Source organism: Brevibacillus laterosporus (genome assembly GCA_007833815.1).
In the GTDB taxonomy this organism is placed as follows: domain Bacteria; phylum Bacillota; class Bacilli; order Brevibacillales; family Brevibacillaceae; genus Brevibacillus_B; species Brevibacillus_B laterosporus_D.
The window spans coordinates 2890686-3006028 of record CP033464.1 but is presented as its reverse complement, the minus strand read 5'-3'; the positions used below and the strand labels follow the sequence as shown (position 1 = coordinate 3006028).

The window sequence follows — 115343 nt, the reverse complement described above, 5'->3', positions numbered from 1 at the left end:
GCCTGCCTATCGCGCTTATTACGTTAACAGTTACGGCATTGCCCGCCATTTTGTAGAGTTGAGAGTCGCTGATTCCTGCGGATTTTAACGCGTGATAATAAGTGTCTGGGAATCCTTGTAAACGGAAGCATTCGAGTGGTGTTAGTTTGCGGATGCGGTAGCGCGGGTAGTTTCCGATAGCGACCCCGTGCTTGTCCTGTGCGGTTAGTGTGAACGCCGGCTCCCCTTCCTTTTTGAAACGGCGCCCGTTCTGCCTTTTTTCAACGCGATCAGGCGTTAGAACAGGGCGGACTTCCTCCGTTACATGCGTACGACGACCCTTCCCTAAATCTCCTAGTGACGTGCCTTTAGCGTAGTTAGCGTCCAGGCAGTAGCTGATTCCAGCCCCGTCCGTAAACTGTTGTGGGCGTTCAATTACGACTTTCGGTTCACGGTGCCCACCGCCCATTGTCGTGAGCGTTGGCGAAACCCCTTCCGCCGAGTAGACTCGGCGTATTGATTCATTGCCTTTCATGTCGAGGAGTCCGATCTGTACTAAATCCGGCTCGACTACTCTCGGTTCATTCCCGTGCATCTCACGCCTAATCGTAGGGGATACATTGAGTGGACGTAGTTCTTTCGTGGTCCGTCCTTGATCATCGATAAGAAATCTTTGGGTTACGCCTTCATGCGTACCGTTCAATTGAGCGATCAACTTCGCCGTCTTCTCTTCACTCAGATAATACTTCTCTTCAACATCATCTTCGAGAATGTCCCGAATGCATGTCGTAACCGTACCCTCATTAGGCCAATCGAAATTAAATATCCGGACACCTAACGCCTTTATCCGTTCTTTGGCACGCTCGACAACACCCCTATTCTTCGAGATTGCCCAGGACTCGTGCAACGCGTCTCTTACCGCAACAATAAAGATACGCTCTCTATTCTGCGGTACGCCGAAATATTTTGAATTGAGTACACGGAAGTCCACCGCATATCCCATCTCGTCTAACGTCTGGATAATCGTATCAAGCGTCCTGCCTTTATCGTGGCTGACGAGTCCCTTTACGTTTTCTAACAGCAACATCCTCGGCTTCTTCACGCGAGCAATCCGTGCAATCTCGAAGAATAGGGTGCCTCGCGTATCATCGAAACCGAGTTGCTTACCCGCTACTGAGAACGCCTGACACGGGAAGCCACCGACTAGTAAATCGTGATCCGGTACGGATTCGGCTGCGATCTGTGTAACGTCGCCAGCCGTAGACTCTCCATATAGCACCTCGTAAGCCTTGTTCGCGTATTTATCAATCTCGCTCGCAAAGACGCATCTACCACCGAGTGCGTTTAATGCCGTTTCAAAACCACCGATTCCAGAAAATAGCGAAACATACGTAAATCCCACTATCAACATCGCCCCTTTTCACGTATACTATCGTTAAACAAACGTTAATGATCGGAGTGATCACTATGTCTTTCGTCGCTCATAATTTTGCGGAATCCCTCGAAGCCTACATTTCGGTGGACAAATTCAACCGTCTGTACCTTTCGTCAGCTCTTCGCGTCAAGCTCGGCATTGTAGCCGGCACGCCGTTTAAATGTCACGTTGGCTACGACCCTGCCACCGGCAATATCGGAATCGCACGTCCGGGCGAAGTCTCCGTTGCTGATTCGGTACAGCCGGCTACATTCGACGGCAAGCGTTACTATGCGTCAGTAAGCTCGTTTATCCGCAAGAACAACGTCCCTATCGGCAAGTATCTTTACATCGAACGATCCAACAACTGGTACGCGTTCCGACATGAGAATCACGAAGCACCTGGACGTGGCCGTAAGAAATCGTAAGTAATCTCCGTTGAGGCGGCGTGACGGCCCTCCGCATATCCAGCGCGGTAGCCGTCTGCGTACGCCTCGCGAACATACGTGGGCCAGTCGGACAAGAACGGATCGTCTTTCGCAAGTTCCACTAAAACTCACCGTCCTCAACAACCGAAAACGACCACTCACGTGGAAACGTCTCGTTGAATAATAAGTCCTCGATACGGCCTGCGACATGTTCACCGTTTGTCAAATCGTCCTCATCGTAAATCACATAACCACTCAGTAAAACTTTTCGCATCAAACCGCCTCCTTACGTATAATCTCCCGCATCATAACGTCAATCTGTTCGTACAAGTCCAGTACACTCCCGTTGTTATCCAACTCATAGTCAACCGCAAAGGTATCGACATGCTGTTCGGTTTCATGGTCGAGGTCCGCGTCCGTAAACGTGTCACCAGCGTTTATCATTCGTTGACGGCGGATAGCCTCGGATGCATTTACTCGGATTATGACGAAGCCTTCGGAACGTAGACGGGCATATTCGCTCGGCTGGCGGAGATCACTGATTAATACATCGAAACTCGGTGAGTAGGTCAGTTGACGTATTTCGCGTAGAGTCCGGTTAACCCACACATCGGGGTCAAACGCCCGCATCGCCTGCCCCACGCCTTGCAATAGCGCACGGGGCTTTTTGCCGTTTGCAAATTGCTCGGGGAACAGTTCGAGACATACCCGTTTGATCCCGTCACCGAATGCAAACGGTACGAAGTCGTAATGTTCAACGAGATAACCCGCGACGGTATCTTTTCCACTCCGCATTTTGCCGCAGAGGGCGAGTTTAATCGAACTAGGCAACGGCGGGCACCTCCGTTTCTTGGTCGCGGGAGTCGTCGATTACGCTCACTTGGTCAGAGCCTAACCATCCGGGATCGTGCGTGTGGCTAAACGCCTTTCCGTAACCGAATTCATCAAGCTCAGGTTCCATTCTTGTTACGGTCATAGTAGAGCCTGTTATTGCTCCGGATTCCGTCACCAATACAACATCCCCGACGCGCGGTTCCGTAGGCTGTGGAGCCTTTAAATAATCTGAAGGCACATCGAGTCCCAATGCGCGGTGCAACGCAATAGCCTTGCCGATATGGGCGTTGAAGCAGTCGTCAGGCGAGCATTTGGCGATGCCGCGAGCGGATATCGTTAATGAACCACATTTGCGAATTAGCGCAACTACCGTACGTTTTTCACGGTTTACGACGAACTCAGCCCTGTGGTCGATTCGTGTTAACTCCTCCACGTCCGCCTTCGCCTGTTCTACGATCCCATCACGAATTTGTTGCGGTGACTTATTCGTTAGAACTTCCGTTATCTTACCCCGAGACTCCTTGTCGTTTGGCGCACCCTTGAATTTCGCCAACTCCGCCTGTACGCTATCCGCGATCGCTTTAAGGATTTCGGAAGGAGACGATGAGGCTACGGTAATATTTAGATTTAACGTGATGTTATTCGTGGGCAGTTCGTATGATCCTGTTATATTCTCGCGCAATGGCGTTAGTACTACGTACTCGCGATCGTAGATAATTAGATCATGTCCATTTACGTATACACAATCGAATTCCCCTAGTGTCCCTTTGACAGTTAGGACACTCCCGTTATTATATTCGCCTCCCGTCTGTTCCGCCGCGACGATTAATATACGTTCGCCCACCGTTGCCGCCCGTTTCTCCTCGCGATAACGTACGCCATCAACGTGAATAATGTCGGTGGGTTCGAGGACTACGTAAGAATCAACTGCCCACTTACCATCACCACAAACTTCCGCGTTTCCATGACCAGTAAAGTTCACGTTGAAACTTCCACCTACAAACTTACCAATATCACCCTTTCGATAATACGGGGCACATGCCCCGACGACTCTTACTAATTCCCCCACGTTCGCATTACGTTTAACCTCGGCGATACTCACGCTTAACTCCGTTATCATCCGTCAAAATAGTTACATTCGTCATATTACCGATCACCCTCCGATATTTTTATATTAGGCTGCGTCAAAGTATGGCGCTGTCCACGGCTCTGCTTTCGTGACCTCTCTTCGTAACTGCTCGGCTAGTTCCGCAATTTCCCACTGGCTACCGCGACCCTCTCGTCGTTTGCCGTAGAAGTCGAGCAAAGCCCGAAGATTCACGGTCATGACTAGATTGGTTGCGGCCGCGTTCGGGAGTACCATTCGGGCGTCTTCCGGCGGGACTCCGGCCCGACGTAGACGGTCATATATCGATTGAATATTACGCATAGACTCTTCGAACTCTTCTACCGCCGTAATGTTTCGCCAGATGGCGTCACCAGTCTCTTCGTTAATTCCGGTCATTCGAGTAGAATCCGTATCCTTTCCGTTGAGCGAAGGTGGTAATACATAATCAAATCCACCCGACTTATCGAAACTGCCCATCCGTACATAGCGCTGTGACTGAACGGAGTAACTAAAGCCGACCCGATGGCGTGTTAATTGCGCTAGGAGGGCGCGGCTTACGCCTTCGACCGCGAATGTGAACGTAAGGTGTTCTAAAGTAGACGTGTGGCCGGATCGTGTGATGTGGCGGAACAGTCGGTCGGCTTCCGTACCGCCTTCGTCGTCGGATGCGGTCTGGTTGAAGTATTTGTCGCCTTCGAGAGCAACGATTTCGGACGGCTTGTTGGCGGAATAACACGTTCTGATCGTGGTGAGGGCTACGGCTTGGCCGTCCGTAGGAACTCCACCCTCTAGCTCGACTTCCCACCAGAAATCGTCTGCAAGTGCGGTGTGAGCGATTAATTTTACGGACATTTGCGTTTCTGCCATTACGCTGACACCCCCGTACTTCCAAAACCACCAGCTCCGCGTTCTGTCTCGCTTAATTCGTCTACTACGATAAATTGCGCAAGCATCACCGGCAATATCAGTCCTTGGGCAACGCGGTCGCCTTTGCGGATTAGATAGTAAACGTCTACACCCGGATCGTAGTAGTTGCCGTCCACCTCCATTTCATCCCCGTCAGAACTAACGAGATAGTTTCCATTAACCAAACCGTAGGTGAAATCGTGAAATTCACTCTCTCCGCAAGTATTTTCGAACACCATCGCAACCTCGCCTCGGTAGTCACTGTCGATAATACCGATACCGTTCGGCTGTCGAAGCTTCGTGTTATATGCGATGCCCGACCGCATGCACACCATCATCACGTAGCCCGCCGGCATTTCAAACGCGAGTCCTAACGGAACCTTTTTCGTCTCGCCGGGTGAGATAGCTACGTCCTCAACCGCGACAAGATCGAAGCCGGCCGAGCCAGCCGTTGCGTATTGCGGAATTACTGCGTCCGGGTGTAGACGTTTGATTTTTACGGGAACCATTACTCCGCCTCCTTTATGAAATCCTCACAGTAGTAGCCAACTCCACAATCAAATCCATGTTTTTTGCACTTACCACTGGGACACGCTAAAGGTGATGTTTTAAAATACACGCACCGATCACAGTTCGGCAGGGAGCCGCAGTATAAATCGTCGTGCCATTTCAATTCGCTCACTCTAACACCGCCTCGTAACATCTCGATTAACTCGCGTTGTTCCTTCGTCGGACCGTAGCTCATCGTCGTATCTCCTTAACGACGAATACCTTGCCTCGTTGCTGAATAATCTCGTACTTGTCGGTGTCAAATCGGGACATGTCCGTTATGGTGACCTCATATCTCGGTGTTACGTAGTCTACCGTAGCATGGTACATCGCGAACCCGCAGAACGCCGACATTACTAAAAGTGCTAATCCCGCACTCTCGCCGTCTAGTATGCAGAAGACCGTCAGTACTAAACCCAGAATCGTTAGTAACCCAATGGCTATCACGCCAAACAATGCACCGCCGTTTGATACCGTACTTAAAATCTCCATTCGGACACCTCCGTTTTATTTAGTCCACCACTTCTGATAAAAAAGCTGAAAGCAAACCAAACATATACATAATTAATATTTCCAAACCAACCACATCAACTCACCCACCCTTCATCACCTGACAGGACAAACGCCAGACTCGCACGAATCCGCGCCCTCCAAATCGCTAGTCCCATCCGTTTCGTACTTCGCTAAGATCGCCGGATCAAACGGCTTCATCTTGGCACGTAGCTCCTCGTATTCCTCTTTCGTAATAGCCTCGTACGGCGCGAGCTGGTACGTACCACCGTCCAACGCCAAGAACGATACGCCTACGAAGTCGTCCCATCCGTCCCACACCGTTTGTTCAACCGTTGCCCATTCATCCGGCCTTACCGTGATCGTATTGGACGAGTTGTGGTCGGTGTATGAGCGCTGGAATCGGAAGTAGGTCTCGAATTGACGCGTTGCACTTACGTCGTCTTTCGTTTCTAACGCGCCAGAAGCTACGGGAAAGTCGACGACCAGTGTACGGGCGTTAGTGAGACGTTCTGCTTCGGTGTCGCCCGGTGTTCCTACCTCGGGATTAACCGTCCAGCCGAGTTCTTGCGCCACCTTTACGAGTGGATCGGACGCGTTGATACGAATGCGACGGATGTAGTACGGGCTGTGCGACCAATGTAGGCCGGACGATACGCCGCCTGCTACTTGTGAGATAGTGCCCTCCGGCTTGACCGTTGTGACGAGTAAAGGTGCGTTCACACGGAGTTCCTTCGCATAGGCTTCCGCCTCATCATTCGCCACTGTTCCGAGGAGTTCGAGTAAGTCGCGTTCCTGACGTTCGTTATAGTTAACGGCTGCCATCGCGTCTTTCCATCCGGTTAACGACGTGCCGAGGAGCCTGTCACGTTGCTGGATCGCGTCCCAGTGTGATAATTCGAGTGTTACGAGAGTCATGCGCAGGCCGGCACGTGCGGATTGTCTTTGTGCTTGTAGGAGTGCGGGAATGTCGAGGCTACCGTCGCGCACGAACTGCATGACGTTGACAGTCGTTAAGTTGCAGACCCCGTATGAATCCAGTAGTATTTCCGCGCAGGGATTAAGGCCCTCGGCGTTTGGCCGTCTTCGTCGCGCCTCTTCCAAGTTGATAAATCCCGACTTGTTCACGCAAGTTCGCTAGGCTTGCGCCGCTCTTTTGAGCTGCTTACGGTTTCCCGCAAGTCCAGACCATATCAAACGCTACATGAGCGCCTCCCCATTTCCACTGCCTACCGCTTGCAGCGTACTCCCTCAAAGGGATGGTCGTTGAGGTTTCAGGTGTCCGCCAGAAATTACTTTACCAAGAATAATCTCCACTAATTCTCAGCCATCGACGACGCTGCCGTATACCTTCTACTCTTGCTCGAGTGTACCTCGCGTTAGAATGTGTTATCTCACGTATCGACGCACCAGCTTGTAATTTCTTGCATATGTCTCTTACTGAATCTTCATCCAAAGTATCCCTTCTTACCCCAACCAGCCCCATTTCACGAGCGTGTCTGCTGTTTTCTGATCGCGTGACCCATTCTAGGTTAGTAGCATCATTATTCAGCTTGTTCCCGTCCACGTGGTTAACGAATGGTAATCCTTTTGGATTCGGAACGAACACTTCTGCGACCAGCCTATGAATGCGTGGTGATTTCTTTTTACCGGACTTGTCTTTAATCCTGCAATCATAGTAACCCTCGTGTACACGCGTAAAAATCAGCGTGTTACGTGTTCTCGATTTAATGCGGCCTTTGTTGCTGACTAAAAAGTCAGGGTAATCCGGATGTTCTAGCCAGTTCTCCCCGGAAATATCCTCGATTTTATATGACTTCTTGATGCCTAATCGACTAGCGACTGTACGTAGTGAGGATGCATTCTTGTAACCGAGTGTCTTAGCTAGCTCCTCCGTTGACATTTTGGAATAGTTTTCAATGAGAAACTGGTGTTTGTCTATATCCGCCACTCTTTTCGATAGGATTAGCGGACACCTGCTTACCTGCTGATTGCCCATTGTTGCATCCGCGCCGTTTTTGACCCATCACGCTCACCGTCACCAGTCACGTTGTGGGCGCGCGGCTTTAGGGTGTTCCAGCATTTAGAGGAGTTTCGACGGCATATCACTACGCCGAAGCCCAGTTATTATCTAGGTTCACCTTCGCCTTTCATAATCTCGAACACGAGGTTAAGCATTCCACGGCTAGGTTTCGTTTCGAACGCGATAGAGTTATTCGATAGTCTTCGATGGTCAAGTCCGAACCGACCGTCACCTGCTTTCGAAATAGCGTCGAACCACTCCGGCTTTCGTCCGATGGCTTCTAGCATTTCGCCTACCTTGCGATGATGCGCGAGTTGATCTTCCGTCCAGACACCGTTGATACCGTACTTAGCGAGAAGACACTCGTAGTCGTCCGCGTCGAAGAGGAATATTTCGGCTGTTCTACGGACGCCTCCGACCACTACGTTAGCTCCGATAAGATTGCCGATATCAAGAACATGAATCGGGCGGACGCGTTTGTAATCGGTGTCGTAGGCACTCACTCCCCATTCAGGGCTATCCGTTACTTCTACAACGGTCTCCAACGGAGCCAGTGTCGGGTCGATCTGATTCTTCAATACGCGGTCAATCCCCGCAAACATCTCCGCAAGGGGTTCGTGACCGGACGCAGTGCCTCCGAATCGTTTCAATCGTTCCCCTTTCGGCCGGACTGAGTTGTACGAAATTTTCACGGTGTGGACTGACTCGTATTGCGGTTCCGTTAGGATTTCGAAATACGCTCGGAGTGCTTCGACCCACCCCTCTTTACTGTCGCCTACGTAGATTTTCACGTAGCCGTTATCGAGTTCGGTCACTTTCGTTCGTTCTAATCGTCGGTCTACGGGAACAGGTTCGTAGGGCGCGTTGATTAGCGTTGTATTAGTGCGAATTGGTGACAGACCTGCCACGAACTCCTTCGTACACTTGAAACCGACGCCAGTACCGACCATTAGCAGATAGAACAGGTCGCCTAAGTCCGACCAACTTCGGACATTAAGGAAGCTGCAATTAAACTGGCCCAGACTGTATCTAGCCCCAGCCTCAGTCCCTCCGACCCATAACGTCCGCCCACTCAGGAATCGACGTAGATTAAACATGCCATTGAAAAACCCCTCGGCTTCCACCTGTAAGCTCACGTAAGGCACCGTATAGCCGATCTTTTCGTAATGCTTTACCGCAAGCCCGACGTTGTATTCCGTGGCACGTCGGCACGTCTCCTTCCACGTTTCACGGCGACCCATTTCGGGCAACCACCGTGAATATGTCCGGTAATATACGAATTTGCCAAGCTCGTTCATGTGTTCGGGAAAATCCGGGTATTTCCCGATAAACTCATCCGTTAGTAGTCGAGTCAATCCGCGTCATCTCCCTTTCGATATCGCTTATCGCGTTTAATATCGTTTGCCTTCGTAATATTAGCGTCAGACATCTTCGTTCACTGACGGACAAACTTTCGTTTACGTCCTCTAGCTCCTCGCGTAGGTAACGGAGTGATCGTACGATTGGCTGCTCGTCATACGTGTTCATCCGGTTAGTGCTCGCAACAACTGGAATAGTGCGAATAGTAAGACTGAGTGAATAAACGAAATGCCTACGCCTAGTAGAGCGAAAATGTAATACAAGACAGTGCCGCCAAGTAAAAACATGCATACACCCATCAGTAACCAAAAAATACAGACACCAATCTTGAACCAACTCATCTTACCGCCCCTTTATTATTGAAATAAGGTAATGCAGATATAAGCAGTTAATGGAATTGCAAGGAGAAATGATGCAAGTCGTTTCCCACCTGAATCACTACTCGTGGCGATGATTGCCGCAACAGCAAGGATATTCATAATAAGGGAGTACCAGCCAAGAATCTGCGTTAACATCAAACCGCCTCCTTTGGCTTTCTAATCGGAAGAATCAGCGCAAGAACTCCGTTGTCTGTGTCGAGTACGAACGGACTTACCGCACCTGTAAACTTAATCCCGACCGTTCTCGGTTTGAAGTCGCGTAACGCAACCAGAGCGTCAAGTACGTACTGCGCGTTGTAATGAAGCGTGACTTCCTCCGAAAAGCTGTCTACGCGAACGGTCGGCGTAAACTCGTATATACCGGTACCGCACGTAGTCATGAATGTGATTCCTGCGCCTGTGACCGTGATTAACGCATATGGCGTCTTCTTGCCACCAACCTTGACCGCGACCTCGTGTGCCGTGATTAGTTCCCCAAGTGCTTCACCGCCGACCGTATACTCAGCACGATATGTCTCCGGGATGATACGCGAAACATTGGGATATGTACCGTCAATTGGTGCGTTTGTTTTTGCGTCCAGTACAATTGGCTCACTGCATTCATGTGCGCTCTTCACCTGGAGAAACCGGTGCGAGTCCGACATGACCAACGCCCCGTCTGACGCGTGATATACGCCTGCGAGAATCGGGCGTACTGCCGACTTTCCTACGAACCTCTTCGCGTGTTTCATCGCGATTGCATGCCGTTCATATACCGTAAATACCAATTAAACCGCCTCCCACACTTTGACCATTTTTTCTACTTGATGTACTTCCGTGCATTCGACTTCATCCTCGTATTCCCACGGCGCTTCGTCTTGGCACTCTGTTGCTCCTTCACTGTAGCCAGTGGAGTAATACTTTCCATCGATCCACTTGAAGATAATATCGTGATGTATGGACCATCTCGATTGGTCGACAATCTGATCTAAAATCACTTCCACTCCGTCGTAACCTTTCCACGGAAGCCCGTATTCTCTTAACTCCTCTGTTCTAAAAGTAACTTTTGCCATCCTCACTCCACCTCCTCATCAACTTCAACTACCTCGAATGGCTCACCGTTCTTACCTGCCTCGTACGCTTGACGCATGAGGTCGGGAATGTTGTACACGAAGTTTAGGTCGCGTTCCAAAGTAGCGTCCTCCGGGCAATCGTATAATGGGCTAGCCCATATCGCCGGCTTTCCGTTTACCTCTATATCCAATCTAGCCGCGTCGTTACAGTCAGTACCGTGAATAAGTTTGATTTGCATTACTCCGCCCCCTCAACGTCTATCAATTTATTCGCGATAAGATACGACAGCACCACCGCACACGCATCGCTGTCATCGTAACCAGCCGCAAACTCATAATCTTCCGGCAATCCTAGTATCCTCCGTACACTCGCCGCGACCTCGACCTTCTCCGCCTTACCACTACCGGTTACCAGCCGTTTTACTGACGTCGGACTAATATCGTCAGTCACCGTATATCCATATCGAGCCAACCCTTGATCCACCGCCGCCCATGCGCCGAACACGCCTTGGCGGGCACGCTTCGACCGGCCATCCGTAAAGTCTTCTCGGATAATCGCGGTAAATGGTCCGTAATCATGTGCGATCGCTACCGTTTTGGCTTCGATGTATGCGAATCGCTGTCCGTCCGTATGAGTCGTAGCCGTTACGAGGGATGACGCGTGTACTAACGTTGGTACTCGGCTTATTACGTCTATCACCGCGAATCCGGGGCTCATCGAGATATCTAAGCCTAGGTACCGTTCTTTTTTACGAGTTGCCATCCGTCACCTCCGTAAGCCCGTCGCGGTCTCCAAGTGGCGCGCGTATTCGAGCAGGTTATCGTAAATCACATCGCCGTCCTCCGTATGTAACTCGGAGGCTAAACGGCGGAGGTCGCCGGACACGACCGCCATTACCGTTTTAAGCGAGTCCACTTCACGCTCAAGTTCGTCGTAGCGTTCGATCATTTCGTAGGGGACTAACGGCACCAGGCGGACACCTCCACAATTTTCGCCCCATAAGGCACGTATTTTAACGGCCGATCCGGAGCATTTACGACCACATTCCGGTAGTCAATTCCTCGGTAATCTGCGATAGGTTTAAGCTTGCGGAAGACCTCGATTGTGGCGAGTACATCGTTCATCGCGCGATGATGTCCGTTTAACTCAATGCCATGTCGGGCACATACGTCTTTTAACGAAGGGGATTCCGTGGGCGCTACGAGTCTGGCGAGTGATCGGGTGCAGACGAACTTTTCAAGGAACATAGCGCGTCCAGTAACAAACGATAGATCGAATGAGGCGTTATGAGCAACGACAGTAGTATCAGTGAAAAATTTAGCTAACGCACCGACCGCAAGGAAACTGTAGGTACCTCCGTGCAATTCTCTCTCTGTGATACCCGTCAGCTCCGTGATAAAGTTTGGTAATTCGCGCCCCTCATCGAGTTGCACAAACGTCTGGAACCGTCCATACTCCCGTTCTAAATCCGTTTTTACCGCGGCTATCTCGATAATCTGGTCAGTTTCGTGATCGAGACCCGTCGTTTCCAAATCAATGAACGTGTAAATTTCACCCATTAAGCCGCCTCCTTCTCGCGAATCGACGTAATCTGCTCGAACGCGCCGATATACGATTTCTTCTTCCACTCCGGCATTCGCGATCTACGCACCATCGCCACTTGTCGTTCCAGTTCCCCGTATTCTTCGGCGCTTAACGACAGAGCGCACGCCGTCTTGAAGTTGTTAAACGTCCATTTTTCGAGGTCGAGCTTCGGCGGTCGACCGTCTTCCGCACGCGCCACAATGTCCGCTAAATCATTGCGTAGTCCAAGTCGGTCGTGGTCCGTCATTGTTACGTGGAATGGACGTAAATCCGGCTTGCCTTCGTATTCTTCCTCCGTTAGATTCCAACTAGCTTTCGACGCGTTGACATACACGATAATGTAATCGTCTAACGGCGCATCAGGAGTCCCGTACATTTCCGTATAGCCGACGCACTGGGCAACGTGCTTGGCTTTCGGCTCGGTCATCGAATGCGGGCTCGTCTTGGCTGCGGTCGTCTGCTTCGACTTGACTTCGAGTCCTACGCGGCGCCCGTCTTTGTATCGGAGGATACCGTCAGGCTTACCGTAGAGAGCGTAACGCTGACCTCCGTGATCGATAACGTGGAGTTTCTGCGCGAAGTCCTCCCACATCGGCAGACCGCCCGGCGTACGCTCGACTGTAAACGGTGGTGCCTCGCCGAAAATACGCTCGTAATGCTTCTCGATGAATAGTAGATCGCGTTGGATTACGTCGCCAATTGCGGTACCAATTCGGGTCCACCTGCCTTGGTGTGGTGGTCGCGGTTGAATATCCTTCTTAGCACCGCGTAACTTTTCGTATATTTCGCGTTTATCAGCGTTAGCACTAGACGGTGAGAAATACGGCTGTGCTCGGAAGTTGAGGAACGGTCGAGTCCGGAGGGCTTGCGCTTTCTGTTCGGAGATTAACGCGTCCAATTCGTTGTCCCAAACCTCGGGGGAAGAATGCCATCGGTCAAGCATCGTTTTGAAATCATCGGCTAGTTGTGAGATAGAGCATCGTCCTCCTTAGGAATATCGTTTAATTGTGCACAATCCCCGAATAATTCTGATGCTTTTGTGTTGTAAGCAACAGCCGCATCGACCGGTGATTCGTAGATACCTAGATATATCTTCTTTCCTAAAAACATCACACTACTTTCCCACTTTCCAGCAGCTTTTGACCATGAAACACCTCTAAATCCCGATTTATTATTCCTATTAAGTTGCTGTCTGTTGGCCTGATTCTTGGTCTGGTCTACAATCCTTAAATTTGACCTCCTGTTATCTAACTTGTTACCATTTATGTGATCAACGACTTTACCTACTGGCGCCCCCACTATCTTACGATGCATAAGTACAAATGACCTGGCTATCGTATCTCGGTGGTGAATTGACCTTCCTGCATATCCGCTACTTACATAGTGCCATTTGTACCTAGATAGCAACTCGTAATCTAGGTCATCGACAATCGCGACTTCCCCTTTCGTCAAAGGAATCTCTCGCGCCAAATAATCACTCTCCCTCTTCGTTTTCCTCAAACCATTCGTGTTCATCTACTTTTTTCATCCATCGTTCCGGGTTAATTTCCACGTCACAACGGACTGGACAGCGCAATTTTACAGTGTTCTCCATTGTTGTTCTGATGTGATCTAACGCGTCTTGTGTTATATCTCTAGGACAATCGAAAAGTAGTTCGTCGTGCACTTGTAGTAGGATAAAGGTGTCATAATGTTTGAGAACTGGCACTAGATCAACAATCGCTTTCTTAAGAATCGAACCCGCGCTCTCTTGAATCGGGAAGTTACCAGCCTGTCGTTGCGCCCCGTAGACACGAAAACGTTCTTTCGATTTAATATCGTCATGAAGTCGGCGTTTTCTTCCAAAAATCCCGGTTACAAATCCGTCTTTCATAACCTTCCGATGCTGTTCGTCCATATATCGTTTAATGCCGGGATATCCGCGAAAGTAATCGTTGATGATCGCTTGCGCTTCGGCTTTCGTTACTTCGAGTGTATCCGCAAGCTTACCGGCGCCCATTCCATAAACGATCCCGAAGTTAACAATTTTCGCCTGTTTCCGAAGTTTCTGGCACTCGTGACCCTCCGTATCTTTGTAATGCTCGATGTCACTATAAGTGTATCGTCCTTTACTGATGAGTGCCGCCGTGGTCGAGTGAATATCGCGTCCTATCTCGAACGCCTCGATAAGTACCGGTTCTTCCGCCATATGCGCCAACACGCGTAATTCAATTTGCGAGTAATCGACTGAAACAAGAATCCGATCACTGTTAGTTGAGAGGAACAGATGACGTATTTCTGGTCGCTTGGCTGGAATTTGCTGTGTGTTCGGGTTGGCACACGTAAATCGACCGGTTGCGGCGCCCCAAGTGTTATGCCACGGATGAATCTTCCCATCGGCTTTTACACTATGCGGCAGTTTTGACGTGAACGCCTGGCGCAATTTTCCCACCGCGCGATAATCGAGAATCAAAGGGATAACCGGATGGTTCTTTTTAATGCGCTTTAGGGTACGCACCCCCGTAGACCCTTTATCGTTGTCAGGCAATTGCAGGTCTCCGTATAATTTTTTCGATAACTGGACCGGCGAGTTTAGGTTGATTTTCTCGCGCAGATATTCGTGTATCTCCGCCTCCAACTGCAACTCCTCTCGCTTAAACTTTGCGTCCAATTCCCGCGCCATCTCCACGTCAAATCGGATTCCACATAAATCAGACCGGATAAATTGTCGGCACACAGGCATTTCGATATCAAATACCAACCGCTCAATGCGTTTGAGATCGTCACGCTTCGAGTACCATGCGCGAATCCATTCGTAAAGTTTTAGCGTTTTCTCCGTGTCGCCTGCCGCATATACCAATGCGACATCTAACGGGATTTGGTTGAACGGTGTTTTACCGAAAAGTTGGTCGAAGTTGTCGCCCGGCAGTTTTAGCCAATCCGCGCACAAATCCTTCAAACGGTGATTACGGTTTTCGTCGAGTGCCATCGCCATTATCCGTGTATCTGCATAAAGAGCGTCTATCAAATCAAGCCCGTATTTGACATAGAACCACTTGCAATCGAAGGGCGCGTTGTGCATGACGATTCTGGCCTTCGGAAGTACTTCACGCATTTTATCGATTACGTATTCGTCGTACATCGCCTCTTCCTCGTGATTTAACGGGACATAGAAGCTCTCGTATCGAGTTGAAACGCTGAATCCCGCCATGTTACCGCGCCAAGGATCGAGAGCCGCGTCATTTTCACCGAACGTTTCACAGTCAACCGCAATGATATCCGCAGATTCAATCGTTCGAATCATATATTCTAACGAGGCGACGTTGTTTATTAGGTGGTAGTTAGACGGAGTGTTTCGTACCATCTCCGCCAATTTTTCACCGCGTTGACGCTCGTTTAAATCTACCCATATCCGGAGAGCTTCCGCCTTACTAAACCGTTTGGAAGAGTCGGTCGGACGTCTGCCTATTACGCCCGACTCCATCGCTTTTTTAACTTCTAGTAAACGTCCTTGGTCCGATGCGCTGTTACTCATTGCAAGTATACGATCCCACGCCTGCTCGATAGTCTCGGTTGCAGCAGACTTACGTTTGACCGCGTCGTCCACTCGTTTTTTAGCGTCAGGATCGACCGCAGTAGGCGAACGTAAATTCAACGTTAGTTTAACGGTCAGGGCGACCGCCCCCTTTCGTTAGGATGCTTTTAATTTTACGGTGGACTCGACTGGTGCGACCATCTCGATCCAGTCAGTTTCTCCGACATAACCTTCACCAAATCCAATAGAGGTACCGCGTACATAATCGAGAACTGTTATGTCACCTTGACGTAGGTGTCCTCCGGTATTTCTATTCAAACGAACAATGTCACCCGCCTTGAACTCGCCAACCTTACGTCCGATTCCGGCCCATTTCACTTCTTCGTCAGATACACGCGTTAGGTCTGACGCTTGGAACCACGGTCTGCGTAGTACTTTTCCGTCTACCGTCTCGCAACGGAACGGAAGTTTGGACCGGTCATCTCGCACAATTTTAACGAAATCCCCGTTGTTGGCTGAGTGATCCGAACCATTCGCAACGACTTTCGCGTACTCGCCTACGAGAAGACGCGTTTCTTCTTCCGTCGCTATCGTTAATTCGTCAATGTGCGCTTTCCAATCGCTTTGGTTTGGAAAGTCTACACGAACACTACTACCGTCTACTGTACGTACCTTGCCTATATCACCATTACTAGCGTCGCCCCAACCGTGCTTCGGATACTTCCCGACCTCTATGACTAATCTGACGGTAACGCCCGGCTTGATCTTATTTCGGTCAAGCTGACACCGTGCTTCCGCAACTTCTTCGTCGGTGGCGCGGACTAGCTCATGCACTCGGAACCAACCTGTGAAATCCCCGTTTAACTTCTTGGTACGGAATGGCATGTAGGTTTCATCATCTTCGATAACCTCCACTATCCGTCCAACTGGAACGCACCATTCCCCGGGCACTACCACTTTCGCATAATCCCCGACTTTCAACCGATTAGCCTCCACCAATTCCTTCTTCTTCGCTTCAAGTTCGGCAACTCGCGCTTGTGCAACGGATAGCTCCTCGTCGATGGTGACGGGTTCTAGTACGGTGTAGCTTCCGGACACTACGTGATATTCATCATCTATGTCATCAATAAAGCGAGGATCACCGTCTCTATCTAATCTGATGATCTCGTAAATTTTACCCGCGGTATAATCCATGGCTGATTCATTCGGAACTACAAACTTATCTCCCGGCTTCGCATCTCGCACAACCTTCCGATAAGTTACGCCCTCATGCGTCACAAGATCGTTCAGAACACTGCCGATTTTTTCTAGTAACTCGTAGGCACCACTATACGCAGTATCGAATTCGTCACCGTCCTCATCAATGATTTGAGGATCGTCGCAAGAATCAACTCTCACTACCTCATACGGTTTACCTTCTTCAATATAGGACCTTAGCGATACATCATAGAGCACGTAATCGCCTACCTGCGCCTCACGATCCGTTACCACACGATACTGAACGCCATTTACCGTTTTAAAGTTTAGTTGTTTTCCCATTATTAAACCGCCTCCGATAATTGTTTTTGAATTACTGTCGATAACTTGCGCCATTTCTCGTTGATATTGTCCGGCGTCGCCCAGTATTCGGACAGCTCCCGGTTCTCGATCAGATATACGTCGCCTCCGTCGAGCACTCCGATAAGGTAATCGCAATCATCCAGCGAATATACGTCGCCGCTATTGCGTGAGCCACATACGACAAGTGCGCCGCGATCCTCCCGTCTACGTACGGTCTTTACTTGGAACGTCTGCCAATCGCGTGACAGAGGATGGCGCGCCACAATGTCGTACACTTCGGGAGCTTCCGGGTTGGCGATCTCGTAGCCGTTAGCGAGTAGCGCCGTTTTCGCCAATAGCTGCGAGTGGGCGCCGATGTTATTTGAATAGTTCGCCATCTGGTCGCCTCCTCTCGGTTAAAATGGCAAGTCTTCGTCGGAAACTGTAATCGGGACCCCGTCCTCTAGTACCGTCTTGTCGACATTCTTCGTTGCTTTTCCGAGTATCTCGCGAATATCATCTTCGGTTCGGAAGTTGGCGAGCTCCTCGTATTTGATTTCGGCCGATCCGGTAAAGGCACGGGCAGCTTCGATGACAGTCCCGTCAAGGTTCCCGGATTCCATCGAATACGATTTACCGTCGGAAGTTTTCGCGATAGTCACCGCATCGCCAACGAGCGTATAGTCCGGCTTGAACTTCTGCGCGGTAAGCTGGATTTTATCGAAGTCATCCATAATGTTTTTCGCGTGGAACTCTTTGAGGTCGAGGACGCGCCACGTTTTATATTCGGGGTCATACACCGGCACCATGAAGTACAGTTTACGTTTGGCTTTCGCCTTGCACGACAGGCATACGTTTGCATTTGACTTCGCGTACTGGTCGAATAATGTACCGCTCTCATCGTCGTTTGCCGGCGCTACTTTCGGACTGTGTGTGCACGTATGCTTTCGATAGTAGGTTTCGCGTGACGGGTACTTATCGCCGTCCTCATGCGTGTAGTAAAAGTACCATTGTCCGTATGGTGCGAGGAGGACATACGTCTTGCCTCCCGTAAGCTCTTGTCCGAGTTTAACGTAGCGTGTGACACCTTCCGGTAGGCCTGCGTTAATGCCTCCGCCCGCTCCTTGTGCCGCCTTGTCGCGTGCTTCCTCACGTTCCTTTAACTTTTCGCGGATTCCCATGCACATCGCTCCTTTAACGTTATGATTGGCGGATTGCTTCGAACTGGGCGAGAAGACCCATTCCGATTTCAACCGGCAACAGTAATGCCGCGTTACGAATCGTAGCCAAGGTGCTGTCTGTCACTTGCAAAGTGTACGTTTTTTCAACGGCTGGTGTCGTAGAGATTAGCGTGATTGGTGCGGCGTCTTCCACAGCTTCCAAGACGTAGACATCTTCCGCTTCTAAGGGAAAGTACCTTGCGTCATCGGCGTTATCGCGGAAGAATAGCCTTCCCCACTCGTCTTTTTGGAGTTCGTAAACCTTTCCTTTAGTTAGATCGGCGTTAAATCGATTCTTCTTCGGAGTAACGTACCTGTCGCCCTTCTTCACCCTACGATCGACCTTCCGGTACAACTTACCCTCGTGAACAATCGTTTCAAACGCCATCCGCAACACTCCCCGTTATTATTTCGGACACCGGTGATCCCGCGTCCGCGAGACGGCATGAACGGTCGTCTACTAGAATCAGCTATCCAAGGACGCTGACTACCCCCACAGGTTTACGACAGGCATACGGGGTGCCTCGCCTTTTTCGTCCACACCGCCTTGCCGACGCGGGAGGTCGGCTATTGCCAAAAACTTGAATATTTCGTATACTCCATATGGGACAATCTTTCTTTCGTTCGGTCTGGGACTCTCCGGGCTGAGGCTGTCAAGGCCAGAAAGGAGGTGATCGCGTGAGATTGCTCCAGCACTTACGCGACTCCGGGATACTCGACTTAGCTCTTGTTGTCTTGGGGGTCCTCGCCCTCCTGCGCTAACTGCGGGAGGGGCTTTTTATTTTCCACTACATATAGGCGACTATTGACTTAGCGACGCCTCGTTTATCGTGCTTGACCGAAAGCAGGTCCGCGTCCAGTTGCGTAAAGTATTCGTCAATCGCTCGTATGCGAGCTTTATAAGCGAGTTTTTTCGATTCACTTCGCGCTCGTAGGTATCGCAGGTTTAATTCCGCCTTCTCGATACTAAGCTCCGCTTTGATTAGCGTAATTTTCCGTTTTAAATTCCGCTCCTGCGTTTCGATCTTCCGTAACTCACGGGAAAGCAACGAATCTACCTTGTCGCGAATGGCTGCTCGCGGCTTTGCCGGATGTACAGTCACGACCGTCAGCTTCTTGCCTGTCTCTCTTACGATAAAGCAGGCGCGTCTGTATCCGTAAAAATAACTATGCTTCTTATCAGCGCCCATCACATGGCTAATATATACGGCTTTCTTCGCGTTCTCAGCGACCCAACTTGCGGCTCTTCTCCGCTCTATGCCAAAGTCTTTCGTTGCTTCCTCCGCGGCATGATCCGTAATGCATAGTCGTTTTCCGGCCAACCGTTGAGCGAGTGTAGTCATCCGAGCCGCACCGCCTTTCGGAGTGTGGCGGATAGGGTAATCGGAATATAGTCCGCAGGATCATCATAGGGCGGGAAACCTCCGTTGTATGTAAGATCGGTATTTTCGAGTAGGTTACGGTGTGTCATCGGGATCAACTCCGTTTCATGAGAAATTAAATCGCTATATTTGGCAGAACGTTCTGTATAATCATGAATAAAGATGGTTAAGATTTTGTAATAACCACTTTGTTATGATTGAGAACAACATAGAAGTACTCTATAATGTCTATAAGAAAGAGATACGACGCGTATATACTCGTCCGTATTGCTTTCAAAAATTTGTTAGGCTGTCTGTGAGAGGGCCGCTTGACAAAATGTTCTAAACCTTGTGATGGCTCGTCTATGTGAATCAGGTTTACCTCCAAAGAGTTGCGTCAACAACTCCGAAAGAGCTGAGTCATTATAGAAGCCGTCAGACCAAGCGAGTAGGATCGCTTTTTTTCTCAAATCGCCCTTCGCCAAAAGGGCGATTTTTTCTTTTACTGACTCTTTTTCGATTACGTTGCTTTCAATATCCACCAAGATATCAGGCAACAGGTCAGCTAGAGTATTTCCGTCTTCATCAACATTCTTGTGTAATGGAGTCAAGTTTCCATTACAATACTTTCTACTTTTTATAAATAGCCTAAATGACCTTTCCAAGTTAATTCTAACTAATTTATGGAACGATCCCCTTTCCACGTTATAATCCTTAATAGTTTCATCTAATTTTGCGAGTAGCCGATTTGTTAAAGTTGCTTCGTTCTGGACCTTAAACCAGTTATTATGTGCGTAGTTATTTATTATTGGGATAAACTCTCTATAAACTAAATCCCTTGATATGTGACACCCTTCTCTAGCAGCAATTACTGTCCTCTCTATTTTTTTACCCATCAAAATTTACTCCTCCATTTTCTATGTTTTTCCTCTATACTATTAATAGGACCATGCTTACACCCAAGTTGGGACACTGTTAAAAAATTATTTTTGATAATGGTAATCAGAGGTGCCATATGACTTTTAAAGTCGGAAGGTGCCGCTTGTATGAACGGTTACAGCTCGCTGGTATGACGCAGACAGAACTTGCGGAAAAGATTCATATGAAGCGCCAACAAGTATCCGACTACGCAAACAATCGTAATGTCATGTCGTTATCTAACGCGAAAGCTATTGCTCACACACTCGGGTGTCAGATCGACGATTTATACGAATGGGTCGAGATACCTCCCTCAGAGCGTAACCGTAACAACAATCGGGACCGAGAAGAGTAGCGGGATCATCCGCTCTCACCGACTTTTGTACCGAAACTTCGGTAATGCATTGCTTAGTCTCTTCTTATATAGTGCTCCATCCCACTATCTTGTTTTTATTGTACACCCACTAAAGGATAATTTTACTACTAGCTTTATAATTTTGATTTTTCTCGCATTTTGTCGAAATTAGACGAAACCAACAACAAAAAAAAAGACACCTTATACAGGTGTCCTAACAACCGCTATTCCTACCATCCTCCTCCAACTATCTTCGAAGTCACGTAAGTTACGCTCTTTTCCGAATCGATATTATACCTCAATGCTTCTGCTTGTGCCGGTTGAGTGAATAAGACAGAGACAAGTGCTACTAATGTGATCATAATTGCTTTCATCCTGTTTCGCCCCTTTTTAAAATATTCATATATCTATGTTCAACGTCCTCTCCTAGAATAGCCTTGTGCTCAAAGAGGATCGCAGACATTTCTTGGTATATTGAAATATCCCCGAATTCTAATGCAGTTTTCATCACTTCAAGAACGTCGTTAAATGCTTCTTTATATTGTTTCTTAGCTAGATAATACTGTAATCTAACTACTTGAAAATTATAAAATTGACTCTTATTATACTTATCCTTTTTTAATGAAATAGACTCAAAAATTGCGTTATATTTCTCTAAAAAAACATCTATTCTTTCTAATTGCCCTTTTGAAAGTAAAATCCGTATGGCATATGGAGCTACCGTAATGATTTCATGTTCGCGGTTCTTATCTACAACCAGCCGGATAAATTCGCTTACGGCTTCGATCTTGCCCTCCATTACTTCGATTAACTTTTCATTTGACAACGCTGCCCAACGGTAATAATCCCCTATATCGTGACACTCTCTGAGAAGTTCTGCCGCTTTTCTGAGTTCTCCCAATCCTATTAAACTTGCGGCTCGATAAAGAAGCGACTCCCCTAGATGCTCGGTATCTTTGGCGTCCTTTGCCTCTTTGTAGTATGCATCTGCAATAACAGAAAGCTCCTCCCACTCTTTGGTAACATTATACCAAGTAACGATACGATAGTACCCATCTAATTGTAAATTTACTGTTTCTACATCACCGTTTTTCTGCGCAGGATATTCTGTGGGCAAATCGTTCAGTACCGCTCGTAGTTTATGTAATGCCTCTACGCCCTTCTTACGCATATCCCTGTCGCGTTCGATCAAGAAAATTCGATGGCAGCAAACCGCAAACCTTTCTGATATTTTCTTTTCAATATTTGTAATTGCGTAATATACAGACGCGGCCTCTGCTAGAAAGCCGTAGCCGAAAAGTGTCTCTGCAAAAGTTAAGGCGGTTGACATATCCTTTATATCTATTGTTTCCAAGAATAGTTCGACTACTTTACCACAATGATTGACACCCGGTTTACAGTGAGAGCAAGCCTTAATAAAGTCTGTTACTTTGGGAAGAGAGACTTTGGACGAATCCTTGAAAAGCTCTCCATAAACCATTCCATAAAAAAAATCGTCGTCTAGTTTGAACACGCGTGTCAGTAAATTTATCTGGTCCATCGAAAGCGATTGCTTATTTTTCATAATATAAGAAAGCGACTGAGGAGAAATGTACAACAGTTTAGCTAGGTCTCTTTGACTAAGATTATTTGAATGCATTTGGATTAGTATTTCTTCCCTTAATTTAAGACGATAATAAGTCAAGTCACTGGTGTCGATCATTTGTTATCACCTGCCATCAATTATTCGAAATAGTATAAACAAAGTATAAATCACATTATGTGAATTGTCAACACAATATGTGAATATAAAATACATTATGTGCTGTATTATACTTAAATATGTGCTATGATGAATATATATTTAGTAAAGGAGAGATATTCCAGATGAAGAAGGAAATTGAACTACAAGGAAATACGTTTAAAGAGTGCTTAGATATTATGAAAGCAGAGAAGAAAATAAAAACTTATAAGGAATTAGCCGAACTATTAGGCGTGAAGGAATCAACTTTTAGCATGCGCCTTACACGAGAAAATATGAACTTGAGTGATGTTATTACCCTACTTGAAGCTCTTGATTATGAAATCATATTTCGTAAAAAATAATCATCACCTTTACAAAAATTTATCTTAATAAAACTTTTTTTATCTGTAAACACATTTTTTAACACATGATTTAATTCTGCCTTATTTTTTATTTCGTTCGGGTCCTTGTATCGGATCGGATACCCTACGACTTTAACCGTCATATACCCAGCCATCTCTCCGACAACAGCCCGTTTCATCTTCTGTCCGGCCTCGTCGTGATCTGCCATTACCGCGACTCCCTCCAACGGACTCCTCCGTAGAGCCTCCGCCTTCTCCTCGCTAAAGTTCGACCCCCCAAGAGCAATAGCCGGGACCCCCACGCTCCATAAATACATTGCGTCAATATCTGATTCCACGAGTACTGCCCGCTTGATCTTCTGTGTGTATACGATGTGTAAACCGTAAACCATCTCCCGGATAGGCCGCCCTCCCTTTGCGTACCAGAACGATTTCTCGCTAATTTTTCGATACTTAACGTTACCAAGCGTTCCATCCGCGTTAAACCATGGCATGGTTATCGCGTTGGTAATCGGACAGTATCCCGTATGAAATAACTGTTGCACTTCCTGAGATATCCCGCGTGATGTTAGATACTCGTGCTTTGTACGTTCATATTCCGACAACAAGCTCGAATCTATTGATCTTAAGTGCCCCAAAGACAGCCGCAAGCTCCCCGACAGGTCCAGCGTCAGCTCATCGGGGTCAACCGTTCCCTCCCCGTATTTCCACCGTAAGTATTCCCGCGTCTCTCCTTCCGTTTCCTCCCGTAAAAACACCAGTAACTTCACGATCCCACCACGTTGATAATCCGGGTCCTGAGCGCCTAAATCCGACCAGTAGCCGGCTTTTGCTATATTACTATCCCGTAACCATACGTAGAATGACGGCGACCGATCCAAACGGAACGGACTGGCCGCAAGCAGCTTATCCTCCGTCCACGTTGCGGCTGTCCACGGAAACTGTTCGAGTTCTGCCCGAATGTCTATCTGCATATATACGCCTCCTTAGAACTGCGGTTTAAACTGCGCTACGGCTGCCTCTCCGCTTGGTAGTTCGCGTACAATCCCGTAATTAGGCAGATACACGACTTCCACCGTTACTCCCTCGCCACCATTCCGCCCTTTGTTTAACTGTATAATGCCGATTCCATCCAACGTATCTATACCGATAGTTAACGCTGAATCTTCGAGAAACGATTTACTTTTCTTTAGCTCTGCGCGTGTAGGCGGTCTTAGTTCCCGATTTCCTTCGTCATCCTTGTCGTCGCGCACTTCCTCTGCCTGCGTAATACCATGAATGACGCATTGGTGTCGCCCCGCAATAGCCCGTATCTTTTTCGAAGTTTCTGCCGCATCCCCGCCCGTCGTCTTAGACGTATTAGCCTCGTATGTCATGTAGTAATACGGGTCGATAACGACAACGTCCGCCTTGGTTACTATGATATCCGCCTCTAAGTCACGGACTTTACGCGAAGAAAAGTCGACATCATCTACCGCACGGACTACGATAGTCCCCGGCAAGGTTTCGTTAATCTGCGTCAAAAACTGTTCAAAGCCCCGTTCAAATTCTTCCGTTAACTTACCAGTAAGAAGCGCCTTATTCTCGAAGCCTGCCTCGTAATTCACGCCGTCTATGCTCGCAGTAATCGCCCCTTGTCGCGCTGATATAGATGAGTAGGCACGCGCCATCCACTCAAACCGTGACATTTCCATCGCCCATACGAGTACGTTTGCGCCCTGGGCTGCGGCCTCTATCGCCTCCTCCATCGTAAAGATAGATTTACCACGACCGCTCCGTCCGTACCATGTGTAGACGTTGCCGGAAAGGTAGCCGCCGATCTCTTTATTAATCGTAGGAAATTTCGACTTCCATATCTTAAACGACGTTCCTTCCTTACGTTTTCGATACTCGTCTAGGAACGTTGTTGTATCACGTTTGATATCCGTTCCTACCTTTGATCGCGTAGCCGTTTCCGTCTTGATCCGTTCTGTTTGCTCGATGAGCCACGCGGCAAACTCTTCCGTAGGTAGTTCCGTAAACTTGGCGCTTACGTCTCGTCCCGTCAAGAACGAATGTAGCCGTACTTTACCCGCATCGTTCTTTATTTTACGCGCCATGTATTCGAAGGAGTCGCCCACTTCCGGCATGTACGTAAAGTCCGCACACTCAGCGACCACCGTCCGATAGTCAGGCGCCTGCCCTCCGTTAGTGTCCGCGTAATCTGTTATAAACCGGTATGCCTTCCGTTCGGCTTCCGTAAGGAAATGCTCGGCGCTAATGTCGTATCGAATAAATGCAGCCGTATCGTTTGCGTCAATCACTTTCGATAGAAACGATTCACCGTATGCCAAAACCGCTCACCTCCGTGTATGAAAACGCCTTTACAACCAAATTATACTATGGTGACGTTTACCAGTTACATGCATAAATATTTACAATTACTCCTATTAATTGGATTTTATAGACGTAAATTCAGCCACCATTCCGTTAGCTTTCCTGACAACCGATCCTCCTTCTCATCCGATAATCCACCGAACTCATTTCGAAACTCTATTAGAAGCGCATAATCAATGATCGCCTCTGCGCAGTAATCCCGTTCTTCATCGGTCATACGCGGTTTCCTACGGAATAATCTCGCAATCATTTTCGTAGCCCCCTTTTAGACTCGCCGTAAAACATAAGCTGTGCGCATTGATCCCTCACACGATCCGCAAGCCTTTCGTCAAATACCTCCGCCAACTCATCCATAGGTAAATTCGAGGTATAAACGGTAGGCATCCGATTGGTCACCCGATGGTTAATAATCGTATGCAGATCGCCTCGGAAAGCATCGGTCGCGTCCCGAACCCCGATATCGTCCAGCACCACGAACGGAGCGTTCGTCGCGTGTTTCATCCACTCGTAGTATTTCCCCGATGCTGGTTCGGCAACGTGGTCGGGTACGCGTGGTCGATTAAACTGGTTAAATAACGTCTGCCACTCGTTGACATCGAGGAAGAAGACCGGCCGTTGTAGAGGTTGGAGCCCCCGTTGGATTGAGCCGATGTAGTGCGTTGTTAGGTACGCGTTCGCAATTGCGACGGCTGTCGTTGTCTTGCCTGTGCCGGGTTCATACGAAAATAGATACAACGATTTAATACGTTCAGAATCATCGTTAAACTGGCGTATAAACGTCGTTATATAACGTTCTATATTCGTATAGATACCGCGCTGATCGACGCGTGGCGGTGCCGTCTCGACGGTTACAAAGGCGTAATCACTCGGGATGCAGGCGGCGGCTACTCGGCCCCCTATTCCGCTGGCTCCGTGCATCGCGATGAAGGACGGGCACAGGCGTGTACAGGCGGTCGGGTCGGTGGACTGACGGCAGGGTTCGCGTAGGATGCAGTTAGGTGCATTAGTCAAACTTAATCACCTCCGTTTAGTCAAAGTTAACTCGAAACTCAATCTCTATACCCTCCTTGTGATCTTTTTCCATTGTCTCTCTCAACCAGTCACAAAACTCTTTCTCGGTCATTTCTTTGATTTTTTCTACGTTGGGTAATATCAACTGCATCATATAACCATCCGACAGAGCGAACTCAAACATCTGGTCTACTTCGATGTTGATTACGCCTGTCGTCAACTGTATTGAAAACTCATTTATATAACTACTTCCATAATCACAAGTTTCACAGCCGGGAGAATAACTGCTATCAGAAGCAATGTTTATAATTCCGCCGTCTTTCATACTTAACAACATGTGCTCATTCCCTCCTCGTTTTACCACCAATCCGCCAACTCTTCCGAAGTCTGCTGCGCGGCTTTCTCATCGCGCGCCACACGTTCACTCTCCCGTAACGCTTTCGGCAGGATACGCGCCCTCATGTAAACGTACATGAACGTCCAAGTCAATGCCGGATATTCGCGCGTTGGCTTGTACTCACGAAAGCATCCGTCAATAAACCGCTTGGTCACTTCCGCCCCGTGTTCGTCGATCATCCGTTTAATCATCCCTTGCTCGGCGCGCCAGCCACGGGCTGGGACGTAAGGGAGTCCATAGAGTTCTTCGTGTCTGTCACGTAGAAATTCGGTAAAAGTTGTCGTATTCCAATCAGAAATTTCCCGTTCGCGCCACGCCTTTGCGGGCGGGAGTTTACGCTTTGTCATCGAGGGACACCTCCTCCCTTTCTGAACGTTCAATCTCAAATAAGACGCGACAATACGCAATCTGTGCTTCTCGCTCCGGCTCTTCCTCCCATTTTTCTTGGACGTACGCATATATTCGGTCAATTATCTTACGCAACCGTTCTACATCCGCTTCGGCGGATAACGCACGTTCAATCGCATGAGGCCATCCGTCACGAGCTTCGGCAATAAACCGAGCATCTTCGTAACTTACAGCGCAAGCTAATCCGTCCTCGTGCGTCATTACCCAGTGCCGCAAGTTTTCGTTCCCCGGCCACTCAACACGATCCGCGTTCCACGCCCCTTCTGTAGCCGTGTTGCATATCTCTAAGTCTTCGTGTAGATTCCGTTCCATTTACACATCGCTCCCTTTCGCATCTATTAGTTTACGTGTCTCTTTTGCCAGTGCAGATATCTCAGCATCATCACAAAACGTTTCCTCTGTGATGATTACCGCCTCTGGATTTTCGGCAAGAATCAGGGCTCCTACGAGGCAAGCGCGATGTACGTACGTGTCAAATGCGGTGTCGAACGTCATGTCGTCCATTTTCGTATAGCAGGACCAACACCCGCCATCATGAGGCATGACTCTTTTACTCATTCATAAATCTCTCCCTAAAATAGAATTACCGTCGTTGTCTGCGGTAGCCATTGGTTATACATGTAGTCCGAAAAGTCGTCTACATCTGACTCGCCAGAATCAATTTGTTTCGTTTGCACATGCTTAGGCCCGTATATCTCTACCCTTTTCGGAGGATCGCCGCTTACGAACCATAAAAAAACCGCGAGCAACCCAATGCACATCACTATTCGCCATATAATCTTCATCGCTAGCCGTTCCACCTTGCGCACTATCCGTCACCCCTTTTTACGTAATCGTAACGCATGCCATTCGCAATAGTGTCGTGTATACGCTTTATCTGCGGCTATCCGTCGTTTGACCGCGCGTTTTAATTGCCACGCGTGATAGACTAGTTTGAGACGGGTTAGCATTCCTCGCCCTCCCATTCCAGTGCGTTAATCATGTCTTGCACATTAGTAAGTGCCCCGGACCTGCCACCGTAGAAGTATCGAGCACCTTCTCCCTCTATTGCCTCGTGATCTGCAAAGGCTTTGTCTCGCCAGCCCTCTACGTACTCCTTCAACCGTCGCCAGTTGGTTTGTAATCGTTCGATCTCCGCTAGTAACTTCGGTATGTCTTCGCGAATGATGAACTGCTCGTCCGTATGGTACGCATTTACCACAGCGTTGTGCATACCGTATCCCGAGTTTCCGATTTCCGTCTGTATCGGTACTACCACGGTCGCATCCTCCGCACGTTCACGTATCGCTCCGATTTCTTCACGCGTCATCATATTAGATCACGTTCCCCTTTCCATTCGATCTCCGATAAGCTTCCCATTGTTATAAAAGCCTCGTTGATATCCTCGTCCCACTCTAAGCCTGACGCATGCAGGAGCAGACCAATCGCGTCACTAACCGTCCCTCGCAAGGCACCGTCTACGCTATGCTCGTAGACATAGTCGTCAACTGCGTTTAGGGCTTCGTTTAAACCGTTCACGATGCGGTCAATAGCGTCATTTTTTCGCTCAACTCGTTTTATCTCCGCCGTCTGCCCGGGATCGAATAAAACGTATGGGCGGCCACAAATATTCGTGGTCATAGCGCATCCCCTCCAGTTAACGCGAGTTCTAATTTCGTACTAAAAATCATGCGTACTTTTTGTTTGTTCGTGAGCTCCGCTTCTTCATAATCAACATCAAAAGCGTATCCGCAGTAATTAATTTGATTGGCGATTGGACATAAGACTATTTGATCAACGATCACTATTCGCAAACTCTCTGGGTCTTTCGTTACAAAACGTTGGCTCTCGTCTAGATCAACGACTATATCCGCGGTCATCGCGATACCACCTCATCAAACACAATCAACATTCCGTCATTAGGGGCTGTATATTTCTCCTTATCGATCCCCTTGACATAATCGTCATAAATTTGATGTAGAATAGAATCGATAAACTCTTGGGTAACAGTGTACATAGGCTCTGTTGTTCCTTCATTGTGCCTTTCTAAGGCTTTTTTCTGTGTTATCACATCATCGCCGTGAGCTATAAATTGCCCCAGCCGTAATTCCGAAAACTTAATTGTTTGGGCCATTCCGCATCCTCCCTTATCACAAGTAATGGTTTGTTAATTTACCCTTCCCCAACTTACATCGATGTTGTTATAAAGCCATTCGTCAAAGTATCGCTGCACCATCTTCTCGTTTTGATCCCACGTATCCAATCGATACACAAAACTTAAATCTAGCCATTCAAAAACCTCCTACATCTTGTATTTACTTAGATTTCTGCTTAATCAGGGTGTACGCAGATAGAGCTACTTTGCGTATCCAATCCGTATTCATTTCAATCTCCGCATCCGTCATTTCTCTAATCCTGTCTAAAGCAGATAAGACTTCATGTTTTTTCATTGTGCCCGCCACCCTATTTACAAATCGTGTGTTAGATCACAGCATTACGAAAATTGGATCATCAGGAAGGTACTCTGAGAATTGTTCTAGCAATAACTCCTCTATCTCCGGCTTCTCCCATAATCCAAACTCACGTTCATTTGATTCTGAAGCATCAATAGTAACTACTTCTACCCCACCTACAATGACCCTTATACAATCCTCTCCATCAATCCGCCATTCTACTTTCAAAGCAATCTCCCCATTCGTTATGGTTACCGATGTGTTAAATCAATTCCGTAGGCTTTTAATACAGCTCGACATATCGCATCTTGTATGGTTGCTCCTTCTTCTGAATACCAGTGACCATGATAGAAAAACTTTGCAAAGTGCTGATAATCACCCTCCAACGTTGGAGACTTCCTATACTCAAATGGTCCAATTTTATCAACCAATTGCCATGCATCAGCTATGTTTTGGAGTGGGTTCCATTCCTCAAAATGATTAAGACAATCCCTCACTTCAAGCACTCCTTGAAAGCGAAAGTTTTTCTCATCTTCTATATCCCACCCCATTACCTCAGTTGCCAGTGTTTCAACGATCTGCTGTTCGGTCATTGCGCTTCCCCTCCATTTTTTAAAGCCATTTTCCGCAAATACCACATTCATAGCGGTCTGGCTGCATGACTGCTTCTCCAGGAATAGTTGACCACACTTCTTCTCCGATTGGATGATGACATTTCGCTTTGAAAACTTCGAACCTAGATGCTCGTTGTACCATTTTGTATTGGCATCTTGCGCAGTATGTTTGTTCGAATGAAAACAAGTCCCCATATGCTTCAAGAACAGTGCGTTTTCGATAATAAACATCACCTTTTTTAAAGAAGCATTTGCAGATACCGCATGTTCGTTTTAGTCGTCTTAATGCAATTTTGCGTTTCAACCCGATCACCCCTATATACTCCCTAGCTATTCCAGTTCTCTAGCACACTCTCTGCATAACTTCTCGCAGTTTACTAGCTCTACATTTAGACACATTTTACATATGTCCATCGTTTCGAATTTTTGTTGTTCGATCATATAATCCCTATTGCCTCGCATTCACCTTCGCATTCTTCATCGCTGAGTTTCTCCAGCGCCCTTTCTGGATATCTATTTTTCCGGAGCAATTCCCGAAATTCGCAGTCATCTGAACTAAGTGATAAATAACTATACATCCGTTCAGGAAAGTATTTTTTCGCCTCTTCCAACGCTTCTGCTGATGAATTTGCAGACAGAATAACTACTTGCTCAACTGAGCTAGATTGACACTTGATTTTATATTTTTTCATAGGAGTGACTCCCTTTCTTTTTTTTGTCCCACGTCCTCGCACTATAATTTGCGCTAAAGGAGCGTGGATATTATGAATATTTCGTTTACTTACGTTGTACCTTACGATCAAATTACGTTAATACTTTCCGAGTTAAATTCCGCCGCGATCCCGTACAAACTCGAATGGAAAGGCAGACACTATACGTTAGGGTTGCCGGAATTACATGTGCGGCAATTTGCGGTGGTGTATCGTCTATTGGGTCACGATACCTCCGCAAGCACGTCGCGGTACCAGCGGTAGTCCCCGTCGTGTTCAGTCGCTGCTGTTTTAACCTCTAGCCGAATCTCATCCGTAAGTAGAAACTTGCGGAAGTAGTCCAGTTTTTTCAACGTCCGATCGGTGAGCTCCCGGTAGCATTCATCGAAATATTGATAAACGTTTTTGCCGCGAACTACGGGGATGACATCTTTGCCGAGCCATCTGCGGTTCAACGCGAAGTAGATGAACTCTAAGCCTTGATAAATCGCACGGGGGACGTTCTTCCTCGCGCCGTAATCGTAAACAACGCACGTATGTCCGAGGGCCAGCGACATGAGAAACGTATAATCGAGGTCTTGAAGGAGGAAGTCCCATCGTTTCTGTTCGCAAGCTGTCGATTGAATACGGATAAATGAATACTCATAAGAAATATCCGGGATAGCCTCGATTCCATTCGTTAGATTGACGAAGTGTTTACGCATCATATGACCTCCGTTTTCATTGATTATAATCGAGCTAAATTGGATTGACTTTCGGGTGGTACGAATTATCCCGTCGGTTCTACTACGTCTGTTTTCGTCCTATTAACGTTGAGTAAACGGAGCCTATCAGCCGCGGCCGCCCGTTGCTCTTCCGTCATAACCCGTTCCGCGACCATACGGACTTGTTTCGGTGATAGTTCGGCTCGGATTGCGGATGGGTCACCGGATTCGTCGCGATCTAATACGGTGACGTTACGGCCAATTTCGGTAAGTTTACGGATGTGAGTAGGAACGCAGGAATAGGCGATCCATTTGCGGGTTTCGTATTCATATGTCAAAACGGTCTCTTGTTCGGATCGTGGATACGGCATAGTTGGCACCTCCATATTCGTTTTATTTACGCGACCTTTACGCGAATACAATGGAAATTGTCGCAGGTGCTCGTTGCGTACGTCTCTCCGCCAGTTAGCGAGCAAATGCCGTCACACTCTTCCGAAAGCATGTGACTATCCTGAAAGTACACGCAGAAGTCGCATATAGTAGTACAATCGTCATTACAAAGTATCATGAGGAAGCGCCCTACTTTCGTTTTATTTACGAAGCGATTTCGAGATAGTCTTTGAACTCTAGCCGACTAGAATTAGGACTCGGCGGTTCTAACCAGAGGGTTACGGATGATTTTATTCCTAGTTCTTTTCTTGGGAGAAACGCCACTTTACGATTTTCTAAATCAACTACCGCGAGGATATCAAAGGCGTCCTCGTCATATTCGCGTTTTTTAACGCCGGTTCCACGTTTTACAGTAGTCTCTATGCGGTTACTATTGCGAGTGTTGCTTCCGCATTTTACCTGAATTTTATGTAGCTTACCGTCAACTTCCGCGACAAGATCACAGTCCGAAAACGCGGTACCCGCTGGATAGACGCTAATATTGCGCATGGCTAATTCGAATTGAACTAGTAATTCTCCTGCTACTCCTTTATACCGTGGCTCTGTCATGATTTCCGTCCTCCTATCGTTTTATTTACGCGACCACGCGTTGAGTAATCGTAGTTTAGTGGCGGGAGATAACCGGCGCCACGTTCCGGCAAGTATACGCACTGGACTAGGCTCCTTTTATGTTTAGACGTAAAGTTACTTCTTTTGAGGAAGACGGTCTCCTTCCGATATCACTACGTAGGAATTGAATAAGTCCCTCGCCCTCTCCGTCAAAAAGGGTTGTCATAAGGCGAGTTGCCTGACGGCTTCCGAATACTGGATGCTTATCTTTTTTAGCAGGCCAGTAACCCGAAGCGTCTCGGTAATCGTGATGCATCGTATTCCACGAATGAGCCATTGAATTTTGATTGTCCACGTCATAACCTTTGTTCTTCGCCCATTGCCTATGAAGTACAATAATCTCGTCATATTGACGTTCCCATAATTCAAGCTGTTTCTTAGACGGACGCCCGGATTTACGTTTGGCTTCGACAACTGGCTTCTGTTCCGTAAGGCTCTCGACCAGCTTCACCAACTCGTTAATCGCGCGTTCTTGCTCTATTGCCCTACGCTCTTGCCACTCAAACTTATCTGAGCAGTATGCCAGATGCGTCGTAAGCAATTCGCTTATCTTGTTTAATGTCGTAATCTGCGTCAACTCACCTGAGAAGATAGCGTTTGTAATCAATAGCATTTGCTCGCGATACTCCGGAGTATTATCCATATAAAACGCGATTTTCTTTCCGTCTTTTACTTGTTTTAAACTGAACACAATAAATTCCCCCTCGTTAATTAGCCTCTATTATTATGGATTCACGATTCCGTCGTGATGGAAGCATCTTGGATATTCCGTCTAAAAAGTCGTACATGCCGTCGACCGCCGTCTGGTATTCCTTCGCAGAGCGATCGTTCATAGTCGAGAACTCTGCGTCAAAATGTGTCATAAACGAATACCTTTTTAGAAAATCGCGGACAGATGCGGAGAACTCAAGCGATCGCCCGCTGATTTCTGTCCCCGTCTTTATCTCGTGGACGTCGTCGTGGATGGATTCGAGTGTATCACGCATAGTCCGCGCTGATTCCAACGCCTCGTCCCGCTGACGTTCCGCTATTTCACGCGATTCCCTCTCGGCTTTGAGTTCCCGTTTGACTTCGCGGAGTTCACGGACGGTCATTTCATCTACGGACTTGGTCTCGCCTGTGGACGGGATCGTGTGCGGTTGGGAAACGAAGTCGGCGCGGTCGACGTCGGCTGGGAGCGAAATGAGTTCGAAAATTTTACCGCTATCCAAATGGTACGACGTCGTACCACTGCCCAACTGCTCAAACGCTTGAATAAATCGAGTTGCTGTTTGTCTCGTAAATTCAACGTGCTCCCCTAACCACTTTAACCAACCGCCTAGTGACTCACGTTGTTCTGCAAGCTTACGTTCCTCCGCGTTCTCCGAATCTATATTGGCGTCGTGTACCGATTTTAACCTACGTCCAATCTCAAAAATTGCCTGTCCAGCTAGCTTTTTATATGAGTTGATTTCCGCGGTAAGAACAGCGATATTATTTGAGGTAATTGGCGTGGACTCTTTACTTTGAATCTCCACATTCATTCTCCTTTCTTCTTCGAATAAGCTTTAATGGTTCCCTCTGGTTGTATATATTAGGCCGCGTTGCAAGTCCACTATATTGTTATTCCTTATCTAATAGTGACCGCGCGATAGAAGGAACGTAGTGACTGATTGATGCGTTATCTTTTTCTTGTTAAAGATTAGTTCTTGTTAAAAGATTAGTTCTTGTTAGTGTGACGTTCGTGCCATGTGATACTCAACCATGTTACATACGCGTCACGTAGCTCCCTTAAATATCGCTAAATGGCTTATCGGAAGCACCGTATAACGCGTATTTTGCCACTTCCCATCGCCGCCCCTAACTTTTGACGCGCGTACCACCTCCCGCCCATCCCATCGATATTTCAGCAGGCGTTTGATTCGCCTGTTCGCCGTTTCCCGTTTGACTCCGAGTCTATGCGCGATCATCTCTTGCGTCGGGTAGCACTCGCCTCGTTCGTTCATGAAGGCGGCTATTACGCAGAGTGTACGCCAGTTCTCATCGCCGATGTCCGCGAGTAGGCCGGAATGGACGGCGTCTACGTACATCTTAAGGAAGATGCGGGTTTCTCGACGACCGCTGGTGACGGAGAACTCCGATTGGGTTTCGACTGAAACGAGATTCTGTTCGGTCATTTACGTTTCACCTCCTTACTATGTAATACTGCATCAAGTCATGAAAATTGGTACACACCCCTCATATTTTTTTGTCCATGAGCAAATCGGAATGGACCACCTTCGAATTACTCTTACACTTATTCATACGTACGCGATGGAAAGTTCGCACACTTTTAGGAGAAATATTTTTGTTCCTTTACTCTTAATAGGACCATGGAGTCATTAAAATTGGGACAACTTACAAAATTTTTTCTTTTAACTATTGCCTATAATTACGAGACTACAAAAATTTAAAAATTTGGTACACGTTTAATAAGTTAATTTCACTCGACTAGCATTAATTGCACATCTCTACTATTAATAGGGGTATGAGGTAGTCAAAATTGGTACATAAACCTTAAAAAATTTTTTTTGAGCAAAAAAATAAAGCCTGTCTCTCGACAGGCTCCGTCCGTTATGTATTTAAGAGTAATAGGCGAATAGTACGCCTAGATTTATATTATTTAAACTCCATGCGGAGCTTATCGAAGGTTGCTTTATCGTCTGCCTCTGTGTATCCCCACACAAGCTTGCCATCTGAGAACAGAAATATTTCTTCAACATCCTCACCATTACTCTTTTTACCGCGGACTAATACGGATTTACCCTTTTCTCCGTCTTTTTCGTAATCTACCGATCCAACTATAGATACATCGTTAAGGGCTACGCTATCTTTGGACGGAGTGCTCGCGACTAACGTGAAAATCGGCTTGGCATCAGTATAAATATGTTCCTCAACGAATTTCTTCTTAACCTCTACATCCTTACTGTTCTGAAACTGCTCTACGTATTGAAGTGCGAGTTGCTCCTCTACGCTTAAAGACTTACTCGTTTGTTCCGAGCTACAACCGGCTAGCAAGAGTGCAAGTATTACTGCATATGCAAATTTTTCCACTTCTATCCCTCCAGATTTCAACAGCTTCAATATACGTTAATCTTACTAGATTATCCAGTATAATCCAAATAAAATACGCCAATCCCGAAGGACCAGCGTATTGCCTCGCGATATGCATTTCGGTTACACTATGAAACAACGACACGTCCGATAAATTTTCGATTTTCACGAAAGCCAATATCGCTATCTTTATTGGTATTGTAACGAAAAGTTTATGGGAATCTCCGCAAAAAAATCGCCGAAATTTGTGGGAACAGGACGGGTAGATTTACGCAAGAATGGCGCCAATACTGAGATTATGACGCCTTATGCTCAAGCCTCAGCTTATCCGCAACCATTGCGATGAACTCACTATTCGTTGGTTTTGCCTTCGTATTAGAAACCGTATACCCAAACAAGCTAGAAATAGAATCCAAGTTACCTCGCGACCAAGCTACTTCAATTGCATGACGTATGGCACGTTCTACACGGCTAGCTGTTGTATTAAACTTTTTGGCAACATCAGGATATAATACTTTCGTGATAGAACCCAATAACTCTACATCGTTATAGACCATGGTAATTGCTTCTCGCAAGTATAAATATCCTTTAATATGAGCGGGTACTCCGATCTCATGGATGATACTGGTAATACTGGCATCTAGATTACGTCCTTTATTTTGCACCATAGAAGAGTTTTTCATCACTGGGATAAAAGAGGTCTTGCTACCGATCATTTGGCGAATTCGCTGTGCTAGAATGTCCATGTCAAAAGGCTTTAATATATAGTAAGATGCCCCAAGTTCTACTGCACGCTTAGTGATCTCTTCTTGGCCAAATGCCGTCAGCATGATGATTTTGGGTTGAGGTGTTAGTCGCATCGCTTGAATTTGCTCTAGTACGGCCAAGCCATCAAGATGAGGCATAATTATGTCCAAAATGATAATATCTGGAACGCGCTCTTGGACGATCTTTAATACATCATTTCCGTTGTAAGCGACCCCACTTACGCTCATATCACTCTGGGTGTTAATATACTCTTCCAGAAGACCTACAAACTCACGATTGTCATCAGCTAATACCACACTTATCTTACTCAAATTCGTTCCTCCTTACGCATTCGGTCACAGAGCATGTCCAACACTTCTTTCCTGTGAAGAAGTACGTTTCTCTTGATTCCTTACGGTAAATAATTCGACAGGTCAGATTCAACTCCTGCCCATGACGAAAGATTGAATGATATCTCTGACGATTCGACAAATAAGTGCGCATGGACAAATAATAGGATTTTCTTAAATCGTTTGACGTGTAATTTGCTGTAGAACTTTGTACGACTGGGAAAACACGAAAAAAAGCCTCAAGGAAGCATTAGCTCGCCTTGAGACTCACAGGGTGTTGTTGCTTTGTCGTTAATCCTGCATCCTGTAACATCCATTCAATAAAACAACCATAACCGGAAGTAGGATCATTGACGAATACATGTGTGACTGCTCCAACCACTTTACCATCTTGAATAATCGGGCTACCGCTCATTCCTTGTACAATGCCACCTGTTTTTTCTAGTAAGCGCTTATCATTAACCTTAATGATCATCCCTTTTGTTGCAGGAAAATGCTGTTTTACAACATTGACAATCTCAATATCAAACTCTTCTACCTCTTGTCCATTCACGACTGTTAAAATTTTGGCTGGTCCTTCTTTTACCTGTTCTGCTAAAGCTACTGGCAATGCTTCATTCGTCTTCGCTCTTTTGGGTTTGTCGTACATTTTCCCGAAAATGCCAAACGGGGTGTTTTTAGAAATGTTGCCTAACACTTCATTTTCATTGTAAAAGCGGGCGAATTTTTCACCTGGATTGCCGCTCTGCCCTTTCTCAATGGAAGTAACACTAGCCTGAACGATTTGTCCGTCTCCTACAACAATAGCCTGCCCTGTATCCACATCAGAAATAACGTGACCAAGAGCACCGTATGCCTTTGAGTCTGGCTCATAAAAAGTTAACGTACCTACACCTGCAGCAGAATCGCGAATATAAAGTCCCATCCGATACTGATTATCTTTTTTGTCTTGTGCTGGTCTAAGTGTCAAATTGATCTTTTCTTTCCCACGTACAACCATGAGTTGGATCGGTTGGTTCTTTGCGCCGGCTTCATTTACCACCTTTTTTACCTCACTCATGTCATTAATGTACAAATCGTTCATTTTTACAATCATATCTCCAACATGAATGCCAGAGCTTTCACCAGGCGAAACTTTTTCTTTACCAGTATCAACCAAGTGATGACCAACTACTAGTACGCCAGCAGTCTGTAGTTTGACACCAATAGATTGACCTCCTGGTATGACTTTCAGATCGGGAAGCACATTCACTTTAACTTCTTTAATGGGAAGACTACCCACCCTCCATTGCAGATGAGTTTGTCCCGCTTTTTTTGGTGCTACTTGTAATGGTTGGCTAAAATCGACATGTACTTCACGGGCTTCTGTTCCATTTACTTGCAAAATTTCGGGGTTACTGTTTACTAGTGTTCCCATAACAGGTACGGAAAGCTTCAATTGGCTAAGAGAACCTTCAAACAGCCGAAGTTCTTTGGGTAAAGAGGTTACATCATGAAAGGGGGTTGAAGTTACAATTAACGCAGTCAAGAGTAAGAGCAGAGATCCAATCCATTTTCTTTTGTGATTTCGTATCACCCAGCAATCACTCCTAGCTTCCCTACCTACACCTACACCTCACTTACTAATATTTAATGTTACCTGTACGCCACCTGTTTATAACAACAAAAAGCTGTCAATTTCAATTGACAGCTTTTCGCTCGTTTCCAAGAAGGATCATTTCCTTAGCATGTTCTTTTGTTTTTTCTGTTACTTCGGCACCACCTAGCATACGAGCAAGCTCGTTAACACGTTCTTCTGGGGACATGTGGATAACGGTAGTGCTCGTCTCCTGTTCGTCCATTTGCTTTTGAATGTAAAAATGTGCGTCTGCCATGGAAGCCACCTGTGGTAAATGCGTAATACATAGGACTTGACGATGTTTCGCTACTCGTGCCAATTTTTCTGCAATAGCTTGAGCTGCTCTACCGCTAACACCAGTATCTACTTCGTCAAATATTAATGTTCCTACCTGCTCTGTGATAGCTAGAATGCTTTTAATTGCTAACATGACACGGGATAATTCTCCCCCGGACGCAATCTTGGTTAACGGGCGCAAAGGCTCGCCAGGGTTCGGTGCAATCATAAATTCTACCTCGTCAATCCCACGAGAATTCACTCTGACCCGATTACCCTCAACTTCAATACCGCGCTCGTCTGGTGAGTGCTTTACCTCAATAGCAAAACGAGCCCGCTCCATGTGTAATTCTTTTAGTTCATGTTCAATTAAGTTAGCTAGTTCTATTGCTAACTCACGGCGGAGCATACTTAACTCCATAGCCTCAATTGCTACGTCAGCTTCTGCTTCCCGTAATGTTTTCTCCATTTGTTGCAAACGATCATCATAATGTTGGATTTCGTCTAATTCGTCCTGAATACCTGCTGCATATTCTAAGATTTCATCGACGGTTTTACCGTATTTTCGCTTCAAACCAGATAACTGATCTAATCGTCCTTCCACTTCTGCCAGTAGCGTTGGGTCAAAATCAAGACGATCCTTTAAATGACGCAACTGCTGGACGGTATCCTCTATCTGATAATAAGCACTTTGAATCGTTTCTACAATCGGAACGAGCTGCTCGTCATACTGTTGCACCCGCTCCAATTCGCCCATGGCGTGCCCAAGCCAATCTTGTCCCTTCTGATCTCCATATAAGGATGTGTAAGCATCCTGTACACCAGCAAAAATCTTTTCAATATTAGCCCACTTCTTACGTTGCTGTATGAGCTTATCATCTTCGCCTGGGGTTAATTTTGCTGCTTCAATTTCATTTAGCTGATAGCTTAATAAGTCAATTCGTTGCATTAATTCGCGCTCATTTTTAGCCATTCGTGACAAGTCTTGAACTGCTTTACGATACTTTTGATACAAATGACTAAATTCCTGTTTTGTTCCAATCAATCGTGGCTCTCCATATGCATCCAGCCACCGAATATGCTTGTCTGCTTGCATGAGCGCTTGATGATCGTGCTGACCATGTACATTTACCAACCACGGTCCTAATTCGCGCAGCATAGCCAAGGTAATTAGCTGTCCGTTAATACGAATAATACTTTTCCCCGTAGAAGAAATGTCACGACGTACGACCAGAATACCATCTGGATCGACCTGAATTCCAAAGCTCTCACAGACGGAACTAGCAGGATGCCCAGGCTTACATTCAAAAAGCCCTTCTATCTCTGCCCGTTTTTCTCCATATCGGATAAACTCTGCCGAGCTACGATCACCGAGCAACTGCCCAAGCGCATCAATAATAATGGATTTACCTGCCCCTGTCTCCCCTGTAAGGATATTAAGTCCTTGACGAAAAGAGATCGTGGTGTGTTTGATAATCGCAAAATTGCGTATGGTTAGTTCGTGGATCATGCGTACCCTTCCTTATAGCATGTCTAAGAAGCGTTGTGACACTTCTTTGGCATTCTCTTTGGTTCGACAGATGATCAAAATAGTATCATCGCCGCAAACACAACCCATTATCTCATTCCAATGCAAATTGTCAATCAAAACAGCTACAGAATTAGCATTTCCTGGCATCGTTTTTAGCACAATAAGATTTTCAGCAAAATCAATGCTCACAAAGCAGTCCAATAAGACACGCTTCATTTTTTGCAACGGATTAAACTTCTGGTCCGTTGGTACAGAATATTTATAACGGCCGTCACTCATCGGGATTTTAATCAGATGTAGTTCTTTAATATCGCGTGAAACGGTAGCTTGTGTCACACTGTAGCCATTTGTACGCAGATATTCAACGAGCTCATCCTGCGTTTCGATGTCATTATTCATGATGATTTCTTTGATTTTGATGTGTCGTTGGCCTTTATTCATACATTTACTCCCATTCACCTTGTAATTTAGTTCGAATTAATTCATAAAAGTTGCCTTGTGTCCATTTGATCAACGGTGTAACATGCTTAGATTGCTCTACAAAAATCTCGTCGCCCCCCTCTAAACGCGAGCCAAACTGTCCATCAATCGAAAGACCTATCTCATCATGTACGGCATCTACTTCAATACGCAGACGTTGATCTGACGCTAATACGATGGGTCTGGCTGTTAAGGAATGAGACGCAATTGGTGTAAGCAAGAGCATTGCCACGTTTGGAGCCACGATCGGACCTCCAGCCGCTAGCGAGTAAGCTGTAGAACCTGTTGAGCTGGAGACGATTATTCCATCTCCACTATAAGTTCCCACATAAAACCCATTTGAATAAACCGAGCACTTAATGATCCGACAAAATGACCCTTTGGTAATACCAATGTCATTCATCGCTGTATAGGTGGCAAGTTGCTTTCCATGTCGGTACAATTCAGTGGTTAGCATACTTCGTTCTTCCATATAGTATTGCCCGGATAATAGCTTCTCTACGGCATCGGTTAGATTATCAGGTTCTGCTTCTGACAAAAAGCCAAGCGTACCAAGATTAATTCCTAGTACCGGTAAATGATGACCAGCTAATTGGCGGGCAATCCCGAGCAATGTGCCATCTCCCCCAAGAACGCAAAGAATTTCAACATGTTTAGAAAAGTCATAGAGGGATACAGCCACATCTTCTCGGCCAATCAAACCTGCTAAATCTTCTTCCAAATAGACTTTGGCCCCACGCGCTTCCAACAAGTACAACAACTCACGGGCGACGACGCGGGCTTTGGGCTTGCCCTTGTTTGCGATAATTCCAATGGACTTCACAATGTCACCCCAGTATCTTTGATCATCTGCTTGTAGCAGGGAGATTACGCAAACCTTACCCCAATAAATTCTTGCTGATTATCTAAGCTGAGGGTTACTCGTTTGATTACTTGAAAACGATGATTCGCTTACATTCTACTTATCTTTATACAATTATACATGTTTTTTTGCATAATGGGTAGGGGGTAGAGCCTTCCTTGTAACCTATTTGTTTCGCAAGCTACAAACTTTCCACATACTCCTTCGCTTCTTTTAACGAAAGTCCCAATACTTCTCTCGCTTCTTTTATTGCTTCAATCTTTTTACCTTCTATAAGCAACATTCGTAATTTTGTGTCTATAGGATGATCCGGTACTCCAACTTGGGTAGCAATTTGCTGTAAGATTACATTCATTTTTTTAAGTTGCGTTCGCAACGTGCTTACCTTTTCAAATAGAAGGAATACCATGCATAGCAAGGCCATTATTAGTGCAAATTCCATGTTTCTTCTCTCCCCTTTTGTTTTCTGAATCAAATTTATTCCCCATCTTCTAGCTAAAGTAACACGGACAGATCATCTTTTCGCAACTAACAAAAAAACCTCAAATTCATCCTGAAATGATTTGAGGTTCTATAAGTAGTAGCATATATATCTAACTGAACTGCTTATGCGCTTCTGCCACAATTTCTGCAATGCGGGCAAACCACCACGGCTCATCCTGCTCTGCTTCTTGTTCGTCAGTAAGCGGTTTGTAGAGATGTAGAAGAAATTCAATGTTTCCCTCTCCACCCGTTATGGGCGAATAGCTGACACCCTTCACTTGGAAACCTACAGTCGTTGCGAATCCAGCAATCTCTTCCACTACTTGACGGTGAACAGTAGCATCCCGGATAATTCCATTTTTCCCCACTTTTTCTTTACCTGCTTCAAATTGGGGTTTGACCAACGCTAGTACGTTACCACCTTCTTGCAAGAACATGAACAGCACTGGTAGGATCAACCTCAAAGAGATGAATGATACATCAATCGAAGCCATATTTGGCATCTCGTGTTCAAAAGCAGTCGGGTCCATGTGACGGAAGTTGGTGCGTTCCATTACTACGACACGCTCATCCTGACGCAATTTCCAAGCTAATTGGTTGTATCCCACATCAATGGCATACACTTTTTTAGCCCCATTTTGTAAAGCGCAATCCGTAAATCCTCCCGTGGATGATCCAATGTCCATCATAATCCGATCGGTTAAGTCAATATTAAATTCTTTAATAGCCTTTTCCAGCTTAAGTCCTCCACGGCTTACGTAGGGATGAAGGTCACCTTTCACATGAATGACCACATCTTCTGGAAATTTTGTACCTGGTTTATCGCATCTATCGCCTGCAACAATGACAAGCCCAGCCATTACAGCTCGTTTTGCCTTTTCACGGGTCTCATATAGACCTCGATCTGCAAGCAAGACATCTAATCGTTCTTTTTTCATAGTCGTTTTTAAGCCCTCTGTTTATTTACTGGTAGTAAGGATCGTACACGTGCAGCGATTGCTTCAGCTGTTAAGCAGATCTCTTGTCGTTGCTCGTTAACACTTCCATGTTCAACAAAATAATCGGGAACTCCCATCGCTTCCACTACAACGTCATGATAGCCTTGCTCAGCATAAAATTCCATAACTGCACTGCCAAAGCCACCTTGCACACAGCCTTCTTCCACAGTGACAATATCCATATTTTCCTTAGCAAGACGCAAGAGCAATTCCGCGTCTAACGGTTTGCAAAAGCGCACATTGACAAACATCGGCATGATGCCATCCGTTTGTAACAGATTGATCGCTTTTTCAGCAACATCATAGATATGTCCAAAAGAAAGAACGGCTACGCCTTTCCCTTCTTTGACTACTTCCATCTGACCGATTGGGAGTGTTTTGAGCTCTTCATCCATTTTGACGCCAAGACCGTTTCCACGTGGATAACGGAAGGAAATAGGACCTTGATATTCTGCTGCTGTTTTCATCATATGTTGCATTTCATTCTCATCTTTTGGCGCCATAATTACCATGTTCGGAATCGCACGCATAAAAGCAATATCATATACACCTTGATGCGTCTCTCCATCGGCTCCTACCAAACCAGCCCGGTCTACAGCAAAAACGACTGGCAGCTTCATGCGAGCTACATCATGGATTAATTGATCGTAGGCACGTTGTAAGAACGTCGAGTATATCGCTAGGAACGGCTTCATTCCCTGTGTCGCCAAGCCAGCAGCAAACGTACAAGCATGCTGTTCAGCAATCCCAACATCAAACATACGTTCTGGATAAACGGATGCATATTTTAAGAGACCTGAGCCGTCTGGCATAGCTGGTGTTACTGCTACAATGCGATCATCTTGTTGCGTTAGCTTAATCAGTGTATCGGCAAAGACGCTCTTGTAAGCTGGGGCAGTAGCGACTGCCTTAATCATTTCACCAGACTCAATTTTATAGGTATCAGTCCCATGCCACTTCATCGCGTTTTGTTCCGCTGGCAGGTACCCTTTTCCTTTTTTCGTAATGACGTGCAATAAGACTGGACCACGTGTATTGGCAGCTGTACGCAATGAATCAATCACAAGCTCTAAGTTATGCCCATCAATAGGACCAATGTAAGTAAAGCCAAGCTCTTCAAATAAGATGCCAGATACTAGCATGTATTTCATGCTGTCCTTAACCCTCTCAGCCAATTGAGCCAATCTGCCACCTACAGCTGGGATCGCCTTTAATAGGCCTTCTACTTCATCCTTAGCTCTGTTATAAATATGATCCGTACGCAATTTGCCCAGATAGTTATGCATAGCACCTACATTGGGCGCGATGGACATTTCATTATCATTTAAGACCACGATTACATTTTTCTTTTCATGACCGATGTGATTTAAGGCTTCAAACGCCATACCGCCTGTCAATGCACCATCTCCAATGACACCTATCACATGATAATTTTCTTTTTTTAAATCGCGGGCGCTTGCCATGCCCATGGCACCAGACAAAGAAGTGCTACTATGCCCTGTTTCCCATACATCATGTGGGCTCTCCGACATTTTCGGAAAACCGCACAACCCCTTGTATTGACGCAGTGTCGGAAAATCATTTTTTCGTCCTGTTAAAATCTTGTGTACATAAGCTTGATGGCCAACATCCCATAAAATTTTATCCTTGGGACTGTTAAAGAAATAATGCAAAGCGATCGTTAGCTCTACAACCCCTAAGTTGGGAGCTAAATGCCCTCCCGTCTTTGAGAGGTTTTCTATCAGGAACCGACGAATTTCTTCGGACAACTGCTGTAATTGGGAAATTGTCAAATGCTTGAGATCATCTGGGCTCTTCATGTTTTCAAGCAACACTGTAACCCCTCGCTTTCACTAAGTCACAAACCTTCCATACTACTAATCATACATCACCATTCACAAAAAATTACACGTACACGCATTATATCCTTTTCTTATGTAAAAAACCATAAGAGACTTATGATATCCGTCTCACATAAAAGAGTTAGCTAACTCGCTCCATCACATACTCTGCTAGAGCAAACAGTGCAGCATGGTTAATATCTTCTGCCGTAAGTTCTGCTTGAGCTTCTTTTACAAGCGTCGCTAGACGTTGTTTAGATTCTGCCAGTCCGAGTAACGCAGGATAAGTTGCTTTCTCTTTGCTGGCATCACTACCCACAGCTTTACCAAGCAAAACAGCATCTCCCTCTACGTTTAAAATGTCGTCTTTAATCTGGAAGGCTAGTCCAATCTTAACCGCATAATTGGTTAGAGCCTGCAATTGATTCGATGTCGCTTCCGCTAGATAACCCCCGCCTCTCAAGGCTGCAACCAGCAGATCACCTGTTTTATGTAAGTGAATATATTCCAATTGTTCTAGAGAAAGCTGTTTACCTTCTCCTGCAATATCTGCCATTTGACCACCCACCATGCCTTGTTCACCGGCACGTTGCCCTAGTTCAGCCAGCAGTTGAACAGTTGTCTCGGCTTTTACTTCTGGGTGATATAAATAAGAACTGGCCACCAGACCAAACGCTCTTGTTAAAAGAGCATCCCCTGCTAAAATGGCAGTAGCTTCGCCAAACACCTTATGATTGGTCGGTTTCCCCCGCCGTAGTGCGTCGTCGTCCATAGCAGGAAGATCGTCATGAATAAGCGAGTACGTATGGATCATTTCTAAAGCCATCGCATATGGCAGTCCACGTTCAATTGGTTGATGAAACGCTTCCAGAACAGCTAGTACAAGGATAGGACGTAATCGCTTGCCACCAGCCATCAGAGAATAGTGCATTGATTCGTACAGATCGGTGGGAACCCCTTCTGTCTTTAGGCCTTTTGGTAATTCCGTCTCCAATAATGCAATCTTTTCATTCAAGTAATCCTTCAGGCTGAAACTCATGCTAGTCCTCCTCCACATGGAACGGACGCTCGGATATGCTACCGTCTTGGTCTAGAAGTTGAATCACTTTAGCTTCAATTACATCCAATTTCGTTGCACATTGACGAGATAGTTGAATCCCTTCTTGGTACAAATCAATCGCTTTTTCCAAAGGTACATCACCTTCTTCTAACTGACGCACCACTTCTTCCAGCCGTTGCATTGCTTCTTCAAACAGAAGTTCTGTTTCCTGCTCTGCTTTTTTACGAGCCATGGTTCTCTTCCTTTCGCTCTATGTCTGTTACCGTTGTCAGGATCTTACCATCTTGATATCGTATCATGAGCTGATCACCCACTTCAATTCCTTCAACCGTTTTGATTAATGTATCACCTTTATAAGATAGGCTAAAACCACGTTGCATGACCCTTAACGGACTTAACGCATCTAATTGCTGGACTAGGGCCAGCCATGCTTGTCTAGACCGTTCCCCTTTTTGTTTCATACGCTGAGTCAACTGACTTTCGATGCGATTGATCTGTATGCGTCTCTCTTCCACTTGTCGATCCAAACGAATCTGACTTAATCGTTTATTCACATGACTCGTTTGCTCACGTTTGCGAACCACCTTCATTTTCATGATCGCACCAAGACGCAACGTGATCTCATCAATGCGCTGTCGTCTCTCTTCCACCCGACGTAACGGATTTTTTAAACCATATGATTGTTGCAATCTATGTAAATGGGCACGCTTCTCTTGTAGTTCCGTTTGTAGAGCTCGAGCCAGTCGATGATCCAACTGTTTGATACGCTCCATCCATTCCAAATAGTGAGGCACTGCTAGTTCGGCTGCGGCTGTCGGGGTTGCCGCCCTGATATCTGCCACAAAATCCGCAATGGTAAAATCCGTCTCGTGACCAACTGCTGAAATAACAGGCACTTGTGAAGACACAATAGCTCGGGCAACCGCTTCCTCATTAAATGCCCACAGCTCTTCAATCGAGCCTCCTCCACGTCCGACGATCAGCACATCAACCTGGTGCTGGTTCATGTTGCGAATGGCGCGAATGATTGAAGCAGGTGCTTCAATTCCTTGCACAATCGCTGGAGCCAGCATAATTCCAGCCTGTGGGTACCTCCTCTTTATTGTGGTAATAATATCTCGAATGGCTGCTCCCGTGGGAGAAGTAACCACTCCGATGGTTTTTGGGAACCGTGGTAATGCACGCTTTCTTTCAGAAGCAAACAAACCTTCTTGCTGCAGTTTTTCTTTTAATTGTTCATAGGCAAGAAATAAAGCTCCCACTCCATCGGGTTGCAATTCTCTTGCATATAATTGGTATGCACCGTCCCTTTCAAATACAGAAATGGAACCACGCACAATCGCTTTGGTTCCATTCTTCGGTATAAATGTAAGGAAGCGGTTATAGCTAGCAAACATCACGATTTTAATCCGTGAATCTTTGTCCTTTAACGTGAAATACATGTGACCGCTGTGATGATGCGTAAAATTAGAGATTTCTCCGCGAATCCAAACATCCGCTAACTTAAGATCTCCCTCCATCATGCGCTTTACATAACGGTTTAATTCCGCGACGGACATGACCTCTGCTGGCTTCATAAACGATCCCTTCCTCTATCAACGATTATACAGTCAGTTTACGTCTTGCCGAGATGACTGTGTTCTGCATGAGCATTGTGATCGTCATTGGACCAACACCGCCTGGCACCGGAGTGATATGGCTCGCTACTTCCTTCACTTCGTCAAACAAAACATCCCCAGTAAGCTTGCCATCTAGACGGTTCATACCAACATCAATGACAATGGCACCATTTTTCACATGCTCTTTCTTGATTAAGTGGGCAATTCCTACCGCCACCACCAAAATATCTGCCTGACGAGTTTGTTCAACCAGATTTTTTGTACGGGAATGACACATTGTTACAGTAGCATTCTCATGCAAAAGTAATAAGGAAACGGGTTTCCCTACAATATTACTACGACCTATTACTACAGCATGCTTACCCTCCATGCTAATTCCCGTACTTTTAATCAGCTCAATGACACCATGTGGCGTGCATGGAAGAAAGGTCTCTTTACCAATACATAAGTTACCTACGCTGATCGGATGAAAACCATCCACATCCTTCTCCGGAGAAATAGCATCAATAATTGCTTCTTCGTTCATATGTTTAGGCAAAGGTAATTGCACCAAAATCCCATGAATGTTCGGATCTTGGTTTAATTGCTCTACTAATTTTACTACTTCTTGTTGCGTTACACTACTCTCTAGACGGAAAGACTTTGAGTAAATCCCCGTTTCTTCACACGCCTTGATTTTCCCGTTTACATAGGTTTGGGAAGCAGGGTCATCACCAACTAAAACAACAGCCAAACCAGGTTGAATCCCTCTATCAACTAATTCTGTTACCTCTTGTTTGATTCGTTCACGGTACGATTTTGCAAACTCTCTACCATCGATTACTTGGGCTGTCATGTTTGTCACTCCTCCATATTCGTTCATCTGTATACAGTAAGTGTAGCGAAAGAGGACATAGGTGTAAAGACGAATTTTATTAACAGAAAACACTTTAATGTTCGTCTTTAACTTTCATCCACCCTAACATAGCTACACCATATGCATTATCACCTGTATAAGCAGGGTCGCAGAAAGAGAGTTTGCCCTTTACAGCTGGATGTTCAAGCCGCTTAAGCAAGCGTTCTCGAATATATTGGTTAGCCGCTACACCACCAACAATGAGGACTTCCCGACCATGGCCAGCTTCCATCGCATTGCGCAAAGCTTTTTCTAAGCTGATAGCCACGCACTGTTCAGTTGCACGGGCGATTTGGGCAGGAGTTGCAATTCCCTCTTTGTTTGCTCGTAATAAAGCATTCTCAGGTCCTGAGAAGCTAAAGGTAAGTCCTTTAACAGATGAGGACACTCGGAATTCTCCTACTGAGTCTTCTACGTGATCTATCTCTTTAGCTAATTCCTCTAGATAAGGCCCTGCAGGGAAAGGTAGTTCCAAAGCTACTCCAATGCGATCAACCAGTTGTCCCGCATGCAGATCTATCGTGCCCCCAATAATATCTATCTGGTATCCTGTTTCAGTACGCTCACAGGAAAGGATTTCACTGGTTCCCCCAGATAAATGGACAGCTAAAAATCGGTCGTTTGCTGGTCTCTGCATAGCTGTATACTCGCCTGCCGCGATATGACCTTCCTGATGTGTTGTCAAGTAGAGGGGTACACGTAAAAATAAAGAAAGTGATTTACCTAATCCTTCGCCCACTTTAAAGACAGGCATGTAAGACCCCTCTATGGGGCGTGGCTTTTCACTCACACATATGCCCTTTACTTGATATTCCTCTAATTTTAATTGGTCACATAATTCAGGAAGGTTCATCACATGCTGAAAGACGGCTTCCGATTGTTGCAACCCCCGCTCTCCTGCTTTTACACGTAAGAGTTTTTTGGCTTCTGCTACAATCTCACCGTCTTCTGTTGCGAGGCAAAGCGATGTCCGATAATTGCTGGTGTCAATTCCTACCATCACGTTTTTCATTCGCTTCACCTGTCGTTTATTCTTGAGTTTCTACTCGTTCTTTGCTTTGCAGATAATTAGATAGCACGCCATTCACAAAACGATAAGACTGATCGTCGCTAAAAAGCTTCGCTAGCTCAATCGCTTCATTCACTATTACGCGGGCAGGTACTCCCTCTTCAAACATCAATTCAAAAAAGGCAAGGCGTAAAATCGCGCGATCTACATTGGCAATACGATCCAATTGCCATCCACGCAGATATTGTTTTATTGCTTCATCGATGGAATCTAAATTATTTAATGCGCCTTCTACCAGGTACAAAAGGTATTTGTTGTCTTCCGAGCTGTCTTCCATTACCATATTTAGAGCATGGTATAGCTCAACCTCTGCCATGTCGATTTGAAAAAGGATTTGAACCGCTTTTTCGCGTGCAATTCTGCGTTTCATGTACTTAGTCACCTACTATTTAAATTTGCCAGGTAAAATCCGATCGAGAATTTCTCGCAGGTCTTCTTTTCGATCCAGTTTTTGTCCAATAAAATAGCCTGTCCCAATAAACACAATGAAAACCAGCGTGTTCCAGAAACCCACGAACAAATAAATGATACCAAAAAGAAAACCAGCCAGCACTCCTAACAGTTTCCCCTTATGTTCCCATAATAACTCCCAAAGCATCCTATTCACCCTCTAATCCAACTTTCTGTTTCGAACGGCGACATTATTTTCCTTTGAGACGACTTCCGTTACCACAACAGTCACCTCTGCGATGTCAACGCCAGCGATGCTTTCCACTTGCTGTTTTACTTCGGTTTGCAACGTTTGCGTCATTTCAGGAATAGGAGTCTCACCATCTACAGTGATTTTCAAAATGATCGCATTCCCGTTTTCCATCGAGCGAATTGTGGTTGTAAGATCGCGAACTCCGCGAACTTTTCGCCCTGCACGATCTGCAATCGCTTTGATTGTTGTAAAGCTGATATTTACCATTCCGTTTTCATTGCGTTGATAGATTCCTTTTTCTTCTCGTACCTTTCGTTGTGGAAAAGCACTAAAAATAAAGCGAACGCTAATCACCAAAAAAATGACAGCTACGATTAGATAAGGAATGTTAATCATGTCCGTACGATACAATTCATTAAGCACTGCTTCTACATAGTACGGCTGAATTAAGCGGGTAATGACACCAATCGCAATTATAGAGCCCGCCGTCAGCGCAATACTGTAAATTGTTAGGATAAACCGGTCAAAAAGATTCATGCGCACCTCTCCTTTGTAGGAAAAATGATCAGCCAGCGAAGAACTCATGATCAGCTTGTTCGACCAGTAGGAAAAATGCCCCCTAAACTGGGGGCATCTCCTGATAAGGTTTATCGAACCCGCTGATATTCTTCCGTTTGTGTAACAGGTGGAGTTGCTGCTGGTTGTACTTTTTCCTCGGATTTTAATTCAACATCGATGATATGTACATTCACTTCCACCACTGATAGCCCGGTCATCGCTTCAATCGCGTTACGCACGCTGTCTTGAATGTTACGAGCTACTTCAGGAATTCGATGGCCGTATTTTACGATAATGGAAACGTCAACTGCCGCTTCTTTGGAGCCTACCTCTACGCGTACTCCTCGTGCTGCACTTTTTTTCCCTAACTTTTCAACGAAATCTCCAACTAATCCGCCGGTCATATGTGCAACTCCGTCAACCTCAGCAGATGCCATACCAGCAATAACTTCCAAGACTTCGGGAGCGATCTGGATTTTTCCAAGCTCTGTTTTTGTCTCTTCTGCATCTATAAATTCCACGCTTCGCACCTCCCTTTTCAATTACACTTCATTATAACAGCGGGGTATGTTTTTTTGCAAACTTCCTAGAGATCATTCAAATGAAGATCGTATGTCTCTAAAAATTTTGTGTCAAATTGTCCACTGATGAATACTTCGTGCTCTAATAATTTTAAGTGGAAAGGTATAGTAGTATGAACACCTTCGATCATAAACTCCTGCAAAGCACGTTTCATTCGTTCGATAGCTTCTTCACGCGTTTTCCCCCAAACGATCACCTTCGCAATCATGGAATCGTAATAAGGCGGGATAGAATAGCCTGGATATACGGCGCTATCAATACGAACACCGAAACCACCTGGCGCTAAGTATCCCTCAATTTTACCCGGTGAAGGCATAAAGTTCTTTGCCGGATTTTCAGCATTGATGCGACACTCAATCGACCAGCCATCCAGAACGATATCTTCCTGCGTAAAGGACAAATAATTACCGTATGCTACACTAATCTGCTCTTTAATAAGGTCAAAACCAGTTATAAGTTCCGTTACCGGATGCTCTACTTGAATACGCGTATTCATTTCCATAAAGTAAAAGCGACCATGTTTGTCCAATAGGAATTCTACAGTACCTGCACCATGATAATTTACTGCTTTAGCAGCAGCTACAGCAGCCTCTCCCATCTGTTGACGCAATTCTTCGCTTAACGCTGGAGATGGAGCTTCTTCTACTAATTTTTGATGACGTCGTTGGATTGAGCAGTCGCGCTCTCCAAGATAAACCACATTGCCATACTTATCGCCCATGACTTGAATTTCTACGTGACGCGGGCCTTCTACGAACTTTTCCAAATAAACGCCAGCATTTCCAAAGGCTGTTTTGGCTTCATTCTGCGCTTGACGAATTGCTTTTTCTAAATCATCGTCATTTACAGCCACACGCATGCCTCGACCGCCGCCGCCTGCTGTAGCCTTAACAATAACAGGATAACCAATCTCGTTTGCTGTGTCCAAGGCTTCGGCAATACTCTCAATCAGACCGTCCGTTCCAGGGACAATGGGAACCCCAGCATTCTTCATGGTGTCTTTAGCTGTGGATTTATCACCCATACCCGTGATGGCTTCTGGATCTGGTCCGATAAACGTGATGTTACAAGCCGAACAGATCTCAGCAAAGTCAGCATTCTCAGCTAAAAATCCATATCCTGGATGGATGGCATCTGCTCCTACTTTGGTTGCAACACTCATGATACTTGCCATATTTAAATAGCTGTCTTTAGAAGCAGTAGGACCTATGCAGTAAGCCTCATCAGCGAGCTTAACATGCAGTGCTTCTCGATCTGCTTCTGAGTATACAGCAACCGTTTGGATACCTAATTCGCGGCATGCACGGATAACGCGCACGGCAATTTCACCGCGGTTGGCAATGAGAATCTTTTGAAACATCGCGTTTCTCCTCCAATTATTGTGCCTTTACCAAGAATAAAGGTTGGCCGTATTCTACTAATTGTCCATCTTCTACTAGGACCTTGACGATTTCGCCAGCCACTTCAGCCTCGATTTCGTTAAACAATTTCATCGCTTCTACAATACAAACGACTTTGTTTGGTGTAACACGATCACCTGGATTTACATAGACAGGCGCTCCAGGTTCTGGGGACATATAGAATGTACCTACCATTGGAGAAACAATTTTATGCAAATTAGCTTCATTTTCTACTGGTGTAGCCGCTACAGCTTGTGTTGCCTGAGGTGCAGCAACCGGTTCCACTTTTGGTGTGTGTTGCTCAACAGGAGCTGATGTATAAGCAACAGGCTCAGAGCGCACAACAACTGGTTGAGTTACTTCTACTCCGCCGCTTTTTTTAATAGAGAGCTTAGAGCCATCCGCCTCAAGCTCAAATTCTTTAATGGAGGATTGGTCCAACAATTTGATAATCTCACGGATCTCATGCAGTTTAAACACTACCTAGCACCCCTTTGTTCGTCAATAATTCAGCTCTTCCGTCGATCGGAATCACAATTATGATTGCATGTTATGAGCTGGTCATAAATTTTATGGTAACTTTTTGTCACGCGAACGTCAAGAAAGGATTTCTTTCTCATCTATAACTAGATTCGAGAAAGAAATCCTTTTTTCCCCCTAGGGTTGAAAACTAACTGTAATATTTTTGCCTGGGACATTTAGTTGCTGCTTGGCAAGAGCGATCAATGTAATTGCCTCTTTTGAATCTACTTTATCTTTCTGAACAATAATGCTAACACTCTCCTTTTGAGTATTTACTACACAATCCTTGTAGCCTTTTGTTTTAATTAACTCTTCTAACGCTAGTGTCTGCTGCTCAAGCGTAGACAATTCCTCTAAACGAGCATTCGCTTCTGCAATCGCTTGTGGCGTCGAATTAGAGTTGGTCATGATTGCCGTTTGTTCATCTTTTTGTAATTGGGTCATCGCTTCCCGTTTTAGCTTATAGCCTTGAAAAACGTCTGCTGCTGCTGGAGAAGGTAGTGCAGTAACATCTGGTGCTGTAGCTGCTGCTGGAGTTTTGGTTGTTGCTTTATTATCAGGCTGCCCGACTGCTTTGTCAGTAGCTTTATCTACGGCTTCTTTGCTCTCTACTTGTTTTGCTTCTTCCATTGGTTGATCCAATTGTTTCGTATCTACCTCAATTCCTGTGATCTGTTGATTCTCTTTTTGGGCTTCTTTATGATCAGTGGCTGCTGGTACTTGGTCATTTGGACCTTTTACCATGTAATATCCAGACAGCACTACCATCACTGCAAGCATTGTCAACAGCCAGACCGTTTGTTTACGTAAAATCATTTAAATCCCTCCTACTATTTTTTGGGCAAAATTGCAATTTTATAAGCAGGTACTTCTAACGTTTTCTGAACGGCTTCTGTAATCCAGGCTTTCACCTGAATATTCTCTGCTCCTTTGGCTACAACCAGCACTCCTCTCACTTTAGGTTTTAAGGTTTTCACTATGACAGGCTGTTCTTGTTTGGAACCATTCATGACAACCACCTGTTCATTGCGGGATTGGTCACTCTGGGCGCGAGTCGCTTTTTCCTTATCGGTTTCGTTTGTAGTAGCCTGACGTTGTTCCCGATTCTTCTCTACTACAACTTCTGGAGTCGAATCAAGATTCACCATCACTTCTACAGAGCCTACGCCTGTTACTTTTTCTAATATGTCTTTTAATTGTGTCTCATAGCGATTCTCATATTCTCGTATTAAGTCACCACCTGTTGCATTAGAAGAGAAAGCAGGTGCGCTTTTAAGCGGATCATCAGGAGGCTGTACCGAACTGTAAGCACCTTCTTGCTCTCGTGCTATATCGGGGGCGAATGACAAAAAATCAGTAAAGATCATAAATGCAGCCCCTAAGCAAAGCAAGATGATCAGATAATGAAGCGGCTTCATTTTTTTTGGCTCATCCTTGGATTGAATAATTTTCTTTAACGAATTCAACATTGAGGATCCCTCCTTTCAGATACCGCAGTGCTAGCGCTTTTCTGCCTCTGGTTTTGTAGCAATCACTTCCACTTGCTTTATTTCCACACCGCATTCCTTGGCAATATAAGCTGCAATCTCAGCATGAAGTGGGTCTTGCTTAACAACGGGAGCAGAAGCTATGACAGCCTCATTCTCCGTCTCTTTCCCCTCTACTTGTTCACTGAGAGTAATCTCAACTGATTGAACCGGTGTAATTCGCTCAACAGGTTTGATGGTAGTTGCTTGCTGTTCTTTCTTGGTAGAACTTGAAGGAAGTTGATCTGAGCTAATCGTTGCTGTAATCTCTTTGATTACTTGATCTTTATCTCCATTTGAAGCAAAACGAATCGCCACGTCCGATAGTGTTATTCCAAATGTCACCTTTACTTTTTCAGCAAGGAGGCTACTTAATTGTGCAGATACATATTGGGTCATTTGTGCATCTTTGTCTTGAACTAATTTTTGTGTTAGTTGTTCCCACTCTGGCTGATTTTCTTTTTTTTCCTGTTTGTTCTGGTAGATACCAATTTTGGTAGCTAATTCATCTGGTGTAATTTGAAAAATAGAGAAGACCGGTGACATGATCGTGAGCAGAATAATGAGGCCCATCACCATTTTGACGTATTGCTGTATCTTCGTATTGGGCAAGATGAGATCCAGAAAGGCGGCTAGCAACACTAGTAGCACAACTTTTCGCAACCAGAGATTCAACCATTCCATTTCATTTCACCTACCGAACCATCAAGGATATATTTCCAGCTGCAATTATGATGGTGATGGCCAGAAAGAACATCAATCCAACCGTTGCAAGGGCAGCAAATACATACAGCAGGCTTTTGCCTATAGTGCCTAGAGCTTTAATGATTGGGCTATTTCCCAACGGTTGTAGTACAGCCGAGGAAAAATTGTAGATTAGAGCCAGTACCAGTATCTTCATTGCTGGAAAGGCACATAAAAGTAGTAGAATAATGACACCAGCCAGTCCCACTGCATTTTTTACAAGCACAGAAGCACTAACGACCGTGTCTGCTGCATCCGTGAACATACGGCCTACCACAGGCACAAAATTTCCTGTGATATACTTCGCTGTCCGAATGGTGACACCGTCTGCCATAGCTGAAGTGGCTCCCTGAATGCTCAAAATCGCAAGAAAGATGGTTAAAAACGAACCCATCACTCCCATCGCGATATTGCGAAGCAAAATTGCTAACTGCGTAACCTTATACCTTTCTGAAAATAAACTGACAATGGAAAGCATCGCTGAAAGGAATAATAGCGGGAAAATGATGGTCGAAATAAGAAATCCGCTAATATTGATCATAAAGACGATAATGGGATGGAACATGGCGGCCGAAGCTAAGTTTCCCATCGAAGCAAGCAAGGCGAGCACAAGAGGAATCATGGCAAGCATAAAGTCCGACATCCCTTGAATTGCATCCTTGGCGTAGGTAATCGCCACATGAAAGCTATTCATCGCAAGCACCATCAAAACCAGGTAAGCAATAGCATAAGCTACAACAGAAACCGTATTTTTTTCAAAAGCATTTTGCATGGATTCTAGAAGCATCGCGAACACGGTAATGATGATGATCGAGCTGAGCAGCTTCCCATTCATAAGAATTTCGTGGAAGAAAAATTTTAGAATTCCCTTAAATAGACTAGATGGCGACAAACCTCCATCCTCCATCAGCAGTTGCATGAAGCCTTTTTGTTTCAGATCAGGCAGATAGCCCTCATATTGGTCCAGTGTCTTTTTCCAAAAAGTCTCAATCTGTTGCATATTTAAATGCTCTGTCTGCTGCTTGACCATTTTTTCCACTGGCGAAAAGGTCTCGGGGGTTGATGATGCTGCGATGGCACCATCTGCAAAGAATAGCAGAAGAAACAGGAGCAACAGGGTATATCTTTGTGCCACCGTTCAACCTCACCTCCCTTTATGCAGGCAGTAAATTGACCACTGTTTCAATAATGATCTGAATAATGGGAACCGCCATGACAAGAATAAGTACTTTACCGGCTAATTCAATTTTGGAGGCGATCGCCCCTTGTCCAGCATCTCTCGTCACCTGAGCTCCAAATTCGGCAATATAGGCAATCCCAATAATCTTTAAAATCGTTCCAAGGAACACAAGGTTCAGATCAGCATGGACGGCTAATTTTTCCAAAACACGAATGACATCAGAAATCTTGCCAATTAAAAAGGTAAAAATGATGACACCGCTCACTACTGCCAGCAAGAAAGCGAATAAGGGTTTTTGTTCTTTAATGACCAGGGCGAGGAGCGTTGCTACTAAGCCCAGACCGACAATTTGCACGATGTCCATCGGCTCCCCACCCCCTAATTAAAAAGGAAGACTCGTTTTACCTCGGTAAATAAATCACCTAAATAATGTGCTACCATAAACAACACAATAATAAATCCTACCAGCGTGGCCCACTGTGCAATGTCTTCCTTTCCTGAAGCTTTTAGTACCGTCTGAATAATCGCAACGATGAACCCAACGCCGGCAATTTGGAATACTGGAGTCAAATCAAAGCCCACGCCTCACACCTCGCTCTTACATCATTAGTATGACGACGAGAAGTCCGCCTAAAAATCCTAAACTTTTGTACATCTTTTCGTACTTAATCTGTTCGGCTTTGGCCTCTTCTTCTAAACCTCGCAAATGAAAGACGGTTAGTTGCAAATGCTTCTTCTGATCCTCTCGATCCGAATTCCCCATGACATAGCCCAGATTCTTTAAGACTTCTTTCTCTTCTTTTCGTAATGCTGTTGTTGCCCAGGTTTGTTCCAATGCTGTTTGCCAAATCATTTGGGTGGATTCTCCTTCTTTGGTTTGTAAAAGCTCACTAGCCCGCTTGTACAGATTCCCAATGCTTTTGGTCACTCGAACAGAAATTTTTTCGAAAGCTAACGAGAGAGGCGTAGCTCCATAGACAATCTCCGTCTCTAGCATTTGCAAGGAGTGAAGCAAGGCTCTTAGTTCTTTTACTCGCTCGCTATAACGCTTTCCTAACTGGATACCAATAAGAGAGGCTGACAATAGCACTACAATAGCCGCCATTATCTTGAGCATATGACATTCTCCTTCATTGGTCGCAAGTGCTCGTCATATAATCCGTGAATTGTCCCAGCTCCGTGTTCTCGACTAAGAATCACGTAACGTTTAAATACCCTCTCCACGATTAACCGCGAAATCGTAGGCCGCTTTGCGATGTCTTCAAGTGCAATGCCGTGAGCACTGCATAACACAGCTACCCCTGCATGTAGAGCTTCCCATATAGCTTCACTGTCTTCCTGTCTACCGATTTCATCTACTACAATGAGGTCAGGTGACATGGAACGAATCATCATCATCATTCCAATTGCTTTAGGACAAGCATCCAACACATCGGTGCGCGGCCCTACGTCTCGTTGCGGAATGCCATTGTAACATCCTGCTATTTCGGAGCGTTCGTCTACAATCCCTACCTTTTTGCTAGAAGACCACTCGTTACCATAACTAATGCATCTTGCCAAATCACGGAGTAACGTAGTTTTGCCGCATTGCGGAGGTGAGATCACCAATGTTGATTGAAATTGCCCCTTATCAAACAAATATGCGAGGATATCCTTTGCTACGCCTTTTTTTTCACGGGCAATCCTTATATTAAAACTGGTTATATCTCGTATCCCTTTGACATCTCCACGCTCTAGCACCACCCTGCCGGCGATACCAATACGATGTCCCCCGACAACTGTAATGTACCCCCGCCTCAATTCTTCCTCCAACGCATAAAGCGAGTGCTGGCTAATCTGATTAAGTAATTTTACGCTTGAATCCTCACGAAACATCCAACCTTGGCGAAAATTGGCTGTAAGCTGACCTGTGGGTGTTACATAACTTGCCTGATGTCCGTAACGAATCTCGATCGGTAGGTTTTGTCGTAGTCGAATCTCTTCTACATGTTCTTGCACTTTTACAGGCAGAGCCGCTATCACGGCGCGTATCTCTGTCGGCAACAAAGACAAGATATGTTTCATAAAGTCTCCCCTTTGTCCACTCTGACTTATCTCATCCTATGCGGGAAGGGACAACATTTATGACTATAAGGCAAGGAAAACTAGTACATCATTTTCCGTTGCTAGAGTGGACTTATAATTGACTTTTGAGACGGGTGACTACGATGGATTAAGAATATCCCGATGGAAGCGATTTGTTATTTCATAGGAATGATAGCCCTCAGGATCAACTTCTTCTTTAATCATTAAAACCTCTCTACATTGGGGACATTCCAATTCATGGACATGTTGAACGATCCCCTTCCTGTCTGTTGTATGAAGCGCTTCATAATAATACGCTTCGTCCGAATCATCCAGATCCGAGAATTGTTCTCGGTAGCTCATTGCTTCTTGATAGTCTTCGTGTACTGTTTCGTAAATTTCTTCGTCATCGTATAACAGGTACTCTAGATCGGTTAAATCTTCATCTACAGCTTCTATATATTGCTCACATTCTTCCACACGTACATGAACAGTTCTCAATTCCGCTATTAAATCATCACAAAGCTGTACCAGACTGAACAAAGCCTTTCCTTCTAAACCGGCTTGTTCTGGGTCTAATCCCTCCACTAATCCTTGTAAATAAGCCAAATGCTGCTCTACGTGTTCCATAAGAATTCCTCCTCACTTTTGCTAGTGGGTAGTATTCCCCAGAACCGGCAACGACTATTTACTTTTTACCCCAATCAAAATGCAAGTCACCCCGATAAAGATCCACAATATTTTCGTAAGTGACAATTTATCGGATAAACCTACCATCCCAATCGTAGTAGTTGCGAGTAAGATCATGGGACCAACCAAAGCTAGACCGGAATTATAAATCAACGCTTTTTCTACTTGATTTACCCTGAGGATTAGCAAGGCTACAATAATTTCCAGACTGCCCGACAACAATCGTAACGAAGCCATCCCCAAAATTGCTTTTTCCCACATGCATGCCACTCCCCTCTCTTCCCCACTCTATGCAACTTGTCCGATGTTATGTCCTTTACCAATCAAAAATAGATAGGCTCATACCTCGTCGACCATGTAGACACAGACTGCATATGGTAAAACAAATGCCTATGGATTGGAGAGAGCTTACTAATGGAAAAAGAGATCTCGTTCTGGCCGACTCAGTGGGTAGATCCCTCCTGTACCCGAGAATGTAAGCCACGTCATACCGGCGTTACGATGGTAATCGACAAAGGATTAGGCTTACACGCAATGAAAGACTTGCTACACACCGCTTCCACCTATATTGATATTTATAAACTAGGCTTTGGAACCTCTGTTCTCTATCCGTTTTCAGTGCTAGAAGAAAAACTAACTCTAGCCCTCTCTCTAGATATTGCAGTCATGCCAGGTGGAACATTTTTTGAAATAGCCTGTACGCAGAATGGAGTAAAGACGTATCTGGAACGAATCCGGGATGCTGGATTTAATGCAGTGGAAATTTCAGATGGTAGCATGCCCATTTCTATTGAAGAGAGGCATGATGCGATTTCAATGGCTAGAGAAATGGGGTTTCGTGTATTTTCAGAATATGGACAAAAGGCGAGTACATTCCGCGCTGATCAAGAAATGCTCTTGGCCACGCTGGCGGCAGATGTGAAGGCTGGTGCCGACTATGTCATTGTGGAAGCGAGAGAAAGCGGTAATGTTGGTATCTACAACAAGCAGGGAGAAATCGATGCAAAGTTCGTTCAACAAGTCATACAACAAGCATCTACACTTGCTACTAAGCTAATCTGGGAAGCTCCTCAGAAGCCTCAACAGATCAGTTTGTTAAAGACGATTGGGCTTGACGTTAATCTTGGAAACATCGCTCCTGCTGATCTCTTATCTCTTGAAACTCTGCGCCGTGGATTGCGCGGTGACACCGCCTATCAGGTATTAGAAGACAGGAGAAGATTGGTATGCGAATAGAAGTGGTGCCCACAGTAGAAGAGATTCGTTTAGATCAGATTACACATCGAACCGTCATTGTTATTGATGTACTACGCTCTACCAGCACTATTATTAGTGCTCTGGCCCATGGCTGTCAGTCGGTGAGTATCACCGAGACAATCGGGCAAGCACTGTCTTTACGTACGAATCAAACTCTTCTCGCTGGGGAACGCCAGTGCAAAAAAATCGCATTATTTGATGAAAACAATTCCCCTATCGCGATGAAAAAAGTGAACTGGGAACACAAACCTCATCTCGTTTTAACCACCACAAACGGTACCCGTGCCATGCAAAAGGCGGAGAAGGCGGAGCATTTATATATCGCAGCTTTTCTAAATGCAACAGCTTGTATTACACAAGCACTTCAATTAAAGCGTGATATCACCCTTTATTGTTCCGGCACACGAATGGAATTCGCTTTAGAAGATGGCCTATGTGCTGGCTTTTTAGTGCACGAGGCAAAGAATTCTCTCCCCTCCATCGAGGTATGTGATTTAGCAGAAGCAATGCGAGCAGCTTATCAGTCTTTTGCTCCTTCCCTCTTGCAAGTTATGATGAACAGCAAGACTGGTAAACGTTTACGGCATCATCAACATCAAGAAGATATAGAAATGGCTAGTCAGCTCAATCATTATAAAATCGTTCCTGTCTACAAGGAAAAACGCATACTCCCCCTGCTTGGCTCATAAATTTGAGAGGAAGACACAGGACAGGGGTTCGATGAATCATGCATGTAGCAAGCGGTGAAATTATGTTGGTTGTACTCATCATTGTTGGCCTCATTGGTCGTTCTCCCATCATTGCTACCGCAGCCAGCTTATTGTTGGTCCTAAAATTAACTTCGTTAGAACGCCTATTTCCAGCTGTGGAGAGACGTGGTCTGGAATTGGGCCTTCTCTTTTTAACCGTATCCGTTCTCGTACCATTTGCCAGTGAAAAGGTATCGCTCAAAGATGTAACTCCACTCTTTACCACCATAGTCGGCATCATGGCGCTGGTAGGAGGGATCCTAGCTACTCATCTAAACGGAAAAGGGCTGGATATGCTACGTGCTGACCCTCAGTTAATTGTAGGCTTAGTTATTGGTTCTATTATTGGCATTGTATTTTTTAAAGGAGTGCCTGTAGGACCACTGATGGCAGCTGGAATTACAGCTTTTTTGATGAAACTGTTGGACTGGATAGGTAAAGCAATGTGAGGGTCCATTGTGACAAGGAAAATGTAAAAATACACCCACTCATGAAGACATTGGTTCTTAGGAGACTTGTAAGTCTGTTCTAAGCATTCCAATGCATATGATAGGGTGTATTTTTGTAATTTTGTGAGACCACGAGTAACTGTCCCGCTTTTTTAAATGGAATACTTAAGATCAACGCATTTCTATTTTTCCTGTAATTGCTTGACTCTTATCAGGCAGATCAATTTTGTCCTTCCATTCCGTATTATTTCGGAATCCATTGACTTTTCCCGAAAACGGATCAACCGATACAACATATGCTTCATTAGGATATTGTTCGAGTATAGGTATTCCATCCTGACGAAATCGTTATTTTTCTAGCAGCTCTTGGAACCTGAATTTCCTCAACCTGCCCTGTTTTAGCATTCGTGACTACCTCAAGCCGCTTCTCGTCTTTTGTTTGCCATTTGTAGGATTGAAATAAAGTTGCGACGTTTATAATTTTGCGAAGAGTGATTATCACACAGCAGGAAATTCGTTAGAAGCAGGATTTAGCCTTTTAAAAAACACAAAAACCCCGAATAGGTCCACTTTTTCTAAAAGTGTCCACTATTCGGGGGTCAGTTCAGTTCATCGGATAACCTCGAGGGTTTTTCCAATGTCTACTTTAAGGGGTGCACTTCACGATGATAGAGGCTTGTTTCATGGAACAAAGAAGATAATTTGTTGTCCCCTTCTATCTCTCCTCAATGATTTGATCCAATAATGCTTTGGTCCAATCACCTTTTGTCTAATCATTCCTTGTTCATCAATAAAATAACTCGTTGGAATGGAAATCGCCTGATATCGTTTGGCAACCTCCTTCGTGACATCAAGCAGGATGGGGGGCATGTCTTATTAATTAACACTCGTACTAGATCAGATAGCAAAAAAACTACCGAAAATCGGCAGTTTTTCTTTGCTTTTCTGTGTAATTTCGTTACCTACGCACGAGACACGTACGCTTGTGTACGAGTATCAATGATTAACTTATCACCTTGGTTAACAAACAAAGGTACGTTTACGACAAAGCCAGTTTCCAATGTTGCTTTTTTAGAAGCACCAGTAGCTGTATCACCTTTAATACCTGGTTCTGTTTCTGTTACTTCCAGTTCAACGCTGTTTGGAAGTTGAATACCGATTGTTTCATTGTTATATTGCATGATTTGAACGTTCATGTTTTCTTTTAAGAATTTCAGTTCATGCTCGATTTGTTTTTGTGTAAAGGTAATTTGCTCATACGTTTCCGTATTCATGAACGTATAATCATCACCACTTGCATACAGGTATTGCATTGTGCTTGTTTCAATACGAGCAGGGTTTACTTTTTCTCCACCACGGAAGGTCATTTCCGTTACGTTACCACTGCGCAGGTTACGCAATTTGGAACGAACGAATGCCGCACCTTTTCCCGGTTTTACGTGTTGGAATTCAAGTACTGAATAAATATTACCGTCAACTTCAATAGTTAAACCAGTGCGAAAATCGTTTACAGAAATCATGCTTTTCCTCCTAAATATAACTCAACCTTAAATAGTATAATTTATACAGGCAAAATCAGCAACTCTTTTGGCGTTTTGTTCAGAATCTCGACTCCATTTTCAGTTAATACAACATCATCTTCAATACGTACTCCACCAAGGCCTTCTACATAAATGCCTGGTTCAATTGTAATCACCATGCCCGGCTTCAGCACTGTTTCTGATAGCATGGAGATCGCAGGAGCCTCATGAACATCCATTCCTAAACCATGACCGGCTGCATGACCATAATAATCCCCATACCCTGCTTCCTTAATAATGTCACGAGTCAAGGCATCTACTTCTTTTCCGGTCATACCGACCTTTACTTTGTTCACGCCTTCCAACTCTGCCTTCAAAACAATCTCGTAGATTTCTTTCATTTTCGGATCAGGTTCTCCTACAGCAAAGGTACGTGTCATATCAGAGTGGTAGCCTTTATAATGTGCTCCAAAATCGATCGTTACCATATCTCCTGCTTCAATTACCTTTTCACTGGCGCGACCATGAGGTAAGGCTCCACGTTTACCAGAAGCTACAATAATATCAAAGCCAGAACCCTTTGCACCATGCTTACGTAGATAGTAATCCAGCTCACTGGCTACGTCCATTTCACGAATTCCTGGTTTAATCATTTTGATCACATGGGCAAAAGCATCGTCAGATAACTGGGCTGCTTGCCTCATGATAACCAATTCAGCTTCCTCTTTGTACAACCGCAATTTCTCGACAAGACCTTTCGTAGCTACTAACTCTACATTGTCTAACGTTTGCTTCCATGTTTCAAAGATAGCATAGCTCGTATGCTCTGCCTCAAATCCAACTTTCGTTACCCCCATATCTTGTAGAACCTGTTTAATGGTTGGTAACGCTTGACGTTTATTATTAATAATTTCAAAAGCCGTACACTCTTTCGTTGCTTGTTCAATATAGCGGAAATCCGTTACGAATTTGGCTTGGTCTAGAGATACGATCGCCCACCCTGTGGAACCACTAAAATTACTAATATACTGACGATTCACTTCACTCTCTATAACGAGTGCATCCAATTTTTGTTCCTGCAATACCGCTCTTAGTTTGTCCAAACGATGTGACATCACTATCTCTCCCATTCTTGTTGGCTTTCTATGTACTCTTGTTGTGTTGCAAATGACGAACCAAGGCCCGTAATGCCCATTCGTAACCATCCTTGCCTAACCCGACAATCTGTCCAAACGCTACAGGGGCAATAACAGACGTGTGTCGGAACTCTTCACGTTTGTGAACATTGGAGATGTGAACCTCGATGAGAGGCAACGACACACTGGCTACTGCGTCACGAATTGCATAACTATAATGTGTAAAAGCTCCTGGGTTCATGATAATCCCATCGTATGCATCACGCGCATCGTGAATGGCATCAATTAGTACACCTTCATGATTGGATTGAAGATGCCCAATTGATACCTGTAATTCATTTGCTACCGTTTGCAGGTGCTCCACGATATCTTCTACGGTGTCCTGACCATAAATAGAAGGTTCGCGTTTTCCTAATGCATTCAAATTCGGTCCATTTATTACTAAGACAGAGATCATGGTTTGGTCGTCTCCTTTCCTCTCAATTTCTGTCTATCTTATCATATTCTTTCCTTTCCTACATTATTGGTCTGTTTCGTACTTACCCGTTTCTTCTGTATCAAACCGCTCAGCTACAATACTCATGCCTATAAACATCCCAAGCGACATAAACCAGAAAAATTCTGTACTCCAGACCCCCCATCCCCAATGACTCATATGGAATAAATATCCAAACAAATAAAAAAAAGCAATCCCATACAAAACACCCAGCCACCAATTGTAAATGTTGCCTAGAACAAAGCAATAGACTAAGCATGCAACAAAAATAATAAGAAATAGCATAACCGCTCCTAAAGCTAGACCAGGATATGAATCCTCTTGGGCTTTTCCAAGTAACGGACGAGCAAAAACATAAGCCCCATAAGGAGTGAATTGCAAGAAATGCATAAAGACACGAAGAATCGTCCAGATCAAGGTTCCACATAAAGAAATTTGTAAGATAGTCTTAACACGCACAGGTTTTGTTTTGGTTCTTCCACCAGATGCTACTTGATTATTTTGGCGTTCCTCTTCGGAGTCCATTGTTTTTTGCCCTTGTTGTTTCGACATGTTTGCACTCATCTTAATCACCTCGGTACTAGTATGGCTATGTATAGGAAAAACATGAGATATCCATAACGAAAAGTACCCTGGAACATTAGGTGGCAGAACGACATAACTTTCGGTTACAATAGGAATAAGGATGGTGATCAAATTTGAAGCAACAAAACGTGCCTGCATATGGCGGGCAAGCCGTAATAGAAGGCGTTATGTTTGGCGGTAGAAAAGTGACCGTAACCGCCATCCGCCGAAAGAACCAAGAAATTGAATACTTTGAAGAACCAAAAAAGACGATCACATGGGTAAATAACTTAAAAAAAATCCCATTTCTTCGTGGGATCGTAGGTTTGATTGAGGCAAGTGCCAGCGGAGCCAAGCATCTGAACTTCGCTTCGGAACAATACAGCATGGAATCAGATGATGAGGCAGATAAAGATTCTGGTCCGTCTAAAATGACATTGATTTTAGGCGTTGCCGTGGTCGGTGTCCTCTCTTTTCTAGTCGGTAAAATTTTATTTACTGTTGTTCCTGCCCTTCTCGCTGGCTTCTTATTTGGCAAATGGGTTCCATCTGGGGTATGGCAAAATCTAATTGAAGGCGGGATTAAATTCTTCCTGTTGATCGGTTATATTAGCCTAATTGCCCAGACTCCATTGATCAAACGATTATTTCAATATCACGGTGCTGAACATAAAGTGATTAACGCCTACGAAGCTGGGGTAGAATTAACGGTAAAGAACGTACAAAGTTTTTCCACCCTACACTACCGTTGTGGCAGTAGCTTTCTCATTTTCTCCATTATTGTCGGTGTATTTATATACTCCTTGGTTGATTACAACACTATGTGGGATCGAGTCGTTCAGCGTATCATTTTGTTACCAGTGGTAATTGGCGTTTCTTATGAGGTTTTGCAAGGAACCAACCTGTTGCGAGATATCCCTGTTCTTCGTTTCCTCGGTTATCCTGGACTCTGGTTACAGCGCATCACAACAAGAGAACCTGATGACACCCAAGTGGAAGTAGCCATTGCCTCTTTTGAAAAAATGAGAGAACGAGATCGAGAATTTATTGAGAATCAAAAGCTTGCTACCACCGGTTAAGTAACCTATCCAAAGAGGTGAAGCTAGTGAAAAGAGGCTTTCTTTATCCGGTTTTTGGGGTAATCATCTTGTTGGCCATCATCGGATTTACAACTAAATTTTTGCAGAATCCCAGTACGATGATTGCCCTAGTTGCCTTTTCTGCTCTCTTGTTGTATCTGGCTCGTAATTTTTTGAAAACAGGCAAGTTCATGCCGCGTTTCTCCAAAAAAACGCAAAAGATCAAACCAATGAAACCAGGGTTAAAGCGATCTGCAACAGCTAATCGTCGCCCTAATCCGTTTCAGGTTATTGAGGGCAGTAAAGGTAGCAAAAAAGACAAACAGGATAAAACAAAACAAAATAAACCGAAGATGTACCAGTAACAGCTTTCAAACTAGAAAGCTGTTATTTTTTTCACTGCGAAATGCGGTAACATACTGATTAAAATCCCACTTATTCAAAAAGTCTTCAGCTGCTTTTTTACCTGAGTCAAATAATTCTTGTCGTTGAGTTGCACTCAAGTGAAAATCGATCGCACTATATCCTTTGGTGGGAATAAATACCGTACGCACAGCCTCTGCTTTTTTCACATGAAAACGGTCGTGAGCATCCATCATGGTCATGAGCAAAGCTTTAGACAAACCGTACAGACTCTTCACTGACTGAGGGCGAACAGGAACAGTCTCATCATTTAAACGGAAACCAAAAGTGGGCCACAAGGGTTTCTCCTTGGAATCAAATAACCAAACAGGAAAATTACTTAATAGACCACCGTCTACAATAATATGAGGGGTCTTATTTTTAAACAAAAAATAAGGTTGAAAAAAATAGGGGATTGCGCAGCTCATTCTTACTGCTTTGGCTATGGGGAAGGTTTCCGGATCAATTCCGAAATCTGGAAAATCATCCGGTAAAGTTAACATGGCTCCGGCGCTGATGTCAGAAGCAATGATACGCAGTTTTTCTTTGGGTAAATCACCAAATGTGCGGATTCCTTTTTTTCGTAGCAATTGACCGACAAAACGCTCAATTTCATCACTGGGATACAAGCCCTTTTGGACCAGCAAATTATAGAATGACCCAACATAGGGCACTCTTGACCAGCCTTTTCTTTTTAAAAATTGCAAATAGTTCAACGTTTCGAATATGCCTCGAAGCTCCTGGTGACGATATCCGGCAGCCAAAAGAGCGGCGACAATAGAACCAGCAGATGTACCAGCGACACTCTCCCACTGGTACCCATTCTGTTCCATAGCCGTAATCGCTCCAATTAAAGCTATACCTTTCATGCCTCCCCCTTCAAAAACCGCATCTACTCGCATGTGATCCCTCCGTCTTTTATACAAAGATAAATCCACAAGTAGTTTATGCGACAGAATAGTTATCCTACTCCTGAAAGTTGAGCATTAGATATCAAAAAAGCAAGCTTAACCCGCTTGCTTTTTTTCTTACACGGACTCTGGTTTCGTATCCGTATCTTCTTTTTGTTCGTCTTCTTCTCTAATACGCATGAGCTCAGCAACGCGAGTAGGATCTTCCTTTAAAAATTGAACCAAATATTCAATGCTGGCAATAGATTCCCAGCTTAGATGGTGTTCAATTCCCTCTACGTCTTTATAAATGAGATCCTGATCTACACCGATTAGCGTCAAGAAATCCTCCAACAGCGCATGTCGCCTTACCAGACGCTTACCCACTTTCTTTCCTTTAGCAGTTAAGACCAGCCCACGATATTTTTCATAGACCAAATAATTGTCTTTATCTAGTTTCTGTACCATTTTTGTAACAGAGGACGGATGCACCTCTAGCGCTTCTGCAATATCGGAAACACGAGCATATCCCTTGGTATCAATTAAACTATATATTCTTTCCAGATAATCTTCCATACTTGGAGTTGGCACTCTCATCCCTCGTTTCAGCCAGTATCGCCAAAGAGCATATGGTTCTATCATACCGCTTCCGCTACTTTCGTTTCAAGGGAAAGTTGGAGGATTTTCCGACATTTGCTAAAACTATTTGTCCTGTTTCAATTGTTTTGTCATCCAAACCAGTTCTTTACCCAAATTAACAAAGCGATCTTGCAGACGTTCGTCATACAAGGTGTTGTCTTCTTTAAATGCTTTATAGGAGTTAGCAACGGTCGGGGAACCTGGTAATGGATAAGCGTGCAAATTACGTAATATGAGTTGCAATGTGTTTACCGTATTAGTTGCTCCCATTCCACCACCCGCTACACCAATAATCGCAGCTGGTTTTCCGTGTAAAAAACGTCCTTCCAAGAAATCAAATGAGTTTTTCAATGCTCCTGTAATGGTTCCATGATATTCGGGTGAACCAATCACCAATGCATCTGCTTCCGCTACTTTTTTCACAAATTGATGAACAATCTCAGGATACGTACTAGTATCATTTCTTGCATCATATAGAGGCAAGGGCCATTCTGCTAAATGGATTAATTCAACATCTGCTCCTTCTACCTTTGCTGACTCTAAAACGATTTGCAATACCTTCTTTGTGCTGGAGTCAACATTCATCGTTCCTGCTATTCCTACAATTTTCATGAGATAACATCCTTTCCTCTATGGGGGCATTCCATTTATTTCAATTTGATCACTTCTATGATAACTAATCTCATCAGCTTAGTAAACAATTACATTTATTATGTATAAAAATCAGACTGTTGTTCTGAACGAATAGGCTTGCCTCATAGACTGATAGCAGGATACAACTCCTTGTCTAATTCAACATTTTTCCAACCAAAAAAGGAAGATGATCGATGATAAAAAATACCTTTCGTGTCACGTCCTTACTTACATCCTCGATGTTGGGGCAGGATTTCTCAGTGGTTATGAATGGTTGCGGTTTTTTACCTATTATGGCACCTGGGGTTCTATTGGTTTGGTTTTGGCCATTATAGCAATCACTTGGCTCCTGTACGAATCTCTCCACTCGGCCTATCGCAATCAGTTATTCTCGCTCTCCCAGTTTTTAGCCCATCTAATGGGGCCACAAATCGCTCATGTGCTCGGCTTCTTTACAGCGCTCATCATCATTGCTTACAGTGGGATTGCACTAGCAGATCAAGCACTCTTTTTAGAACAGACAATCTCCCTGCCAGCACTGCTCGGTTTACTCGGTTTACTAGTCCTAGTCTTCTTTGGCGCCAGGCTCTCCACCTCTTACTTAGCAAAGATAGCCGCGGGATGCATTTTGGGAGCTCTCATCATTGTATTGTTTTTATACAGCAACCAAGCCCATATCCCCTTACCCAGTCTATCTTACCAACTGAATTTGAAATGGCTCTGGAACGGTTTATTATTTACTGGTCTACATTTATTTTTCAGTATGGCTGTCCTGTTTCCCTTAGTAAAGGAAACAGACTCACTACAGTCACTACGCCTGGGTATCGGATTAAGCGGTCTATTGTTTGGTGTAATTGGATTATTCATTCATTTTCAAATCTTATCCCATTGGCATGATGTACACACCCAACTCAAACCCATTGTCGAAATTCTAATGTCTCAATTACCGTACAGCGTATATGCGTACCTTCCCATAAGTCTCGGACATGTCATTATGCTGGCAAGCATTCTGTTACGCAGTCTGACTGAACCATTGATCCAAGAAACGCATCTGCGTGAACTACCACTCGTACTTACCTTGGTGGCCTTTGTTGGAGTGATAGCCTTCTTTGGCATCCATTTCTCATTTCTCTCTCCCTTGCTCTACAGCACGATCACCTATGCGGGCTTAGCTCTATTTAGCATTCTTATCGTGCAATTTAGTGGTAAGCGTAGACCTCCCCAAGGGACTAGTGATTCCTAATACTAGTTACCTAATGAGCAAGCACATACAGTTTGTAACAGCTACTTTCTCCACGCGTATAAATGTAACACGAACAGCAGGTACACTTTCCCATTAAAAAAGCGTTTCTCTTTGCAGGAATAGCTCCTGTAAGAGAAACGCTTTTTGGGTGGATACTTATACCTTGTACCCTTGTCCTAGTATTGCGAGTTAGATACTTCTCCTTTTACGATCGACACACCCGCGCTTGCGCCAATGCGAGACGCTCCCGCTTGAAGCATTTTTTCTACATCTGCATAGCTACGGATGCCACCAGATGCTTTCACACCTACATCCGGACCCACTGTTTTACGCATTAATGCGATATCTTCAACAGTGGCACCACCTGTTGAAAATCCAGTAGATGTCTTCACAAAATCAGCTCCAGCTTTCACAGATAATTCGCATGCACGTACTTTTTCTTCTTCTGTTAGTAAGCACGCTTCGATGATAACTTTTACCAATGCTTTACCTTTTGCTGCTTCTACTACTGCGAGGATATCTTGTTCAACTAATTGGTCATTTTTATCTTTTAATGCGCCCACGTTTACGACCATATCTACTTCAGTCGCTCCGTTTTCAATTGCATTCGTTGTCTCATAAGCTTTCAGTTGAGGAGTATTCGCTCCTAATGGGAAACCAATAACTGTACACACGTTAACTTCTGGCGCTTCTTTCAATAGTTCCGCGCACAAGCTTACCCAAGTAGGATTCACGCATACGGAAGCAAATCGGTATTCTTTCGCTTCTTCGCATAGTTTTACGATCATTTCTTTAGTCGTTTCTGGCTTCAATGCTGTATGATCAATATATTTTGCTACGCTTTCTTTGGACATGTACAATCCCCTCTTTCGTAACCGTTTACTAATTATCTACTCTTTAATCTCACAATAGACCAACGGCAATGCATCCACTGGTTCTTTAGAGAAACCATACGAATGATAGATACGTTCCATCACTTGTTCTACATCCTGAGTATTGCTGTGGATCGTTACGAGTGATTCTCCTTGCTTCACTTGGTCCCCCACTTTTTTATGCAGAATCAGACCTACTGCAAGGTCAATCTCAGATTCTTTGGTAGCACGTCCTGCTCCTAAGATCATAGCGGCTGTACCAATGTCGTCTGCGATGATTTCAGATACATAACCATCCGCTTTCGCTGGAACTTCCATGGTATATTGAGCAGTTGGCAAACGATCTGGTTGATCAACAACGCTAGCGTCTCCACCTTGTGCAGCCAAGAAGGTTTTAAAGGTTTCTAGAGCTTTGCCGTTTGCGATCACTTCTTCTAGCTTGGTACGTGCTTCTTCTAGACTCGTAGCTTCTCCTGCTAAATAAACCATTTGCGATCCTAACACCAAGCAGAGTTCACGCAGATCCTCTGGGCCTTGACCGTTTAATGTATCGATGGCTTCTTTTACTTCCAACGCATTCCCGATCGCAAAACCAAGGGGTTGGCTCATGTCAGAGATAACTGCCATCGTTTTACGCCCTACTTGATTACCGATTTTCACCATGGTGCTAGCCAATTCTTTAGCATCATCTAGCGTTTTCATAAAAGCTCCAGCGCCCGTTTTGACATCCAGTACAATTGCATCAGCACCAGAAGCAATTTTTTTACTCATAATAGAGCTCGCAATTAATGGAATGGAGCTTACCGATCCTGTAACATCACGCAATCCATACAGCTTTTTGTCAGCTGGAGTAAGATTTCCGCTTTGTCCAACAACGGCTACTTTATTTGTGTTTACCAAGCGGTTAAACTCAGCATTATCAATCTCTACATGGAAACCAGCTACGGCCTCCAGCTTGTCAATCGTGCCTCCGGTGTGTCCCAGACCACGTCCTGACATTTTTGCCACAGGAACCCCTACTGCTGCAACCAGCGGAGCAAGAGCTAACGTTGTAGTGTCACCAACGCCACCTGTGCTGTGTTTATCTACTTTCACACCTTCTATAGCGGACAAATCAATCTGATCGCCTGATTCAACCATTGCCATCGTCAGGTAAGCCGTTTCCTCTGGAGTCATACCCTGAAAGTAGATAGCCATAGCTAGTGCAGACATTTGATAATCCGGAATAGATCCATCAGTAAAACCCTCAACGATAAAGATAATCTCTTCTTTGGTCAGTTCTTTTCCATCGCGTTTCTTTTCAATTAAATCGACCATTCTCATATTGATCACCTGCTGTTTCATTATGTATGTTGACAGCTACTACCGTGAGATTACCTACTTCAGTATCTCCACATTCACCTTATCAGCCTTATGAGCAAATGTCAAATATCGTTTGAACATTTGTCCAATTTCTTATAATGCATAAATGGATCTCTATTCAGAAGGTAACAACGGGTTGCTGTCTTTAAAAAGGATAAGCACCTATTTTAAGACATTTTGTGAAGATTACAAGTAGAAATTTTTGATTATCAAAAAGAGACAGCCTTCTCCATAGGGAGAGGTTGCCTCTTTTATTGTAAGATGAATGTAATTTACGAGCTTATGCATGACCTCTATTTTTTTAATAATTCCTTGGCTGTGAATTGATCAGTAACCAAAACATTATTATAACCACCCCGAATGGCCCCTTTTATCGCCTCTAGCTTCGTTGATCCTCCGGCCACTAGAATTGACTGTTCTTTGGTCTTCAGCTCTTCTATCGGGATACCAACTGTTCGATTCGTTAGCTCTTCATTTACAATGGTACCCTGTTGGTCATAAAACCGGGAACAAATATCACCTACAGCCCGCTTGGCTAACAATGCTAAATCACGTTCACTAAAATACCCCAATCGAAACAATAAAGAATCAGACATGACACCGCCTACAGTAAAAATGGCAATGTTAGCTTTTCGTGCCAATTCTAATTGCCGATGTATGTAGCGATCTGTCTCCAACGTTTCTTTTACCAACGCCGAATCGACTATTGCTGGTAGAGGCAAATAATGTGGCGTAGTGTGATAAGCCTGTCCAAATAAATGCAGTACCTCAGAGGCATACGTATTTGTTTGAGAATGACTGACCCCACCCTTTAATTGCACCACCTGTGCCCCTTGAACAGCTTTAGGTTGTAATTCCATGGCTACCCGATACAATGTTGTGCCCCACGTAACCGCAATAATATCATTGTCTTTTATGATCTCATGCAGATATTGCGCTGTTCGTTTGCCGATCTGTTCTTTAATGAGCGTCTCGTCATTAGATGCTACTGGTACAACCAATACACTTTTAAGCCTATATTTTTGCGTAAGTTCAAACTCAATTCGCTGAATACTTTCATCTGGATCCATAATCTCAATGCGCACAATACCCTCTGCCTTCGCTTGCTGTAGCAATCGCGACACAGTTGGTCTTGATACTCCTAATTTTTTAGCAATCTCTTGTTGGCTCAAGTCCAGTTGATAATACATCCTGGCTGCTTCCACCATTTTACTAATCTTTTTCTCTTCCATAGGTCACCCGTCTACCTTTACGTCTTCTATCAAGACTATACAGGCAAACCCGTGTTCTAGCAACCGTCTGCTAACACCTACATGTTTGAAACAAGAATACCTTGCGCAGATTAGTAACTAAACGTGTAAAACGGAGGTATCATATGCCTTACTTTATTGCTAATGGCGCAACCATTCACTACGAAACAAAAGGGGAAGGACTTCCAATTTTGTGTATCCACCCGCCTTTACTTACGGGTAGCATTTTTTATTATCAACAAAAGGAGCTACATGACCGCTATAAGATTATAACTGTAGATTTGAGAGGACATGGCACAAGTAGTCTCTCAGCATTACCCTTTACCTATGAAGGAATCGCTTCTGATTTAGATCAATTACTTACACATCTCTGTATAGATCAAGCAGTTCTGCTAGGCTACTCAACCGGGGGTTCTATCGCATTAGAATTGATGTTACAGGCACCGGAACGCATACGAGGTGCAATTTTGTTAAGTGGAATGGCACACTGCCGGAACAATTCTCTACATCGCTTGATCTCTCTCGGCGAAAAAGTAGCCCGTCGGGGGGCGCTACACTCATTAGCTATGATTACTTGCTTTAACAATGCCAATAATCCCCTTACTTTTATGCGCAATTATCGAGATGCCATAAAAGGTAACCCGATAGGTATTGCTGACTACTATCGCTATGCTGCTTGCTATGATACGTTAGATCGGCTCAGTCAGATTAATCAACCCGTTCTACTATTATCTGGCGAAAGAGATCGCCACTTTACCTGCTTTGCTCAAGAAATGGCTTCTCAATTACCTATGGCAAAGGTTCGTTCCATTCCACGCTATAAGCATCAGTTGCCCACAAAAGCTTATCACGAGGTAAATTTATTGGTGCATCAGTTCATTAACAGTTTTTGTAAGAATTCTGAATGACACTTGGAATTGGGGGGCGAGGTAAGCTACACTTTTTTAAAAAGTTCAAACGTGCTAGCGGAGTTGTGTTAGGCTAGTTACCTTACGTTTTACCTAACTCTTTATCACAAGCGACTGTATGTTGGATACATACACCATACGGTCGCTTTTCTGTTGCATTCATACGATTTGCCATGAAGGCTCCTATAACTTGATCTATTTGATTGGTCAATCTAGTCTGCTTCATGCAAGCCATTTGCCTTTCACCCTATGAAAACATAACAATTACTTCATCACATGACAGGGGAAAATCAGCAAAACAGTCGTTCCTTCTCCTACTTTGGAGGTAATGTTCACCTGATGCTCTAATTTCTCACTGATCTGTTGCACCAAATATAGTCCCATTCCAGTTGATTCCCGATATTTACGTCCATTCTCCCCAGTAAAAAAGGGGCGAAACACACGTTTAATGTCTGCTTCTGGTATCCCAATCCCTCTGTCTATAATTTCCAACACAACCTCTTTATCCCTTTGGATTGCAGAGATTGTAATCTTTTGTTTGGAGCCTGCGGAATATTTAATCGCATTGGTAATGATCTGATCTAGCATAAATGGGAGCCATTTCGTATCTGACTTTACGTAAATCCCTTCTGCAATTTGTACATCCGGATAGACTTGGTTGCGTATAAAATACGTTTTGTTCTCCTGAATTACCCTTTGCACGATAGGCTTTAATTCAACGGAATCCACTTGGAAATCTCGCTCAAACACTTCCAAACGCGACGTATGTAGGACCATTTCTAATCCCCGTCCAATCCGATCTGCTTCTTCTCTGAGACTAGGAAAAGGAGATTCATCCTCATCTTGCACCAACAACTGGATGACAGACAAAGGCGTCTTCATCTGATGAACCCATTGGTTCATGAAAGTGACATGCTCGTCTTTCTTACGTTCATGTTCAAGAATCATTTGCTGATACATCCGATATTGACTCTGCATCGCTTCAGCATAGGCTTCACTAATAGGTGTTTCGTGAAAATCGACTAAAGAATCTTCCAAGGTCTCCATTGGTTTTTCCAAATGCAAGTAAAATTCTCTAGAGCGGATATACGTAATAAAAAGATAGATAGCTAACAACCCTATACTTAGTACAAACATATAGATCAATACGGAATTTTTTACGTAACCATCCAATAGTAAAATAAACAAAATAAACAGCAATTGAAAAACTTGGAAGAAAATCAGACGCAAATGTTCACGAAAGAACAACTTCACGCTTCATTCCCCCACGTAAGTAACAATCTATACCCTGCCCCGCGCACAGTTTCAATTGCGTCTTCAATTCCTAATTCCTGAAACTTTTTACGAACACGTGTGATATTAACATTCAATGTATTGTCGTCCACGTATACCTGATCGTCCCATAGATTTTCTAACAGACGCTCTCGGCTCACAATACGCGGATAGCGCTTCATTAATTCCTCAATTAATACAGCCTCTTTTTTCGTCAAACTCACCATTTCATTATGTAACGTAAGCTCCATTCGTTCTGGATACAGAGTTAATCCAGCTTGTTGCACAATTCGTTCCTGCATTTTAGGAGCATAATCGCCATAATTGCGACGTAAATGACTACGAATTTTGGCCATAACGACATCATAGTGGAACGGTTTCGCTATGTAGTCATCTGCTCCATTTTCCAATCCTAGAATCTGATCCATTTCTCCTGCTCGGGCTGAGATAAACAGAATCGGGCATGTAGAAATCTTTCTAATCTGGCGACACCAGTAGTAGCCATCGAATTTTGGTAAATTCACATCTAGAAGAACCAACTGTGGGTTCAGCTCTTGAAACTCTTCCATCACACGTTCAAAATTCTTTACAATAACTGCTTGGTAGCCATATTTTTCAATATAGCTTTGTAAGAGTTCAGCCAGTTTGGGATCGTCTTCCACGATGTATACAGTATTTACGTTCATCTCATTTTCCCCTTTTCCAAACGTTTGCTTCCCTATAGTTTATCACATTTTTATACCGATTCCTTGTGTATCATCATCGCATAAAAAAAGCCATCGATACAAGTATGGACAGCTTTTTGACAAACTAGTGAACCACCATCTCATGACAAGCCGCTGCACATTGGTAACAAGCATGGGCACATTTTCGGCAATGGTCTTGCTCGTGTTGACCGCATACTTTTGCACATGTTTCACAAATCTCTGCTGTTAATTTGCAAATTTGACTACTAAACATACTATCCAAGGATAAAGCGCTGATAGCTACCATGCATATTTCAGCACTTTGGCGAACTAATCGAAGACAGTCTCGGTAAATGTCTACCTCACTTTCTTGTAAGCAAGCCACATAGCATTCGTTACAGGCCTGCAAACAAGCCTTACACGATTGTAAACAGTTCTCTATCTGTTGAGATGTAATTTGCATCTTTTCATCCCCTGCTCTTTCATTTCCTACCTATTTACCCGTTTCTACAATAGGAGAATCATAAAGAAAGAAACCATACATTAACATCTCTACACATTCATAAGAGTCTTACCAAAATCACTCTAATTTGAAAGGAGCCATTATATAGGGCACCATCGGCTTCTATCGCTTTGAAAACTCAGTTGTCATATACATGTTAAAGACGACCTATCAAGCTATCCCATTCTGCAAGAAGCGTTGCATGTATTAGAACATAACTTTAGAAGATTCGAGCATTAAGCATCAGGATGAACATCCCTAAGTTTCCCTTTTTTAGGAAAGGATTTTTTTCGGTTAATCTTCCCTTGTTTCGTTCACACTAAGAAAAATCCATTTTTAGTAAATGGGGGATATTCATGTGAGATACAGAGATAAACCTATTACGTTTCTACAGACCTGTTGTATTTTCTTTCTATCAGCAGGGCTCCTTAATCATGTTATCTTAATTCCTTTATTGCTACGTGTTGTTGAAAGAGATGGTTGGATTAGCATTTTGCTCGCTACGCTACTTACCATTTTTTGGATCCCTCTATTACTGTTCATCATTCGTAGGCAAAAAGGAGTGAAATTATTTACTTGGATTGAGCAGCAGAGCAACACCTGGCTTGCTTGGTTTGTCACTGGGCTTCTTGTTCTCTACTTACTTTCAGATGCGTATGTAACCATTATTGACGTGACGATGTGGATAAAGATATCCTATTTACCCGCCACTCCTATATTTGTTATTTCCGCCAGCATGATTCTATTGTCGATGCTTTGTGCTTTATCTGGTATACAGCCTTTAGCTGTCTGTGCAGGAATTTTGCTACCATTCGTTATCCTGTTAGGTTATTTCGTTATGGGCTCCAACTTTCAGTACAAAGATTACTCACGATTGCTACCCGTCCTTGAAAATGGATATCTCCCTGTTCTAAAAGGAGCGATGATCATTGGAAATGGTATGGTGGAAATCATCTTTCTTCTGATGCTGCAACACCATATCTCTACCTCCATAACCTTTAAAAAAGGAATATGGCTCTGTATTTTCCTAGCTGGGCTAACGATTGGCCCTTATATGGGGGCAATCGCTTGTTTTGGGCCAAAAGAAGCCGCAAATCAAATGTACCCAGCTTTTGAACAATGGCGTCTGGTTACCATTGGCAAATATTTTGAGCATGTCGATTTTTTTTCCATCTTCCAGTGGCTATCTGGAGCTTTTATTCGTGTATCCCTAGCTCTTTTTCTTATTTATGACGTTCTCCCTATCAAAAAACGTGGACATCAGATTCTGGTAACTATTTTGTCCAGCATTCTTATTTTGGTAGTCATTTTGTTCCATACAAAAGATCCTTTATTAATTGATCCATTTAAAAAAATCTATTTTCCCTTATCATTGCTCATATTATTAGCTATTTCACTCTTGCTTGCTCTCCTTGGTAGCTTGTCAAAAAAGAATGCGAGAGGTACGGATGAACATGCGGAAGGAAATGAATCAACCTAAAACTGAATTGGATAAAACAAGCTGCCAACAAAGCTTAGCTCAGCTTCTCTGTGATTATTTTGCAAAATGTGCTGATGTGAAAGTAGAAACATTTCAATTGGCTACCGCAGATTCATCTGCACCTATTTCGTATTTCTATTGCGATGGTCTAACAGATGCCAAACAGTATCGCCAATTTGTGTTTTCCGATCTCCAAAAGATGTTTAGCATGTATTCCTCCATCGAAGAGTTAGAACAGCATCGGACATTGCCTTTACAGCCTATTGATTCTCCTGTTGATATAAAAAAGATCGAGCGAGAATTATTTGCCGGGAAGCTCATCGTTTGTCTGGGTGAATATGATCGAGCCTTTCTATTAGATATTTCTGATCCGCCTAATCGGATGCCGGAAGAATCTAATACGGAGATTTCAATTAAAGGCCCCAAGGATGGGTTTACTGAAAGCGTTTCTACAAACGTAGCTCTCATCAGAAAAAGACTTCGCACGGAATCAATGTGGTATGAAAGCTTCACAATCGGTGTTCGGGGTCAGTCTCAGGTTGCCCTTTTGTATATCAATGATATTATTGATCCTTACCTCGTAGAAGAAGTACGACATCGGCTCACCAACATTAGTGTAGATGCCTTGGTTAGTAGCTCGGAGCTAGGTGAGGCCTTGGGTGACTCCTCATACGCCTTGTTTCCTTTACTGGATTATACTGGACGACCTGACTATGTAGTACAAAGCTTATTGCGTGGCCGCTTTATCATTTTTTTAGAGGGCTCCCCTATGGCATTAATTGGACCAACCAACCTCCTTTTGACGTTAAAATCACCTGAGGATGCCCACTTTCCGTTCTATTTTGTCACCTTTGAGCGTGTACTCAGGCTCCTTGGACTAATCGTATCCATTTTTACGCCTGGATTCTGGACCGCCCTAATTTCGTTCAATGTAGAACAATTACCATTCCCGCTGTTAGCTACAGTAACAACGGCACGGGTAGGACTGCCCCTCTCTTCCTCAATGGAAATGTTTCTGATGATGGGTTTGTTTGAATTATTTCGGGAGGCCGGGATACGGTTGCCAAAAGCAGTAGGACAAACCATAGCAGTAGTCGGGGGATTAATTGTTGGAGATGCCTCCATACGAGCTGGACTCGGTTCGTCCACTACCTTGGTCGTTGCAGCGGTGACGGCGGTGGCAACCTTTACTTTGGTCAATCAGTCGTTGAGTGGAACTGTTAGTGTCTTGCGGGTATTTGTACTCATTTTATCCTCCTTTTTAGGTATGTACGGTTTTTTCTTAGCCCTATTGTGGATTGTGTTCTATTTGTGTACTCAAGAGTCGTTTGGTCTACCTTATTTAGCACCGATCTCTCCTCCAACCTTTGGAGATATGCTCAAATCACTAATCGCTATTCCTTTAAAATCGATGAGAAAACGACCAGAGATTCTGCATACAACAGATTCCACTAAACAGGGCAGGGAGAAATCATGAGAAAAAAAACTTGGTCGTTTCTCTGTTGCCTCCTGACAGTTTCGTTGTCGTTGTTGTTAACCGGCTGTTGGGACAATAGAAACATTCAGGATCTGAACTATGTGAAAGCACTAGGGATTGATTATAAGGATGGAGAATTTATTGTCTACACGCAGTCCTTCGATTTTACGAATATCGCTAAGCAGGAAGCGGCTAGTAACAAAGTAACCAGGCCTATCTGGATTGCTCAAGCCAAAGGAAAAACGATAGACAGAGCAATTAACAATATTTTCAAATCTAACCAATTACGAGTGGTTTGGGATTATATTACCGCAATTGTTCTAAGTCAGAGGGCGTTAGAAAAAGATATCTTGCAAAGCATTGATAACTTGATCCGATATCCTGAGGTCAGATACACACCTTGGGTATTTGGCACAACGAAACCCATCAATACCTTATTTGCTACTCAGTCTCTCTTTGGACTCTCTCCCCTTCTCACTATTTTGCATAATCCTAGAGAAGCCTTTAAGCAGGACTCCACCATTGAACCGATCAGGCTTCATCGATTTGTCTATGAGATAAGAGCGCCGGGAACTACGTTGTTGCTACCATCTCTGAGTATCAATCAAAAGGATTGGAGAAAGGATTCCCAAAAAACCCCTCAATACGAAATAGACGGGATATACGCGATTAAAGATGGCACGGATCGGGAGTGGTTCCCAAAAAATCAAGTGCTTGGCCTGCGCTGGTTGACATACAGTACCAAACATTCCTATCTTACTATTGATCGAGGGCAAAAACCGCTGGCTGATCTGGCCTTTTCCAAGCCCAAGCATAAAGTAAAAATTGCATTTGATCAAAGTGGTCAACCCATTTTTTCTATTTATGTGGACGTGCATGGATTTATAGAGGAGGTAAGCGAAGCAACTGAGATGAAGGAGCTACGTAAAAAAGCAGAACAAAAAATAATGCAAGAGATTAAGAGTACCTATCAAAAAGGAATCAAAAAGGGAATTGATCTATATTCACTAAAAAACCATCTGTACAAACAGGATATCCAAGCCTGGAAACGTCTATCAGATGGAAATGATGTTACACTAACCAAAGAGTCACTGGAAAGTATTCATGTCCATGTCAGTATCGATCACTTTGGCATGTATCGCATTAATAAAAAATAGAGGAAGTACCAAAAGAAGTTTGTCTCCTTTTGGTACTTCCTCGTTTTTATGAATTAGCCGAGAACACTCGTGATTTTAATCATGAGATGAATCGGCTTCGGACAAAGTGTGTCTTCTGACACGTTACTTGTCCGACTACTTCTTTGAATAACTAACAAGAACAGGTATACTAATCTTGTACAGATTGCTCATTGAAAACGGAATGTATGGGGTTGCCATAAGGAATGCTTTTGTGGCGTAAAACATTCAAGCACCTTCGTCCTCTCTGACCGAAAAGCGAAAACCAAGCAGTAGGTCAGAGAGAAGAGTCCAACGTACACTTTTTTTCAATAACCGTAGGGACTACGGGGATAGCCTGCTAATTCTCACTTCGTTGGATGTGATAGCGCAGGAATCTCGTGGCTTTAGCCATGAGAGGTTCAAGAAAAGGATTACTCACTTCACTTGAAATGCCGCAGGTCGATCCAGATGATACAAATTCCGATAGCGAGGCTCTTTTTCCATTAATTCGGCATGTGTTCCTCTCATGATAACCTTTCCATGATCCATAAAAATCACTTCATCCATATGCTCTGCACCTACCAGATGATGCGTAATCCAAATGAGCGTTTTTCCCTGCATAGTCTTAAAGATGGTACGAAGCAACTCACGTTCCGTACGAGGATCTAACCCTACTGTCGGTTCATCTAGCAACACGATCGGCGTATTTTGTAAGAGAATACGTGCCAGTGCAATTCGCTGACGTTCACCGCCAGAAAAACGTTGCCCCGTTTCATGCATCGGAGTCTGATATCCTTCTGGCAAAGATTCGATTAAACGATCCAGTTGTACCTGCCTACAAACCTCCTTTAGTTCTTCATCAGAGGCCTGTAAATCTCCAAGGCGAATGTTATTCCCTACAGTAGTGTCAAATAGATGAGGACTTTGATTCAATACTGACATTATCGTCGGGATATGTTCTTTGTATTGATCTGCCGGTATACCATGAATGCTGACACTACCCCCCGTAGGAAGAATCGCACCTTGTATCAGCTTTAATAAGGTGGATTTACCAGCACCACTTCGTCCAATGATCGCTATTTTTTTACCTTGTGGGACAGTAAGCGAGACCTGTTGAACCGCAGTAGGCGCTTCTTTAGAATATTGATATGTGACTTTCTCTATGCGAATATGCGCATCTTGACGAGCTAGTTGTACCTGTTGCTCAGCTACCACTGGATGAATATCGCGAATGTTATTTCTATCATCTACACTGTTGATACTGTGCAATCGATCTAGCGAGTTTTGATATTGTGGAATTTTCTCGATGGCTTCTGAGATTGGTAAAAAGATATCCATCACAGGAAACATTACCAGTACAAAAGCAGCAATCAACGTCACCGTAATTTCACCCATTGCGTATTGATCACCTGTCCAAAATAACATGGTCACGACGATGCAACCAACAATAATCTGTCCCAAGAAATTACGCCATTTACTCCATTCACTTAATGCGTCGTCGATACGGGCTACTTTTGCTTCATCCTGCTCGTAAGAATGAACGAACTGCTCCTCCCTACCGCTAATCACCCAATCACTCATACCCATTATGGCATCCGTCAGTTTTTGATATAGACCATTGCGTTCTGATTTACTGTCCGTTTGAAGATGTTTCGTTAGCATAAGAGAAATAGCTGGAAACACAAATAGTAATAACAAGATCAGAAAAGCCATTAACAAGGCAAATCCTGCATCAAACCAACCGATTACAGCGAGCACTACCCCATACATGACGAGTGCCACGATGCTAGGAAAAATGGTGCGCAAGTAAACATTTTGTAGATACTCAATATCATCAGCTAGAACGCCTAACAAATCACCCGTGCGAAAACGTGAGCGAACAAACAAAGCCTGTGGCTCTAGCATTTGATACAGACGCAAACGCATTTTCGATAGGATCCGCAAGATTGTATCATGTCCAATCAAACGTTCTACGTAATGCACAACGGCACGACTGGTCCCAAACGTGCGGACCAATACCACTGGCACATAGACCAACAAAATATTCTCTGGACGCAATGCCGACTTAGAGATAAGAAAACCTGATGTAAACATCAAAGAGCTAGCTGTAAGAGCCGTACATACTCCTAGGAAGATGATAGCAACAAACCTTCTCGCATGGGCTCTTATGTAGGGGCGAAACCATTCTTCTCGCTTCATTAGATTTCCTCCCCTTGCATTGAGATCATTTGATAGTATGCTCCTTGTTTGGCAAGCAGCTCTGCATGTGTACCTACTTCCTTCACCATACCATGCTCCAGTACAATAATTAGATCCATATCAAGCATCCAATGTAGCCTATGTGTTGCCAACAGCACTAATTTATCATCAAACAAAGAGAGCATCGTCTCTTTTAGTTCATATTCTGTCTCAATATCGAGATGGGCGGTCGGTTCATCCAATAAAATAATGGGGCGATTGCTTAAAAATGCACGAGCAAGCGCAACCCTTTGCTCTTGTCCACCGCTTAACGCTCGACCACCATTCCCGATTGGTTCCTCACCTTTCCTAGGTAAACTGTTGAGCAACTCACCTAAACCAGTTGCTTCAATCGCTCTGTTTACCTGCTCATCACTAGCTGAAGGAGAGTAAAACTTCACATTTTCATGTAACGAGCTTGAAAAAATATATGGATGCTGAGGAATATAGGTGGCTTGACTTTGCCATTCAGCTTTGCATAGCGAAGATACCCGATGACCATTCAACTCCATTTGTCCCGAGGTAGGGATTAAAAATCCTGCAAGTACATCAATCAATGTAGACTTACCAGCGCCACTTTCTCCAATAATTCCAATCTTTTGCTTTCCAGTAATCGTAAAAGAAATATCTTGTAAAGAAGGATTGGCTTCTATAAGAGCTTGTTCTAATTGAATTGATTCCGCATTTACCTCATGCTGCATCCCAATAGAAGTAAGCACCAACGAGCTATCATTCGTCCATTCGTTTACAGTTACACTAGCATTTTCATCTTTGTCCATGGCAACCTGATTTTTAAGGATCGCTTGGATCGCCTCTCCCGCTTCTTTCCCATTCAATGTCGCATGATAGTCAGCACCCACCATACGAATTGGCAAGAAATACTCAGGTGCTAAAATTAACACTGTTAACCCTGTTAATAGGATCATATCTCCTGAAATAAGACGCAGCCCTAGACTAACCGCAACACAGGCCACAGAAAGCATTGTAAAAAAATCCAAAGCAAAAGATGATAAGAAAGCTACACGCAGGGTTCCCATCGTAGCAGAACGATAACGATCACTTACCCGTTCAATTGTATTACTATGTGAACGGCTTAAACCTAAAAACTTGAGCGTTTCCAATCCACGTAATGCATCTACAAAATGGTTGGATAAAATACGGTACGACTTCCATTGACGATCCATTTTACTTTTAGCTGTAAGACCAATCAAAATCATGAACGCAATTAAAATAGGCATAGTAACAAGCAGAATAGCCCCTGAAATCATATCGTGCCAAGCTACATAGGCTAGAATAATCCAAGGTGTAATCGCAGTACTAACCATACGTGGGATAATCAATTCTAAATAGGTACGGAATTGTGCAACGCCCTCTATTACAAGCGTTACTACATTTCCTGTACCCTGAGTTTTAGCAAAACGCGGTCCTAATAAAAATAGTTTCTCCATCAATTTTCTGCGCACATCACTGCCTGTTTTTTCAGCAAATCGATAGGCAATTTTCTGCTGCATCAGGTTGGTCAGATGACGAATAAGAAACGCCAACAGGAACAAGCCCAATCCCATATATAAATCTTGCAGTTTTTGACCAGCAAAAAGGGCGGAAATCACTTCCGCCAACCATTTTGCCTGGTACAGAATGGACAAACTTTGGATTAGGACAAGCGCAGCTACTGCAATTAGAACTGGCATAATTCCTTTATAACAGAGTAAGTTTTTACCCATTAATATTCCAAGTGCTCCTTCTCATGTACACGTTTATGAAATACGAAGTAACTCCAAATTTGATAGCCCAACACGAACGGTAGCAATGTTAAAGCTACTATCGTCATGATTTTCAGCGAGTATGAACTAGATGACGCATTATGAATTGTCAGGTTAAACATACTATCGATGGAGCTGATCATTACACGCGGGAACAATCCAATAAATACCGAACTGATCGCAAGTGCAATCACTGTACCTGTCATACCAAAAGCCCAGCCATCGCGTTTTTTAGAAATAAAGTAACCAGCCAGAATATAAGCAATAACACCCAATACCGCAGTCACACTTAGTATGCCACCTCGAACGGCAAAAATATCCGTCATGAAGTAGGTCATCCCACCAAAGATAACCAATAAAAGCGCCAGTGGAACCAATAACAATTTTGCTTGCTTACGAGCGCGGAATCGCAAATCACCTGTTGTTCGCAGGGTTGCAAACAAAAGTCCATGTACTTGGCAAAGGACAACAACAGTCACTCCACCCATCACACTATAGAGATTTACCATGTCAAACAATCCAGCATTCATTTCCATGTTTGAATCGATTGGCAAGCCCTTTAATAGACAAGAGAACACAACACCAAACAGGAACGGCGGCAAAAAGCTACCGATAAAAATGGCGATATCCCACACTTTTCTCCATGTTGCGTTATCCACTTTTCCACGGAATTCAAAAGCGACCCCGCGACCGATTAACGCTAACAGAAGAAATACTAACGGCAAATAGAACCCACTAAACAGCGTTGCATACCAGTTAGGGAACGCAGCAAACATCGCTCCTCCCGCTGTCAGCAACCATACTTCATTCGCATCCCAGAACGGACCGATTGAGTTGATTAAAACACGGCGATCCAAATCAGATTTGGCTAGGAAAGTAGTAGACATCCCGATTCCAAAATCAAAACCCTCTAAAAAGAAGAATCCAATAAATAAGACTGCGATTAGGACAAACCATAGTTCATTAAGAGAAAGCATGAGTTTCCTCCTTATTAAACGGGTCATTTGTGCTTGCTTCTGCCTTCACTAGGGCATAAGGACCCTTCTTTATAACACGAGTGAACAAATATAGTAACACGATGAACAGAGCCAAATATATCGTACTAAAAGCAATTAGGGAGAATAACACTTCACCAGCAGATACGCTTGGAGAAATACTGTCTTCCGTTTTCATCAGACCAAACACAGTCCACGGTTGGCGACCAAACTCAGTCATGACCCAACCTGCTGTATTTGCGATAAACGGCAATGAAATGCTATACACCATCGCATGCATAAACCATTTATTTGGCTGGTCCAGCTTTTTGCGCCAAGACAGATAGAGTCCAACCATCGCTAGCAGAATCATCAAGCTACCACCAGCTACCATGATACGGAAGCTCCAGAATGTCGTACGAACAGGCGGAATATAATCACCAGGACCATATTTTTGTTCATATTCAGCTTGTAACTCAAGCATACCAGGAAGGTCACCTGAGAATTTACTATAGGATAGGTAGCTTAGCATGTATGGAACTTCAACTTGCATTCCATTTTTCTGATTCTGCGTATCAATCGTAGCAAATACTGTCCAAGGAGCAGGGTCCGGACTTCTTTCCCACAAAGCTTCACTCGCAGCCATTTTCATAGGCTGTGTTGCCACTAAATATTGAGCTTGTTGGTGACCAAACACAGCAACAAGGATAGAAGAGATAAGAGCAACAACTATCGACAACTGAAATGATGTTTTAAAGAATGATACTTCTTGTTTACGCAATAATTTATAAGCGCTGACACCTGCTACGAGAAAAGCCCCTGTTGCAAACGCGGAAAAAATCGTATGCGGGAACTCTACCATTAACTGTCCATTTGTGACGAGCGCAAAAAAGTCATTCATCTCTGCACGACCATTATTGATTTCAAATCCTACAGGTCGTTGCATAAATGAGTTAGCTAACAGAATCCAAAACGCAGACATCGTCGTACCAAAAGACACCAGCCAAATGCAAAGACAATGCACTTTCTTTGACAAACGATCCCAACCAAAAATCCACAAACCGATAAATGTAGATTCCAAAAAGAATGCTAATAATGCCTCAATCGCAAGCGGTGCACCGAAAACATCCCCGACAAACCGGGAGTAATTAGACCAGTTCATACCAAATTGGAACTCTTGTAAAATCCCTGTAACAACACCCACACCAAAGTTAATCAGGAACAGCTTTCCCCAGAACTTTGCCATGTGCTTATATTTTTCTTCCCCTTTTACCACATACATCGTTTCCATTATTGCGATTAGAAAAGCTAACCCAATCGACAATGGGACGAAGATGAAGTGGAAAATCGTTGTGGAAGCAAACTGAGTACGTGAAAGCATTACCAGATCCAAATCCATAGATTTCCTCATCCCTCTCTCTTGATAGTTTTTTAACTAAAAGGTATTTTATCTATCCTTGCGTTATTTTCTCAGATTGTCCCATAGCTCATGTGTGATATTTATCACATTTATATAAAGAGTTTCAAATGAAATTGAAAAGATTCATCTATCCGACAAAAAGTAACATTTTAACAAATGATTATTCAGAAGATTCCTTATATAACACCGATAATAAATGATCCTTTATTTGCTGATATCGTCTATGTAAAAAATTGTTATTTTTTTGATCAATAGAAAAAGACGCCTAATATCTTATCTAGACGCCTTTCTAATTTCGTTCTTGATCTATCCTTTTTCTCCTTTTACAGTTTAACTCGTTGCAATCGCAATGCATTTAACACAACAGACACAGAACTTAGCGCCATCGCTGCACCTGCTAGCCAAGGAGCTAGTAAGCCAATAGCCGCAATCGGAATTCCTAAACAATTGTAGGCAAGCGCCCAGAACAAATTTTGTTTAATGTTTGTCATCGTTTTCTTGCTCATCGCGAACGCATCCACGATACTATTTAAATCACCACGCATCAAAGTAATATCGGCTGCCTCCATTGCAATATCCGTTCCTGTTCCCATAGCGATACCAATATCTGCTGTGGCTAGAGCTGGAGCGTCATTGATCCCATCTCCGACCATTGCTACCTTTTTACCAGCTTGTTGTAAATTGGTTACTTCCGCTGCTTTTCCCTCTGGTAGCACTTCTGCAATCACATGATCGACTCCAACTTGAGCAGCGATCGCTTTTGCGGTTCGTTCATTATCGCCTGTCACCATATAGACGCTCAGACCCATTTCTTTTAAGCGAGCAATCGCTTCCCGAGACGTTTCTTTTACCGTATCCGCTACTGCAACCACACCGGCATATTGCTGATCAATCGCGGCGAGCATCGCTGTTTTACCTTCCTGCTCCCATTTCTCCATAATAGGTAATGCTTGGTCGATCTCCACCCCATATTTTTTCATTAGCTTACGTGTTCCCACTAATAGTTCCTTACCTTCAAGTATGGCACGCACTCCATATCCCGGAATTGCTTCAAATTCGGTTAGAGTTTGCAGTACAATACCTTGCTCCATAGCCCCAGCAACGATTGCTTCCGCTAAAGGATGCTCAGAATTTTTCTCCGCACTGGCAATGTATTGGAGGAATTGCTGTTTCTCCATACTATCTACTGATATCACATCCGTTAATTCAGGCTTGCCTTTTGTAATCGTTCCTGTTTTATCAAGAAGCACTGTATCAATTTTATGTGTCGTTTCCAAATGTTCGCCACCTTTAAACAGGACACCCACTTCTGCTGCCCGACCAGAGCCTGCCATGATTGAGGTTGGAGTTGCTAGACCAAGTGCGCACGGGCAAGCAATGACCAGCACCGCAATTAAGATTTCCAGAGCATTAGTGAAATCGCCTGGTGAAATGAAGAAGTACCAAATCAAAAAAGAAACGATAGCAAGTGATACCACAATCGGTACAAAAACACCTGAAATCTTATCGGCTACACGTTGAATCGGTGCTTTTGAGCCTTGTGCTTCTTCCACAACCTTAATAATTTGAGCCAAAGCTGTTTCCTTGCCTACCTTAGTTGCTTTTACTTGTAAGATACCATTTTTGTTAATCGTGGCCCCTATTACATGATCGCCGGGCTGTTTCTCCACAGGGATGCTTTCACCCGTTATCATTGATTCATCTATCGTAGATTTTCCCTCAACAATCTCTCCGTCTACTGGAATTTTTTCACCTGGCTTTACGAGGAATACATCGTCAACATGTACGTCCTCCACAGCAATGACCAGCTCTTCACCATTGCGAATAACCGTCGCTGTTTTAGCTTGAAGCCCCATTAACGTTTTAATTGCTTCTGATGTCCGTCCCTTTGCCAACGCTTCAAACAGTTTCCCTAATAAAATCAATGTAATGAGAACCGCACTTGTTTCATAGTAAAGATGAACCTCATGATGCATAGTTCCCATGCTTTTTATCGTTTCATAGAAGCTGTAAAAGTAAGCAGCCGATGTTCCCAGTGCTACTAATACATCCATGTTAGCTGAGCCGTTGCGAAGCGCTTTGTAAGCACCTTGGTAAAATTGCCATCCGATAATGAACTGAACCGGTGTAGCCAGAAGGAATTGAAACCATGGATTCATCAATAGATCAGGAGTCCAGATAAACGATGTGAACGAAAAGTGTTTCACCATAGTCCATAACAAAGGTAGGGATAGGATCGCAGAGATGATCAATTTACGCTTTTGCCTTGCAATCTCTTTTTTACGATAATCAGATTCAGATGCTTGTTCATCCTGCTTCAAGCTTGCTCCATATCCCAAATTCTCTACCTTTTTTATCAAATCGACAGTGGCTGTCTCTGATGGCTGATACACCACAGTTGCACGTTCCATCGTTAGGTTAACATTGGCTTTTATGACGCCAGGAGTTTTTTTTAGACCTTTTTCAATGCGAATTGCACACGCGGCACATGTCATTCCAGTGATAAGAAGCTCTGCCTTTTCTTTAACAGTGCCATATCCAAGCGATTCAATACGCTGTTCTAAATCAACGACACTTACCTTTTTCGGGTCAAAAGTAACAGTAGCTCGCTCTAAACTCAGATTAACGGTAGCCTCTTGAACTCCTTCTGTCTTATGTAACCCTTTTTCTATTCGTCGGGCACATGCGGCACATGTCATCCCCGTAATTTGCATCGTTGTTTTTTGTTGCTTAGTGGTTGCTACACTCTCTGCCATGTTACTACCTCCCTTATATATACTATACCCTATATGGGTATATTTTATTTCTTACAAAAAGTCTCCTCCTGTGAAGGCAAGAGACCTAGACATAAACTGGATCATTTGCATTTATTTGAATCTTTCCTATCATACAATAAATATTCACTGTATTGCTATAGCTCTTTTGAGGGACAGATTTACATTGCCCTACACTACCTTATATCCCAGTTTCTCCACTGTTTCTTTCAGGAAGCCTGCTTCTATAATATTTGGATCGTACTCGATTTCTACCTGTTTTTCAGCAAACTCTACCTGAACATGTTCCACTCCGATTGTGTTAAGTATACTATACCCCCCTATCCTATGTAAAGTACTAAGAAAGAAAGGGCCTACATTCCACTTACAAGCCCTTTCTCTCTCATAAATTAATCTTTATTACATGGAACCACTGTTTTACTCCATGTAGATAAATGGAGCTTCTGCATAGTAACTAAACAATATCCCATTCGTTATTCCAATCAATAATCCAAAGAAGTATCTTCCTTTTGTCACGAGCAGGCTACTAAACGAACACTGCTTTTGGAAGTCGTAGATAATTTTGTCGTACTAGCTCCAAAAGCATAGGAAAAACCAATCCACAGCTTTGGTCATGCTCCACCATCTTCTTTTGCTTCGGTACTGCTTACCCCCGCCAGTGATAGCTTTTGCTGGACTGCTCATTTGGTCTTACTGGTAGTAGATACGGCTTACCACTACCAGGGATACTCGTAGGTGATGATTTAAGCTTTGTCTTACCAATATGTACTTTCGTTCCCAGTGGAACTAAGCTATAAAGCTCCTCCACATCTCGATTGAAAAGCCGTATACACCCTTTTGACACTGCTTTGCCGATAGAAGATGGATCATTTGTTCCATGGATTGCATAATCAGGGTTGCTTAAGGCGAGTGCACGCGTACCATATACCTTAGTAGCTGATTTGGGTTTATTTACCTTTAACGCAATTGTGAAGTCTCCTTGTGGCGTCTGATTACGTGTTCCAAGCGCCACCGGATAAGAACGTAATAAATGCGGTCCACTAACCACATGCATCCGAAACTCCGGAATGGAAATGTCTAATTCAATTGGTTGAAGACCTTTTGCTAGCGGTTGTAGCCCTCTTGCCATCACTACCTGTTCCATACTTTCCCATGGTCTTTTCGATTCAAAGGCAGCTGGATTATAGATCCATCCTTCATTATTTCCTGCTGGGGGTTCTGGAATTTGGGACAAAAAATTGTTGGGAGCTGCTTGTGTCAATTGCTTGAGTTGCTTTGGAAGCGTCTTTGTTTGCAGATAGTAATGATAAAGTGCCGTCCGTAATGATAACACTCCTAACAATGATTGTTGCTGTTCTCCCACCTTCTTTTTAATAGATGCGATAAGCTGTTGGCTATCACAGGCACACTCGGCATCTGTTAGTGGGAACCATTCCCCCGCGGCATTCGTAATCCCAAGAATCTGCTCTGGAGTGTGAAAAGGTAAAGATTGATACACTGGGAGTTGCTTGTTTTGTGGTACAATCACGACTAAAGGAGATTCCTGCCCCGTCTGCTGCATGTCGGCAAACAAAGGAGCTAGAGATGTTGAAAGTCGAGCTTTTATTTGATCCTCATTCAATTGTCCCTGCAAGTCAGATCCAGCGATAACAACCAAAGGACTTTTTTGTAAAAGAGACGCAATAGAATTAGCCTGCAACGTCTTTCGTTCACTAGTGAATGAGAGCTTATCAGTGTTAAGATTTCTTTTGACAATCTCGGAACCTCCCAAGAAAAGGGTCGTAACATACATGAACAGAATGACAAGTAAGACTACAATCCTTCGTTCGTTAACCATGTGTGCCTCCTTCCGCTTTTCGGAGCCAGCAATTTAAAATCCTCTTCCTTTATGTAACGACAAATATTGGCACTCTTATGAGTAAAAAAGCCCAACGATTCCTTCCACAAGGGAACACCGTCAGGCTTTCTATCCATTCAAACACTATTTTTCCATAAATTTAACTTCAAGTAAATCAAGCAAGAAAATGAAAATGGGAATCCCCAGAATCAGTCCCCATACCCCAATAAAATGCTCAGATACAATCAAAACAGCAAATGTTACAAAGATCGGTAGTTTGGTTTTGGACGACATCAGCTTTGGATTAAGTACATAAGCTTCAATAGCATGCAACACAGTAATCATGATAAGCACATAGATAATCTTGATAAAACCTCCGATACTAAAAGCGATAGCGCACAGAGGAATTAGCGAAATAATCACACCTGCCACCGGAATCAAGCCAAGGACAAAAATCATAATTCCTAGTGCAAACAGATGTGGGAAATCCATAATCCATAAAGCAATAACCGACATGATGCAGTTTACCAGCGAAATCACAAATTGTACTTCAATCACTTTACCAAAAGACTGCGTAAACTTATTTCCAAAGTAACGAAAATCCTCATAGAAATACGAGAGTTTACTTGTTTTTACTTTAGAAGTTAAAAAGAAAATCTTTTCTTTTTCTAGTAGGAAGAAGAGACTTAAAATCATGGCGATAACAAAATTGATACCCAACTTGCTTGCATTCGAGACCACACCGACCAAAAATTCCATGCCGTTATTCACATAACTGGCCAGATTGATCTTTTGCAACGATTCAACCATGAATTCAAGAATTAAATTATCCACAGGAAAAATCGGTTTTTCATAGAAGGCAATCACTTGTTGTACAAGTGGAGATAATTCAGTAATCACACTTGGCAAAAATCTAAGAATGCCAATGACAATCAGTGAAATAAACACCGCATATTGGAGGATCAGCGTGATCTGCTTAAATACCTTTCGCTCGATGCTTAGTTGACGAACAAGGAAATGATGCAATTCATTCATCAGAAAGGTGATGATGAAAAAAAGCAAAATCATGTTCATCATACTGCGAAACACGTAGACAAACGCAATCAAGATAAACAATACAATAAATTTTTTCATGATTGTACTTTTAAATACTTCTTTTAGAGAGGTCATATAGGGGTTTCTTGCTCCTTTATGTTGGTATATCTTAATACGTTTGATAACGTAATTGGTTTCAATGATCAGTAAGCATATTATCAAAGTAACATGTTAGTGAATCCAAGTCCATTTTTTTCCTCTCTACTCATTAGATTCTTATATGAAATCTTTATTCATCCTCATCACAAAGTAATTCTGCTAGCATCGCCTCCCTGTTTTCCAAAAAACGTCTCGTAATCTGGTAGTGTAACGTCTGCTCATAGCTGGTTATTGCAATAGGAGCTTGGTCAAAATCAAGGATTTGTGCTCCCGGAAATGCTAACAGGATCGGTGAATGTGTGGCAATGATAAACTGCGCTGATTGCTCTAAGTCTTTCATCAGACGTAATAAGGATAGCTGTCGAGCAGGAGACAGTGCCGCTTCTGGCTCATCTAATAAGTAAATCGCTTTATGACCAAACCGATTGCGAAAGAAAGAGAAAAACGATTCACCGTGTGACTGGGCATGTAAGGAACGTCCTCCGTAGTTTTGCATACCAGCTATGCTGTCAACATGGCTAGCGAACTGATAAAAAGTCTCTGCCCTCATAAAAAAGCCATTCGTTATTTTAGGTAGCCAGGACAGTTGAATATACTCCCCTAACGAAGCTTCAGAAGACTCCACTTCATAGTAATTATTTCTGCTCCCACCCGCTGTATGGAATTCGCATTGATAAGCAATGGCTTCTAAAAGAGTCGATTTTCCAGAACCATTCTCGCCGACGAAAAAAGTAATATTTTTATCAAACGACAAACTCTCTAGATTTTGAAAGGCAGAAATGGAAAACGGATATTCATCACGATTGGGGTATTTTTCTGTTAGCAGTCGCACTTGGCGAAGATACACGGTTTACACCTTCCTATTTATTAATGGATAAAGCAAATCCTTTATTGTCTTATAAAGCATCTACCTGTTTAACCTGAACAAATCAACTGCTATGTAAAACTCCTCCTTTTATTATACAACATCGTGATGATCCACCACGTTGCTTTTTTGTACAATCAAACTATTATTACTCTTATATTTTTCAGTGGTGACTAGGTTTGTTTTGAAATATACGCCTTGTAAAAATATAAAATTCAGACAATTAAAAGAGACCTGATCATACCGATTTCTGGACTTCTCTTCCTGATACTAGTAGTACCCATATCATGCTTCTTTTAAAAAAGAGGGGGCGATGGAGGCTTCACTTTATATAGCTATCTTCTAGCATAATCGTGAAGCCTCCATCGCCCCTTTTTTGTTTTTATTCGTTCATAAATGCTATATTACCCGAAGTAGTTTCGACGTGAACCGTATGTTTGATCACTTTTCCACTTGTCGCCTCTACGTTCTTATCCGAGATGCTTTTGAACAAGCCTTCTAGATTGGTCTGAATTTCTCCTGAAGATGTTTTTGCCACAAAACGTGTATCTACAGGTTGCTTGTTCGTCACTACCTTAATGTCTCCACTTGATGCTTCCAGTGTAAGATTGTTCGCTACTTCAGCTGTGTGCAGGTTGATGTTTCCAGAGGTACTATTTGCTTTAATCTCACCTGTTGCCGCTTTTACTTCCACGTCTCCTGAGGAAGATTCAATAGTCGAGTATGACGCTAAGAGTTCTGAAATTTCCACATTTCCCGACGTAACCTGGATGTCATTCTTTTCGCTTTCAAGATGCTGAATCTCTATGTTTCCAGATGTACTGGATGCTACAAATTCTTTGGTCAAAACATCAGTAATCGTGATATTACCTGACGAACTATTCAAATTCATTTTCTCCCACGTTTTTTTTGGAAGCGAGATGCTCAGCCCTCTCTCATTCATACTAAAATTAATGCTAAACCATGAATTTGGGCGCTTTGTCGTGATCAGAAGCTTGTCGTTCTCTTCCCTTATTTGTAATTCTGTATTCTTGTTGGAGCTGGTCCATCCAGACTGTTCATCCAATTGAATTTTTATTTTGTTGTCATTACTTGGGATGATATAGACATCTACGCTAGCACTATCAACAATGACTTGTTTGATTTGCGAATTATCGATTGTCTTATGGGTAGTTGTATTTGCTGTTTTTTGTTCCATAATTCCACCGGTTAAAAACCATCCTACACATCCTATAACCCCAATAATAATAAACAGTACACCAATGATTGCTGATTTTCTCATCCGAACCCTCTCCTATTTATCTTCTTTAACTGATCTATATTAATAAATACCATTAAAAAGCCTTAGACTTTACGATAGTAATATTCATCTTTACATAACGAATAAACAGCTTATACATAAAGGCAGTAGTATAATACATACCATTCATCAGCAGTATTCCAACACCACATAAGATGATGGCTACAAATAATTGCAACCATTGAGATGAAAGGTCAAACATGATAACAGATAGCACGGCAAGAATTGGTGAAAGAATAAATGCTATGCTAATTCCCCATCCAGCTACTAATAAGCCTACGATAGCAATACTAGGTCCCAATATAAAGATCAGGTTCATAAAGCTTAATCCAATCATAGCTACAAAGACACCGAACAAATTGGTAAGCGTTGGTTGATTTTCTGCCTTTTCCAAATGATAGGTAGCCAACAATTCCTTGGCGATCATTTTTGTTGAACCCAGCTTTTCAATAATTTCTATTTCACTTTTCCCTGCTTCCACCCCAAATTGAAAATGCTCTGTATAATCGTACAAGATATCTTCTCTCTCTTCATCAGAAATGGCGGATAATCGGGTTTTTAATTCATGCAAAAAGGCATCTTTATTCATCCCTCATTTCCTCCTCAATGATAATGTTGACACTAGTAGCAAACATTCTCCACTCCACAACCAGCTGTTGCATATACGTTCGTCCTTGACTGGTGATTTGATAATATTTTCGAGGAGGACCCTCGGAAGACTCCTGCAAGTAAGTTGTAAAATGCCCTTCACTCGTCAGTCTCCTTAACAGGGGATACACAGCTCCCTCCGAAATCTCAAACCTGCTGGATATTTTTTGTACCAGCTCATATCCATAACGATCCTGCTTATCCAACAAAACTAGCACACATAGCTCTAATACGCCTTTTTTAAATTGTACGTTCATCCTTCCACCACCTTGCATAAAACAGTACTATATAAACCGAGGTACTGTTTAACATATAATACGTCATCATATCTATTTATGCAACTTCATTGTACGCTTATCTTCTCGCGTTCGTTTTACTGAATCACTTCTATCTATGTATATCCTGCCTTTTCATGAAAAAAACCGAACAACAGACATGTCACTGTCTATTATTCGGGAAATTGGTACTATCATTCAAACGAAATAACCCTTCTACATTAGCTCCTGTTTGAAACAAGGTGCTTATTAATGAAGAAACACATTTAAGCAAAAAAAACAGCTATTTTTTCTCAATTTTTGTGTAACTTATCTCTTTCTCTAACGTCTCTATTTACGATTACCAAAAATATGCTTTTGGGTTATCAACGACTTCCCTTGTTTTGCTCTGTGTTTTTGGCTTAAAAGGGGGTAGGTTGCTGTCTACAGGCAAAATTTATTGATATTCAGGAGGAAAACAATGAGGAAACAAATGAAGAAAAGCGCATTCTTACTGCTAGCTACCACTCTAGCAATCACACCCCTACTCTCTGTTCCACAAGGTGCTTATGCTGTTTCAGATTTAAGTATCAAAGCCAAGGACAAACAAGCAAGTGAGAAAACTACCTATACAATAGAGTTTGAAGCAGATAAGAAACTATCCTCAGGTAGTAAGATCATCGTAGATTTTGATTCTGATTTTGACTTGGGCAAGGTAGAAACGGATTCCGTTCAAGTAAATGGTAAGGATGTAGAAGAGGTTAAGGTTAAGAGCGGAAAAGTAACTATTGAACTGAAAAAAGGCATCTCTAAAGGCGAGGATGTCGAGATTACTATTAAAGATGTCATTAACCCTGATAAGGCCGACGATTACAAAATCTCTGTCGATGATGGCGAGAGCGAAGATGATGAAAAAATTGAAATCACCAAAGGCTCTTCTAGCAAAAGTGGCAGTGAAAAAAATGCCTTCTCTGTTTCTTTAGGCAGTAGCTATCCGGAAGAAAAAACCTCTATTGAGCTATCCAAAATCAGTTTAGAAGACAAATTGGACGATTCTAAATATATAGAAGTAATTTTCCCTAACTCAAATATGTTACCAAGCAGAATCAGCACAGACGATGTAGAAATAAATGGTAACAGTCCAAAAGATGTAACCATTTCAAATAAAATCGTAAAAATCAAACCAAGCTCCAAAGATAACGATTCAAAAAAACTAGAGATCAAATTTAAAAAAGATGCTGGCATTAAAACCCCATCATCTGGTTCTTCCTATAAGATAGATGTTGAATATAAAAATACAACGTATACATCCAAAGAATTTGAAGTAAAAAAAGGCTCCTCTTCTGTTGACAGCGACTATAGCGTTTCGCTATCAGACAGCTCGGTTGGTGCACGTACAAGCGTCTCCCTGGAAGTGAAATTAAAGGATGAGCTAAGATACGGAAATGATATTTATATCGAATTCCCGTCTCAAGACATGCTACCTGGGTATATTTCCAACACATCGGCAACAATTAACGGTACACCTGTTAGCAGAGCAAGTGTGTCTGGCCGTACCATTGTCCTGAACACGCCAAGTAATTTCTCTAGCTCGGATAAAGCACGCATTGAGTTAAAAATGGAAGCCTTTATTAAGAACCCATCAACATCAGGAAGCTATGAATTGGCTGTGAAGCATAAAGATACAACCTATCGTTCAAAATCTTTTAGCGTTTCAGGTTCTTCAGTGACGCCAACAAATCCGACAAATCCAACTACTCCTACCCCAACTCCAGTGCCTGTTAATAACAGCGCGGCTACGGTAAGCTTGAGTAAACCTAATCCAAACGCGATTTCAGGAATGACAGTTGGAATTAAAGCATTGGGAGTCGGACTCAGCACAGCTGACTATATTGAAGTAGTGATGCCAACTTCTTTCCGCGTCCCTACTACAATTCCAACTAATGCTATTACTATCAATGGTTCGTACCCTAGCTTTGTAGGTACTCGTGGTCAGAATCTTGTTATTTATCCATCACTTAATCTTCCTGCTGGTCAAGCAGTAAGTGTAACGATCAATGAAAATGCTAAGCTTCAAACGCCATCGGCTTCTAATATTTACAATATTGGTGTCTATACTTCAGAAGAACGTAACCCTCTGTTCATTCGCCAAGTAATGGTTGGTGCACAAAATGGGATCAGCTTTAAAGTAGGCACCGCTTCCTATAAAGCACAGGGCAAAACCTTCCCGTTGGCTGCTGCACCATTAACAGTGAATGGAAACACGATGGTACCTGCTACTTTCGTTCGTGATGGTTTGAAAGTAAACACATCCTATACAAAAACTAGTGCTACCGTGAAAAGTGGCAACACAACCATGGTTTTTAAAGTTGGATCAAAAAACGTTACTATCAATGGTAAGAATATCACCCTGACAGATGCCGTTCAACTAAAAAACAATATTCCAATGCTACCAATCCGTACCATTACAGACAATTTACGTTTTAATATGGCTTGGGATGAAGCATCCTCAAGCGTTGTTATTTTTAAATAAGAAAAAGGCACTTGCGAATATATAATTTGCAAGTGCCTTTCTCTATGAATAAAGCTAGTTAAAACTAAAGAGATACCTTTTCACGTTTTTTAAGCTAGTACCGATACAAATTTTATTTTTTTCATTACATGTATATACTTTCTTTATTAAAAATGAGAAAATAATCGAATATAAAATAACATTATTCGTTTTTTACAAGAACAGGATACAATATAATTATTTTTAATGAATATAGCTTGATTCTGTTACCTCAGGCCTACATCATTCGTATTATAATATGAGCCTATGCATAACACATAGTAGATTAACCAAAGGCTTATACTTCTTTGAAAATAGAGGACTTTTATATGAACATGATCATCAAACATCTCAAAAAATTAGACTGGATCATAATGCTAATTCTGGCTGTTTTTTTCACAACTAGCCTCATATTTATTTATAGTAGTCAACAATCAGGCCAATACGGGCTAACAAACTTTGTAGGAAAACAAACCGTTTACTATGTTATCGGTTTTGCTCTCATGTTCTACATGTCTGTTTTAGACACTGAACAAATTAAGAAATTTTCTTGGGTTTTCTATGGTTTTTGCCTTCTAAGTATTATAGCTCTTAAATTTGCTCCCGAAAAAATTGCACCGTTTATTAATGGGGCCAAGCGATGGTTTACACTACCAGGGATAGGTTCCATTCAACCATCAGAATTTTTAAAGGTTGCTATTATTCTTTTAGCTAGTTATCTAGTAGTGGAACATCAAAACAAGCACACCTTTAAAAGCATCGGAAGCGATCTATTATTAATCGGAAAATTGCTTGGAATAACTCTTGTCCCTTCCCTTTTAGTATACACCCAGCCGGATACCGGAATGGTTATTTTATATTTTATTGCTATAGTAGCAATTATTTTTCTAGCTAATTTACAAACAAAATTAATTTTAGCTCTTTCTTTGATTCCTGCTATCTTTGTATCCTTTTTGTTGTATCTATACTTTCAGCTCCCTGAGGTTTTCAAAAATTATGTCCTCTCCCTTTTTAGTGGTCATAGGCAACAAAGAATCTTGGGTTGGCTTGACCCTAGCACCTTTAAAGATGAAGGCTATCAATCCATGCAGAGTCTTTTAGCTATTGGTTCTGGAGGATTGGAAGGAAAAGGAATTGGAAAAGGAAATGTTTATATACCTGAAAAGCATTCGGATTTTATTTTTGCTACCATTGCAGAAGAAGGGGGATATGTAATAGCGGTATTGATTGTTTCCCTCTTTTTTATTCTGATGTATCGAGTGATTAAAATTGGAAATGAATCAAATGATGCTTTTTGTGCTTGCGTCTGCTCAGGAATTGTAGCTGTTTTCACCTTTCAAACCTTTCAAAACATCGGGATGACAATTGGATTAATGCCAGTAAAAGGAATCGCCTTGCCGTTTCTATCTTATGGAGGTAGTTCTTTGCTCTCTAATATGTTACTGATTGGTATTGTTTTAAGTATACGTAAAAAGTATAGGAGATAGATGTATCAAGCATGTATCATTTTAAAAAACAGTTATCGTAGATGCCGCTTTTTGAATAGCTAGGCTAGCAAACATATTATGGAAAAGGGGTACAAACAGTCATTACCTGTTTGTACCCCTTTTTAAATGTGCAGTCGATTCTCTGCTCCATCGATATTTATTTCTCTTTTTGCCCTATAAAGGCTGCTAACGCTTTAATGGTTCGATGTTCATAGACAACGAGATCATCAGAGATTAAGCCCTCTTGTTCCATCTCCAAGTCAAGAGTAACAGCAAGCAGTGAATTTCCCCCAAGCTCAAAGAAATCCTCGTTACTACCAACTTGTTCAATTTCAAGTACACGTTTCCAAATGTCCATGAGTTGTATTTCTAATTCCGTGTTTGGTTCCTCCACCTCTCGTTTTTTTGGAGCTGGGATTAGAATCTCATCTTGAAGTGCGCGACGGTTTACTTTTCCACTAGCCGTTAACGGTAGCTTATCCAGTGTCATGAAATGGGCTGGAATCATAAAAGCAGGAAGCTGTTTACCGAGATATTGCTTTACCTCACTAATGTTGATTGAGTTTTGGGAAACGATGTATGCTACTAGCTGTTTATTACTGAGTGAATCATCTTTATCGACTACCACAGCATCAACGATACCTTCATAAGAGCGAAGTCTCGTTTCGATTTCTTCCATTTCGATACGATAGCCTCGGATTTTCACCTGATGATCGATGCGTCCCAAAAATTCTATGTTTCCATCAGGGAGCCATCTGGCCAAGTCCCCTGTTCTGTACATCTTCTCACTAGGTGCAAACGGGTTAGACACGAATTTCTCTTCATTCAATTCAGGCTTATTCAAATAGCCTCTCGCTACACCTGCTCCAGCAATAAACAATTCCCCTACTACCCCGATTGGCTCCAATTGAATATACTCGTCCATCACATAGACCTGCACGTTTTGAATGGGTTTACCAATTGGCAATGTGCTGTACTCCCCTGCTTTTTTCAGAGGAAAACTGGTCGCGATGACGGTTCCCTCTGTCGGACCATAGAGATTATCCAGCGTAACGTTCTTCGTAAGGGAGTAGAATTTCTCTACAATGTCGTGTGAGATCGCTTCACCCGCTACCAGTACGTATTTCAACTTGTTGAGAACCGCAGCTGACTCCTCGTGAATTGAGTTGAGGAACACTTTAAACATGGACGGAACAAAGTTGACAAGTGCCACATTATGAGACTCAAGGACACGTAAAATTCTCTTAGGATTGCGGTGTCCGCTCGGTTCAAGAATCACCAGCGATCCACCGGAAATGAACCATCCGAACAGTTCAAGCACCGACACGTCAAAGGTATACGGCGTCTTTAGAAGGTAGGCATCGTCTGCTGTCATAGGATAATCTTTCTGCATCGCAAATAGGTAGTTGACGATACTGCCATGTTCTATCATGACTCCTTTTGGTCTGCCGGTAGAACCAGATGTGTATAGGATGTAGGCAAGGCTGTCCACCGTAGATATCAGTTCCAGATTTGCCGTGTCTCCCTCATAGAGAGCAGTGTTTTTGAGATCAAGAATTGGCCCCAAAAAAGTAATGCTATCGAGATGTTTTGTTTCTGTAAATAGAACCTGCGCTTTGCTATCCTCGAGAATGTATTGTGCATGTTCGGCCGGATAGTCAGGATCGATTGCTACATAAGCAGCACCTGCTTTCATCACTGCCAGAATACCTAGAATCATCTCTACGGAACGGTCAAAACGTAAACCAACCACATCTTCTTTTCCAATCCCCATCTCACGCAATTTTCTCGCTAATTGATTCGCTCGTTCGTTAACAAACTCATACGTATATGTTTGATCCTCAAAGATGAGAGCGTTTTGATTCGGCTTGCGTGTCACTTGCTCCTCGAATAGCTGGTGTACCTGTTTATCTTTTGGATACGCTTCTTTGGTATTGTTGAATTGATAAAGAATTGTCTCTTTCTCAATGTGTGTGAGCAACTCTATTTCAGAAATGTTAATGCTAGGATTCCTAAGCATTTGCTCCATGATCGCAAAGAAGTGGTTGATCATTCTCTCAATGGTATCCTGCTTGAACAATTTTGTGACGTATTCTACGTGAAGCAGAAGCCCATCCTTTTCTTCAAAAATCTCAAACGTAATGTCAAATTTGGATGTCTTATGTTTATATCCATAGGGAGTAAATGTAAGTGTGTTTACTTCTGTACTATAAGACGGGATATTTTGCATAATAAGCATCGTATCAAATAGAGGATTGCGACTGTTATCACGTTCCAACTGAAGCTTGTTGACTAGCTCTTCAAATGGATATTCTTGATTTTCGTATGCTTGTAGGGCGTTTTCCTTCACTTCTTGCAGGAGGTGACTAAACGATTTATCTTGGGCTAGATTGTTTTTCATCGCCAATGTATTGACAAACATTCCGACCACTTTTTCCGTATCTGCGTGTACGCGACCAGCGATAGGCGAACCTACAATGATCTCTGTTTGTCTCGTATATTTGTGAAGAAGAACATTGTAAGCGGCTAGTAAGACAATATACAAGGTAGTTCCCGTCGATTTAGCAAAACCACTCAACTGCTTCGCGAGTGAGTCTGGAATACGCTGAATAACACGGTTACCGATGAAGCTTTGTTTTGCTGATCTAGGGAAGTCAGTAGGCAGTTGCAGAATCGGAATTTCTCCTTCAAAAGTCTTTAACCAGAAGGCTTTTTGATGCTTCATCTCATCACTTTCCATGCGCTTACGCTGCCATGCCGCGTAATCCTTATATTGAATTGATAAGGGTGAAAGCTGCTCTTGGGCGTAGAGACGGATGAAATCCTGTTGCAAAATCATCATCGAAACTCCATCGGAAATGACATGGTGCATATCGAAGAGCAACAAATGGCGGTATTCGTTGAGTTTTACCAACCCGACACGAAGTAAAGGAGCCTCTCGCAAATCAAATGGCTGTATGAACTCGTCAATGATCGCTTCGACTTGCTCCTCAGTAGTTTCATGGAACCAGATGTCGATAGTGGCATGATCTTGCACTTTTTGCACTGGTACTCCATCTAGGAAAATAAACGAGGTTCGCAGGCTTTCATGACGTTGCACCAACTCTAGAATGGCTTGTTCGAATCGTTTTCGTTCAAGCTCTCCTTCAACGAGAAGCGCTCCCGGAATATTGTAGCTAGTCCCTACTCCATCAAATTTATTCATGACAAAAAGACGCTGTTGTGCAGATGAAACCGGATAGTAATCCCGTTTTTTTGCAAGATCAATTGCCTGATACTGCTTTTTCTCTCCCTGTTCAATATAAATGGCAAGCTCCTCAATCGTCGGATGCTGGAAGATCACCTGTAAGGGGACTTCAACATGGAAAATCTTCATGATGCGCGAAACAAGCGTCGTCGTATTCAACGAATGGCCACCCAGCTCAAAAAAATTCTCATGAACACCAATCCGTTCTTTTGAGAGTATGTTCTGCCAGATTTCCACAAGTTTCGCTTCCGTTTCATTGCGCGCAGAGACATACTGTACGTTGGACATATGTTCAAATACTTCCTCAGGATGAGGGAGCATTTTCTTATTTAGTTTTCCGTTTGAGGTAATAGGCAGCTTGTCCATTTGCATTATGTAGGTAGGTACCATGTAGATAGGTAATTCTTTGGAGAGAAACTCGCGCACATCTCTTGCAACTACTGCATCGTCTGCCACGACATAAGCACACAGATAGGTTTCTTGAGAAGTTCCGTTTTCCAATGTGTTCACAACTGCTTCTCTAATCCCTGGATAAGTAAGAAGCCTGCTTTCAATTTCGCCCATTTCGATGCGAATGCCACGTATTTTTACTTGCTCGTCCAATCGACCCAAATATTCGATATTTCCATCAGGAAGCCATCTTGCCAAATCACCAGTTCTGTACATCCGTTTACCAGATTGGGGCAATAGGTTAACAAATGGATTTTGTGTAAACTTCATTTCGGTTAACTCAGGACGATGCAAATAGCCTCTAGCCAACCCCTCACCTGCGATGCATAGCTCACCAGGGATTCCAATCGGTTGAAGCTGATCGCTCGCGTTTACGATAAATACCTGTTGATTAGCCAGTGGCCGCCCAATGGAAATATTGCTCACTTGATCAATTTCTTCCGATATTACATGGTAGCATGTGGAGTCCACGCAAGTTTCCGTCGGACCATAAGCATTGATTATTTTGGGTTGGTCATTTGGGAAATGACGAATAAAATTCGCTACCACTTGTGGCGTAAGCGCTTCGCCAGCAATGAGAAAGTGCTTGAGAGGTAAATCAGCCGTTTTATTGTGTAAGCACTCCCCCAAAATGCGTAGATGTGTCGGCGTACCGTCTGAGAGTTCCACTTGGTGCTTACGGTAGAAAGCAATCAATTTATCTCCCTCAACACGTGCATCTTCTGGGACGATATACAGGCTATGACCGTTTAACAGAGCACCAAACATATTTTGGATTGACCCATCAAACTCAAGCGGCGACACCATAGCTACTCGCAAAGGATTTGGATATGTGCCATATAATTCCCGATTAAGTCCCCAAATAAGGTTAACAACGCTTCGTTGCTCGATCATCGTACCTTTCGGCTTACCTGTTGAACCAGATGTGAAGATAATGTAAGCAAGATTGGACGGATTTGCCCTGCAAAATCCTTTTGCATCACTCGTTTTATATGAGAGAAGTTCATTGACACTTAACACTTCCAAGCCTGAAAGTTCTACCATAAAAGAATTGGCAGAAACGAACTCCTCATTGGTGATTAGAAGAGGACTTTGAGTGTCATCCAGCATGGATAGAATGCGATTTTGTGGCAGAAACGGATTGATCGGCAAATATGCGCCTCCAGCTTGCAAAATAGCTAGAATCGCAACTACTACGTCTATGTTACGCTTCAGCATCACACCTACTATTTTTTCTGAATGGATGCCTTTTTCCTGTAACAAGTGCGCCGCTTGAGTTGCCCTTTCTTTCAGCTCAGCATAGGTTAGCTGACGGTTGTCATCAGCCAAAGCGATTGCGTTCGGAGTTTTTTCAGCTTGCAATGCAAAAAGGTCATATAAATTTTTCTCCATGGGGAATTCAATATGCGTATTGTTAAAATCACAGATTTGAAGCTTCTCATCCTCCGAAAGCATGTCTATTTCAGACAATGGCGCATCAAGATTATCGAGGACATATTGCAGTAGCCCCCTGTAGTGGGTAGCTATTCTTTCAACACTAGCCCTGTGGTATCGGTCAGTCGAGAATGTAATCTCAAGCTCTAGGCTGTCATTTGTTTTTAAGAATGAGAACAGGACTTCTGGTTGGTTTGAAACTAAATAGCTTTGATCGTGAATGTTCTCAAGTAGGGTGCCAACATGGTAGAGAGCTGATTTATCTGACATGGAATACCCCATAATCTGCTCATATAAAGATAAAATGGGGAAATTTTGATTCTGAGTGGCTTCATTTAACATTTCTTTAGTCATTAACAACAATTCTTTATATGTCATGGTATCTCTCAATTGATTGCGCAGAACAAGAACCGTATTGATAAAATTTGCTTCCGTCTCCTGCTTTAACACAGGGGAGACTACAGTGATGTCCGTATGGCCCGTATATTTGTATAAAAGAACGTTCAAAACAGATGTCAATATCATGTGTAGACGTATGTCAGAACCGTTGGACAGCTTCGTTAATTGGTTAAAAGAAAATCCATCGACGACACATTTTACATAATCTCTTTGTCCACTATGGTTCTCTTGATTTTTTTGATCGTAGGGAAAGTGACACTCTGTTACCTCTCCCGACAACTTCATCTGCCAATACTCTCTTTCTTTGGTCTTCTGATTCGCAACTATTACCCTATCTTCTGACACGTTTATGTTACCCATTGATTGCATCTCCCCCGATAAGAAGTTCTCCTTCTCCTGCGTAGCATGCCACATGTGTTATGTCCATTTTATTTACCTTCAGACGAAAACAGCCTTTTATTGAGAATCTCCCATTCTTTTGATCCATGCAAAGTTTTCAAATCATTTTCAAAACGCACATCATCAGTATCTCTCCATCCCTTGTCAACTGCTTGTTCTAGGTAGGCAAGAGCAGTGGCAGTTTCGCCAGCCACAGCAAAGCCACAAGCAACGTGAAAGCAATGCCAGTCTTCTAGTTCACCAAGTCCTTTTGCCCTGTTTACATAGTCTTTAGCGACAAGGATATCGCCAAATTCTTTTAGATGGTAATAGGCACTGCTCACGAAGTTATCGAGATCACGGTAGAAGAAATAATACGCCTTATAATCGCGACGGTTTTCAAAGCCTAATTTATTCGCTAGCTTTATTGACGCATAGCGGAAATTTTCTGTCTTCCAATGGGGAGTCACTCCACGTTGAAGACACTCATCTAACACAGCTCTCGCAGCCAATGTCGCCAATCCCTTATTGCGATGTTGGGAATCGTAGGTGTTAATACCGATCTCTATATTTCCTTCGCTTGCATAAACAGAGAGACAACTGCTAATTACCTTATTTCCCTGCATCGTACAATAGCCAATGCCTTTCTTGAAAAAAACCTCCGGGGAAACCCAGAAATTCTCCAACTCTTCCCGAATCCTGCCCTCTTTGTCGCGATCGATCAATTCTGGGGTAATTTTTTCAACGCAATAACCCGAAGGAACCCGATTATGCCAATTTGTAAGCTCTCGATACTTAGCTTCATTAAAAGTGAAAGCACAACGTCCATATGCTTTAGGCAGATAGTTTATAAGCTTATCCACCACTTTGCTTTCGCACGTATTCGACTGAGGGAACTCCAACTGAAAAGCAATGTCACCAATCTGCAAACTCTCTGGAGCAATCCTTTCGCGGATGAAAAATTCGAGATTCTTATTAAATGATTCGTTCTCTTTGTCTCCACCAAGTAAAAAAATTTCAAACTTTGCCCAGATCAATGCTGTCCTCGGACTTTTTAAGTCATCCACATATACTTTTCCTTGATTATTCCCATTAATGATGCCCCAAATGATGGGATGATTGGTTTGATCATAAAAAATACTCTTAATCCTATCGTATTCTTGAACAGGAAGTTCATAAATCATGTCTAATATTTCCTTTCTTTTGTGAGTTTTCAATATATCCCCTTCTAATTAAGCTCTATTTTGCAACAAGAGTCGATTGAATTCATCAAGCAATTGTGCCGCAAAGCGCTTTTCATCCTGTGACACCTCTATGATTTTGCTGGAAAGCTTCTCTAGTATGGTGTCTGTACATCTTTTTGTGAGATGCATCTTTATGACAATGCCTCGAATAACGTTCCAATTGTTCCCTACCTTTTTCATTTCTTCCACAAAAGGTTGTAAACTCGGATAATAATGCGAAGCGATAAAAGACAAGAGATGTGCGTATTTAAGCCGTCCATTTGCAATATCCGCCAAGTTGTTTATCAACGGAATGTCATCAAAGTTTTTGTCATACCCTTCCGTCTCTCGTTGCAAATCAAAGGTTTTCAGTAAAACGTCAGCAAATTTTTCCATGTCTGAAAACGACTTTCCAAGTTGCATTTCAGTGGAAAGCGTCTCAGCCAACTCTCCGATTACTTGTTCAGGATTGATCTGCTCATCATGCACAAGAGAGAACGTCGTCAAATGTTTGTACCCCTTGATAAAATTTATCCGCGACAACAGCACCTCTCTTTGCATAAAATAAGGGTCTGTACAATAGAGATCGCGTGTTTTGGAATTTATTCCCACAATCATAAATGAATGAATGGTATGTTCCTTCTGATAGTTTTTATCCCAGGGAACCCAAAAGGAATTCATCGTAGCCACAATCGGAAAACCGGAAGTTAGCTCGGTTTGGATTATTTCATACATTTCGTCTTCCATCTGTGTATGGTAGACAGTTCCTTGAATGCCATGATACTGCTGGAGAAGAACCAAAAAGTTATTCGAGGGAATGATTAGCTGATCTCCTAATCGATCAGTTGGATTCTCATTGGGTTCAAAAGTGAATTTCCACGATTCAGCAAACATGCACTCGTGGTTGCGAGTAAGCCATCGAGCAATGGATGTAATTACATCTTCAATGCAATTATTTTCAACATTCTTTAATGGTTCTATATTTATAAGAACATAGGGATTTTCTGTTGATGATTTCAACATAACCAATCTTCCTCCTAAAAATATTGAACATGGCTTTTCTCATTGGGTTATACATGATTTTAATCTATCGTTACTTTTATTCTTTTTAGCTGCGGGATAATGTTTTGTCCAATTCGCTCGATTTCGTTGTCTTGTAACAGACTGGTCAGTAGGAAATATTCTGCGCCAGCATCATGATATTTTTTTAGTGTTTCAATGACCTCTTCATAACTGCCAACGATCGAAATCGAATTCGACGGGTTCACTTGGCTGAGTCCGCCCCAAAGATTTTCGCCTACCATATAGTTGTTTTCAGCGGTCAGGTCTTTATATCTTCCGAGTCCTACAGAATCAGAGGTTTTTAGAAACGCACGTGTTATGCGCTTGGTAATTGGTGATGTATTTTCCAATAGTTCATGCGCCGCATGCCACGCTTCTTCGCTTGTTTCTCTTGCAATGATATCAACAAGGACGCCGAAGGAAATGCTCCTTCCCTTTTCTATCGCCATCTGTTTGACTTTGTTGTAGTGTTTTGTAATCAAATCGAGCTCGCACGCATACAGAATATACGCATCTCCAAAATGAGCGGCTATTTTCATCGCTTCCTCAGAGCTCCCCGCAACGAAATAGCGTCCTTTCTTCTCTACATTCTCCTTGGGGTACATGTCGCAATTGCTTATTTGGAAAAAATCCCCTTTGTAACTGGCGGTTCCCCTTCGAAGTAACTGTATGATCTCCATAAACTCTTTAGTGCGTTGATACCTGGTCAAATGCGGATCGGCAAGAGTTTCACGGGAAAGGGCAATGCTGGAACTGCCTGTAATCACATTGACATCGGCCCGATGGTTGATCATCTGATTGAGAGTATTCAATGCTTTAGCCGTGTAAGTTGGCAAAACATGATTAGTGTTTTGCGCTAACAGTATGCGGATACTGGTTGTTTCCAATCCGATCTTGGTTGATGCAATAAAGGGATCAACTGAAGTTGGAGTGCTAGAAACAAGCACTCCGTCAAAGTTATTTTTTTCAGCACGCAAAGCTTGATCCGTATACGCCCGATACAGCTCTTGGTATTGATCCGTCGGGACAACCGGTAATGCCCAACAAAATTCCATAATATGTTCCCTCCTGCTTCCCTTCATCACTGGGCGGACATAGCCGGATGGTGCAGGAAGCACCATCCTCCCAGGCTTGTCCTACATGTTTTTACTTTCTTTATTTGCAATCGGTTCACTCATTGTTCAATAAGATAGGAATCCCTTTCAGTCTTAGACAAAGTAAGAAACCTAGTCATCTCAGGCGTTCCTCTCTCTTTTAAAAATTGAAATCCCCTTGGTCAATTTGCAACACGAGTTCTTCGAAGTCATGTGAAACTGTGATATCCTGAAGCTTTATTTGGACATTCGAAGCAACTTGCTCCAGAAGTTCAAGATAGCGTTGGACAAACTTCTCCATAGTCCCCCGTCTAAATAGCTCAGTAGAATATTCGATGGTCATCTCCAGCTTATCCTGAGCTTCAACCGCACGAAGTAGCAGGTCTACTTGGGCTCGCTGGTGACCGAATTCAAACGGAGATACATGAAGTCCATTGAACTCCAGCTTCTCAGTATCCATGTTTTGTAAGACAAACATTACATCGAACAGTGGATTGCGAGTAATATTACCTTGCAGTCCGAGGCTAAGGACCAAATCTTCATACTGATACTTTTGATTTTCAAAAGCTTTCAGAGAGTTTTCTTTCACTTCCGCCAAAAAGGTTTTAAACGTTCTCTCTCCTTTCGGCTGGTTGCGCATCGGAAGCATGTTGACGAAAACTCCCATGATGTTCTGTAAATCAGCATGCGGTCTACCAGCAATTGGAGAGCCGACAACTATATCTTCCTGTCCCGTATATTTATGCAAAAGAGCATTGTAGATTGCTAACAGTACGATATATAAAGTAGATTCTTCTTGGCTCACAAGCTTTCTTATCTTGTCAGTCAGTTCTTGATTGATCTCAAATGACAGCGTATCTCCCACAAAGTTTGACATTTCCGGTCTCGAATAGTCTGTAGGTAGGTTGAGTACAGGGATTTGATCTTCGAAACGGTTCATCCAGTACTCCTTCTGTTTTTTAACCACTTCTTGCTCTCTTTCACTGTTTTGCCACTCTGCGTAGTCTTTGTATTGGATGCGGAGCTGTGGAAGTTCTTCACCAGAGTAAAGTTTCATGAGATCCCTTACAAAGATGTCAAAAGAAACACCGTCCGTTATGATGTGGTGAATATCGACAATCAGAATGTGCTTGGTCTCATGAAGCCTCACGACCCCTATGCGCAAAAACGGCGCGATTTCCAAATTAAATGCTCTGATAAAATTACGCACAAGCTGTGGAGCTTCCGTTTCTTTCGCTTCTACGTACATTAATTCAAATTCTACTTCGTCGTGAATGAATTGTTTTGGCTCATCATCAATCATTTGGATGGACGTGCGGAACACTTCATGACGTTGAATTACATTTTTAAAGGATAGTTCCAGTCTCTTCAAATCAAGCTCGCCTTCCAGCAATACGGTAGCCGTATCGTTGTACGCTGTGCTAGTTGGATGAAGACGATGCAAAACGTAAAAACGTTTCTGCGCTGAGGAAAGGTCATATGCTTCTTTTTTTGCCGCTACGTCGATAGAAAGGTACCCGCTTCTCTCGGCGTTATTGATATGTGTAGAGAGTTTTTCAATGGTCGGTGTATCAAACAGCTGTGCAACCGGTATTTCCACATTCAGTTCTTTATGAATGCGTGAAACAAGGGTAATGCCTTTGAGTGAGTCACCGCCAAGTTCAAAGAAGTCGTCTTCTATCCCAATTTGATTTACACGGAAAATTTTCTGCCAAATCTCAACCAGCTCTTTTTCTAATTCCGTACGCGGTTCCACATAAGGACTCATTAAAGCTGGTCTGGCATGGAGCAGTGTTATATCTGTGTCATCTTCCTCTTCACTACGAAGCGACTGTAGATGAACCCACTGGTCGATCCGCACTTGTAAATCACCTGGAGAGTTGGCTATCCAAGTTTCCCCTGAGGCCAATATGCGGTGGAATGCTTGAACTCCTTCTTCTGGCAACATCGAGAGTTCCCAGATGCTTCCTCCAACACTTGTGTCCTTTTCAGCGTCATTCCAGTATTTCCAGTCGCTCCAGTTCACGCTTATCCACGGTACAAGCGCGTCTTTGTTATACTTTTGTACAAAGTAATCCATGTACAGGTTAGCAGCAGAGTATGCAGTGAAACCAAGCCCACCCAATACAGAAGCAATGGAAGACATTAACAGGCAGAAATCAAGCTGTTTGTCGCAAAGAACTTCCGAGAGCACACGCAAACCGTACATTTTGGAATGGAATTGTTCTTCACAGTCCGCTACATGGAGTTCCTTGATTAGATTAAAGGTGTTGCCTCCCAAAACACCCGCTCCGTGAATGACTCCGTTAATCGGACCAAAAAGTTGCTCTGCTTGTGTGATAACAGCCTGCATTTGCTCTTTATCCGCGACATCACAAGAACATACAAGAACTTCTCCGCCCAACTGTTCCAGCTCTTCCAGTTTGCGGATTTTTTGGGTGATTAGATTATTTTCATCATGAGTCTCCAACCACTCTTTCCAATCTTCATGAGCAGGTAAGCCTGAGCGCCCCGTAAGGATTAATTTAGCTTGTACGGTCTTAACCAGGTATTCCGCTAGGATAAGGCCGATACCGCCTAAACCTCCCGTAATCAGGTAAACGCCTTTTTGGCGAAGTGGGGATGTATTTTCTATCACATTGTCGATCGTATGCGATACATAGCCTTGTACCCAACGGTTCTTCCCTCGATAAGCAATAAGTTTATCGGAGGAGGGAGCACAACACTCAGCTATTAGTTGTTCAACAAGCTTTTCCTCTCGCTTGCTTCCCATATCTGGAGAAACGATGTCAATATGGGAGCAATTCAAGTACGAATACTCCTGTGGCGCAACTATTGCTGTGGCAAGCACGGTGGCTTTCTCCGGAACCAATGTTTCATCGCCGAGTATTTCATGAACATTGTTGCTAATTACCTTGATATCTATCTGATCATTTGTCTGCTTGCCGACAAGCGATTTAACCAAGTGAAACAGGCTGTAGAAACCTCGATTTTGGAAATCAGACAAGTTGGAAGCAGCATTTTGCTCCGTTGTTGTAACTCCTAAAAAATGAGCGATACGCGTTGGCAGTTTTTCTTCCTTGCTAAGTTCGCTTAGTAGCTTCAAATAGTGGTCTTCTTCTTTCAGATTCAACTGATAGCAATTTTCGGCCAATTTTGAGAAGGATTCGCCTGCTTTGACAATTACAACCGATTTCGCTACAGTTTCAATACCAGTTGCCACTTTTGTACCTAGTCCACTCTCATCAGCAAAAATTAGCCATCTTTGCTCTGCTAGCGATTCACTACCTTTCGCCTTCCGAAGTGGCACAGAAGACCACTGCGGTGTGTAGAACCATTCGCTGATATTTTCTTTTTTGTGAAGCTGTGGCTTCTTTTTAGTCAATCTCTGACTTAATTCAAACGGATTAGCTTGTATCTTGTAACTAGTAGGTTCAAAGGAATATGTTGGTAGAGGGATGCGTTGACGTTCTTCATCTGCGTAGAAGTTTGTCCAGTCTACAAATACTCCCAATGCCCACAAGCGGGCAAGCTTAGTCAATAAGAAATACACATCAGAGATTTTTTGTTGTGGGTGTTTGGTCGTATGCAAAATCCGTTCCGGCTCTCCCTCGAAGAAACGGTTGAGCAGTACGCTTAAGTCTCTACTCGGTCCGATCTCAACAAAAACGCTGTCCTTATCTTGTTTGAGTACCTCAATTCCATCAGCAAATCGCACGGTTTCTCGCATATGGGTTACCCAATACATCGGATCTTGTACTTGTTCAGCTGTTACCCATGTACCTGTCACATTCGAGATATATGGAATCTCTGGCTCTTGGAGCGGAATTGTCCGTATCATCTGCTCAAAATCTTCAAGAATTGGATCGAGAACAATGGAGTGAGCCGCATGTTCACTCGGTACTCGCATGCACAACAGGCGGTTTGCCCGCAACTCTAGCTCAAACTCTTTGATCGCTTTTTCTGATCCTGACACAATGCTGGATGGCCCATTATCAATCGCCAAGGATATCGCACGAATGTCGGCTTCGCTATGTTTCGTTATAAAATCGGCCATTCTTGCACTTGTTTCTTTAGCGTTTAGCGGCACGCTTAGCATAGCACCGGACACTTTGTTCATTAGTCGTCCGCGTTCAACAATCAGTTTTAAGACGTCCTGAAGCGTGAATACTCCTGCGATGGTCGCAGCCACATACTCACCGAAGCTATAGCCAATTACGGCCGACGGTTGTATCCCCCATTGCATGAGAAGCTGGGAAAGCGCGTATTCAAAAATGAAGAGTAACGGTTGGCCACATTCATTTTTGTTAATCTTCGTTCTGGCCTCATCCTCGTTGGCAGTCGGAAACAAAACGTTTCTCAGGTCATAACCTAGCATTGGTTCAAGGATAGCAAAGCATTTGTCCATTTCTGCACGGAACTGCGGCTCCTGCTCATACAGATCCCGTCCCATGTTGACATATTGGGAACCTTGACCAGAGAACATGAATACGACGGGACGATTTTCTCCCTTTGCCATAACTGTGTCTATTTTATGAGTGTCTATGGACAGAAGCAGTTCACTTGCTTCCTCGACGCTTTGGCAAAGGACAGTGCGTCTATACCTAAACGGTTTTCTGCCTATCTGTAGCGTATAGGAGACATCAGCCAGATTGACGTCAGGATGTTTACCCAGATAGTTACCCAGGTTCTGTGTCATCCGATCCAATGACGATACCGTTTTAGCGGAGAGGACGAGCATTTTCCATCCGCGTAGGGAATCGCCAGAAATAGATTTGGGTGATGCTTCTTCAAGAACAATATGCGCGTTAGTACCACCGATACCAAACGAACTGACTCCTCCGCGTAGCGGATATTCCTCTGATTTCCATTCTCGCAACTGTGTGTTGACGAAAAAAGGACTGTTATCGAAATCAATTTGTTTATTCGGCGTTTCAAAATGCAAGCTCGCTGGAATTTGACGGTTTTGCATAGACATGACAACTTTGATAAAACCAGCCACACCTGAAGCAGCGTTAAGATGACCAACATTCGATTTCACCGAGCCAATTGCACAATATTGGCGTTTTTCTGAGTTAAACGCTTGCT

122 protein-coding genes and 4 pseudogenes (2 of these 126 cut by a window edge) are annotated in these 115343 nt (G+C 43.5%); 15 read left to right on the top strand and 111 right to left on the bottom strand.

Annotation, left to right across the window (positions count from 1 at the left end):
- Window positions 1-1390, bottom strand: the 5' portion of a protein-coding gene (gene dcm, locus EEL30_15725; protein ID QDX93617.1) for a DNA (cytosine-5-)-methyltransferase. Its footprint begins 50 nt before the window's first position; 1390 of the gene's 1440 nt are visible here — the first part of the coding sequence; it begins with the start codon at window positions 1388-1390; its stop codon lies off the left edge, out of view.
- A 56-nt stretch (window positions 1391-1446) separates the two neighbouring features.
- Here dcm and EEL30_15720 point away from each other — a divergent pair, with 56 nt between their 5' ends.
- Window positions 1447-1821, top strand: coding sequence for a hypothetical protein (locus tag EEL30_15720; protein QDX93616.1), 375 nt, complete (start codon window positions 1447-1449; stop codon window positions 1819-1821).
- A gap of 273 nt (window positions 1822-2094) precedes the next feature.
- Here the strand turns inward: EEL30_15720 and EEL30_15715 are convergent, their stop codons facing one another.
- The 24 genes and pseudogenes from EEL30_15715 to EEL30_15600 form a co-directional block, all read right to left on the bottom strand.
- Window positions 2095-2652, bottom strand: a complete 558-nt coding sequence (locus tag EEL30_15715) for a hypothetical protein (protein QDX93615.1) — start codon at window positions 2650-2652, stop codon at window positions 2095-2097.
- Window positions 2645-3757: a hypothetical protein gene (locus EEL30_15710; protein ID QDX93614.1), complete on the bottom strand. Its 1113-nt coding sequence runs from the start codon at window positions 3755-3757 to the stop codon at window positions 2645-2647. Before EEL30_15710 ends, EEL30_15715 begins: the two co-directional genes overlap by 8 nt.
- A gap of 72 nt (window positions 3758-3829) precedes the next feature.
- Window positions 3830-4630 carry an FAD-dependent thymidylate synthase gene (gene thyX, locus EEL30_15705; GenBank protein QDX93613.1) on the bottom strand — a complete coding sequence of 267 codons (801 nt, stop codon included), beginning with the start codon at window positions 4628-4630 and terminating at the stop codon, window positions 3830-3832.
- On the bottom strand, window positions 4630-5178 hold the full coding sequence (locus EEL30_15700) for a deoxyuridine 5'-triphosphate nucleotidohydrolase (GenBank protein ID QDX93612.1): 549 nt from the start codon (window positions 5176-5178) through the stop codon (window positions 4630-4632). The genes thyX and EEL30_15700 overlap by 1 nt, the downstream gene beginning before the upstream one ends.
- On the bottom strand, window positions 5178-5414 hold the full coding sequence (locus EEL30_15695; protein ID QDX93611.1) for a hypothetical protein: 237 nt from the start codon (window positions 5412-5414) through the stop codon (window positions 5178-5180). Before EEL30_15695 ends, EEL30_15700 begins: the two co-directional genes overlap by 1 nt.
- Window positions 5411-5710: a hypothetical protein gene (locus EEL30_15690; GenBank protein QDX93610.1), complete on the bottom strand. Its 300-nt coding sequence runs from the start codon at window positions 5708-5710 to the stop codon at window positions 5411-5413. Before EEL30_15690 ends, EEL30_15695 begins: the two co-directional genes overlap by 4 nt.
- Before the next feature lie 114 nt (window positions 5711-5824).
- Window positions 5825-6844: pseudogene (locus tag EEL30_15685) on the bottom strand (ribonucleoside-triphosphate reductase, adenosylcobalamin-dependent).
- A 181-nt stretch (window positions 6845-7025) separates the two neighbouring features.
- A complete protein-coding gene (locus tag EEL30_15680) occupies window positions 7026-7631 on the bottom strand; it encodes an HNH endonuclease (protein ID QDX95786.1) in 606 nt (201 codons plus the stop codon).
- 230 nt (window positions 7632-7861) lie between these two features.
- Window positions 7862-9106, bottom strand: a pseudogene (locus EEL30_15675) (ribonucleoside-triphosphate reductase, adenosylcobalamin-dependent).
- A gap of 518 nt (window positions 9107-9624) precedes the next feature.
- Window positions 9625-10257: a hypothetical protein gene (locus tag EEL30_15670; protein QDX93609.1), complete on the bottom strand. Its 633-nt coding sequence runs from the start codon at window positions 10255-10257 to the stop codon at window positions 9625-9627.
- Entirely contained in the window at window positions 10258-10473 is a 216-nt protein-coding gene (locus tag EEL30_15665) for a hypothetical protein (protein ID QDX95785.1), read from the bottom strand.
- Window positions 10474-10544: 71 nt separating this feature from the next.
- On the bottom strand, window positions 10545-10781 hold the full coding sequence (locus EEL30_15660; GenBank protein QDX93608.1) for a hypothetical protein: 237 nt from the start codon (window positions 10779-10781) through the stop codon (window positions 10545-10547).
- Complete coding sequence (locus EEL30_15655; GenBank protein QDX93607.1) at window positions 10781-11305, bottom strand: hypothetical protein; 525 nt, start codon at window positions 11303-11305, stop codon at window positions 10781-10783. Before EEL30_15655 ends, EEL30_15660 begins: the two co-directional genes overlap by 1 nt.
- 3 nt (window positions 11306-11308) lie before the next feature.
- On the bottom strand, window positions 11309-11512 hold the full coding sequence (locus tag EEL30_15650) for a hypothetical protein (protein QDX93606.1): 204 nt from the start codon (window positions 11510-11512) through the stop codon (window positions 11309-11311).
- Window positions 11503-12102 (bottom strand): 3'-5' exonuclease, encoded by a 600-nt coding sequence (locus EEL30_15645; GenBank protein ID QDX93605.1) that lies wholly within the window; start codon window positions 12100-12102, stop codon window positions 11503-11505. The genes EEL30_15650 and EEL30_15645 overlap by 10 nt, the downstream gene beginning before the upstream one ends.
- Complete coding sequence (locus EEL30_15640; protein QDX93604.1) at window positions 12102-13070, bottom strand: hypothetical protein; 969 nt, start codon at window positions 13068-13070, stop codon at window positions 12102-12104. Before EEL30_15640 ends, EEL30_15645 begins: the two co-directional genes overlap by 1 nt.
- 17 nt (window positions 13071-13087) lie before the next feature.
- Complete coding sequence (locus EEL30_15635; GenBank protein QDX93603.1) at window positions 13088-13642, bottom strand: hypothetical protein; 555 nt, start codon at window positions 13640-13642, stop codon at window positions 13088-13090.
- Window positions 13602-15779 (bottom strand): DNA-directed DNA polymerase, encoded by a 2178-nt coding sequence (locus EEL30_15630; GenBank protein ID QDX93602.1) that lies wholly within the window; start codon window positions 15777-15779, stop codon window positions 13602-13604. Before EEL30_15630 ends, EEL30_15635 begins: the two co-directional genes overlap by 41 nt.
- Window positions 15780-15797: 18 nt before the next feature.
- Complete coding sequence (locus EEL30_15625; GenBank protein QDX93601.1) at window positions 15798-17180, bottom strand: hypothetical protein; 1383 nt, start codon at window positions 17178-17180, stop codon at window positions 15798-15800.
- A 2-nt stretch (window positions 17181-17182) separates the two neighbouring features.
- Window positions 17183-17578, bottom strand: a complete 396-nt coding sequence (locus EEL30_15620; GenBank protein QDX93600.1) for a hypothetical protein — start codon at window positions 17576-17578, stop codon at window positions 17183-17185.
- An 18-nt stretch (window positions 17579-17596) separates the two neighbouring features.
- Entirely contained in the window at window positions 17597-18361 is a 765-nt protein-coding gene (locus tag EEL30_15615; GenBank protein ID QDX93599.1) for a single-stranded DNA-binding protein, read from the bottom strand.
- A 19-nt stretch (window positions 18362-18380) separates the two neighbouring features.
- Window positions 18381-18788, bottom strand: a complete 408-nt coding sequence (locus EEL30_15610) for a hypothetical protein (protein QDX93598.1) — start codon at window positions 18786-18788, stop codon at window positions 18381-18383.
- A 400-nt stretch (window positions 18789-19188) separates the two neighbouring features.
- Window positions 19189-19743, bottom strand: coding sequence for a hypothetical protein (locus tag EEL30_15605; protein ID QDX93597.1), 555 nt, complete (start codon window positions 19741-19743; stop codon window positions 19189-19191).
- Between the two features lie 323 nt (window positions 19744-20066).
- Window positions 20067-20657 (bottom strand): hypothetical protein, encoded by a 591-nt coding sequence (locus EEL30_15600; GenBank protein ID QDX93596.1) that lies wholly within the window; start codon window positions 20655-20657, stop codon window positions 20067-20069.
- Window positions 20658-20776: 119 nt separating this feature from the next.
- Between EEL30_15600 and EEL30_15595 the strand changes: the two genes are divergently transcribed.
- Window positions 20777-21034: an XRE family transcriptional regulator gene (locus tag EEL30_15595; GenBank protein QDX93595.1), complete on the top strand. Its 258-nt coding sequence runs from the start codon at window positions 20777-20779 to the stop codon at window positions 21032-21034.
- 370 nt (window positions 21035-21404) lie between these two features.
- On the opposite strand, the gene EEL30_15590 is transcribed toward EEL30_15595, so the two are convergent.
- Window positions 21405-22736: a helix-turn-helix domain-containing protein gene (locus EEL30_15590; GenBank protein ID QDX93594.1), complete on the bottom strand. Its 1332-nt coding sequence runs from the start codon at window positions 22734-22736 to the stop codon at window positions 21405-21407.
- 119 nt (window positions 22737-22855) lie between these two features.
- Here EEL30_15590 and EEL30_15585 point away from each other — a divergent pair, with 119 nt between their 5' ends.
- Window positions 22856-23119 carry a hypothetical protein gene (locus tag EEL30_15585; GenBank protein QDX93593.1) on the top strand — a complete coding sequence of 88 codons (264 nt, stop codon included), beginning with the start codon at window positions 22856-22858 and terminating at the stop codon, window positions 23117-23119.
- On the opposite strand, the gene EEL30_15580 is transcribed toward EEL30_15585, so the two are convergent.
- The 53 genes from EEL30_15580 to EEL30_15320 form a co-directional block, all read right to left on the bottom strand.
- Window positions 23092-24093, bottom strand: coding sequence for a DNA primase (locus tag EEL30_15580; protein ID QDX93592.1), 1002 nt, complete (start codon window positions 24091-24093; stop codon window positions 23092-23094). The genes EEL30_15585 and EEL30_15580 overlap by 28 nt on opposite strands.
- A gap of 12 nt (window positions 24094-24105) precedes the next feature.
- On the bottom strand, window positions 24106-25452 hold the full coding sequence (locus EEL30_15575) for a DNA helicase (GenBank protein QDX93591.1): 1347 nt from the start codon (window positions 25450-25452) through the stop codon (window positions 24106-24108).
- 107 nt (window positions 25453-25559) lie between these two features.
- Window positions 25560-25745, bottom strand: a complete 186-nt coding sequence (locus EEL30_15570) for a hypothetical protein (protein ID QDX93590.1) — start codon at window positions 25743-25745, stop codon at window positions 25560-25562.
- Window positions 25742-26506, bottom strand: coding sequence for a DNA replication protein (locus EEL30_15565; GenBank protein ID QDX93589.1), 765 nt, complete (start codon window positions 26504-26506; stop codon window positions 25742-25744). The genes EEL30_15570 and EEL30_15565 overlap by 4 nt, the downstream gene beginning before the upstream one ends.
- A gap of 16 nt (window positions 26507-26522) precedes the next feature.
- On the bottom strand, window positions 26523-26843 hold the full coding sequence (locus EEL30_15560) for a hypothetical protein (GenBank protein QDX93588.1): 321 nt from the start codon (window positions 26841-26843) through the stop codon (window positions 26523-26525).
- Between the two features lie 20 nt (window positions 26844-26863).
- Entirely contained in the window at window positions 26864-27250 is a 387-nt protein-coding gene (locus EEL30_15555; GenBank protein ID QDX93587.1) for a hypothetical protein, read from the bottom strand.
- Window positions 27237-27623 carry a hypothetical protein gene (locus EEL30_15550; GenBank protein ID QDX93586.1) on the bottom strand — a complete coding sequence of 129 codons (387 nt, stop codon included), beginning with the start codon at window positions 27621-27623 and terminating at the stop codon, window positions 27237-27239. Before EEL30_15550 ends, EEL30_15555 begins: the two co-directional genes overlap by 14 nt.
- The gene (locus EEL30_15545; protein ID QDX93585.1) at window positions 27624-27869 is read right to left on the bottom strand and encodes a hypothetical protein; all 246 of its coding nucleotides are present in this window, start codon (window positions 27867-27869) and stop codon (window positions 27624-27626) included. It abuts the gene before it with no gap.
- A 14-nt stretch (window positions 27870-27883) separates the two neighbouring features.
- Window positions 27884-28120, bottom strand: coding sequence for a hypothetical protein (locus tag EEL30_15540; protein QDX93584.1), 237 nt, complete (start codon window positions 28118-28120; stop codon window positions 27884-27886).
- Between the two features lie 134 nt (window positions 28121-28254).
- Window positions 28255-28623, bottom strand: coding sequence for a hypothetical protein (locus tag EEL30_15535; GenBank protein ID QDX93583.1), 369 nt, complete (start codon window positions 28621-28623; stop codon window positions 28255-28257).
- Window positions 28620-28931: a hypothetical protein gene (locus tag EEL30_15530; protein ID QDX93582.1), complete on the bottom strand. Its 312-nt coding sequence runs from the start codon at window positions 28929-28931 to the stop codon at window positions 28620-28622. Before EEL30_15530 ends, EEL30_15535 begins: the two co-directional genes overlap by 4 nt.
- Window positions 28928-29170, bottom strand: coding sequence for a hypothetical protein (locus EEL30_15525; protein ID QDX93581.1), 243 nt, complete (start codon window positions 29168-29170; stop codon window positions 28928-28930). Before EEL30_15525 ends, EEL30_15530 begins: the two co-directional genes overlap by 4 nt.
- Window positions 29167-29424 (bottom strand): hypothetical protein, encoded by a 258-nt coding sequence (locus EEL30_15520; protein ID QDX93580.1) that lies wholly within the window; start codon window positions 29422-29424, stop codon window positions 29167-29169. Before EEL30_15520 ends, EEL30_15525 begins: the two co-directional genes overlap by 4 nt.
- A 352-nt stretch (window positions 29425-29776) precedes the next feature.
- Window positions 29777-29971 carry a hypothetical protein gene (locus EEL30_15515; protein ID QDX93579.1) on the bottom strand — a complete coding sequence of 65 codons (195 nt, stop codon included), beginning with the start codon at window positions 29969-29971 and terminating at the stop codon, window positions 29777-29779.
- Between the two features lie 23 nt (window positions 29972-29994).
- Window positions 29995-30336 carry a hypothetical protein gene (locus EEL30_15510; protein ID QDX93578.1) on the bottom strand — a complete coding sequence of 114 codons (342 nt, stop codon included), beginning with the start codon at window positions 30334-30336 and terminating at the stop codon, window positions 29995-29997.
- A 19-nt stretch (window positions 30337-30355) separates the two neighbouring features.
- Window positions 30356-30670, bottom strand: coding sequence for a hypothetical protein (locus EEL30_15505; protein QDX93577.1), 315 nt, complete (start codon window positions 30668-30670; stop codon window positions 30356-30358).
- Window positions 30671-30794: 124 nt separating this feature from the next.
- Complete coding sequence (locus tag EEL30_15500; protein QDX93576.1) at window positions 30795-31049, bottom strand: hypothetical protein; 255 nt, start codon at window positions 31047-31049, stop codon at window positions 30795-30797.
- Between the two features lie 242 nt (window positions 31050-31291).
- Entirely contained in the window at window positions 31292-31771 is a 480-nt protein-coding gene (locus EEL30_15495) for a hypothetical protein (GenBank protein ID QDX93575.1), read from the bottom strand.
- A gap of 65 nt (window positions 31772-31836) precedes the next feature.
- On the bottom strand, window positions 31837-32142 hold the full coding sequence (locus EEL30_15490; GenBank protein ID QDX93574.1) for a hypothetical protein: 306 nt from the start codon (window positions 32140-32142) through the stop codon (window positions 31837-31839).
- Between the two features lie 223 nt (window positions 32143-32365).
- Complete coding sequence (locus EEL30_15485; GenBank protein QDX93573.1) at window positions 32366-32770, bottom strand: hypothetical protein; 405 nt, start codon at window positions 32768-32770, stop codon at window positions 32366-32368.
- A gap of 106 nt (window positions 32771-32876) precedes the next feature.
- Window positions 32877-33521: a hypothetical protein gene (locus tag EEL30_15480; GenBank protein QDX93572.1), complete on the bottom strand. Its 645-nt coding sequence runs from the start codon at window positions 33519-33521 to the stop codon at window positions 32877-32879.
- A 16-nt stretch (window positions 33522-33537) separates the two neighbouring features.
- Window positions 33538-34353: a DUF3102 domain-containing protein gene (locus EEL30_15475; protein QDX93571.1), complete on the bottom strand. Its 816-nt coding sequence runs from the start codon at window positions 34351-34353 to the stop codon at window positions 33538-33540.
- A gap of 234 nt (window positions 34354-34587) precedes the next feature.
- The gene (locus EEL30_15470; GenBank protein ID QDX93570.1) at window positions 34588-34986 is read right to left on the bottom strand and encodes a helix-turn-helix domain-containing protein; all 399 of its coding nucleotides are present in this window, start codon (window positions 34984-34986) and stop codon (window positions 34588-34590) included.
- 481 nt (window positions 34987-35467) lie between these two features.
- Window positions 35468-35902, bottom strand: coding sequence for a hypothetical protein (locus EEL30_15465; GenBank protein ID QDX93569.1), 435 nt, complete (start codon window positions 35900-35902; stop codon window positions 35468-35470).
- Window positions 35903-36198: 296 nt separating this feature from the next.
- On the bottom strand, window positions 36199-36981 hold the full coding sequence (spo0A, locus tag EEL30_15460; GenBank protein QDX93568.1) for a sporulation transcription factor Spo0A: 783 nt from the start codon (window positions 36979-36981) through the stop codon (window positions 36199-36201).
- 268 nt (window positions 36982-37249) lie between these two features.
- A complete protein-coding gene (gene spoIVB, locus EEL30_15455) occupies window positions 37250-38575 on the bottom strand; it encodes a SpoIVB peptidase (protein ID QDX93567.1) in 1326 nt (441 codons plus the stop codon).
- 103 nt (window positions 38576-38678) lie between these two features.
- On the bottom strand, window positions 38679-40403 hold the full coding sequence (gene recN, locus EEL30_15450; GenBank protein QDX93566.1) for a DNA repair protein RecN: 1725 nt from the start codon (window positions 40401-40403) through the stop codon (window positions 38679-38681).
- 12 nt (window positions 40404-40415) lie between these two features.
- A complete protein-coding gene (gene argR / locus EEL30_15445) occupies window positions 40416-40865 on the bottom strand; it encodes a transcriptional regulator ArgR (protein ID QDX93565.1) in 450 nt (149 codons plus the stop codon).
- 4 nt (window positions 40866-40869) lie between these two features.
- Window positions 40870-41727: an NAD(+)/NADH kinase gene (locus EEL30_15440; GenBank protein QDX93564.1), complete on the bottom strand. Its 858-nt coding sequence runs from the start codon at window positions 41725-41727 to the stop codon at window positions 40870-40872.
- Between the two features lie 220 nt (window positions 41728-41947).
- A complete protein-coding gene (locus EEL30_15435) occupies window positions 41948-42208 on the bottom strand; it encodes a hypothetical protein (protein ID QDX93563.1) in 261 nt (86 codons plus the stop codon).
- Window positions 42209-42359: 151 nt separating this feature from the next.
- Window positions 42360-43187, bottom strand: coding sequence for a TlyA family RNA methyltransferase (locus tag EEL30_15430; GenBank protein QDX93562.1), 828 nt, complete (start codon window positions 43185-43187; stop codon window positions 42360-42362).
- A gap of 8 nt (window positions 43188-43195) precedes the next feature.
- Window positions 43196-45082 (bottom strand): 1-deoxy-D-xylulose-5-phosphate synthase, encoded by a 1887-nt coding sequence (locus EEL30_15425; protein ID QDX93561.1) that lies wholly within the window; start codon window positions 45080-45082, stop codon window positions 43196-43198.
- A gap of 148 nt (window positions 45083-45230) precedes the next feature.
- Entirely contained in the window at window positions 45231-46127 is an 897-nt protein-coding gene (locus EEL30_15420; GenBank protein ID QDX93560.1) for a polyprenyl synthetase family protein, read from the bottom strand.
- A gap of 1 nt (window position 46128) precedes the next feature.
- Entirely contained in the window at window positions 46129-46380 is a 252-nt protein-coding gene (gene xseB / locus EEL30_15415) for an exodeoxyribonuclease VII small subunit (GenBank protein ID QDX93559.1), read from the bottom strand.
- The gene (locus EEL30_15410) at window positions 46370-47725 is read right to left on the bottom strand and encodes an exodeoxyribonuclease VII large subunit (protein ID QDX93558.1); all 1356 of its coding nucleotides are present in this window, start codon (window positions 47723-47725) and stop codon (window positions 46370-46372) included. The genes xseB and EEL30_15410 overlap by 11 nt, the downstream gene beginning before the upstream one ends.
- A gap of 25 nt (window positions 47726-47750) precedes the next feature.
- Entirely contained in the window at window positions 47751-48602 is an 852-nt protein-coding gene (folD, locus tag EEL30_15405) for a bifunctional methylenetetrahydrofolate dehydrogenase/methenyltetrahydrofolate cyclohydrolase FolD (GenBank protein QDX93557.1), read from the bottom strand.
- A gap of 94 nt (window positions 48603-48696) precedes the next feature.
- Window positions 48697-49674 carry an O-sialoglycoprotein endopeptidase gene (locus EEL30_15400; protein ID QDX93556.1) on the bottom strand — a complete coding sequence of 326 codons (978 nt, stop codon included), beginning with the start codon at window positions 49672-49674 and terminating at the stop codon, window positions 48697-48699.
- Window positions 49675-49690: 16 nt separating this feature from the next.
- Entirely contained in the window at window positions 49691-50101 is a 411-nt protein-coding gene (nusB, locus tag EEL30_15395) for a transcription antitermination factor NusB (GenBank protein ID QDX93555.1), read from the bottom strand.
- A 15-nt stretch (window positions 50102-50116) separates the two neighbouring features.
- Entirely contained in the window at window positions 50117-50329 is a 213-nt protein-coding gene (locus tag EEL30_15390; protein QDX93554.1) for a DUF2273 domain-containing protein, read from the bottom strand.
- Between the two features lie 12 nt (window positions 50330-50341).
- Window positions 50342-50911 (bottom strand): alkaline shock response membrane anchor protein AmaP, encoded by a 570-nt coding sequence (amaP, locus tag EEL30_15385; protein QDX95784.1) that lies wholly within the window; start codon window positions 50909-50911, stop codon window positions 50342-50344.
- A 110-nt stretch (window positions 50912-51021) separates the two neighbouring features.
- Complete coding sequence (locus tag EEL30_15380) at window positions 51022-51453, bottom strand: Asp23/Gls24 family envelope stress response protein (GenBank protein QDX93553.1); 432 nt, start codon at window positions 51451-51453, stop codon at window positions 51022-51024.
- A gap of 65 nt (window positions 51454-51518) precedes the next feature.
- Window positions 51519-52874, bottom strand: a complete 1356-nt coding sequence (gene accC, locus EEL30_15375; protein QDX93552.1) for an acetyl-CoA carboxylase biotin carboxylase subunit — start codon at window positions 52872-52874, stop codon at window positions 51519-51521.
- 16 nt (window positions 52875-52890) lie between these two features.
- Window positions 52891-53394 (bottom strand): acetyl-CoA carboxylase biotin carboxyl carrier protein, encoded by a 504-nt coding sequence (gene accB, locus EEL30_15370; GenBank protein ID QDX93551.1) that lies wholly within the window; start codon window positions 53392-53394, stop codon window positions 52891-52893.
- A 177-nt stretch (window positions 53395-53571) separates the two neighbouring features.
- Window positions 53572-54252 (bottom strand): SpoIIIAH-like family protein, encoded by a 681-nt coding sequence (locus tag EEL30_15365; protein QDX93550.1) that lies wholly within the window; start codon window positions 54250-54252, stop codon window positions 53572-53574.
- 14 nt (window positions 54253-54266) lie between these two features.
- Window positions 54267-54905 (bottom strand): stage III sporulation protein AG, encoded by a 639-nt coding sequence (gene spoIIIAG / locus EEL30_15360; protein QDX93549.1) that lies wholly within the window; start codon window positions 54903-54905, stop codon window positions 54267-54269.
- A gap of 30 nt (window positions 54906-54935) precedes the next feature.
- Window positions 54936-55646, bottom strand: a complete 711-nt coding sequence (gene spoIIIAF / locus EEL30_15355; protein QDX93548.1) for a stage III sporulation protein AF — start codon at window positions 55644-55646, stop codon at window positions 54936-54938.
- A gap of 10 nt (window positions 55647-55656) precedes the next feature.
- On the bottom strand, window positions 55657-56841 hold the full coding sequence (spoIIIAE, locus tag EEL30_15350; protein QDX93547.1) for a stage III sporulation protein AE: 1185 nt from the start codon (window positions 56839-56841) through the stop codon (window positions 55657-55659).
- 19 nt (window positions 56842-56860) lie between these two features.
- Window positions 56861-57250 carry a stage III sporulation protein AD gene (gene spoIIIAD, locus EEL30_15345; protein ID QDX93546.1) on the bottom strand — a complete coding sequence of 130 codons (390 nt, stop codon included), beginning with the start codon at window positions 57248-57250 and terminating at the stop codon, window positions 56861-56863.
- A 14-nt stretch (window positions 57251-57264) separates the two neighbouring features.
- Window positions 57265-57468, bottom strand: coding sequence for a stage III sporulation protein AC (spoIIIAC, locus tag EEL30_15340; protein QDX93545.1), 204 nt, complete (start codon window positions 57466-57468; stop codon window positions 57265-57267).
- A 16-nt stretch (window positions 57469-57484) separates the two neighbouring features.
- Window positions 57485-58003: a stage III sporulation protein AB gene (spoIIIAB, locus tag EEL30_15335; protein ID QDX93544.1), complete on the bottom strand. Its 519-nt coding sequence runs from the start codon at window positions 58001-58003 to the stop codon at window positions 57485-57487.
- Complete coding sequence (spoIIIAA, locus tag EEL30_15330; GenBank protein QDX93543.1) at window positions 57991-58950, bottom strand: stage III sporulation protein AA; 960 nt, start codon at window positions 58948-58950, stop codon at window positions 57991-57993. The genes spoIIIAB and spoIIIAA overlap by 13 nt, the downstream gene beginning before the upstream one ends.
- Window positions 58951-59088: 138 nt before the next feature.
- Window positions 59089-59580 carry a hypothetical protein gene (locus EEL30_15325; protein ID QDX93542.1) on the bottom strand — a complete coding sequence of 164 codons (492 nt, stop codon included), beginning with the start codon at window positions 59578-59580 and terminating at the stop codon, window positions 59089-59091.
- 54 nt (window positions 59581-59634) lie between these two features.
- A complete protein-coding gene (locus EEL30_15320; GenBank protein QDX93541.1) occupies window positions 59635-59901 on the bottom strand; it encodes a DUF2619 domain-containing protein in 267 nt (88 codons plus the stop codon).
- Between the two features lie 153 nt (window positions 59902-60054).
- Between EEL30_15320 and EEL30_15315 the strand changes: the two genes are divergently transcribed.
- Genes EEL30_15315 through EEL30_15305 form a run of 3 tightly spaced genes read left to right on the top strand, consistent with a single transcriptional unit; the run spans window position 60055 to window position 62095 of the window.
- On the top strand, window positions 60055-60876 hold the full coding sequence (locus EEL30_15315; protein QDX93540.1) for a phosphosulfolactate synthase: 822 nt from the start codon (window positions 60055-60057) through the stop codon (window positions 60874-60876).
- A complete protein-coding gene (locus EEL30_15310) occupies window positions 60867-61586 on the top strand; it encodes a 2-phosphosulfolactate phosphatase (protein QDX93539.1) in 720 nt (239 codons plus the stop codon). Before EEL30_15315 ends, EEL30_15310 begins: the two co-directional genes overlap by 10 nt.
- A 38-nt stretch (window positions 61587-61624) precedes the next feature.
- Window positions 61625-62095: a DUF441 domain-containing protein gene (locus EEL30_15305; protein ID QDX93538.1), complete on the top strand. Its 471-nt coding sequence runs from the start codon at window positions 61625-61627 to the stop codon at window positions 62093-62095.
- A 195-nt stretch (window positions 62096-62290) separates the two neighbouring features.
- On the opposite strand, the pseudogene EEL30_15300 reads toward EEL30_15305, so the two are convergent.
- From EEL30_15300 to EEL30_15275, 6 genes and pseudogenes are all read right to left on the bottom strand, one after another.
- Window positions 62291-62546: pseudogene (locus EEL30_15300) on the bottom strand (peptidase).
- Between the two features lie 230 nt (window positions 62547-62776).
- On the bottom strand, window positions 62777-62965 hold the full coding sequence (locus tag EEL30_15295) for a hypothetical protein (GenBank protein ID QDX93537.1): 189 nt from the start codon (window positions 62963-62965) through the stop codon (window positions 62777-62779).
- 92 nt (window positions 62966-63057) lie between these two features.
- Window positions 63058-63615, bottom strand: coding sequence for an elongation factor P (gene efp, locus EEL30_15290; GenBank protein ID QDX93536.1), 558 nt, complete (start codon window positions 63613-63615; stop codon window positions 63058-63060).
- A gap of 41 nt (window positions 63616-63656) precedes the next feature.
- Entirely contained in the window at window positions 63657-64730 is a 1074-nt protein-coding gene (locus EEL30_15285; GenBank protein QDX93535.1) for an aminopeptidase P family protein, read from the bottom strand.
- A 28-nt stretch (window positions 64731-64758) separates the two neighbouring features.
- Window positions 64759-65208 carry a type II 3-dehydroquinate dehydratase gene (gene aroQ / locus EEL30_15280; GenBank protein QDX93534.1) on the bottom strand — a complete coding sequence of 150 codons (450 nt, stop codon included), beginning with the start codon at window positions 65206-65208 and terminating at the stop codon, window positions 64759-64761.
- Between the two features lie 63 nt (window positions 65209-65271).
- Window positions 65272-65811, bottom strand: coding sequence for a hypothetical protein (locus EEL30_15275; GenBank protein ID QDX93533.1), 540 nt, complete (start codon window positions 65809-65811; stop codon window positions 65272-65274).
- Window positions 65812-65945: 134 nt separating this feature from the next.
- Here EEL30_15275 and EEL30_15270 point away from each other — a divergent pair, with 134 nt between their 5' ends.
- Both EEL30_15270 and EEL30_15265 read left to right on the top strand, forming a co-directional pair.
- Entirely contained in the window at window positions 65946-66890 is a 945-nt protein-coding gene (locus EEL30_15270; GenBank protein ID QDX93532.1) for a DUF1385 domain-containing protein, read from the top strand.
- Between the two features lie 17 nt (window positions 66891-66907).
- A complete protein-coding gene (locus EEL30_15265) occupies window positions 66908-67255 on the top strand; it encodes a hypothetical protein (GenBank protein QDX93531.1) in 348 nt (115 codons plus the stop codon).
- A gap of 6 nt (window positions 67256-67261) precedes the next feature.
- On the opposite strand, the gene EEL30_15260 is transcribed toward EEL30_15265, so the two are convergent.
- The 3 genes from EEL30_15260 to EEL30_15250 form a co-directional block, all read right to left on the bottom strand.
- Window positions 67262-68194: a phospholipase gene (locus tag EEL30_15260; GenBank protein ID QDX93530.1), complete on the bottom strand. Its 933-nt coding sequence runs from the start codon at window positions 68192-68194 to the stop codon at window positions 67262-67264.
- Window positions 68195-68320: 126 nt separating this feature from the next.
- On the bottom strand, window positions 68321-68773 hold the full coding sequence (gene mntR, locus EEL30_15255) for a transcriptional regulator MntR (protein ID QDX93529.1): 453 nt from the start codon (window positions 68771-68773) through the stop codon (window positions 68321-68323).
- Between the two features lie 111 nt (window positions 68774-68884).
- On the bottom strand, window positions 68885-69433 hold the full coding sequence (locus EEL30_15250; GenBank protein ID QDX93528.1) for an NADPH-dependent oxidoreductase: 549 nt from the start codon (window positions 69431-69433) through the stop codon (window positions 68885-68887).
- Between the two features lie 215 nt (window positions 69434-69648).
- On the opposite strand from EEL30_15250, the pseudogene EEL30_15245 reads away from it, so the two are divergent.
- A pseudogene (locus EEL30_15245) lies at window positions 69649-70697 on the top strand (hypothetical protein).
- A gap of 176 nt (window positions 70698-70873) precedes the next feature.
- Here the strand turns inward: EEL30_15245 and deoC are convergent.
- From deoC to EEL30_15230, 3 genes are all read right to left on the bottom strand, one after another.
- Window positions 70874-71551 (bottom strand): deoxyribose-phosphate aldolase, encoded by a 678-nt coding sequence (gene deoC, locus EEL30_15240; GenBank protein QDX93527.1) that lies wholly within the window; start codon window positions 71549-71551, stop codon window positions 70874-70876.
- Window positions 71552-71587: 36 nt separating this feature from the next.
- Window positions 71588-72892: a pyrimidine-nucleoside phosphorylase gene (locus EEL30_15235; GenBank protein ID QDX93526.1), complete on the bottom strand. Its 1305-nt coding sequence runs from the start codon at window positions 72890-72892 to the stop codon at window positions 71588-71590.
- Between the two features lie 332 nt (window positions 72893-73224).
- Window positions 73225-74163, bottom strand: coding sequence for a sugar-binding transcriptional regulator (locus tag EEL30_15230; GenBank protein ID QDX93525.1), 939 nt, complete (start codon window positions 74161-74163; stop codon window positions 73225-73227).
- Between the two features lie 143 nt (window positions 74164-74306).
- Here EEL30_15230 and EEL30_15225 point away from each other — a divergent pair, with 143 nt between their 5' ends.
- On the top strand, window positions 74307-75089 hold the full coding sequence (locus EEL30_15225) for an alpha/beta hydrolase (GenBank protein QDX93524.1): 783 nt from the start codon (window positions 74307-74309) through the stop codon (window positions 75087-75089).
- A 264-nt stretch (window positions 75090-75353) separates the two neighbouring features.
- Here EEL30_15225 and EEL30_15220 read toward each other — a convergent pair whose 3' ends face one another.
- The 3 genes from EEL30_15220 to EEL30_15210 form a co-directional block, all read right to left on the bottom strand.
- Window positions 75354-76343, bottom strand: coding sequence for a sensor histidine kinase (locus tag EEL30_15220; protein QDX93523.1), 990 nt, complete (start codon window positions 76341-76343; stop codon window positions 75354-75356).
- The gene (locus EEL30_15215; protein QDX93522.1) at window positions 76340-77047 is read right to left on the bottom strand and encodes a DNA-binding response regulator; all 708 of its coding nucleotides are present in this window, start codon (window positions 77045-77047) and stop codon (window positions 76340-76342) included. The genes EEL30_15220 and EEL30_15215 overlap by 4 nt, the downstream gene beginning before the upstream one ends.
- 124 nt (window positions 77048-77171) lie before the next feature.
- Window positions 77172-77510, bottom strand: coding sequence for a four-helix bundle copper-binding protein (locus tag EEL30_15210; protein QDX93521.1), 339 nt, complete (start codon window positions 77508-77510; stop codon window positions 77172-77174).
- Window positions 77511-77907: 397 nt separating this feature from the next.
- Between EEL30_15210 and EEL30_15205 the strand changes: the two genes are divergently transcribed.
- Genes EEL30_15205 through EEL30_15195 form a run of 3 tightly spaced genes read left to right on the top strand, consistent with a single transcriptional unit; the run spans window position 77908 to window position 81663 of the window.
- Window positions 77908-79029 carry a spore gernimation protein gene (locus EEL30_15205; GenBank protein QDX93520.1) on the top strand — a complete coding sequence of 374 codons (1122 nt, stop codon included), beginning with the start codon at window positions 77908-77910 and terminating at the stop codon, window positions 79027-79029.
- Window positions 79004-80506 (top strand): spore germination protein, encoded by a 1503-nt coding sequence (locus EEL30_15200; protein QDX95783.1) that lies wholly within the window; start codon window positions 79004-79006, stop codon window positions 80504-80506. The genes EEL30_15205 and EEL30_15200 overlap by 26 nt, the downstream gene beginning before the upstream one ends.
- Entirely contained in the window at window positions 80503-81663 is a 1161-nt protein-coding gene (locus EEL30_15195) for a Ger(x)C family spore germination protein (GenBank protein QDX93519.1), read from the top strand. Before EEL30_15200 ends, EEL30_15195 begins: the two co-directional genes overlap by 4 nt.
- A 435-nt stretch (window positions 81664-82098) precedes the next feature.
- Here EEL30_15195 and cydC read toward each other — a convergent pair whose 3' ends face one another.
- The 12 genes from cydC to EEL30_15135 all read right to left on the bottom strand — a co-directional run bounded on the left by cydC (window position 82099) and on the right by EEL30_15135 (window position 96933).
- Complete coding sequence (gene cydC / locus EEL30_15190; protein QDX93518.1) at window positions 82099-83862, bottom strand: thiol reductant ABC exporter subunit CydC; 1764 nt, start codon at window positions 83860-83862, stop codon at window positions 82099-82101.
- A complete protein-coding gene (gene cydD / locus EEL30_15185) occupies window positions 83862-85625 on the bottom strand; it encodes a thiol reductant ABC exporter subunit CydD (GenBank protein QDX93517.1) in 1764 nt (587 codons plus the stop codon). The genes cydC and cydD overlap by 1 nt, the downstream gene beginning before the upstream one ends.
- Window positions 85625-86641, bottom strand: a complete 1017-nt coding sequence (gene cydB / locus EEL30_15180; GenBank protein QDX93516.1) for a cytochrome d ubiquinol oxidase subunit II — start codon at window positions 86639-86641, stop codon at window positions 85625-85627. Before cydB ends, cydD begins: the two co-directional genes overlap by 1 nt.
- A complete protein-coding gene (locus EEL30_15175; protein ID QDX95782.1) occupies window positions 86628-88031 on the bottom strand; it encodes a cytochrome ubiquinol oxidase subunit I in 1404 nt (467 codons plus the stop codon). Before EEL30_15175 ends, cydB begins: the two co-directional genes overlap by 14 nt.
- A 350-nt stretch (window positions 88032-88381) precedes the next feature.
- Window positions 88382-90814, bottom strand: coding sequence for a copper-translocating P-type ATPase (locus tag EEL30_15170; protein ID QDX93515.1), 2433 nt, complete (start codon window positions 90812-90814; stop codon window positions 88382-88384).
- Between the two features lie 189 nt (window positions 90815-91003).
- The gene (locus EEL30_15165; protein QDX93514.1) at window positions 91004-91156 is read right to left on the bottom strand and encodes a heavy-metal-associated domain-containing protein; all 153 of its coding nucleotides are present in this window, start codon (window positions 91154-91156) and stop codon (window positions 91004-91006) included.
- A 322-nt stretch (window positions 91157-91478) separates the two neighbouring features.
- Window positions 91479-92669, bottom strand: a complete 1191-nt coding sequence (locus tag EEL30_15160; GenBank protein QDX93513.1) for a L,D-transpeptidase — start codon at window positions 92667-92669, stop codon at window positions 91479-91481.
- A gap of 144 nt (window positions 92670-92813) precedes the next feature.
- Window positions 92814-93839 carry an AI-2E family transporter gene (locus EEL30_15155; GenBank protein ID QDX93512.1) on the bottom strand — a complete coding sequence of 342 codons (1026 nt, stop codon included), beginning with the start codon at window positions 93837-93839 and terminating at the stop codon, window positions 92814-92816.
- Between the two features lie 154 nt (window positions 93840-93993).
- Window positions 93994-94710: an ATP-binding cassette domain-containing protein gene (locus tag EEL30_15150; protein QDX93511.1), complete on the bottom strand. Its 717-nt coding sequence runs from the start codon at window positions 94708-94710 to the stop codon at window positions 93994-93996.
- A 400-nt stretch (window positions 94711-95110) separates the two neighbouring features.
- The gene (locus tag EEL30_15145) at window positions 95111-96010 is read right to left on the bottom strand and encodes a hypothetical protein (GenBank protein ID QDX93510.1); all 900 of its coding nucleotides are present in this window, start codon (window positions 96008-96010) and stop codon (window positions 95111-95113) included.
- Window positions 96011-96062: 52 nt separating this feature from the next.
- Window positions 96063-96617 carry a DUF1700 domain-containing protein gene (locus EEL30_15140; protein ID QDX93509.1) on the bottom strand — a complete coding sequence of 185 codons (555 nt, stop codon included), beginning with the start codon at window positions 96615-96617 and terminating at the stop codon, window positions 96063-96065.
- A complete protein-coding gene (locus EEL30_15135; GenBank protein QDX93508.1) occupies window positions 96610-96933 on the bottom strand; it encodes a PadR family transcriptional regulator in 324 nt (107 codons plus the stop codon). The genes EEL30_15140 and EEL30_15135 overlap by 8 nt, the downstream gene beginning before the upstream one ends.
- Window positions 96934-97411: 478 nt before the next feature.
- On the opposite strand from EEL30_15135, the gene EEL30_15130 reads away from it, so the two are divergent.
- Window positions 97412-99463 carry a DUF2808 domain-containing protein gene (locus EEL30_15130; protein ID QDX93507.1) on the top strand — a complete coding sequence of 684 codons (2052 nt, stop codon included), beginning with the start codon at window positions 97412-97414 and terminating at the stop codon, window positions 99461-99463.
- 347 nt (window positions 99464-99810) lie between these two features.
- Window positions 99811-100968, top strand: a complete 1158-nt coding sequence (locus tag EEL30_15125) for a rod shape-determining protein RodA (protein QDX93506.1) — start codon at window positions 99811-99813, stop codon at window positions 100966-100968.
- A 157-nt stretch (window positions 100969-101125) separates the two neighbouring features.
- Here the strand turns inward: EEL30_15125 and EEL30_15120 are convergent, their stop codons facing one another.
- The 5 genes from EEL30_15120 to EEL30_15100 all read right to left on the bottom strand — a co-directional run.
- A complete protein-coding gene (locus tag EEL30_15120) occupies window positions 101126-106912 on the bottom strand; it encodes an amino acid adenylation domain-containing protein (GenBank protein QDX93505.1) in 5787 nt (1928 codons plus the stop codon).
- A 14-nt stretch (window positions 106913-106926) separates the two neighbouring features.
- A complete protein-coding gene (locus EEL30_15115; protein ID QDX93504.1) occupies window positions 106927-108060 on the bottom strand; it encodes a GNAT family N-acetyltransferase in 1134 nt (377 codons plus the stop codon).
- Between the two features lie 48 nt (window positions 108061-108108).
- Entirely contained in the window at window positions 108109-109122 is a 1014-nt protein-coding gene (locus tag EEL30_15110) for a hypothetical protein (GenBank protein QDX93503.1), read from the bottom strand.
- A 59-nt stretch (window positions 109123-109181) separates the two neighbouring features.
- Window positions 109182-110216, bottom strand: a complete 1035-nt coding sequence (locus EEL30_15105; protein ID QDX93502.1) for an LLM class flavin-dependent oxidoreductase — start codon at window positions 110214-110216, stop codon at window positions 109182-109184.
- Between the two features lie 199 nt (window positions 110217-110415).
- On the bottom strand, window positions 110416-115343 hold the 3' end of the coding sequence (locus tag EEL30_15100) for an SDR family NAD(P)-dependent oxidoreductase (GenBank protein QDX93501.1). 5356 nt of this gene lie beyond the right edge of the window; 4928 of the gene's 10284 nt are visible here — the last part of the coding sequence; its start codon lies beyond the right edge, outside the window; it ends in the stop codon at window positions 110416-110418.

Coding starts and splice junctions, on each gene's coding strand:
- EEL30_15720 (QDX93616.1), top strand. CDS start 1,447: ATGTCTTTCGTCGCTCATAATTTTGCGGAATCCCTCGAAGCCTACATT.
- thyX (QDX93613.1), bottom strand. CDS start 4,630: ATGGCAGAAACGCAAATGTCCGTAAAATTAATCGCTCACACCGCACTT.
- EEL30_15700 (QDX93612.1), bottom strand. CDS start 5,178: ATGGTTCCCGTAAAAATCAAACGTCTACACCCGGACGCAGTAATTCCG.
- EEL30_15695 (QDX93611.1), bottom strand. CDS start 5,414: ATGAGCTACGGTCCGACGAAGGAACAACGCGAGTTAATCGAGATGTTA.
- EEL30_15690 (QDX93610.1), bottom strand. CDS start 5,710: ATGGAGATTTTAAGTACGGTATCAAACGGCGGTGCATTGTTTGGCGTG.
- EEL30_15680 (QDX95786.1), bottom strand. CDS start 7,631: ATGTCAACGGAGGAGCTAGCTAAGACACTCGGTTACAAGAATGCATCC.
- EEL30_15660 (QDX93608.1), bottom strand. CDS start 10,781: ATGCAAATCAAACTTATTCACGGTACTGACTGTAACGACGCGGCTAGA.
- EEL30_15655 (QDX93607.1), bottom strand. CDS start 11,305: ATGGCAACTCGTAAAAAAGAACGGTACCTAGGCTTAGATATCTCGATG.
- EEL30_15645 (QDX93605.1), bottom strand. CDS start 12,102: ATGGGTGAAATTTACACGTTCATTGATTTGGAAACGACGGGTCTCGAT.
- EEL30_15640 (QDX93604.1), bottom strand. CDS start 13,070: ATGCTTGACCGATGGCATTCTTCCCCCGAGGTTTGGGACAACGAATTG.
- EEL30_15635 (QDX93603.1), bottom strand. CDS start 13,642: ATGAACACGAATGGTTTGAGGAAAACGAAGAGGGAGAGTGATTATTTG.
- EEL30_15625 (QDX93601.1), bottom strand. CDS start 17,180: ATGGGAAAACAACTAAACTTTAAAACGGTAAATGGCGTTCAGTATCGT.
- EEL30_15620 (QDX93600.1), bottom strand. CDS start 17,578: ATGGCGAACTATTCAAATAACATCGGCGCCCACTCGCAGCTATTGGCG.
- EEL30_15615 (QDX93599.1), bottom strand. CDS start 18,361: ATGGGAATCCGCGAAAAGTTAAAGGAACGTGAGGAAGCACGCGACAAG.
- EEL30_15610 (QDX93598.1), bottom strand. CDS start 18,788: ATGGCGTTTGAAACGATTGTTCACGAGGGTAAGTTGTACCGGAAGGTC.
- EEL30_15605 (QDX93597.1), bottom strand. CDS start 19,743: ATGACTACACTCGCTCAACGGTTGGCCGGAAAACGACTATGCATTACG.
- EEL30_15600 (QDX93596.1), bottom strand. CDS start 20,657: ATGGGTAAAAAAATAGAGAGGACAGTAATTGCTGCTAGAGAAGGGTGT.
- EEL30_15595 (QDX93595.1), top strand. CDS start 20,777: ATGACTTTTAAAGTCGGAAGGTGCCGCTTGTATGAACGGTTACAGCTC.
- EEL30_15590 (QDX93594.1), bottom strand. CDS start 22,736: ATGATCGACACCAGTGACTTGACTTATTATCGTCTTAAATTAAGGGAA.
- EEL30_15585 (QDX93593.1), top strand. CDS start 22,856: ATGTGCTATGATGAATATATATTTAGTAAAGGAGAGATATTCCAGATG.
- EEL30_15580 (QDX93592.1), bottom strand. CDS start 24,093: ATGCAGATAGACATTCGGGCAGAACTCGAACAGTTTCCGTGGACAGCC.
- EEL30_15570 (QDX93590.1), bottom strand. CDS start 25,745: ATGATTGCGAGATTATTCCGTAGGAAACCGCGTATGACCGATGAAGAA.
- EEL30_15560 (QDX93588.1), bottom strand. CDS start 26,843: ATGTTGTTAAGTATGAAAGACGGCGGAATTATAAACATTGCTTCTGAT.
- EEL30_15555 (QDX93587.1), bottom strand. CDS start 27,250: ATGACAAAGCGTAAACTCCCGCCCGCAAAGGCGTGGCGCGAACGGGAA.
- EEL30_15550 (QDX93586.1), bottom strand. CDS start 27,623: ATGGAACGGAATCTACACGAAGACTTAGAGATATGCAACACGGCTACA.
- EEL30_15545 (QDX93585.1), bottom strand. CDS start 27,869: ATGAGTAAAAGAGTCATGCCTCATGATGGCGGGTGTTGGTCCTGCTAT.
- EEL30_15535 (QDX93583.1), bottom strand. CDS start 28,623: ATGATGACGCGTGAAGAAATCGGAGCGATACGTGAACGTGCGGAGGAT.
- EEL30_15530 (QDX93582.1), bottom strand. CDS start 28,931: ATGACCACGAATATTTGTGGCCGCCCATACGTTTTATTCGATCCCGGG.
- EEL30_15525 (QDX93581.1), bottom strand. CDS start 29,170: ATGACCGCGGATATAGTCGTTGATCTAGACGAGAGCCAACGTTTTGTA.
- EEL30_15520 (QDX93580.1), bottom strand. CDS start 29,424: ATGGCCCAAACAATTAAGTTTTCGGAATTACGGCTGGGGCAATTTATA.
- EEL30_15510 (QDX93578.1), bottom strand. CDS start 30,336: ATGACCGAACAGCAGATCGTTGAAACACTGGCAACTGAGGTAATGGGG.
- EEL30_15500 (QDX93576.1), bottom strand. CDS start 31,049: ATGAAAAAATATAAAATCAAGTGTCAATCTAGCTCAGTTGAGCAAGTA.
- EEL30_15495 (QDX93575.1), bottom strand. CDS start 31,771: ATGCGTAAACACTTCGTCAATCTAACGAATGGAATCGAGGCTATCCCG.
- EEL30_15490 (QDX93574.1), bottom strand. CDS start 32,142: ATGCCGTATCCACGATCCGAACAAGAGACCGTTTTGACATATGAATAC.
- EEL30_15485 (QDX93573.1), bottom strand. CDS start 32,770: ATGACAGAGCCACGGTATAAAGGAGTAGCAGGAGAATTACTAGTTCAA.
- EEL30_15475 (QDX93571.1), bottom strand. CDS start 34,353: ATGAATGTGGAGATTCAAAGTAAAGAGTCCACGCCAATTACCTCAAAT.
- EEL30_15470 (QDX93570.1), bottom strand. CDS start 34,986: ATGACCGAACAGAATCTCGTTTCAGTCGAAACCCAATCGGAGTTCTCC.
- recN (QDX93566.1), bottom strand. CDS start 40,403: ATGATCCACGAACTAACCATACGCAATTTTGCGATTATCAAACACACC.
- argR (QDX93565.1), bottom strand. CDS start 40,865: ATGAATAAAGGCCAACGACACATCAAAATCAAAGAAATCATCATGAAT.
- EEL30_15435 (QDX93563.1), bottom strand. CDS start 42,208: ATGGAATTTGCACTAATAATGGCCTTGCTATGCATGGTATTCCTTCTA.
- EEL30_15430 (QDX93562.1), bottom strand. CDS start 43,187: ATGAAAAAAGAACGATTAGATGTCTTGCTTGCAGATCGAGGTCTATAT.
- EEL30_15420 (QDX93560.1), bottom strand. CDS start 46,127: ATGAGTTTCAGCCTGAAGGATTACTTGAATGAAAAGATTGCATTATTG.
- xseB (QDX93559.1), bottom strand. CDS start 46,380: ATGGCTCGTAAAAAAGCAGAGCAGGAAACAGAACTTCTGTTTGAAGAA.
- EEL30_15410 (QDX93558.1), bottom strand. CDS start 47,725: ATGAAGCCAGCAGAGGTCATGTCCGTCGCGGAATTAAACCGTTATGTA.
- folD (QDX93557.1), bottom strand. CDS start 48,602: ATGACAGCCCAAGTAATCGATGGTAGAGAGTTTGCAAAATCGTACCGT.
- EEL30_15400 (QDX93556.1), bottom strand. CDS start 49,674: ATGAAAAACGTGATGGTAGGAATTGACACCAGCAATTATCGGACATCG.
- nusB (QDX93555.1), bottom strand. CDS start 50,101: ATGAAACGCAGAATTGCACGCGAAAAAGCGGTTCAAATCCTTTTTCAA.
- EEL30_15390 (QDX93554.1), bottom strand. CDS start 50,329: ATGCTTTGGGAGTTATTATGGGAACATAAGGGGAAACTGTTAGGAGTG.
- amaP (QDX95784.1), bottom strand. CDS start 50,911: ATGAATCTTTTTGACCGGTTTATCCTAACAATTTACAGTATTGCGCTG.
- accC (QDX93552.1), bottom strand. CDS start 52,874: ATGTTTCAAAAGATTCTCATTGCCAACCGCGGTGAAATTGCCGTGCGC.
- EEL30_15365 (QDX93550.1), bottom strand. CDS start 54,252: ATGATTTTACGTAAACAAACGGTCTGGCTGTTGACAATGCTTGCAGTG.
- spoIIIAG (QDX93549.1), bottom strand. CDS start 54,905: ATGTTGAATTCGTTAAAGAAAATTATTCAATCCAAGGATGAGCCAAAA.
- spoIIIAF (QDX93548.1), bottom strand. CDS start 55,646: ATGGAATGGTTGAATCTCTGGTTGCGAAAAGTTGTGCTACTAGTGTTG.
- spoIIIAD (QDX93546.1), bottom strand. CDS start 57,250: ATGGACATCGTGCAAATTGTCGGTCTGGGCTTAGTAGCAACGCTCCTC.
- spoIIIAB (QDX93544.1), bottom strand. CDS start 58,003: ATGCTCAAGATAATGGCGGCTATTGTAGTGCTATTGTCAGCCTCTCTT.
- spoIIIAA (QDX93543.1), bottom strand. CDS start 58,950: ATGAAACATATCTTGTCTTTGTTGCCGACAGAGATACGCGCCGTGATA.
- EEL30_15325 (QDX93542.1), bottom strand. CDS start 59,580: ATGGAACACGTAGAGCAGCATTTGGCTTATTTACAAGGATTAGTGGAG.
- EEL30_15320 (QDX93541.1), bottom strand. CDS start 59,901: ATGTGGGAAAAAGCAATTTTGGGGATGGCTTCGTTACGATTGTTGTCG.
- EEL30_15315 (QDX93540.1), top strand. CDS start 60,055: ATGGAAAAAGAGATCTCGTTCTGGCCGACTCAGTGGGTAGATCCCTCC.
- EEL30_15310 (QDX93539.1), top strand. CDS start 60,867: ATGCGAATAGAAGTGGTGCCCACAGTAGAAGAGATTCGTTTAGATCAG.
- EEL30_15305 (QDX93538.1), top strand. CDS start 61,625: ATGCATGTAGCAAGCGGTGAAATTATGTTGGTTGTACTCATCATTGTT.
- EEL30_15295 (QDX93537.1), bottom strand. CDS start 62,965: ATGCCCCCCATCCTGCTTGATGTCACGAAGGAGGTTGCCAAACGATAT.
- efp (QDX93536.1), bottom strand. CDS start 63,615: ATGATTTCTGTAAACGATTTTCGCACTGGTTTAACTATTGAAGTTGAC.
- EEL30_15285 (QDX93535.1), bottom strand. CDS start 64,730: ATGTCACATCGTTTGGACAAACTAAGAGCGGTATTGCAGGAACAAAAA.
- aroQ (QDX93534.1), bottom strand. CDS start 65,208: ATGATCTCTGTCTTAGTAATAAATGGACCGAATTTGAATGCATTAGGA.
- EEL30_15275 (QDX93533.1), bottom strand. CDS start 65,811: ATGAGTGCAAACATGTCGAAACAACAAGGGCAAAAAACAATGGACTCC.
- EEL30_15260 (QDX93530.1), bottom strand. CDS start 68,194: ATGCGAGTAGATGCGGTTTTTGAAGGGGGAGGCATGAAAGGTATAGCT.
- EEL30_15250 (QDX93528.1), bottom strand. CDS start 69,433: ATGAAAATTGTAGGAATAGCAGGAACGATGAATGTTGACTCCAGCACA.
- deoC (QDX93527.1), bottom strand. CDS start 71,551: ATGTCCAAAGAAAGCGTAGCAAAATATATTGATCATACAGCATTGAAG.
- EEL30_15235 (QDX93526.1), bottom strand. CDS start 72,892: ATGAGAATGGTCGATTTAATTGAAAAGAAACGCGATGGAAAAGAACTG.
- EEL30_15230 (QDX93525.1), bottom strand. CDS start 74,163: ATGGAAGAGAAAAAGATTAGTAAAATGGTGGAAGCAGCCAGGATGTAT.
- EEL30_15225 (QDX93524.1), top strand. CDS start 74,307: ATGCCTTACTTTATTGCTAATGGCGCAACCATTCACTACGAAACAAAA.
- EEL30_15215 (QDX93522.1), bottom strand. CDS start 77,047: ATGAACGTAAATACTGTATACATCGTGGAAGACGATCCCAAACTGGCT.
- EEL30_15210 (QDX93521.1), bottom strand. CDS start 77,510: ATGCAAATTACATCTCAACAGATAGAGAACTGTTTACAATCGTGTAAG.
- EEL30_15200 (QDX95783.1), top strand. CDS start 79,004: ATGCGGAAGGAAATGAATCAACCTAAAACTGAATTGGATAAAACAAGC.
- EEL30_15195 (QDX93519.1), top strand. CDS start 80,503: ATGAGAAAAAAAACTTGGTCGTTTCTCTGTTGCCTCCTGACAGTTTCG.
- cydC (QDX93518.1), bottom strand. CDS start 83,862: ATGAAGCGAGAAGAATGGTTTCGCCCCTACATAAGAGCCCATGCGAGA.
- cydD (QDX93517.1), bottom strand. CDS start 85,625: ATGGGTAAAAACTTACTCTGTTATAAAGGAATTATGCCAGTTCTAATT.
- cydB (QDX93516.1), bottom strand. CDS start 86,641: ATGCTTTCTCTTAATGAACTATGGTTTGTCCTAATCGCAGTCTTATTT.
- EEL30_15170 (QDX93515.1), bottom strand. CDS start 90,814: ATGGCAGAGAGTGTAGCAACCACTAAGCAACAAAAAACAACGATGCAA.
- EEL30_15160 (QDX93513.1), bottom strand. CDS start 92,669: ATGGTTAACGAACGAAGGATTGTAGTCTTACTTGTCATTCTGTTCATG.
- EEL30_15155 (QDX93512.1), bottom strand. CDS start 93,839: ATGACCTCTCTAAAAGAAGTATTTAAAAGTACAATCATGAAAAAATTT.
- EEL30_15145 (QDX93510.1), bottom strand. CDS start 96,010: ATGAGAAAATCAGCAATCATTGGTGTACTGTTTATTATTATTGGGGTT.
- EEL30_15140 (QDX93509.1), bottom strand. CDS start 96,617: ATGAATAAAGATGCCTTTTTGCATGAATTAAAAACCCGATTATCCGCC.
- EEL30_15135 (QDX93508.1), bottom strand. CDS start 96,933: ATGAACGTACAATTTAAAAAAGGCGTATTAGAGCTATGTGTGCTAGTT.
- EEL30_15130 (QDX93507.1), top strand. CDS start 97,412: ATGAGGAAACAAATGAAGAAAAGCGCATTCTTACTGCTAGCTACCACT.
- EEL30_15125 (QDX93506.1), top strand. CDS start 99,811: ATGAACATGATCATCAAACATCTCAAAAAATTAGACTGGATCATAATG.
- EEL30_15120 (QDX93505.1), bottom strand. CDS start 106,912: ATGTGGCATGCTACGCAGGAGAAGGAGAACTTCTTATCGGGGGAGATG.
- EEL30_15115 (QDX93504.1), bottom strand. CDS start 108,060: ATGATTTATGAACTTCCTGTTCAAGAATACGATAGGATTAAGAGTATT.
- EEL30_15110 (QDX93503.1), bottom strand. CDS start 109,122: ATGTTGAAATCATCAACAGAAAATCCCTATGTTCTTATAAATATAGAA.
- EEL30_15105 (QDX93502.1), bottom strand. CDS start 110,216: ATGGAATTTTGTTGGGCATTACCGGTTGTCCCGACGGATCAATACCAA.